The sequence below is a fragment of the Pseudomonas sp. Sample_10 genome (assembly GCF_004321495.1).
GTDB lineage: Bacteria > Pseudomonadota > Gammaproteobacteria > Pseudomonadales > Pseudomonadaceae > Aquipseudomonas.
Genome location: NZ_RCOE01000273.1, coordinates 1 through 93539 on the forward strand (window position 1 = coordinate 1; position 93539 = coordinate 93539).

The 93539-nt window shown below is 58.9% G+C and carries 80 protein-coding genes, 1 tRNA gene and 2 pseudogenes; 52 read left to right on the forward strand and 31 right to left on the reverse strand.

Annotation, left to right across the window (positions count from 1 at the left end; translation table 11 throughout):
• The 4 genes from D8U18_RS25820 to D8U18_RS25835 form a co-directional block, all read right to left on the reverse strand.
• Window positions 1-487, reverse strand: a 487-nt coding sequence (locus tag D8U18_RS25820; protein WP_241664358.1) for an extracellular solute-binding protein, incomplete at its 3' end; no start/stop codon positions are given.
• Window positions 488-531: 44 nt separating this feature from the next.
• Window positions 532-1656, reverse strand: a complete 1125-nt coding sequence (locus tag D8U18_RS25825) for an ABC transporter ATP-binding protein (protein WP_056853529.1) — start codon at window positions 1654-1656, stop codon at window positions 532-534.
• A gap of 326 nt (window positions 1657-1982) precedes the next feature.
• Window positions 1983-2612, reverse strand: coding sequence for a response regulator transcription factor (locus tag D8U18_RS25830; protein ID WP_020798801.1), 630 nt, complete (start codon window positions 2610-2612; stop codon window positions 1983-1985).
• Window positions 2613-5012 (reverse strand): sensor histidine kinase, encoded by a 2400-nt coding sequence (locus D8U18_RS25835; protein ID WP_131108928.1) that lies wholly within the window; start codon window positions 5010-5012, stop codon window positions 2613-2615.
• 73 nt (window positions 5013-5085) lie between these two features.
• Between D8U18_RS25835 and D8U18_RS25840 the strand changes: the two genes are divergently transcribed.
• A complete protein-coding gene (locus D8U18_RS25840; protein ID WP_131108930.1) occupies window positions 5086-6078 on the forward strand; it encodes an alpha/beta hydrolase family protein in 993 nt (330 codons plus the stop codon).
• 137 nt (window positions 6079-6215) lie between these two features.
• Here the strand turns inward: D8U18_RS25840 and D8U18_RS25845 are convergent, their stop codons facing one another.
• Genes D8U18_RS25845 through D8U18_RS25855 form a run of 3 tightly spaced genes read right to left on the reverse strand, consistent with a single transcriptional unit; the run spans window position 6216 to window position 8672 of the window.
• Window positions 6216-6983, reverse strand: a complete 768-nt coding sequence (locus tag D8U18_RS25845; RefSeq protein ID WP_131108984.1) for a TerB family tellurite resistance protein — start codon at window positions 6981-6983, stop codon at window positions 6216-6218.
• Window position 6984: 1 nt separating this feature from the next.
• Window positions 6985-7656 (reverse strand): N-acetylmuramate alpha-1-phosphate uridylyltransferase MurU, encoded by a 672-nt coding sequence (murU, locus tag D8U18_RS25850; RefSeq protein ID WP_130931021.1) that lies wholly within the window; start codon window positions 7654-7656, stop codon window positions 6985-6987.
• Window positions 7653-8672 carry a phosphotransferase gene (locus D8U18_RS25855; RefSeq protein WP_056853534.1) on the reverse strand — a complete coding sequence of 340 codons (1020 nt, stop codon included), beginning with the start codon at window positions 8670-8672 and terminating at the stop codon, window positions 7653-7655. The genes murU and D8U18_RS25855 overlap by 4 nt, the downstream gene beginning before the upstream one ends.
• A gap of 130 nt (window positions 8673-8802) precedes the next feature.
• Between D8U18_RS25855 and D8U18_RS25860 the strand changes: the two genes are divergently transcribed.
• From D8U18_RS25860 to D8U18_RS25910, 11 genes are all read left to right on the forward strand, one after another.
• Window positions 8803-11598, forward strand: a complete 2796-nt coding sequence (locus D8U18_RS25860; RefSeq protein WP_131108932.1) for an LPS-assembly protein LptD — start codon at window positions 8803-8805, stop codon at window positions 11596-11598.
• Entirely contained in the window at window positions 11573-12895 is a 1323-nt protein-coding gene (surA, locus tag D8U18_RS25865; protein ID WP_177435066.1) for a peptidylprolyl isomerase SurA, read from the forward strand. Before D8U18_RS25860 ends, surA begins: the two co-directional genes overlap by 26 nt.
• Entirely contained in the window at window positions 12892-13881 is a 990-nt protein-coding gene (pdxA, locus tag D8U18_RS25870; protein WP_056853537.1) for a 4-hydroxythreonine-4-phosphate dehydrogenase PdxA, read from the forward strand. The genes surA and pdxA overlap by 4 nt, the downstream gene beginning before the upstream one ends.
• Window positions 13878-14696, forward strand: coding sequence for a 16S rRNA (adenine(1518)-N(6)/adenine(1519)-N(6))-dimethyltransferase RsmA (gene rsmA, locus D8U18_RS25875; protein WP_056853538.1), 819 nt, complete (start codon window positions 13878-13880; stop codon window positions 14694-14696). Before pdxA ends, rsmA begins: the two co-directional genes overlap by 4 nt.
• A 123-nt stretch (window positions 14697-14819) precedes the next feature.
• Window positions 14820-15200, forward strand: a complete 381-nt coding sequence (gene apaG, locus D8U18_RS25880; RefSeq protein WP_056853539.1) for a Co2+/Mg2+ efflux protein ApaG — start codon at window positions 14820-14822, stop codon at window positions 15198-15200.
• On the forward strand, window positions 15200-16084 hold the full coding sequence (locus D8U18_RS25885) for a symmetrical bis(5'-nucleosyl)-tetraphosphatase (RefSeq protein WP_130905968.1): 885 nt from the start codon (window positions 15200-15202) through the stop codon (window positions 16082-16084). Before apaG ends, D8U18_RS25885 begins: the two co-directional genes overlap by 1 nt.
• A 33-nt stretch (window positions 16085-16117) precedes the next feature.
• On the forward strand, window positions 16118-16447 hold the full coding sequence (gene glpE / locus D8U18_RS25890) for a thiosulfate sulfurtransferase GlpE (RefSeq protein ID WP_056853541.1): 330 nt from the start codon (window positions 16118-16120) through the stop codon (window positions 16445-16447).
• A 297-nt stretch (window positions 16448-16744) separates the two neighbouring features.
• Window positions 16745-18667 (forward strand): PrkA family serine protein kinase, encoded by a 1923-nt coding sequence (locus D8U18_RS25895; RefSeq protein ID WP_007980217.1) that lies wholly within the window; start codon window positions 16745-16747, stop codon window positions 18665-18667.
• Between the two features lie 136 nt (window positions 18668-18803).
• Complete coding sequence (locus D8U18_RS25900; protein WP_056853542.1) at window positions 18804-20075, forward strand: YeaH/YhbH family protein; 1272 nt, start codon at window positions 18804-18806, stop codon at window positions 20073-20075.
• Window positions 20072-21634: a SpoVR family protein gene (locus D8U18_RS25905; RefSeq protein WP_056853543.1), complete on the forward strand. Its 1563-nt coding sequence runs from the start codon at window positions 20072-20074 to the stop codon at window positions 21632-21634. The genes D8U18_RS25900 and D8U18_RS25905 overlap by 4 nt, the downstream gene beginning before the upstream one ends.
• A gap of 63 nt (window positions 21635-21697) precedes the next feature.
• Entirely contained in the window at window positions 21698-22927 is a 1230-nt protein-coding gene (locus D8U18_RS25910) for a multifunctional CCA addition/repair protein (RefSeq protein ID WP_056853544.1), read from the forward strand.
• 84 nt (window positions 22928-23011) lie between these two features.
• On the opposite strand, the gene folK is transcribed toward D8U18_RS25910, so the two are convergent.
• Complete coding sequence (folK, locus tag D8U18_RS25915) at window positions 23012-23530, reverse strand: 2-amino-4-hydroxy-6-hydroxymethyldihydropteridine diphosphokinase (protein WP_131108934.1); 519 nt, start codon at window positions 23528-23530, stop codon at window positions 23012-23014.
• Entirely contained in the window at window positions 23521-23877 is a 357-nt protein-coding gene (gene folB, locus D8U18_RS25920) for a dihydroneopterin aldolase (protein ID WP_008051601.1), read from the reverse strand. Before folB ends, folK begins: the two co-directional genes overlap by 10 nt.
• A 74-nt stretch (window positions 23878-23951) precedes the next feature.
• Here folB and plsY point away from each other — a divergent pair, with 74 nt between their 5' ends.
• The gene (gene plsY / locus D8U18_RS25925) at window positions 23952-24521 is read left to right on the forward strand and encodes a glycerol-3-phosphate 1-O-acyltransferase PlsY (protein WP_056853546.1); all 570 of its coding nucleotides are present in this window, start codon (window positions 23952-23954) and stop codon (window positions 24519-24521) included.
• A 23-nt stretch (window positions 24522-24544) separates the two neighbouring features.
• Here the strand turns inward: plsY and tsaD are convergent, their stop codons facing one another.
• Window positions 24545-25570 (reverse strand): tRNA (adenosine(37)-N6)-threonylcarbamoyltransferase complex transferase subunit TsaD, encoded by a 1026-nt coding sequence (tsaD, locus tag D8U18_RS25930; protein ID WP_131108937.1) that lies wholly within the window; start codon window positions 25568-25570, stop codon window positions 24545-24547.
• Between the two features lie 199 nt (window positions 25571-25769).
• Between tsaD and rpsU the strand changes: the two genes are divergently transcribed.
• The 7 genes from rpsU to D8U18_RS25965 all read left to right on the forward strand — a co-directional run bounded on the left by rpsU (window position 25770) and on the right by D8U18_RS25965 (window position 35149).
• Window positions 25770-25985, forward strand: coding sequence for a 30S ribosomal protein S21 (rpsU, locus tag D8U18_RS25935; protein ID WP_002551877.1), 216 nt, complete (start codon window positions 25770-25772; stop codon window positions 25983-25985).
• A gap of 481 nt (window positions 25986-26466) precedes the next feature.
• Window positions 26467-28440 carry a DNA primase gene (gene dnaG / locus D8U18_RS25940; RefSeq protein WP_056853548.1) on the forward strand — a complete coding sequence of 658 codons (1974 nt, stop codon included), beginning with the start codon at window positions 26467-26469 and terminating at the stop codon, window positions 28438-28440.
• A 67-nt stretch (window positions 28441-28507) separates the two neighbouring features.
• Complete coding sequence (gene rpoD, locus D8U18_RS25945; RefSeq protein ID WP_056853549.1) at window positions 28508-30355, forward strand: RNA polymerase sigma factor RpoD; 1848 nt, start codon at window positions 28508-28510, stop codon at window positions 30353-30355.
• A 123-nt stretch (window positions 30356-30478) separates the two neighbouring features.
• The gene (locus tag D8U18_RS25950; protein ID WP_130930501.1) at window positions 30479-34225 is read left to right on the forward strand and encodes an EAL domain-containing protein; all 3747 of its coding nucleotides are present in this window, start codon (window positions 30479-30481) and stop codon (window positions 34223-34225) included.
• A gap of 15 nt (window positions 34226-34240) precedes the next feature.
• Window positions 34241-34317: transfer RNA gene (locus D8U18_RS25955), tRNA-Ile, on the forward strand.
• On the forward strand, window positions 34304-34489 hold the full coding sequence (locus D8U18_RS25960) for a hypothetical protein (RefSeq protein ID WP_130905970.1): 186 nt from the start codon (window positions 34304-34306) through the stop codon (window positions 34487-34489). Before D8U18_RS25955 ends, D8U18_RS25960 begins: the two co-directional genes overlap by 14 nt.
• A gap of 339 nt (window positions 34490-34828) precedes the next feature.
• Window positions 34829-35149 (forward strand): DUF3077 domain-containing protein, encoded by a 321-nt coding sequence (locus D8U18_RS25965; RefSeq protein ID WP_131108939.1) that lies wholly within the window; start codon window positions 34829-34831, stop codon window positions 35147-35149.
• Between the two features lie 85 nt (window positions 35150-35234).
• Here the strand turns inward: D8U18_RS25965 and D8U18_RS25970 are convergent, their stop codons facing one another.
• Window positions 35235-35867 carry a peptidase M41 gene (locus tag D8U18_RS25970; RefSeq protein ID WP_130905971.1) on the reverse strand — a complete coding sequence of 211 codons (633 nt, stop codon included), beginning with the start codon at window positions 35865-35867 and terminating at the stop codon, window positions 35235-35237.
• 112 nt (window positions 35868-35979) lie between these two features.
• A complete protein-coding gene (locus D8U18_RS25975) occupies window positions 35980-38334 on the reverse strand; it encodes a glucose/quinate/shikimate family membrane-bound PQQ-dependent dehydrogenase (protein WP_131108941.1) in 2355 nt (784 codons plus the stop codon).
• A gap of 184 nt (window positions 38335-38518) precedes the next feature.
• Between D8U18_RS25975 and D8U18_RS25980 the strand changes: the two genes are divergently transcribed.
• From D8U18_RS25980 to D8U18_RS26025, 10 genes are all read left to right on the forward strand, one after another.
• Window positions 38519-38980 carry an Lrp/AsnC family transcriptional regulator gene (locus D8U18_RS25980; RefSeq protein WP_007980298.1) on the forward strand — a complete coding sequence of 154 codons (462 nt, stop codon included), beginning with the start codon at window positions 38519-38521 and terminating at the stop codon, window positions 38978-38980.
• Between the two features lie 219 nt (window positions 38981-39199).
• Complete coding sequence (locus D8U18_RS25985; RefSeq protein WP_130907973.1) at window positions 39200-40882, forward strand: NAD(P)/FAD-dependent oxidoreductase; 1683 nt, start codon at window positions 39200-39202, stop codon at window positions 40880-40882.
• A gap of 12 nt (window positions 40883-40894) precedes the next feature.
• Entirely contained in the window at window positions 40895-41689 is a 795-nt protein-coding gene (locus tag D8U18_RS25990; protein ID WP_056853555.1) for a carbon-nitrogen hydrolase family protein, read from the forward strand.
• 42 nt (window positions 41690-41731) lie between these two features.
• The gene (pqqF, locus tag D8U18_RS25995; RefSeq protein ID WP_131108944.1) at window positions 41732-44161 is read left to right on the forward strand and encodes a pyrroloquinoline quinone biosynthesis protein PqqF; all 2430 of its coding nucleotides are present in this window, start codon (window positions 41732-41734) and stop codon (window positions 44159-44161) included.
• 159 nt (window positions 44162-44320) lie between these two features.
• Window positions 44321-44395 (forward strand): pyrroloquinoline quinone precursor peptide PqqA, encoded by a 75-nt coding sequence (gene pqqA, locus D8U18_RS26000; RefSeq protein WP_003444522.1) that lies wholly within the window; start codon window positions 44321-44323, stop codon window positions 44393-44395.
• Window positions 44396-44476: 81 nt separating this feature from the next.
• On the forward strand, window positions 44477-45388 hold the full coding sequence (gene pqqB, locus D8U18_RS26005) for a pyrroloquinoline quinone biosynthesis protein PqqB (RefSeq protein ID WP_056853557.1): 912 nt from the start codon (window positions 44477-44479) through the stop codon (window positions 45386-45388).
• 154 nt (window positions 45389-45542) lie between these two features.
• Window positions 45543-46295: a pyrroloquinoline-quinone synthase PqqC gene (gene pqqC, locus D8U18_RS26010; protein ID WP_131108946.1), complete on the forward strand. Its 753-nt coding sequence runs from the start codon at window positions 45543-45545 to the stop codon at window positions 46293-46295.
• Window positions 46292-46567, forward strand: a complete 276-nt coding sequence (gene pqqD, locus D8U18_RS26015) for a pyrroloquinoline quinone biosynthesis peptide chaperone PqqD (RefSeq protein ID WP_056853559.1) — start codon at window positions 46292-46294, stop codon at window positions 46565-46567. Before pqqC ends, pqqD begins: the two co-directional genes overlap by 4 nt.
• Window positions 46539-47711 (forward strand): pyrroloquinoline quinone biosynthesis protein PqqE, encoded by a 1173-nt coding sequence (gene pqqE / locus D8U18_RS26020; protein WP_131108948.1) that lies wholly within the window; start codon window positions 46539-46541, stop codon window positions 47709-47711. Before pqqD ends, pqqE begins: the two co-directional genes overlap by 29 nt.
• A complete protein-coding gene (locus D8U18_RS26025) occupies window positions 47677-49503 on the forward strand; it encodes a S9 family peptidase (protein ID WP_131108950.1) in 1827 nt (608 codons plus the stop codon). The genes pqqE and D8U18_RS26025 overlap by 35 nt, the downstream gene beginning before the upstream one ends.
• A gap of 1 nt (window position 49504) precedes the next feature.
• On the opposite strand, the gene D8U18_RS26030 is transcribed toward D8U18_RS26025, so the two are convergent.
• The 4 genes from D8U18_RS26030 to D8U18_RS26045 form a co-directional block, all read right to left on the reverse strand.
• Window positions 49505-49663, reverse strand: coding sequence for a YqaE/Pmp3 family membrane protein (locus tag D8U18_RS26030; RefSeq protein ID WP_003228885.1), 159 nt, complete (start codon window positions 49661-49663; stop codon window positions 49505-49507).
• Window positions 49664-49745: 82 nt separating this feature from the next.
• Entirely contained in the window at window positions 49746-50066 is a 321-nt protein-coding gene (locus D8U18_RS26035; protein ID WP_056853562.1) for a DNA-binding transcriptional regulator, read from the reverse strand.
• Complete coding sequence (locus D8U18_RS26040; protein WP_131108988.1) at window positions 50059-50415, reverse strand: type II toxin-antitoxin system RelE/ParE family toxin; 357 nt, start codon at window positions 50413-50415, stop codon at window positions 50059-50061. The genes D8U18_RS26035 and D8U18_RS26040 overlap by 8 nt, the downstream gene beginning before the upstream one ends.
• Before the next feature lie 245 nt (window positions 50416-50660).
• Window positions 50661-51944 (reverse strand): aminotransferase class III-fold pyridoxal phosphate-dependent enzyme, encoded by a 1284-nt coding sequence (locus tag D8U18_RS26045; RefSeq protein WP_131108952.1) that lies wholly within the window; start codon window positions 51942-51944, stop codon window positions 50661-50663.
• Between the two features lie 169 nt (window positions 51945-52113).
• Here D8U18_RS26045 and D8U18_RS26050 point away from each other — a divergent pair, with 169 nt between their 5' ends.
• On the forward strand, window positions 52114-53043 hold the full coding sequence (locus D8U18_RS26050) for a LysR family transcriptional regulator (protein ID WP_130905977.1): 930 nt from the start codon (window positions 52114-52116) through the stop codon (window positions 53041-53043).
• 227 nt (window positions 53044-53270) lie between these two features.
• On the opposite strand, the gene D8U18_RS26055 is transcribed toward D8U18_RS26050, so the two are convergent.
• The 10 genes from D8U18_RS26055 to bioB all read right to left on the reverse strand — a co-directional run bounded on the left by D8U18_RS26055 (window position 53271) and on the right by bioB (window position 65818).
• Complete coding sequence (locus D8U18_RS26055) at window positions 53271-55049, reverse strand: acyl-CoA dehydrogenase C-terminal domain-containing protein (protein WP_130905978.1); 1779 nt, start codon at window positions 55047-55049, stop codon at window positions 53271-53273.
• Window positions 55050-55319: 270 nt separating this feature from the next.
• The gene (locus D8U18_RS26060) at window positions 55320-57116 is read right to left on the reverse strand and encodes an acyl-CoA dehydrogenase C-terminal domain-containing protein (RefSeq protein WP_131108953.1); all 1797 of its coding nucleotides are present in this window, start codon (window positions 57114-57116) and stop codon (window positions 55320-55322) included.
• Between the two features lie 86 nt (window positions 57117-57202).
• A complete protein-coding gene (locus D8U18_RS26065) occupies window positions 57203-58495 on the reverse strand; it encodes a GGDEF domain-containing protein (RefSeq protein ID WP_131108955.1) in 1293 nt (430 codons plus the stop codon).
• Between the two features lie 219 nt (window positions 58496-58714).
• Window positions 58715-60520, reverse strand: a complete 1806-nt coding sequence (locus D8U18_RS26070; RefSeq protein ID WP_131108957.1) for a phenylacyl-CoA dehydrogenase — start codon at window positions 60518-60520, stop codon at window positions 58715-58717.
• A gap of 278 nt (window positions 60521-60798) precedes the next feature.
• Window positions 60799-61095 (reverse strand): hypothetical protein, encoded by a 297-nt coding sequence (locus D8U18_RS26075; RefSeq protein ID WP_056853569.1) that lies wholly within the window; start codon window positions 61093-61095, stop codon window positions 60799-60801.
• 107 nt (window positions 61096-61202) lie between these two features.
• Window positions 61203-61883 (reverse strand): dethiobiotin synthase, encoded by a 681-nt coding sequence (gene bioD / locus D8U18_RS26080; RefSeq protein WP_130907965.1) that lies wholly within the window; start codon window positions 61881-61883, stop codon window positions 61203-61205.
• Window positions 61880-62692 (reverse strand): malonyl-ACP O-methyltransferase BioC, encoded by an 813-nt coding sequence (gene bioC / locus D8U18_RS26085; RefSeq protein WP_131108959.1) that lies wholly within the window; start codon window positions 62690-62692, stop codon window positions 61880-61882. Before bioC ends, bioD begins: the two co-directional genes overlap by 4 nt.
• On the reverse strand, window positions 62685-63416 hold the full coding sequence (locus D8U18_RS26090; RefSeq protein ID WP_131108962.1) for an alpha/beta fold hydrolase: 732 nt from the start codon (window positions 63414-63416) through the stop codon (window positions 62685-62687). Before D8U18_RS26090 ends, bioC begins: the two co-directional genes overlap by 8 nt.
• The gene (bioF, locus tag D8U18_RS26095) at window positions 63409-64587 is read right to left on the reverse strand and encodes an 8-amino-7-oxononanoate synthase (RefSeq protein WP_130905983.1); all 1179 of its coding nucleotides are present in this window, start codon (window positions 64585-64587) and stop codon (window positions 63409-63411) included. The genes D8U18_RS26090 and bioF overlap by 8 nt, the downstream gene beginning before the upstream one ends.
• 175 nt (window positions 64588-64762) lie before the next feature.
• Window positions 64763-65818 (reverse strand): biotin synthase BioB, encoded by a 1056-nt coding sequence (gene bioB / locus D8U18_RS26105; RefSeq protein WP_056853574.1) that lies wholly within the window; start codon window positions 65816-65818, stop codon window positions 64763-64765.
• A 91-nt stretch (window positions 65819-65909) separates the two neighbouring features.
• On the opposite strand from bioB, the gene D8U18_RS26110 reads away from it, so the two are divergent.
• From D8U18_RS26110 to rarD, 5 genes are all read left to right on the forward strand, one after another.
• Complete coding sequence (locus tag D8U18_RS26110; RefSeq protein ID WP_131108964.1) at window positions 65910-66650, forward strand: ComF family protein; 741 nt, start codon at window positions 65910-65912, stop codon at window positions 66648-66650.
• Window positions 66651-66712: 62 nt separating this feature from the next.
• The gene (locus tag D8U18_RS26115) at window positions 66713-67477 is read left to right on the forward strand and encodes a TOBE domain-containing protein (protein WP_130907960.1); all 765 of its coding nucleotides are present in this window, start codon (window positions 66713-66715) and stop codon (window positions 67475-67477) included.
• A gap of 66 nt (window positions 67478-67543) precedes the next feature.
• Window positions 67544-69445 carry a PhoX family phosphatase gene (locus D8U18_RS26120; protein WP_131108966.1) on the forward strand — a complete coding sequence of 634 codons (1902 nt, stop codon included), beginning with the start codon at window positions 67544-67546 and terminating at the stop codon, window positions 69443-69445.
• 195 nt (window positions 69446-69640) lie between these two features.
• On the forward strand, window positions 69641-70615 hold the full coding sequence (locus D8U18_RS26125; protein WP_056853578.1) for a serine/threonine protein kinase: 975 nt from the start codon (window positions 69641-69643) through the stop codon (window positions 70613-70615).
• Between the two features lie 154 nt (window positions 70616-70769).
• Window positions 70770-71657 carry an EamA family transporter RarD gene (gene rarD, locus D8U18_RS26130; RefSeq protein WP_130930294.1) on the forward strand — a complete coding sequence of 296 codons (888 nt, stop codon included), beginning with the start codon at window positions 70770-70772 and terminating at the stop codon, window positions 71655-71657.
• A gap of 215 nt (window positions 71658-71872) precedes the next feature.
• On the opposite strand, the gene D8U18_RS26135 is transcribed toward rarD, so the two are convergent.
• A complete protein-coding gene (locus D8U18_RS26135) occupies window positions 71873-72391 on the reverse strand; it encodes a glycine cleavage system protein R (protein ID WP_056853580.1) in 519 nt (172 codons plus the stop codon).
• A gap of 567 nt (window positions 72392-72958) precedes the next feature.
• Here D8U18_RS26135 and D8U18_RS26145 point away from each other — a divergent pair.
• On the forward strand, window positions 72959-75136 hold the full coding sequence (locus D8U18_RS26145; RefSeq protein ID WP_056853581.1) for a malate synthase G: 2178 nt from the start codon (window positions 72959-72961) through the stop codon (window positions 75134-75136).
• 160 nt (window positions 75137-75296) lie between these two features.
• Here the strand turns inward: D8U18_RS26145 and D8U18_RS26150 are convergent, their stop codons facing one another.
• Window positions 75297-75743, reverse strand: coding sequence for a response regulator (locus D8U18_RS26150; protein ID WP_056853869.1), 447 nt, complete (start codon window positions 75741-75743; stop codon window positions 75297-75299).
• Window positions 75744-75997: 254 nt separating this feature from the next.
• On the opposite strand from D8U18_RS26150, the gene D8U18_RS26155 reads away from it, so the two are divergent.
• The 11 genes and pseudogenes from D8U18_RS26155 to D8U18_RS26205 all read left to right on the forward strand — a co-directional run bounded on the left by D8U18_RS26155 (window position 75998) and on the right by D8U18_RS26205 (window position 87666).
• Window positions 75998-77938: a putative nucleotidyltransferase substrate binding domain-containing protein gene (locus D8U18_RS26155; RefSeq protein WP_177435067.1), complete on the forward strand. Its 1941-nt coding sequence runs from the start codon at window positions 75998-76000 to the stop codon at window positions 77936-77938.
• Between the two features lie 10 nt (window positions 77939-77948).
• Window positions 77949-78656 (forward strand): 3'-5' exonuclease, encoded by a 708-nt coding sequence (locus D8U18_RS26160; protein ID WP_131108968.1) that lies wholly within the window; start codon window positions 77949-77951, stop codon window positions 78654-78656.
• Between the two features lie 242 nt (window positions 78657-78898).
• The gene (locus D8U18_RS26165; protein ID WP_131108970.1) at window positions 78899-79417 is read left to right on the forward strand and encodes an RNA polymerase sigma factor; all 519 of its coding nucleotides are present in this window, start codon (window positions 78899-78901) and stop codon (window positions 79415-79417) included.
• Window positions 79414-80388 carry a FecR family protein gene (locus tag D8U18_RS26170; RefSeq protein WP_056853872.1) on the forward strand — a complete coding sequence of 325 codons (975 nt, stop codon included), beginning with the start codon at window positions 79414-79416 and terminating at the stop codon, window positions 80386-80388. The genes D8U18_RS26165 and D8U18_RS26170 overlap by 4 nt, the downstream gene beginning before the upstream one ends.
• A gap of 233 nt (window positions 80389-80621) precedes the next feature.
• On the forward strand, window positions 80622-83054 hold the full coding sequence (locus tag D8U18_RS26175; RefSeq protein WP_131108972.1) for a TonB-dependent siderophore receptor: 2433 nt from the start codon (window positions 80622-80624) through the stop codon (window positions 83052-83054).
• Window positions 83055-83126: 72 nt separating this feature from the next.
• Window positions 83127-84257 carry a PepSY-associated TM helix domain-containing protein gene (locus D8U18_RS26180; RefSeq protein ID WP_131108974.1) on the forward strand — a complete coding sequence of 377 codons (1131 nt, stop codon included), beginning with the start codon at window positions 83127-83129 and terminating at the stop codon, window positions 84255-84257.
• Complete coding sequence (locus D8U18_RS26185) at window positions 84254-84433, forward strand: hypothetical protein (RefSeq protein ID WP_056853874.1); 180 nt, start codon at window positions 84254-84256, stop codon at window positions 84431-84433. Before D8U18_RS26180 ends, D8U18_RS26185 begins: the two co-directional genes overlap by 4 nt.
• A 241-nt stretch (window positions 84434-84674) precedes the next feature.
• Window positions 84675-85304: a glutathione S-transferase gene (locus D8U18_RS26190; protein WP_056854369.1), complete on the forward strand. Its 630-nt coding sequence runs from the start codon at window positions 84675-84677 to the stop codon at window positions 85302-85304.
• A 100-nt stretch (window positions 85305-85404) separates the two neighbouring features.
• Window positions 85405-86382: an RHS repeat-associated core domain-containing protein gene (locus D8U18_RS26195; RefSeq protein ID WP_131108976.1), complete on the forward strand. Its 978-nt coding sequence runs from the start codon at window positions 85405-85407 to the stop codon at window positions 86380-86382.
• A gap of 44 nt (window positions 86383-86426) precedes the next feature.
• Window positions 86427-86546: pseudogene (locus D8U18_RS29145) on the forward strand (glutathione S-transferase); the annotation flags it as partial.
• Between the two features lie 100 nt (window positions 86547-86646).
• A complete protein-coding gene (locus tag D8U18_RS26205; protein WP_131108978.1) occupies window positions 86647-87666 on the forward strand; it encodes an RHS repeat-associated core domain-containing protein in 1020 nt (339 codons plus the stop codon).
• A 161-nt stretch (window positions 87667-87827) separates the two neighbouring features.
• Here D8U18_RS26205 and D8U18_RS26210 read toward each other — a convergent pair whose 3' ends face one another.
• Window positions 87828-88331 (reverse strand): ATP-dependent zinc protease, encoded by a 504-nt coding sequence (locus D8U18_RS26210; protein WP_056854370.1) that lies wholly within the window; start codon window positions 88329-88331, stop codon window positions 87828-87830.
• A gap of 165 nt (window positions 88332-88496) precedes the next feature.
• Between D8U18_RS26210 and D8U18_RS26215 the strand changes: the two genes are divergently transcribed.
• Window positions 88497-89384 carry an acyltransferase gene (locus D8U18_RS26215; RefSeq protein ID WP_056853875.1) on the forward strand — a complete coding sequence of 296 codons (888 nt, stop codon included), beginning with the start codon at window positions 88497-88499 and terminating at the stop codon, window positions 89382-89384.
• Window position 89385: 1 nt separating this feature from the next.
• Here D8U18_RS26215 and D8U18_RS26220 read toward each other — a convergent pair whose 3' ends face one another.
• The gene (locus D8U18_RS26220) at window positions 89386-89940 is read right to left on the reverse strand and encodes a DUF2780 domain-containing protein (protein WP_130905995.1); all 555 of its coding nucleotides are present in this window, start codon (window positions 89938-89940) and stop codon (window positions 89386-89388) included.
• Window positions 89941-90155: 215 nt separating this feature from the next.
• Between D8U18_RS26220 and D8U18_RS29150 the strand changes: the two genes are divergently transcribed.
• Together D8U18_RS29150 and D8U18_RS26230 are read left to right on the forward strand one after the other, a co-directional pair.
• Window positions 90156-91232: an RHS repeat-associated core domain-containing protein gene (locus D8U18_RS29150; protein ID WP_241664359.1), complete on the forward strand. Its 1077-nt coding sequence runs from the start codon at window positions 90156-90158 to the stop codon at window positions 91230-91232.
• Between the two features lie 282 nt (window positions 91233-91514).
• Window positions 91515-92513 carry an RHS repeat-associated core domain-containing protein gene (locus D8U18_RS26230; protein ID WP_131108980.1) on the forward strand — a complete coding sequence of 333 codons (999 nt, stop codon included), beginning with the start codon at window positions 91515-91517 and terminating at the stop codon, window positions 92511-92513.
• Between the two features lie 150 nt (window positions 92514-92663).
• Here D8U18_RS26230 and D8U18_RS26235 read toward each other — a convergent pair.
• Window positions 92664-92843 (reverse strand): annotated as a pseudogene (locus D8U18_RS26235) (formaldehyde dehydrogenase, glutathione-independent); the annotation flags it as partial.
• 80 nt (window positions 92844-92923) lie between these two features.
• On the opposite strand from D8U18_RS26235, the gene D8U18_RS26240 reads away from it, so the two are divergent.
• The coding region (locus tag D8U18_RS26240; protein ID WP_131108982.1) for an RHS repeat-associated core domain-containing protein at window positions 92924-93539 on the forward strand (616 nt) is incomplete at its 3' end.

Sequence of the window (93539 nt, forward strand, 5' to 3'; positions counted from 1 at the left end):
CTTTGCGCAGGCCGCGCTTGCCCGGGAACTGCTTGGTGTCCCAGAAATCCGCCCAACTGGTCGGTGCGGTTTTCAGCTTGTCGGCGTTGTAGGCCAACACGGTCGACCACACGAAGAAGCCCACGCCGCATGGCTGGATGGCGCCCTTGACATAATCTTCGGTCTTGCCGAACAGCGCAGGGTCCAGTTGCTCGAACATGTCTTCGTCACAACCACGGGACAGCTCCGGCGATTCAACCTCTACCAGATCCCAGGACACGCTTTTGGTGTCGACCATGGCCTTGACCTTGGCCATTTCACCGTTGTACTCACCCGCCACGATTTTGCCGTTGCCCGCCGCTTCCCACGGTGCGTAGAAGGCTTTGACCTGCGCCGCCTTGTTCGCCCCGCCAAAGGACACCACGGTCAGGTCCGGGCCTGCGGCCATCGCGTGCGAGGCGCCGATCATGCCCATGACCAGAGCTGTGAATTTCAGGGATTTCAACATTGATATTGTTCTCCACGTGCAGGGTTGGTGAAGCAGAAGGGCGATCAGTTCGCCTCTAGAAGTGGGTCGAGCGCACGAACGTGTTCGACCTGCCAGCCAAGCGGTACCACATCGCCGACCGCCAGCCCCGGATCGAGCTCGGCAATCGGTTGTTTCACGAAGAAGTCGGTTTTGCCGCAGACTTCCAGGCGAACCCGGACGTGGTCGCCCAGATAGATGAATTCCGCCACCCTTCCGGAGAAGCGGTTGACGCACGACTCACTGGAACCATTGAGGCTCACGCGTTCCGGGCGGATAGACAAGGTGACGGGTTCGCCGGTCCGGCCGACATTGACCGCCAGGGCTTCGACCTTTTCACCACGCCCCAGCTCGACGATGCAGCGGTCGCCGGTCTGGCTGTGCAGGCGGCCATTGAGACGGTTGTTCTCGCCGATGAAGTTGGCGACGAAGGTATTTTTCGGCTCTTCGTAGAGGGTGCGCGGCGGCGCGATCTGCTGGATTTCGCCTTGATGGAACACCGCCACCCGGTCAGACATGGTCAAGGCTTCACCCTGGTCGTGGGTCACGTAGACCACGGTCACGCCCAGACGCTGGTGCAGGTGTTTGATTTCCATCTGCATGTGTTCACGCAGCTGCTTGTCGAGGGCACCGAGGGGTTCGTCCATCAGGACCAGTTGCGGTTCGAACACCAAGGCGCGAGCCAGTGCCACACGCTGCTGCTGACCGCCGGACAGTTGCGCCGGGTAACGCTGGGCGAACGTATCGAGCTGCACCATGCTCAGGACTTTTTTGACTTTGTCACTGACGTCGCTTTTATTCAGGCCGCGCACGGTCAGCGGGAACGCCAGGTTCTCGGCGACGGTCATGTGCGGGAACAACGCGTAGTTCTGGAACACCATGCCGATGTCGCGCTTGTGCGGCGGCACGTTGTTGATAGCGCGCCCGGCCAGCAGGATTTCGCCCGCGGTCGGTGTTTCGAAACCGGCGAGCATCATCAGGCTGGTGGTCTTGCCGGAGCCGGACGGCCCGAGCAAGGTGAGGAATTCGCCTTTGCGAATGTCCAGGTTGAGGTCTTTGACGATCAGGTTCTCGCCGTCGTAGCTCTTTTGCACTCCACGAAAGCTGACCAGAACATCATTGGCCCCTGCACTTGAATCGACCTGGCTCATACCCACACCTTTGTTGTTGATGACTGCTGTGGACTAAGCCTAGTGGACGCTGGGACCTGCGCAAATCGGGGCGCAGGAGAGATTCGCCTCAGCCGGATGGAAGGTTGGGGGTAGGGATTGCCCTACAAGGATGGCGCGTTTTGGCAAACGCGGCGACAAGCTGTCAGCTGCAGGCCGCAAGCAACGGCAAAACGGGTATCCAGGGGCTGTCGCGAATGGATACGGCCGGCGCCGTCCCCCTGTAGGAGCCAGGCTTGCCGGCGAAGGCGATTTCGAGGACGCCTTCGCCGCCAAGCCTGGCTCCTACAGGGGGATTGGGCACAGCGTCAGAGGAGCTTGTGTTCCATCGCGTACTTCACCAGCTCGGCCAGCGACGTGATGTTGAGCTTCTGCATCAGGCGCGCCTTGTGGGTGCTGATGGTCTTGCTGCTCAGGGCCAGTTGCTGGGCGATGTCGTTGACGTTGGCGCCCTGGGCCAGACGTTCGAACACCGAGAACTCACGTTCCGAAAGCAATGAATGCAACGGTCGCGAATCGGTCAGGCCGACCTCGAAGACCATGCGATCGGCCAAGTCAGGATCGATGTAACGCCCGCCTGCGGCGACCCGGCGAATAGCCGTGAGCAACAGTGCCGGATCACTGTCCTTGGTCGCATATCCCGCGGCTCCGACTTTCAACGCCCGGGCGGCCATTTGCGCTTCGTCATGCATCGACAGCACGAGGATCACCGGCGGATTGTTCAGCGCACGAATCCGGGGAATCGCTTCCAGACCATTCACACCGGGCATGGAGATATCCAGCAACACCACCTCGCAGGGCACATGCCGCAACGTTTCGAGCAATTGTTCGCCGTTGCTCGCCTCCCCTACCACCAGCAAGTCCTTGGCCAGGCCGATCAACTGCTTGATGCCTTCGCGGACGATGGTGTGGTCTTCGGCTACCAGTACACGGATCACTTATTTATCCTCATCCAATGGCACTCGCACACTCAGGGTCGTGCCCTCCCCCGGCTCACTCTCAAGCGACAACTCACCGCCCATGATCAACACCCGCTCGCGCATGCCCACCAAGCCAAAGGACGTTGGCCTGCCAGCTGCGGCGACGAATCCTACGCCATCATCACTGACCGTCAGACACAGCACTTCGCCTTCTCGGGTCAGTGTCAGTTCAACAGTATGCGCTTGGGCGTGGCGCATGACATTGGTCAACGCTTCCTGAAGGATACGAAACAGACCGATCGCCTTGGCATCGCTGAGCAACGGCAAATTGTCCGGCACCTGCACCAGACACGGAATCTGTGTGCGCGCCTCGAAGCGCCGGGCCTGCCATTCGATGGCCGAGGCGATCCCGGCATCGAGAATCGGCGGGCGTAATGCCGTGGCCACATCGCGGACCAGCTGGAACAGCTGGGCGATCAGACGTTTCATGCTGTTCAAGCGCTCGTTCAGCCCAGGGTCGAGCTGCGCGTAGGCCAATTCGCACATGGACGTTTCCAGCTTCAACACGGTCAGCATCTGCCCCAACTCGTCGTGCACTTCCCGGGCAATCCGCGCCTTTTCTTCTTCGCGCACGCTCTCAAGGTGCGCCGACAACTCCCGCAACTGCTCGCGGGAGCTGGCCAGTTCCAATTCGATGCGTTTGCTCTCACTGATGTCCCAGACGATGCCGTCCCAGACATAGGCGCCGTCCTCCAGTTGCCGGGTGATCGCCTTGATTTCCGCCCAGCGCTGTTCGCCCTGGCGCGTGAGAATCCGCCCTTGCCAGGACCAGTCACTGTCGGTATCCAGAGCATGATCCTGGGTCTGGTGATAACTGGCCTTGTCGTCCGGGTGCACCAGGCTGCGCAAGCCTTTGTCACGATGGGCCAGGGTCGCCGGCGAGTATCCCACCAGGCTCTCGCTGCCTTCGCTGATGTAGGCAAAGTCAATTTGACCTGTGACTGGCGCCCGTTCCAGGCGAAAGACAAGTCCGGGTACATTCGCCGCGATCCCCTGCAGCCGCGCCTCGCTTTCCTGCAACGCTGCCAGGGCGCGGCGACGTTCAGTAACGTCGGTGAGATAAACCACCAGGTATTCGCCATCGCGAAAGCGCAGGAAGCTCAGCGAAACATCGGCCGGCAGGATGCTGCCGTCGGCCCGCAAGCAATTGGTTTCGAAACTTTGTGGCGTTTCGTCGCTGGCCCTGGCGCTCTTCCACAGGTTTAACCAGCGATCCATGTGCAGGCCGGGTTCGAACTCGATCAATGGACGGTCGATGATCCCGCCGGATGGATAGCCAAGCATGGTTTCGGCGGCACGGTTGGCGTAGCGCACGTGACTGTCCCAATTGACCCAAAGGATGCCGACAGTGCTTTGATCGATGGAAAACTGGGTCAGCCGCAGGGCTTCTTCACTGGCGGCGCGCAAGGCGATGTCGGCCTGCGCGGCCGCCAGTCGCTGCTCAAGGCTGTGCTGCTGACGACGCTGCCAGAGCACAATGGCCATGCAGCTCAACACCAGCACCAACAACAAAAGGCAAAGGTTTTGCCAAAACCCGGGCGATTCGGTGAGTCGCGGGTACTTGGGTTGCAGCCATTGGTTGTGCAGGGTTTCCAGATCCTTGGCCGGGATCGCCCGCAGTGCGCTTTCGACAATGCCGGCCAGTTGCGGTTTGTCGCGCAGCGTAGCCACCCGTAGCAGCTGCGGCAGGCCAATATCACCCACGACTACCAACCCGGAAAATTCCGGTTCGACCGACAGCCGTCCCAACTGCGCCTCATCGACCACGGCATAGCCAGCCTGCTGACTCAACAACAATTGCAGCGCCTGCCGTTCCATCGGCACGCCCTGAAGGTTCAGGTGCGGATAGTTGCCGCGCAGGTAGTCGGCGGTAGCGCTGGGCATTCGCACGGCCACGCGGGTCTGGCTGTCGAGCTTCTCGAGTTCCACTGCACCGGTGCTTTTCTGGTCGCTGACCACCAGCTGCGGCACCCGCATGTAGGGATCGGAAAACTGCCAGAGGCGCAGACCGCCAGGCGTTTGGCTCAGTCCGGGGGCGATATCAATTTCACCGGCACGCGCGGCGGCCTCCAGCTGCTCGAGATCGGGAAAGTTACGCCAGCTCAGCTCGACCTTGAGCGACTTGGCCAGCCATTTCATCAGCTCGACATTGACCCCCGACAAGCGCTGCAAACGGCGATCGTATTGAGCATAGGGAGCCTGCAACACCAGCCCGACACGCAACTCGCCCTGTTGTGCCAGCCATTGTTGCTGGTCGGCAGACAAAGCTGCGACGTGCGCCGGTGGCGCGGCCGCCGCCCAGCCCATCAAGGGAAAGCACAACCAGCCGATAACCCACAGGCAGCGAAAACGCATCATCGAACTCTCACACACTGACAAATACTGACCAACCCATTAGGCTGCCGGAATCACTTCTGGCCTGGAATATCCGATGCCCCCTGTCTACCGCCTGGCACTGCCAGCATTGTGCCTGTCGCTGATCCTGCCATGCGCTTTTTCCGTCGAGGCCGCCGACCCGGCACCTGCCGCCATGGAGCAACCGGCGGAAGAAAAACCGCTTGAACGCCAGCCGTTGCCTGAGCGTAGCCAGGAAGAAGCGGCCGCCCTCGAGCGAAAAATCCCGTCCCAGGAGCAACAGCAATTGCAAGCGGGCGGCGACACGTTCCTGGCCCTGTGGAAACCGGCCAATACCGCCGAGCCCAAAGGCGCGGTGATTATCGTCCCGGGCGCAGGCGAAACCGTTGACTGGCCGCAAGCAATCGGTCCGTTGCGCCGCCAATTGCCAGACGCGCAATGGAGCAGCCTGAGTATCACCTTGCCGGACTTGCAAAGCGATGCCATCGCGCCACGCATTGTCGAAGTGCCACCCGTGCCGAAAACGCCGGATACCGGCAGCAAGGACGCGACCACCGCCGCCCCTATCGAGCAGGTCGCGGGAGGTGAAGCTGAAGTGGCTGACAAACCCGTCGCGGAAACCAGCGAAGAACAGTCCAAGGCCGACGCTGAACGAATCTTCGCCCGTATCGATGCGGCGATTGCGTTTGCCGAACAGCAAAGCGCTCGCAGCATCGTCATTCTGGGCCATGGCACCGGCGCTTATTGGGCCGCGCGGTATCTGAGCGAGCGGCAGCCATCGCAAATCGAACGCTTCGTCATGGTCGCCGCGCAAACGCCGGCGCAAGTGAAACCCGACCTGGACCAGCTCGCACCGAACCTGAAATTGCCCACAGCCGACATCTTTTACATGGACAAACCGCTGGATCGCAACGCCGCGCTGGCTCGCTTGCAAGCCAGCAAACGCTTGAAGACTTCGGCCTTCAGCCAGGTAGCGCTCAAGGCGTTGCCGGGCAATGACAAGGCGCAGCAGGAGCAACTGGTTCGCCGGGTGCGGGGCTGGTTGAATCCGCAGAATGCGGCGGATTGACAGATCGTGTGCCCCCTATCGCGAGCAAGCTCGCTCCCACAGGTTTCATGTCGATGGCGAAATTCATGTACGACGCAAATCCAGTAGGAGCAAGGCTTGCCCGCGATAGCGTAATCACTGACGACACACCTTGGCGACTAGCGAAAATCCCGCCGCTGCCGGATCAGCGCGTAAGCGTTATGCAGCTCCCGGGTTTTCTCGGTTGCCTCACGCACCTGCGACGCCGTCGCCCCGCTGCCGGCAATCTTGTCCGGGTGATGGCGGCTGAGCAGACGCCGGTAGGCGCGCTTGATCTGCGCCGGCTCACTGGTGGCCGATACCCCCAGCAGCCGCAAGGCATCCTGATAACTTGTAACGCGGTTAACCTCTGGACGTTTCTGAGGCTCATAGTCTTGGGCCAACGCCAGGATCTGACGAGTCGACCAGCCCAGCCACTTGCCCCATTGCGCGATCAGTTCGCGCTCCTGTTGCCCCGCGCGACCATCGGCCCAGACCATCCGCCAGCAGGCGCGCAGGACACCTTCGGCGGCATGGGGCTGATGACCCAGGCGGCGCAGGTATCCGCGCAACGGGTCGTTGCCCGACTTGCCCCGATTGAAGGCGGCAATGGCCCGACGCTGCGCTGATTCGTTCATTTCCAGCGAGCGCATTTCCTGACGCGCCTGCTGGATATGACCGTCCACCACTCGCCCGTCGCACTTGGCCAACCTGCCGAGCAACACGAACAGCAGTTCATCGTTGCGCAAAACCGGGCGACCGCCGAGCTTTTCCCGCAGATGTGCCCAACTTTGCAGATGCAGGCGCCGATCCAGCGCCTGCCCCAACAAAGCACCGAGCATGGCCCCCGGAATGCTGGCAATGGCAAAGCCCGCTCCGGCTCCGATCAGAGTCCCTGTCCACAACACGTCAGCGTCTCGCTTCAATCAGGGCTTCGGCTTCAGACAGGCGTTCGTGAGTGCCGACGTCGACCCATTGCCCGTTCAGGCGCTCGCCGGACACTTTCCCGGCGGACATTGCGGCACGCAGCAATGGCGCCAATTTGAACGCCCCGGCCGAGCAACCTTCGAACAGCTGCGGGTGCAACACCGCGATACCGCTGTAGGTCAGGGTGGCCGCGTCCGACTGACCGTCACGGACCTGCCCGTCGATCAATTGGAAATCCCCATCAGGGTGATGGGCCGGGTTGCTCGCGAGCACCAAATGAGCAAGCCCGGCAATCGGCTGATGCAACACGGCAAAGTCATAATCAGTCCAGATATCGCCATTGACCACGACAAAGGCCTCATCACCCAGCAAGGGCAATGCGCGGAAGATCCCGCCGCCGGTTTCCAGCGGCTCGCCCTCCGGCGAATACTGGATCCTGACGCCATAGCGCGAGCCGTCGCCCAGGTAATCTTCGATCTGCTGGCCCAGCCATGCATGGTTGATCACGATGTCGGTAAAACCGGCAGTCGCCAGTGCATGCAAGTGGTACTCGATCAGCGGCACACCGCCGGCGCGAACCAGCGGCTTTGGCGTGGTCAGGGTCAGCGGGCGCATGCGCTCGCCTTTACCTGCGGCGAGAATCATGGCCTTCATGCTTTCACTCCAGCGCGCAAACTGGCGAGCAACACATCCAGCTCCGCCAACTCAGGCCGGCGGGCGAGCACTGCATCTATATAGTCAAAGAAACGCGGCACGTCAGCCAGATAACGCGGTTTGCCGTCGCGGTGACAGATGCGGGCGAAGATGCCGATCACTTTCAGGTGACGCTGCACGCCCATCAGGTCACTGGCCCGCAGGAAATCTTCGAAATCCGGTTGTACCGGAATATCCAGCGCCGAAGCCTGCTGCCAATAGCTTTCCAGCCAACCGCGCACGCGCTCTTCAGGCCAGCTGAGGAACGCATCCTTGAACAGACAGGTCACGTCGTAGGTCACCGGTCCGTAGACCGCATCCTGGAAATCCAGCACGCCGGGGTTCGGCTCGCTGAGCATCAGGTTGCGTGGCATGTAATCGCGATGGACCAGGACTTTGGGCTGAGCCAGCGCGCTGTCGATCAACAAATCGCTGACTTGCTGCCAGAGCACTTGCTGCGCGGCGTCGAACTCGATGCCCAATTCGCGTTTTACGTACCACTGCGGGAACAGTTCGAGCTCGCGCCGCAACAATGCCACGTCGTAACTCGGCAGGGGTGCGACCATCGGCAACTGCTGAAAAGCCAACAGCGCCTGCAGGGCATCGTCGAACAAAGCATCGGCATTTTCGCTGTCGATCACGTCCAGATAGGTCTTGTTGCCCAGGTCATTGAGCAAAAGAAATCCGCGCTCGAGGTCTTCGGCATAAATTTTCGGCACATTTATTCCGGATTTCGCCAGTAAAAAAGCGATATCCACGAAGGGTTTGCAGTTTTCCTGGGGCGGTGGCGCGTCCATCACGACGAAACTTCTCCCGGCGCCTTCCCAACGGAAATAACGCCGAAAACTCGCGTCGCTGCTGGCCGCGGTCAACGTGGCCGGGGGTACGGTACCCCAGCCCTGATCCGCAAAAAGGATTGCCAATTGCTCATCGAGCCAAACTTTCAGGTGTTGCAAACGTACATCTTGGTCAGGCATTGCAAGGGTCTCCGACGGCGCTAGCCGTCAAGCGGGTCATGCTTTATTATCCAGCATCTTTTTCAGACCATCGAGAGGCGTGCGGCCCACACCGCGGGCAGATGGCACGCAGGAAGCCCGGACTAATAAGATGGCATTGAAATCCCCCGCGTTTCGTAAAAAATTTCCGTTGTTGGTAACCGGCAGTCTGCTGGCCTTGCAACCCCTCGCCACTTCCTTCGTGGTCGCCGCGGAACAGTATGACTGCTCAGTCTCTGCTTCGGGTGCCTGGGACTGTGCGCCAAAGACGCCGGCGGCTGCATTGCCTCCGCGTCCCGTGCATGACGGCAGCGCAGTCGCATCCGACGAGGCTGCGGCCGAGAGCGGTACCAGCGAGGACGCTGGCGCCAAGACCGTACTCGTCACCGAATCCAAAGGCCGTGGCCTGAAGTCGCGTAGCGAAGACTACAGTCACCTCGACTGGGTTCCCCGTGAACAGCTCACCGCAGCGCAATTGGCCGAAACCGGTCCGTATTGCTCTGGTTCCTATATCGAACCGATTCGTCCTGGCATGAATGACAAGACGAATAAAAGCGATGCGCCAACCTTTATCGGCGCCAAAGCCTCACGTTATAAGCAGGAAGAGCAAGTCGCTACCCTGGCCGGTGACGTGGTCATGCGCCAGGGCAGCATGCAGGTCGAAGCCGACGAAGCCAACCTTTACCAGGCCGAGAGCCGCGGTGAACTGAGCGGCAACGTGCGCGTTCGCGACAACGGCGCCCTGATCGTGGGCGACCACGCCGACGTGCAGCTCGACACCGGTGAAGCCAAAATCGACAACGCCGAATACGTGATGCACAAATCGCGTATCCGCGGTAACGCGCTGTACGCCAAACGTGCCGAAAACGCCATCATCCGCCTCAAGGATGGTACGTACACCACGTGCGAACCGAACAGCAACGCCTGGCAGCTCAAGGGCAACAACATCACCCTGAACCCGGCCACCGGCTTCGGTACTGCGACCAACGTGACACTGCGGGTCAAGGACATTCCGGTTCTGTACACGCCGTACATCTATTTCCCGATCGACGACCGTCGACAGTCCGGCTTCCTGCCGCCGACCATCGGCACCGGCACCGACACCGGCTTCCTGCTGGTCACGCCGTACTACTTCAACCTGGCACCGAACTACGATGCCACGTTGTACCCGCGTTACATGAGCGACCGTGGCCTGTTGATGGAAGGCGAATTCCGCTACCTGACCAAGTCCAGCGAAGGTCAGTTCGGCGCCGCGTACCTCAATGACGAGAACGACGATCGCAAGCTGCAGACCGATTACGAAAAAACCCGCTACATGTACAACTGGCAGCACAAGGGTGGTCTCGACTCACGCGTGTTCACGCAAGTCGACTACACCAAGATCAGCGATCCTTATTACTTCCAGGATCTGCAGACTGACCAGATTGGCGTGAAAAGCGCTGACTATGTGAACCAGCAGGGTTCGGTCACCTACCGTGGCGACAGCTACACCGCTCGCGTGAATGCTCAGGCGTATCAGCTGGCAACCGTTTCCAACATCACTCCATACGACCGCTTGCCGCAAATCACCTTCAACGGCGCGCTGCCGGAACGTCCGGGTGGATTCAATTTCACCTACGATACCGAGCTCGTGCGGTTCGACCGGGACTTGAAGAACGGCAACTTCACCGATGAAGACGGCAATGTCGAGCCGCGCCTCGACACCAACGTACAAGGTCTGGCCCGCGCCAACGGCGATCGCCTCAACCTTGCGCCCGCCGTCAGCTTCCCGATGGAGGCCAGCTATGGCTACCTGACGCCGAAGCTCAAGTATCAGTACACGCAGTATCAACTGGATCTGGACAGCATCGGCAAGAGCCAGATTGCCGCGCAGACTGCAGAACAGGACCGTCTCAACGGCACGTTCGACAGCAACCAGAACCGCGCTGTACCGATCGCCAGCATCGACAGCGGCCTGTATTTCGATCGCAACACCCAATGGTTCGGCAAGAATTACCGCCAGACCCTCGAACCGCGCCTGTTCTATCTTTATGTTCCAGAGAAGGATCAGGAAGACATTCCTGTGTTCGACACCAGCGAATACACCTTCAATTATGCGTCGCTATTCCGGGATAACCGCTTCTCCGGTTCTGACCGTGTCGGCGACGAGAACAAGCTGTCGCTTGGTGTAACCAGCCGCTGGATCGAAGACGATGGTTTTGAGCGTCAACGCATCAGCGTCGGCCAGGCCCTGTACTTCAAGGACCGCGAAGTCCAGTTGCCGGGTATCGATGCAAAAACCCGCGAAGACGCGCACTCCGATGTTTCGCCGTATGCATTGGAATACGAATATCGCTGGAACCGCGATTGGCGCACCACAGCCGACTACAACTGGGACCCGGACAGCCGCAGCCCTCGCTCGGGTAGCGCGATGTTCCACTACCAGCCTGAAGACAACCCGAACAAGGTCGTCAACGCCGGTTATCGCTACCGCAATGACCAGGTCCGCTACGACCAGAACACCGGTCAATGGCAGGTGGGCGGTGGTGATTACGGAGTTCCCGGGCAGCCTGACTACGTGAAGGACTACTACAAAATCGTCCAGCACGACTTCTCGGTGATCTGGCCGGTCGTGCCGCAATGGAACGTCATCAGCCGCTGGCAGTATGACTACAACCGCAACCGTACCCTGGAAGCCTTTGGTGGCTTCGAGTACGACAACTGCTGCTGGAAACTGCGCCTGATCAACCGTTACTGGGTCGATTATGACGAAACCAGTCAAGACGCTCCGGAAAACGAAAAAGGCGACCATGGCGTCTTCCTCCAAATTGTTCTGAAGGGACTCGGCGGCCTCACAGGCTCCAAAGTAGAGAGCTTCCTCGACAAAGGCATCCAAGGTTATCGTGAACGTGAAGACCAAGCTTTCTGATTGTCTGCGCCCGCTGATGCTGGGCGCGCTGTTCCTGGGTACCGCGGCCAACGCCGCGGTACAGTCCATCGACAAGGTGGTGGCCATCGTCGACAACGACGTAGTCATGCAGAGCCAACTGGACCAGCGCGTCCATGAAGTTCAGCAAACCATCGCCAAGCGCGGCACTGCCGTGCCACCGGCCAGCGTACTGGAGCAACAGGTGCTTGAGCGCCTGATCGTCGAGAACCTGCAATTGCAGATCGGCGAGCGCTCCGGTATCCGCATTACCGATGAAGAACTGAACCAGGCTGTCGGCACTATTGCCCAGCGCAACAATATGTCGGTCGACCAGTTCCGCGCCGCCCTGACTCGCGACGGTCTGTCCTATGACGACGCGCGTGACCAGATCCGTCGCGAAATGGTCATCAGCCGCGTACGTCAGCGCCGAGTGGCCGAACGCATCCAGGTAACCGAGCAGGAAGTGAAGAACTTCCTGGCGTCCGACCTCGGCAAAATGCAGTTGTCCGAGGAGTTCCGCCTGGCCAACATCCTGATTCCAACGCCGGAAAGCGCCAACTCCGACGCGATTCAGAATGCTGCCAAACAGGCTGACGCGGTTTACCAGCAGCTCAAGCAAGGTGCTGACTTTGGTCAGCTGGCCATCGCCAAATCCGCCAGTGAAACCGCACTGGAAGGCGGCGACATGGGCTGGCGCAAAGCTGCCCAGCTGCCACCGCCCTTCGATCGCCTGCTGAGCTCCATGACGGTTGGCGACGTGACCCAGCCAATGCGCACTCCGGGCGGCTTCATTATTTTGAAGATCCTCGACAAGCGCGGCGGCGAAACCCAGATGCGCGATGAAGTGCATGTGCGCCACATCCTGGTCAAACCAAGCCCGATCCGTGACGAAGAAAAAACCAAGGCCTTGGCTCAGTCGCTCTACAGCCGAATCGAAGCGGGTGAAGACTTTGCCGAACTGGCAAAAAGCTATTCGGAAGACCCGGGGTCCGCACTCAACGGCGGTGACCTGAACTGGATCGATCCGAACGCACTGGTCCCGGAGTTCCGCGAAGTGATGGCCAAGACCCCGCAAGGTCAACTGTCCAAGCCTTTCCAGACTCAATATGGCTGGCACGTCCTGGAAGTCCTTGGCCGTCGCGCCACCGACAGCACCACCCAGGCTCGCGAGCAACAAGCCATGACCGTACTGCGTAACCGCAAATACGACGAAGAGCTGCAAACCTGGCTGCGTCAGATCCGTGACGAAGCGTACGTAGAAATCAAACTCCCTGGCGCCGACCAGGCAGCGCAGTGAAACCCAAACGTTTCGCGCTGACACCCGGCGAACCGGCCGGCATAGGTCCTGACCTGTGCCTGCTGCTCGCCTCGCAAGCCCAGCCACACCCCTTGATTGCCATTACCAGCCGCGACCTGCTCCTCGAGCGGGCTGCGCTGCTGGGTGTGGCCGTCGACTTGCTGCCGGTTACGCCGGATAACTGGCCGGATCTGCCCGCGCCAGCCAACAGCCTGTATGTCTGGGATACACCGTTGAACGCCAAGGTCGTCGCCGGGCAACTGGACAAGGCCAACGCCGCTTTCGTTCTCCAAACCCTGACCCGCGCCGGCCAAGGCTGCCTGGATGGACATTTTGCCGGCATGATCACCGCCCCGGTGCATAAGGGTGTGATCAACGAATCCGGCATCGCTTTCTCCGGGCACACCGAATTCCTCGCTGACCTGACCCATACCGCGCAAGTGGTCATGATGCTCGCCACCCGCGGCTTGCGCGTGGCCTTGGTCACCACCCACCTGCCACTTCGCGAGATCGCCGATGCGATCACCCCGGAGCGTCTGGAACGGGTCACACGAATCCTGCATGCCGATCTGCAAGAAAAGTTCGGCATCGCCCAGCCGCGTATCCTGGTGTGCGGGCTCAACCCCCACGCCGGCGAAGGTGGACACCTGGGCCATGAAGAAATCGACATCATCGAACCCACATTAGAGCGCCTGCGCGGCGAAGGCATGGACCTGCGTGGTCCGCTGCCCGCCGACACTCTGTTTACCCCCAAATATCTGGAGCACTGCGACGCAGTGCTGGCGATGTACCACGACCAGGGCCTGCCTGTGCTGAAATACAAAGGCTTCGGCGCAGCCGTCAATGTGACGCTCGGTCTGCCGATCATCCGCACCTCGGTCGACCACGGCACCGCCCTGGACCTGGCCGGCAGCGGCAAGATCGACACCGGCAGCCTGCAAGTCGCCCTGGAAACCGCCTACCAGATGGCCGAGACCCGTTTATGAACGAGCAATACCAACACAAGGCGCGCAAGCGTTTTGGCCAGAACTTTCTGCATGATGCCGGCGTCATCGACCGCATCCTGCGCTCCATCCATGCAAAAGCCGAGGACCGTCTGCTGGAAATCGGCCCGGGCCAGGGCGCACTCACCCAGGGCCTGCTCGGCAGCGGCGCTCAACTCGATGTGGTTGAACTGGACAAGGACCTGATCCCGATCCTCAACCAGCAATTTGCCGGCAAGAGCAATTTCAACCTGCACCAGGGCGATGCACTGAAGTTCGACTTCAACAGCCTGAATGCGGCGCCAGGCAGTCTGCGAGTGGTCGGCAATCTGCCGTACAACATCTCCACGCCGCTGATCTTCCACCTGCTGCATAACGCTCACCTGATTCGTGACATGCACTTCATGCTGCAAAAGGAAGTGGTCGAGCGACTCGCGGCAGGTCCTGGCGGTGGTGATTGGGGTCGCTTGTCGATCATGGTTCAGTATCACTGTCGGGTAGAGCATCTGTTCAACGTCGGCCCGGGGGCGTTCAACCCGCCACCGAAAGTCGATTCAGCCATCGTGCGTCTGGTGCCCCACGCCGTGTTGCCGCACCCTGCCAAAGATCACAAGCTGCTGGAACGCGTTGTACGCGAAGCCTTCAACCAGCGCCGCAAGACCCTGCGCAATACCCTCAAGCTGCTGCTGAGCAATGCCGAAATCGAAGCCGCCGGCGTTGATGGCAGCCTGCGCCCTGAGCAACTCGACCTGGCCGCCTTCGTGCGCCTGGCTGACAAACTCAGCGAACAATCCCAGCACAAGCCAGCGGACGTCTGACAGAACTGAAGCGTTATCGGGTAGGACACCAGCGCCCATGTCTGGTTTACTACCCGGTACTTGGCCTAGACTGAACCTCATCAGCTATGCCCCGCGTCCCGCTTCGTTTTTAAGGCCTCTTGCATGTCCGATCCTCGTTATCAGGTCGACGTCAGCGTCGTCACCCGCTATCTGGCAGAACAATCGCAACCCGAACACGACCGCTTTGCCTTCGCCTACACCATCACCGTAAAAAACAATGGCCTGATACCGGCGAAATTGTTGTCACGGCACTGGGTGATCACCGATGGTGACGGGCACGTGGAAGAGGTTCGTGGCGCCGGCGTGGTCGGCCAACAGCCATTGATCGACGTCGGCAAAAGCCATACTTACAGCAGTGGCACGGTCATGACCACCAGGGTCGGGACCATGCAGGGCACGTATCAGATGATTGCCGACGATGGTAAACACTTCGATGCGGTCATCGCACCGTTCCGCCTTGCGGTGCCGGGGTCGTTGCACTGATGGCAACGTATGCCGTCGGCGATCTGCAAGGCTGCCTTGGAGCCCTGCAGTGCCTGCTCAAACAAGTTTCATTCGATCCGGCCAGGGATCGTCTCTGGCTGGTCGGTGATCTGGTCAATCGTGGTCCGCAATCGCTCGAAACCTTGCGCTTCCTCTATAGCATCCGTGAATCGCTGGTGTGCGTGCTCGGCAACCATGACCTGCATCTGCTGGCCGCCGGGCAGAACATCGAACGCCTGAAAAAAGGCGACACCCTGCTCGAAATCATCGAGGCCCCGGACTGCGCCGAATTGCTGGACTGGTTGCGCCAGCAAAAGCTCATGCATTACGACGAACAACGAAACCTGGCACTGGTGCATGCCGGCATCCCACCGCAGTGGTCGCTGCGTAAAGCCCTGAAGTGCGCCGCCGAAGTCGAAACCGCGCTGCGTGACGACAACCTGTTCCCGCCATACCTTGACGGCATGTACGGCAACGATCCGGCGAAATGGGACAACGACCTCAAAGGCGTGACGCGCCTGCGAGTGATCACCAACTATTTCACGCGGATGCGCTTCTGTACGGCCGAAGGCAAACTCGATCTCAAGAGCAAGGAAGGCCTGGGTACCGCACCGGCAGGCTACAAGCCCTGGTTCCAGCACAAGGAACGCAAGACCAGGGAGCTGAAAATCATCTTCGGTCACTGGGCCGCCCTGGAAGGCAATGTCGACGCCCCGGGTATTTACGCCCTCGACACAGGCTGCGTCTGGGGCGGCGCCCTGACACTGATGAATGTCGACAGCCTTGAACGCCTCTCCTGCAAATGCGGAGAGCATGGCCACCCCGCCACGCCACCAGTCGCCCCATCCATTTGCGAACCATCGTCAGTCAGCGTCCCGCGTTAGACTGCGCTTACAGCCGAGCCACAGGAACCCGCCATGAGCGAATTCAAACGTATTCCCCCGCAACAGGCCCAGACCCTGCGCGAACAGGGCGCCGTCGTAGTCGACATCCGCGACCCGGCCACCTATGCCGCCTTGCACATCAGTGGCTCCAAACACCTGGATAACCATTCGATCTCGGACTTCATCCGCGCTGCCGACCTCGACGCGCCGACCGTGGTGGTCTGCTATCACGGCAATTCCAGCCAAAGCGCAGCCGCCTACCTGATCAGTCAGGGCTTCTCTGACGTTTACAGCATGGATGGCGGTTTTGAGCTGTGGCGTACGACTTATCCTTCGGAAACGGCGCAAGGCTCCTCCGAATAATTTTTTTGTAACACGCAAGCCCGCGGCTGCCGTGGGCTAGCGCGGTGGCAGACGAACGGTCTGCCACAACTAATTACGTATCTCGCCTTTACCTCCCGAATTCCCAACTATCCTTAAGCGCAGGCCATCCAAAACAGGGGAGAGCCGGTACACCGGCGCGCGGATCATCGGGAGTAGCTTTCGCAGTCGTCAGCTGTGAAAGAGTTCTGGGGGGTAAACAGCGACCGCCTGTTCGGTTGCTGCCAGCATCGACTGAGTGATCCGGCGTCGGCTCCACGTATCGAGCGAGGTGACGTCATGAGTATCTTTAGCCACTTCCAACAACGCTTCGAGTCCACACGCCAGGAAGAACTCTCGCTGCAAGAGTATCTCGAACTGTGCAAGAAGGACCGTAGCGCCTACGTTTCCGCTGCCGAGCGTCTGCTCCTGGCCATCGGTGAACCGGAGCTGCTCGACACCTCGACCAACTCGAGACTGTCGCGAATCTTCTCCAACAAGGTGATCCGCCGCTATCCGGCCTTTGAAGACTTCCACGGGATGGAAGAATGCATCGACCAGATCGTGTCGTATTTCCGCCATGCCGCCCAAGGCCTGGAAGAGAAGAAACAAATCCTCTACCTGCTCGGTCCCGTTGGTGGCGGTAAATCGTCCCTGGCCGAGAAGCTCAAGCAACTGATGGAAAAAGTGCCCTTCTACGCCATCAAGGGCTCACCGGTTTTCGAATCGCCGCTGGGGCTGTTCAACTCCACTGAAGATGGGGCAATCCTCGAAGAAGACTTCGGGATTCCACGGCGCTACCTCAACACCATCATGTCGCCATGGGCGACAAAACGCCTGGCAGAGTTTGGCGGCGACATAAGCCAGTTCCGCGTGGTGAAACTCTATCCATCGATCCTTAACCAGATCGCCGTCGCCAAAACCGAACCGGGCGACGAAAACAACCAGGACATCTCCGCACTGGTGGGCAAGGTTGATATTCGCAAACTGGAAGAATTCCCGCAGAACGATGCCGACGCCTACAGCTACTCGGGTGCGCTGTGCCGGGCCAACCAGGGCCTGATGGAATTCGTCGAAATGTTCAAGGCGCCGATCAAGGTGCTGCACCCATTGCTGACCGCCACTCAGGAAGGCAACTACAACAGTACCGAAGGTCTTGGCGCGATTCCGTTTACCGGGATCCTGCTCGCTCACTCCAACGAATCGGAATGGCACACCTTCCGCAACAACAAGAACAACGAAGCCTTCATCGACCGGATCTACATCGTCAAAGTGCCGTACTGCCTGCGGGTCAGCGACGAAGTGAAGATCTACGACAAATTGCTGTTCAACAGCTCGCTGGCCAAAGCCCATTGCGCCCCCGACACCTTGAAGATGCTGGCCCAGTTCACCGTACTTTCGCGCCTGAAGGAGCCGGAAAACTCCAACATCTATTCCAAAATGCGCGTGTATGACGGGGAAAACCTCAAGGATACCGATCCGAAGGCCAAATCGATCCAGGAATACCGCGACAACGCGGGTGTCGATGAAGGCATGAACGGCCTGTCGACCCGTTTCGCGTTCAAGATCCTGTCGAAGGTATTCAACTTCGACCCGCACGAAATCGCCGCCAACCCGGTGCATCTGCTTTACGTGCTGGAACAGCAGATCGAGCAGGAACAGTTCCAGGCCGAGACCCGCGAACGCTATCTGCGCTTCCTCAAGGAATATCTGGCGCCACGTTATATCGAATTCATCGGCAAGGAGATCCAGACCGCTTACCTGGAATCCTACAGCGAGTACGGCCAGAACATCTTCGACCGCTACGTGCTGTACGCCGACTTCTGGATTCAGGACCAGGAATACCGCGATCCGGAAACCGGCGAAATCCTCAACCGCGTGGCTTTGAACGAGGAGCTGGAAAAAATCGAAAAACCGGCCGGTATCAGCAATCCGAAGGACTTCCGCAACGAAATCGTCAACTTCGTACTGCGTGCCCGGGCCAACAACAACGGTAAAAACCCGACCTGGCTCAGCTACGAAAAACTGCGGGTGGTCATCGAGAAGAAAATGTTCTCCAACACCGAGGACTTGCTGCCGGTCATCAGCTTCAACGCCAAGGCCAGCAAAGAGGATCAGCAGAAACACAACGACTTCGTCACACGAATGGTCGAGCGGGGTTACACCGACAAACAGGTACGACTGCTGTCCGAGTGGTATCTGCGGGTGAGAAAATCGCAGTAAGGCAGCTGCAAGCGGCAAGCTACCAGCCTCAAGCACACCGTAGGGGCGCTTGAGGCTGTTGGTGGCTCTGTTTGCTTTGAAAGCTTCGTGCTTGTAGCTTGAAGCTTGTGACTTGTAGCTGCCCGGAGGGCTCCCTATGAGCTATGTGATCGACCGACGTCTCAATGGCAAAAACAAGAGCACGGTGAACCGCCAGCGGTTCCTGCGGCGTTACCGTGATCACATCAAAAAGGCTGTCGAAGAGGCGGTCAGCCGGCGCTCCATTACCGACATGGAGCACGGCGAACAAATCAGTATCCCCGGCCGCGACATCGACGAGCCGGTGCTTCACCATGGTCGCGGTGGCAAGCAGACTGTCGTGCACCCGGGCAACAAGGAATTCACCAGCGGTGAGCACATTGCCCGCCCGCCGGGAGGTGGCGGGGGCAGAGGACCTGGCAAGGCCGGCAACTCCGGCGAAGGGATGGATGAATTCGTCTTCCAGATTACCCAGGAAGAATTCCTCGAATTCATGTTCGAGGACCTGGAACTGCCGAACCTGGTCAAGCGCAACCTGACCGGTACCGACACCTTCAAGACCGTTCGTGCGGGGATCAGTAACGAAGGCAACCCATCACGGATCAACATCATTCGTACCCTGCGCTCGGCCCATGCCCGGCGGATCGCCCTGTCCGGCAGCAGCCGCGCAAAACTGCGTGAAGCCAAGGAAGAACTCCTGCGATTGAAGCAGGAAGAACCGGACAACTTCGGCGATATTCAGGAACTCGAGGCGGAAATCGAAAAACTCAGCGCGCGCATTCATCGCGTGCCGTTCCTCGACACCTTTGACCTCAAATACAACCTGCTCATCAAACAACCCAATCCCAGTTCCAAGGCTGTGATGTTCTGCCTGATGGACGTTTCCGGCTCGATGACCCAGGCGACCAAAGACATCGCCAAGCGCTTCTTTATCCTGCTGTACCTGTTTCTCAAGCGTAACTACGACAAGATCGACGTCGTGTTCATCCGCCACCACACCAGTGCCCGCGAAGTGGATGAGGAAGAGTTCTTCTACTCCCGCGAAACCGGCGGCACCATCGTCTCCAGCGCCTTGAAACTGATGCAGGAGATCATGGCCGAGCGTTATCCAAGCAACGAATGGAACATCTACGCCGCCCAGGCTTCCGACGGTGACAACTGGAACGACGACTCGCCAATCTGCCGCGACATTCTGATCAACCAGATCATGCCGTTCGTGCAGTACTACACTTACGTTGAGATAACCCCACGCGAACACCAGGCCCTGTGGTTCGAATACGAGCGCATCGCCGAAGCCTTTTCCGACACTTTTGCCCAGCAACAACTGGTCTCGGCCGGGGATATCTATCCGGTCTTTCGTGAACTCTTCCAGCGCAGGTTAGTGACATGACCGCCAAAGAGCAGAAGCGCCAACCCATTTCCACCGGCTCTGAATGGACGTTCGAGCTGATCCAGGCCTACGACCGCGAAATCAGCCGTATTGCGGCGGGCTACGCCCTCGACACCTATCCTAACCAGATCGAAGTGATCACCGCCGAACAGATGATGGACGCCTACGCCTCCGTCGGCATGCCGCTGGGTTATCACCATTGGTCCTACGGCAAACATTTCCTGAGCACCGAAAAGTCCTATACACGTGGCCAGATGGGGCTGGCCTACGAAATCGTGATCAACTCCGACCCGTGCATCGCCTACCTGATGGAAGAAAACACCATCTGCATGCAGGCGCTGGTTGTGGCGCATGCCTGTTATGGGCACAACAGTTTTTTCAAAGGCAATTACCTGTTCCGCACGTGGACCGACGCGAGCTCGATCATCGATTACCTGGTGTTCGCCAAGCAGTACATCATGCAGTGCGAAGAACGTCATGGTATCGACGCGGTGGAAGACCTCCTCGATTCCTGCCACGCCCTGATGAACTACGGTGTCGACCGCTACAAGCGGCCTTATCCGATTTCCGCCGAAGAAGAACGCCGTCGGCAAAAGGACCGCGAAGAGCATATGCAGAAACAGATCAATGATCTGTGGCGAACCATTCCCAAAGGCGCGGACAAATACAGCGACAAGGACAACGCACGTTTCCCCGCCGAGCCGCAGGAAAACATTCTGTACTTCATCGAAAAACATGCGCCGCTGCTGGAGCCATGGCAGCGGGAAATTGTGCGCATCGTGCGCAAGATTGCCCAGTATTTTTATCCACAGCGCCAAACCCAGGTCATGAACGAGGGCTGGGCCACGTTCTGGCACTACACCCTGATGAACGACCTGTACGACGAAGGCCTGGTGACCGACGGTTTCATGATGGAGTTCCTCACATCCCACACCAGCGTGGTTTTCCAGCCTGGCTTCGACAGCCCCTACTACAGCGGCATCAACCCCTACGCACTGGGCTTTGCCATGTACCGTGACATCCGTCGCATGTGTGAGGAGCCCACTGAGGAGGACTACCGCTGGTTCCCCGACATTGCAGGCACCGACTGGCTGGCCGCCATCAAGTTCGCCATGAGCAGTTTCAAGGATGAGAGTTTCATTCTGCAGTATCTGTCGCCCAAGGTGATTCGCGACTTGAAGCTGTTCAGCATTCTCGATGATGACCAGAAGGACGACCTGCTGGTTCCGGCGATTCACGACGAGGGCGGCTATCGCACCATTCGTGAAACCCTCGCCGCCCAGTACAACCTGGGGAATCGCGAGCCCAACGTGCAGATCTACAGCATCGACCGCCGCGGCGACCGCTCGCTGACCCTGCGCCACCAGCAACACGACCGCAAACCGCTGGGAGAGTCCACCGAGGAAGTGCTCAAGCACCTGCACCGGCTCTGGGGCTTCGACATTCACCTGGAAACCCTGCAAGGGGATCAGGTGATGAAAACTCACCATGTTCCCCCCAAAGGTGAACACAGTGAAGGCGATTACGGGCGGCTGGACCTGGCTGTCATTCACCTTTGATTCTGTTTGTGCCTCCGAAAGCCCGACGCAACGGTTATCCTGTCGAGCTAACGGAGGTTTTTTATGCGGATCTATAAAGTCGGCGGCGCGGTGCGCGATCGCCTGCTGGGCATTCCTGTCACTGACATCGACCGTGTGGTGGTCGGCGCCACTACCGAAGAGATGCTTGCCAAGGGCTTTCGCCCCGTCGGTGCGGATTTCCCGGTGTTCCTACATCCAAAAACCGGTGAGGAATACGCCCTCGCCCGCACTGAACGCAAAAGTGGCCGCGGTTACGGCGGGTTCACGTTCCACGCCAGCCCTGAAGTAACCCTTGAAGAAGATTTGATCCGCCGCGACCTGACGATCAATGCCATCGCCGAGGACGACCAGCAAAACCTGACTGACCCCTACCACGGTCAGCGTGACCTCGAAGCGCGCATTCTTCGCCATGTATCTCCCGCATTCGCCGAAGATCCGCTCAGGGTTCTGCGCGTTGCCCGCTTTGCTGCGCGTTATGCCGGGCTCGGATTCACCGTTGCCGCCGAGACACTGGAGCTCATGCGCCAGCTCAGCGAGTCAGGTGAACTGCAAGCACTGACGGCGGAGCGCAGCTGGAAAGAAATTTCCCGCGCTCTGATGGAAGATCGACCTCAGGTGTTTATCGAAGTGTTGCGAGCCTGCGGCGCGCTCAAGGTGCTGATGCCGGAAATAGACGCCCTGTTCGGCGTACCGCAACCCGAGGCCCACCACCCGGAAATCGATACCGGTGTGCACACTCTGAGCGTGCTGGAACAGGCGGCGCAGCACCAACAACCGCTCACCGTACGCTGGGCCTGCCTGCTGCATGACTTGGGCAAAGGCCTGACGCCGGAAGAACAATGGCCACGACACATTGCCCATGAGTTCAAGGGATTGAAGCTGATCAAAGCGGTCAATGAACGCTTCAAGGCACCGAGGGATTGTCAGGAATTGGCGCTGCTGGTGGGCGAGTATCACACCCACGGTCATCGCGCCCTTGAGCTGAAGCCATCGACATTGCTGGAGTTGCTCCAAAGCTTCGACGTTTACCGTCGGCCACAGCGGTTCGAGGAATTCATCGCGGCGTGCGAGATGGACGCCCGAGGGCGCAAAGGCTTGGAGCAGAGAAGTTATCCACAGGCGGATTATCTGCGCGGTGCCGCGCAAGCGGCTCGTAGCGTGGCAGTTCAGCCATTGCTGGAGAAGGGATTCAAGGGGCCGGAATTGGGTGAGGCGATCAAGCGCGAGCGGTTGAAGGCACTGAAGGCCTACAAAGAGGCGACGTCCGCCTGAACAGCTTCGCGGGCAAGCCTCGCTCCTTCAGAGGTAGCGCAGATCCTGTAGGAATAAAGCTTGCCCGCGATGACGCCAACAGGATCACAGCAAATCTGAGGGCGTCAGTTGCTCACCACGCCACTCAAACGCAACCGGCGCCAACACCTGATCAATCTGAGCTTCACTCCACAAGATCGCAAAGCTTTTGCCTACGCCCGGATGCACCCGATCCGGCGCAATCAACGACAACGGCCACAGCACAAAGGCATTTTTCAGGATTTCTGCCCGCGGCAAGACCAAGCCATCGAAATTACCCACCAGATCACCGAACAGCAAAACATCGATATCCAGCGGCAAACCTCGGCGTTCAGGTGCATAACGACCATTATCCGCCTCAATAAACTTCAAGCGGCGATCCAGTTCCATCAGGGGAAGGTCGGTATACGCCGAGACCACGAAATTGAAGAATGGCCCGCTCTTGATGCCGACGGGCTGGCTTTCGAAAACCGGCGAGCAATGGATATCCACCAGAAAACCCGCCAAAGCTTCCAGGCCGGCCTGCAAATGGGCTTCGCGCTCGATGTTGCTACCGAGCCCGAGATACACCTGGGTTAGCGACATCCGCGCTCGATCTCCACACCCACGCCACCGGTAGCGGCAGGAACGGCACCTGGCTTGGTCAACTTGAGACGCATCCAGGTAATCTTGAATTCGCTCATGAGCACTTCAACCAAACGTTCGGCGAATGTTTCAACCAGCTGGAACTGTGCCTGCTCGGCAAAGGCCTGGATGCGCGACGAAACGCTCGCGTAATCGAGCGCCAGGGTCAGGTCATCGCCGGCCGCGGCAGGGCGATTGTCCCAGGCAAAGCTCAAATCCAGACGCAAGCATTGCCGGATGCCTCGCTCCCAGTCGTAGGCACCAATCACGGTATCGACTTCCAGGCCCTCGATAAACACTCTGTCCAAGCACTTTTCTCCGCTACACGACAAGGGCGCAATGCGCCGTTAGAATCAGGGCGTCCTCGCCCGGAATAGTTAGCATGTTTTGGTTACTGGCGATCCTCGCCTACCTGCTCGGCTCTCTGTCCTTCGCCATTTTGCTCAGCCGACTGACCGGTAACCCGGATCCGCGAATGAGTGGCTCCGGCAATGCCGGTGCTACCAACATGTTGCGCCTGGCGGGCAAAAAACTCGCCATCCTGACCTTGCTCGGCGATCTCTTCAAAGGCCTGCTGCCCGTACTGATCGCCGCTGCTGCGGGCCTTTCCCTGCAGGATCAGGCCTGGATCGGCGTCTGCGCCGTCATCGGTCACCTGTTCCCGCTGTACTTCCGCTTTCGCGGTGGCAAGGGCGTCGCCACCGCTGCCGGAATGTTGCTGGGCCTGTATCCACCCGCCGCGTTGCTGGCGGTCTGCGCCTGGCTGCTGACGTTCTACCTGACCCGAACCAGCTCGCTGGCCGCCCTGATCGCTACACCACTGACCCTGCCGCTACTGGCCTGGCAGGAACCGGCAGCACTGCTGCCCATGAGCGCCCTCACGGGCTTGATCGTCTGGCGCCATCGCGGCAATCTACGCGACCTGTTTGCAGGGCGCGAACGGCATTTTTAGAGGCCGGACTCAAGCGCCGCTCATCACAGTGCCGACAACTGCTCCATCGGCCAGCGCGCCTGCACGCTGATCGCCAGGCTTTCCTGCTGGCCTGCCTGCAAGCGCTGGCAACCGGCAAACGCGATCATTGCGCCATTGTCGGTGCAGAACTCCGGACGGGCATAAAAAACATCGCCCTTCATGTCCCCGAGCATTTTTTCCAAAGAAGAGCGTAGGGCCTTGTTGGCACTGACGCCCCCTGCGATCACCAGGCGCTTCATGCCTGCCGCTTTCAACGCACGCTTGCACTTGATGGTCAAAGTCTCCACCACGGCCTGCTGGAACGCCAGCGCGATGTCGCAACGGGCTTGCTCGCCGTCGTCCCCGGCGCTCACGCACTGTTGCCAGGTATTCAATGCAAAGGTTTTCAAGCCACTGAAGCTAAAGTCCAGGCCCGGACGGTCGCACATCGGACGCGGGAAAACGAAACGTCCTGCAACGCCCTGCTCTGCCAAACGAGCAATCTCCGGCCCGCCTGGATAATTCAGGCGCATCATCTTCGCTGTTTTGTCGAAGGCTTCACCTGCAGCATCGTCCAGCGTCTCGCCCAACAGAGAGTACTGACCGATTCCGTCAACCTGCACCAGCTGCGTATGCCCACCGGACACCAACAAAGCGACGAACGGAAATTGCGGCGGTTGCGGCTCCAGCATCGGTGCCAGCAAGTGGCCTTCCATGTGGTGCACGCCGAGGGCCGGAATACCCCAGGCAAAGGCCAGCGCCTGGGCGCAGGAAGCACCTACCAGCAACGCGCCCACCAAGCCAGGACCCGCGGTATAAGCGATCGCGTCGATCTCGGTCGGCACGCAGTCGGCTTCCGCCAACACCTGACGGATCAAGGGCAGCATGCGTTTGACGTGATCGCGCGAGGCCAGCTCCGGCACCACGCCACCATAGGCGCGGTGCAGGTCGATCTGACTGAACAGCGCGTCGGCCAGCAGGCCGCGCTCGCTGTCATACAATGCGACACCGGTTTCGTCGCAAGAGGTTTCTAATCCCAGTACTAGCATGGGTTTGCGCCTTGTTTAGGCTGAATTCGAAGGCGCGCATAATAGTCGCCGCGTGATGCCCCGACCAGCGGTTTTCGATCAGAGGCTTTGCATTCCGAGCGATGAGGGGTTAACATCCGCAACCCTTAAAAACCGACGTCTTCAAGTGCTCTTTTGCCGCGAGGATGTTGACCCCGGTAATGAATGAAGGTAGCTCTGGATGCCAGCCGTCAAAGTAAAAGAGAACGAACCCTTCGACGTAGCTCTGCGTCGTTTCAAGCGCTCCTGCGAAAAAGCCGGTGTACTGGCTGAAGTTCGTAGCCGCGAATTTTACGAGAAGCCAACTTCTGAGCGTAAGCGCAAGGCAGCAGCCGCTGTTAAGCGTCACGCCAAGAAAGTTCAGCGCGAACAGCGCCGCGCCGTTCGTCTGTACTAATACACAGACGATCGTAGCAAGCTTCTGCCAAGCCCGGCCCTCAGCCGGGCTAATGGCATTTGCGTAAAACGCTTGATGCTTCACCGTCGAAGCCGCAGATGCGACCAAGACAAATCTGCTTCATCACGTCAGACCTGGCTCTTTTGCCAGCGGTGCACGTCTTTTCTGACGAGTCTTTCAAGGCTACTGACGAGCACACCCACTGATTCCTCTCACGACGATCAGCCCAAGGCATCACCCGCATGCCAAATGATGAGCTATCCGAGACCTGTTACGGGTCGCAGCCGGATTCAGCGCAACACTTTCAAATAGTCGAATACTGATGAGTATTAACGTCAGTGGATTTTCGGCAGATACACTTCCCGATAGCGATTACGCAGACGACACTGGTCGAGCCGCATACCCTGCGCGCCTCACACAATGACCCGCGTTTGGCCGCCCTTCGTTTCGGGCACCCTTGAGCGCAGATGACGAGAACGCCATGGCCGGGCTGATTCCCCAGAGCTTCATTGACGACCTTCTGAACCGCACCGACATCGTCGATGTGGTCAGCTCGCGCCTGCAACTGAAAAAAGCCGGCAAGAACCACACGGCCTGCTGCCCGTTCCACAAAGAAAAAACGCCTTCGTTCAGCGTCAGCCCCGACAAGCAGTTCTATTACTGCTTCGGTTGCGGCGCTGGCGGCAATGCCCTTGGTTTCATCATGGACCACGACAACCTGGATTTCGTCCAGGCTGTCGAAGAACTGGCCAAAGCCGCGGGCATGGAAATCCCTCGCGAAGAAAGCGGCCGCCCGCACAAGCCTCGGCAGCCGACCGATTCGCCGCTGTATGCGCTGCTCAGCGCCGCCGCCGATTTTTATCGTCAGGCCCTCAAAAGCCATCCTGCGCGCAAAGCTGCCGTGGACTATTTGAAAGGCCGCGGCCTGACCGGCGAAATTGCCCGCGATTTCGGCCTCGGCTTCGCTCCGCCGGGCTGGGACAATCTGTTCAAACACTTGAGCAGCGACACCCTGCAGCAAAAAGCCATGATCGATGCAGGCCTGCTGATCGAAAATGCCGAAACCGGCAAGCGCTACGATCGTTTCCGCGACCGGGTAATGTTCCCGATCCGCGACAGCCGCGGGCGCATCATTGCCTTTGGTGGCCGGGTCCTGGGCGATGACAAGCCGAAATACCTGAACTCCCCGGAAACACCGGTATTCCATAAAGGCCAGGAACTTTACGGCCTGTATGAGGCGCGCAAAAACAATCGCAACCTCGACGAAATCATTGTTGTCGAGGGTTACATGGACGTTATTGCCCTGGCCCAGCAAGGCCTGCGCAATGCCGTCGCAACGCTGGGTACCGCCACCAGCGAAGAACACTTGAAGCGACTGTTTCGTGTGGTGCCCAACGTACTGTTTTGCTTCGACGGTGACCAGGCTGGTCGCAATGCCGCCTGGCGCGCGCTGGAAGCAACCTTGCCAAGCCTTCAGGATGGCCGCCGCGCCCGCTTCCTGTTCCTGCCCGAAGGGGAAGATCCGGACACGCTGATCCGCTCCGAAGGCACCGATGCCTTCCGCGCGCGAATCAATCAGCACGCGCAGCCGCTGGCCGACTACTTCTTCCAGCAACTGACCGAAGAATCAGACCCGCGCTCGCTGGAAGGCAAGGCCCACATGGCCACCCTCGCGGCACCGCTGATCGACAAAGTGCCTGGCGCCAACCTGCGCATCCTGATGCGTCAGCGCCTCAGCGAAATCACCGGCCTGAGCGGCGAAGCGGTGAGCCAGCTGGCGCAAAGCGCCCCACCGGAAGCGCCGCCGGCCTACGACCCCGGCTTCGATTACGACGCGATGCCCGATTTCAGCGACTATCATCAGCCGCAATCGCAAGAAATGTATGTGCCGCAACAGGAATGGACGCCGAAGAAACCCGGTGCGGGCGGCAAGAAATGGGACAAAAAACCGTGGGACAAGAATGGCAAACGCGGCGGGGATCGCGACCAACCTCCACGTAAACCGATTGCTGTCGAAGCCCCTACGCTGATTGCGCTGCGCACGCTGATTCATCATCCGCAGTTGGCTGGCAAGGTCGAAACCGCCAACCATTTCGCCAATGAGCGCAACACCTACGCACAATTGCTGGTAGCCCTCATCGAGGCAGTGCAGAAAAATCCTAAGCTAAACTCAATTCAGCTGATGGCCCGATGGCACGGCACGGAACAGGGCCGCTTGCTCAAGGCCCTGGCAGAAAAGGAATGGCTGATTCAAGGCGACAACCTTGAACAACAGTTTTTAGACACCATTACTAGGTTATCAGCGGGTCAGCACACCGATAGCCTGGAAGAACTCATCAGGAAAGCGAAGCAGCCAGGATTGACTGCCGAGGAAGCAAATCAGATCGCAAATCAGATGCGCGACCTATTAAAACGCAATATGGCAGTACCAAACCCGACCTCAACTGGCGCGTGAGGTCATAGCTCAGGTATAATCCTCGGCTTGTTTTTTGCCCGCCAAGACCTTCAGTGGATAGGGTGTTATGTCCGGAAAAGCGCAACAGCAGTCTCGTATCAAAGAGTTGATCACCCTTGGTCGTGAGCAGGGCTACCTGACTTACGCGGAGGTCAACGACCACCTGCCGGAGGATATTTCAGATCCGGAACAGGTGGAAGACATCATCCGCATGATCAATGACATGGGGATCAACGTATTCGAGGTTGCGCCAGATAAGGATTCCCTTATGCTGGCCGACGCCGATACCGACGAAGCCGCGGCCGAAGAGGCAGCTGCTGCGTTGGCAGCGGTCGAGACCGACATTGGTCGCACTACCGACCCGGTGCGCATGTACATGCGCGAAATGGGTACGGTAGAGCTCCTCACGCGTGAAGGCGAAATTGAAATCGCCAAGCGTATTGAAGAGGGCATCCGTGAAGTGATGAGCGCAATCGCGCACTTCCCTGGCACGGTTGACCATATCCTCTCCGAGTACACCCGCGTCACCTCCGAAGGTGGTCGCCTGTCCGACGTCCTGAGCGGTTACATCGACCCGGACGACGGCATTGCGCCGCCTGCCGCCGAAGTGCCACCGCCGATCGATCCGAAAGCCGTGAAAGCGGACGACGATACCGATGACGATGACGCCGAAGCTTCGGATGACGAAGAAGAAGCCGAAAGCGGTCCGGATCCGGTCATCGCTGCACAGCGCTTTGGCGCTGTCGCCGATCAGATGGAAATCACCCGCAAGGCGCTGAAAAAGCATGGTCGCAACAACAAGGCAGCGATTGCCGAGCTGTTGGCCCTGGCCGAGCTGTTCATGCCGATCAAACTGGTGCCGAAGCAATTCGAAGGCCTGGTCGAGCGTGTTCGCAGTGCCCTGGATCGTCTGCGTCAGCAAGAGCGTGCAATCATGCAGCTCTGCGTTCGTGATGCGCGCATGCCCCGTGCCGATTTCCTGCGCCAGTTCCCGGGCAACGAAGTCGACGAAAGCTGGACCGATGCACTGGCCAAAGGCAAAAGCAAATACGCTGAAGCCATCGGCCGCCTGCAACCGGACATCGTTCGTTGCCAGCAGAAACTGACTGCGCTGGAGACCGAAACCGGTCTGACCATCGCAGAGATCAAGGACATCAACCGTCGCATGTCGATCGGCGAGGCCAAGGCCCGTCGCGCGAAGAAAGAGATGGTTGAAGCGAACTTGCGTCTGGTGATCTCGATCGCCAAGAAGTACACCAACCGCGGCCTGCAATTCCTCGATCTGATCCAGGAAGGCAACATCGGTCTGATGAAGGCGGTGGACAAGTTCGAATACCGTCGTGGTTACAAGTTCTCGACTTATGCCACCTGGTGGATCCGTCAGGCGATCACTCGCTCGATCGCCGACCAGGCCCGCACCATCCGTATTCCGGTGCACATGATCGAGACGATCAACAAGCTCAACCGTATTTCCCGGCAGATGTTGCAGGAAATGGGTCGCGAACCGACCCCGGAAGAGCTGGGCGAACGCATGGAAATGCCTGAGGACAAGATCCGCAAGGTATTGAAGATCGCTAAAGAGCCGATCTCCATGGAAACCCCGATCGGTGATGACGAAGACTCCCATCTGGGTGACTTCATCGAAGACTCGACCATGCAGTCGCCAATCGATGTGGCTACCGTTGAGAGCCTTAAAGAAGCGACTCGCGAAGTGCTGTCCGGCCTCACTGCCCGTGAAGCCAAGGTACTGCGCATGCGCTTCGGTATCGACATGAATACCGACCACACCCTCGAGGAGGTTGGTAAGCAGTTCGACGTGACCCGTGAACGGATTCGTCAGATCGAAGCCAAGGCGCTGCGCAAGCTGCGCCACCCGACGAGAAGCGAGCATCTGCGCTCCTTCCTCGACGAGTGATCAAAAAACCCCCGGCCCAGGCCGGGGGTTTTGTTTTATGCAGATAAAATCCCCGCGCTATACCCCTCCCGCCGATTTGCCCGTCTACACTCGAAACATTCCCCGAGCCATAACGAGACCGTTATGCCCAGACTGCCGACCGTGCTTTTTTTGCTGTCGCTGATGACCTGGACCGCAACGGCTGGCGCGCTGACTCTTACCGACGAAGAACGTAGCTGGCTTGCGGACCACCCGGACTTGCGCCTGGGTGTCGATGCGTCTTGGCCCCCTTTTGAGTTTCGCGACGATGAAGGGCGTTACCAGGGCCTTGCGGCAGACTATATCAACGTGATTCGCCAGCGATTGGCCGTCAAACTGACGCCTATCGAACCGGCCAGCTGGAGCGTTGTGCTGGAACAGGCCAAGCAAGGCAAGCTCGATCTGTTGCCAGGCATCATGTCGACACCGGAACGCCAGGCTTTCCTGTCGTTTACCCGGCCTTACCTGGATTTTCCGATTGTTATCCTGGCCCATGTTGGCGGTGCTCAGCCACGCAGGATCGAAGACCTGTACGGCCTGAAAATCGCCGTGGTGGAAAACTATGCCCCCCACGAACTGCTGCGCACTCACCACCCCGACCTGAACCTGGTAGCCATGCCCAACGTCAGCTCGGCCTTGCAGGCACTGGCTATCGATGAGGTGGACGCCGTGGTGGGCGATCTCGCCTCCAGCGTCTGGAGCCTGCGCCAGCTGAAGCTCGACGGGCTCTACGTCAGCGGCGAAACCCCTTATCGTTATCAACTGGCGATGGGCGTACCCCGAGACAACAAGATGCTGGTCGGCATTCTCGACAAAGTCCTGGCCGACATGAGCCCCGCCGAAATCAGTGCCATCCAGGAGCAATGGGTCGGCAACGTTCTCGACCACCGCACGTTCTGGTCCGACCTGCTGGTCTATGGGTTGCCGGGGTTGCTGCTGCTGTTTATCGTGCTGGTGGCGGTGATCCGGGTCAATCGGCGACTGAGCTCGGAAATCGCTCGACGGGTCGATCTGGAACAGGAACTGCGTAGCAGCGAGTATCACTACCGCGGCCTGGTGGAAAGCCTGTCGGCCATCGCCTGGGAAGCGCGGATCAGTGACTTCACCTACAGCTATGTGTCGCCCCACGCCGAGGATCTGCTGGGTTATCCCCTGTCCCATTGGCTGATCCCGGGCTTCTGGCGCAACATCATTCACCCCGCGGACCTCATCCGAGCACAAAGCTTTTGCGATCACGAAGTGTTGGCCGGGCGCGACCACAGCCTCGATTACCGAGTGATCACGGCCGATGGCCGCTGCTTGTGGGTGCGTGACATCGTCAGCTTGATCGAACACGGTCATGAACCGGTCATGCGTGGGCTGATGATCGACATCAGCGAGGCCAAACGTACCGAAGAGGCACTGCGGCTGTCGGAGCAAAAGTTTGCCTCGGTGTTCCAGCAATGCCCGGACATTCTAGTGATCGCGCGGCTGTCCGATGGCTGCCTGCTGGAGGTCAACGAAGCCTTCGAAGAGCAGATCGGCTTGCGTGCCGAAGACGTCATCGGCCAGACCGCCACCAATCTCAACATCTGGGGCATTCCCGGTGTGGGTCCGGGTTTGCTGCAGCGCTTGCAGGCTGGCAGCATCCGCAACCTGGAAATGCCCTTTCGCCGCAGCAATGGCCAGGTGTTTACCGGCCTGATCTCCGCCGAACCGTTCGACCTCGATACAACCCCGGCGCTGGTGGTGGTCGTGCGCGACATCACCCAACTCAAAGAAACCCAACAGCAACTGCAAACCTCGGAAGAAAAATTCGCCAAGGCTTTCCACGCCTCTCCGGACGGCCTGTTGTTGTCCCGTCAGAGCGACGGTCTGCTGCTTGAGGTCAATGAAGGGTTCAGCAGAATTACCGGGTTCAACAGCGCGATGTCTGTGGATCGTTCGGCGCTGGACCTGGGGATCTGGGTCAACCTCAACGAACGCAAACAGATGCTCGACTTGCTGCACCGCGACGGTTTCGTCCGCGACTTCAGTTGCCATATCCGCCGCAGCGACGGGCAGATTCGCCTTTGTGAAGTCTCCAGCCGTCCGCTGCCAATCGGTGACGAAGACTGCATGCTGACCATCGCCCGCGACATCACGGAACGCCACTTGATGCAGGAAAAACTGCAACAGGCGGCGACCGTATTCGAGAGCACCGCCGAGGGCGTGTTGATCACTGACACCCAACAGCACATCAGCGCGGTCAACCGGGCATTTACCGAGATCACCGGCTACAGCGAAAGCGAAGCGCTCGGCCATACCCCGCGCTTGCTTGCCTCAGGCTTGCATGACAGTGCGTTCTACGCCGCGATGTGGCACCAATTGACGGCCGAGGGGCACTGGCAAGGGGAGATTTCCAATCGGCGCAAAAATGGCGAGCTCTACCCGAGCTGGCTGACCATCAGCGCCGTGCGCAACCGCGACAAATTCATCACCCACTTTGTGGCGGTGTTCGCCGACATCTCCAGCCTTAAACACGCCCAGGCCAAGCTTGACTACCAGGCCCACCACGACCCTTTGACCGGCCTGCCCAACCGGACGTTGTTCGAAAGCCGCTTGCTGACCGCCCTCAACACCCAGAAGGAAAACGGTGGCCAGGGCGCAGTGCTGTTTCTCGACCTCGACCGCTTCAAACACATCAACGACAGCCTTGGCCACCCGGTCGGCGACCTGCTGCTCAAGGGCATTGCGGTTCGCCTCAAGGAGCAGTTACGGGATATCGACACCGTGGCACGCCTGGGCGGCGACGAGTTCATCATCCTCCTGCCCGGGCTGCAGCAACCCAGCGATGCCGACAACATAGCCACCAAGTTGCTCAATTGCTTTACCGCGCCATTCCAGGCGGGCGAGCATGAGTTCTTCATCAGCTCCAGCATCGGCACCAGCCTTTATCCACAGGACGGCTGCGACGTGGCCACGCTCATCAAGAACGCCGACGCGGCGATGTACCGCTCCAAGGCAAAGGGGCGTAACCGGGTCGAAAGCTATACCCGCGACCTCACCGCCCAGGCCAGCGAGCGCGTCGCCCTCGAACATGAACTGCGCCGCGCCATCGAACGCAACGAACTGCACCTGTATTACCAGCCGAAAATCAGCCTCGACGACTATCGCCTGGTAGGCGCCGAAGCATTGATCCGCTGGCACCATCCAACTTTTGGCGACGTGCCGCCAGAGCACTTCATCGCTCTGGCAGAAGAAAACGGCATGATCCTGCAGATCGGCGATTGGGTGCTGGAAACCGCCTGCCGCCAAATGCATGAATGGAATAAATCCTACGAAGGCCTTGGCCCGCTGTCGGTCAACCTCGCCGGCGCGCAACTGCGCCAACCGAACCTGCTGGGGCGTATCGAACAACTGCTCAAGGACTACCGCCTAAAACCTGATCTGCTGCAATTGGAGATCACCGAAAACTTCATCATGAGCCAGGCGGAAGAAGCGCTGGCGGTACTGCATCAACTCAAGCACTTGGGTGTGCAACTGGCGATCGACGACTTCGGCACTGGCTATTCGTCACTGAGCTACCTCAAACGCCTGCCACTGGACATCCTCAAGATCGATCAATCATTCGTCCGCGGCCTGCCGGACGACCCCCACGATGCGGCGATCGTTCGCGCCATCATCGCACTCGGACGCAGCATGCAATTCACCGTGATTGCCGAAGGTGTCGAGACCCAATCGCAACAACAATTCCTCGCCGCCGAAGGCTGCGAACAAATCCAGGGCTACATCGTCAGCCTGCCCCTACCCCCCGACGAATTCGCCGCGACGTTTCTTCGTACAACCGTATTGGATTTTTCGGATAGCACAGCCGCGAAACCGTCGCTATAATCCGCGACCTACTGAGGGCCTATAGCTCAGTTGGTTAGAGCAGAGGACTCATAATCCTTTGGTCCACGGTTCAAGTCCGTGTGGGCCCACCAAACAAGAAAGCCGCGCAGTGCGCGGCTTTTTCGTGTCTGGCGCAAAAGCGTCGTCGATGCTGATCGATGGCATGGAACTGGCGCGCTTGATGGCCGAGAACAATTTGGGCTGCAGCGTGAAGCGCTCTACGAGATCAAACACATCGATTCGGATTATTTCACCGAAGACTGATGGTTAATTGCGTTTACTTAAGGTGTCGAAATATCGGATGACGCCTTAGGACCTTGTAGGCAAACTCCGAATCTTGCTGTTGGGCACTTTGCCGCCTTGTTGCGCTTTTGTTTGACGGGATAGTCTGCGGACGTCGCTGACCAATCAGCGATCGGGCTTGGAAACCCGTCGAAATTGAAAGCAGCAGTTTGCCTATCTCAACCACGAGTTATGGCAGCTGTGCGCGGGACGTCTTCGGGCGTGCCGGTTTCCTAATTTCCCGGTTTTCCAACCTGCGCACAGCTGCCACCCATTCGCTTGGAAACGAATGCGGCAGCCCTTCAAATTAGGAGCTTCACCATGACCAAAACAAATGCATCTGCGATTTCGGAACTAAAAACCGTCGGCTTCACCCCCTTCATGTATCTCTCGGATCAACCCCTGTTCCACGTCTGCCGCGACGTCCCCATCGCCGACGCCCTGGCCCAAGCCTCCGACCTGCTGTTCCTCGCCAAATCCCTGACCGTCGACGCCGCCTACGCCCAAGACTCCGACCGCCACGCGTGGGCTGCGCATTACCTGACGACGATGAGCAAAGCGGTGATTGATGATGTGGTGAAGGTGCTAACGCGGCGGCCTGCTCAAACCCGAAAGGAAGCAGCCCCCTCGAAAAAAAAATAATCACGGCAGAGTTGAAAGCTCCCAAAAAGGGACCGATCGTTCCCTTTTTGGGACTGAAAGAGCCAGGTTTTTCAGTCCAAACACATCACGAAGGGATGGCCTGCACGGCTCGCAACCGTTCCAGCATCTGCCCCGTCCATACAACCTCATACGTGTCCGCAGCCCGCCCCCATTGCTCCACAAGCGCCATGCCGTCCACCAGTGCCACTGCCAATTCAGAAATCGTCCCGGCCTGATCTTCGATGATTGCTTGAGTCCGGCCCCACAGCCGATCAGTCATCGCTTTAAGCTGCGCCGTTATGCGCTCGCTCGACGCTGGATCGCTATCCTGGCAGGTGATGTTGCGAAGCAGGTGCTGCAGCTCCCTGATTTTTGCGTAATCCTGTTCTGCCCCCTGCTCGCCTTTGAGGATCGCGGTGGCTTTGGGCTTATCAACGTGTTTTGCGGCTGAAGGTTTTGAAGGGAGTGTCTGCGCCATGGCGCCAGCCAGGAGCACCATCATCCGGGCTTCCAGATACGCCTTCATGGCTTCCATCGACGAAATGGGGCGCACCAGGGTAATGGACGCCCCTCCGTGGTGCCGCAGATCCTTGGTCACCGTCAAGGTCACGCCGCCCGTGGCAAAGCCCAAGGCGCGGGCCACGACGTAGTGGCCCATTTCGTGGTGGGCGATCTGCAATGCACGGTCGCGCACGGCGGTAGGTAACTTTGTTGTCATGCCCTTCACCTCGCACCCTTGACTGCCTCAATCCTAGCCGATTTCCACACCCTCTCTTTCGCCCAACAAAAAGCCGCGCAATGGCGCGGCTTTTTTACCCAAGCTTCAGCCCTTATTTGGGCAAAGCGTAGGCAATCACATAATCCCCACGATCCGGCGACTGACGCGCACCGCCCACGGTCAGCAGGATGTACTGCTTGCCCGTCTTCGGTGAAACGTAAGTCATTGGCCCGGACTGGCTGCCTACCGGCAAGCGCGACTTCCAGATTTCGTTGCCGTTGCCGGTGTCGAAGGCGCGCAGGTAGAAGTCCTGGGTGCCGGCGAAGAACAGCAGACCGGATTGGGTAGCGAGTGACGCGCCGAGGGTGGGCATGCCGATCGGGATCGGCAGGTGCATACGGATGCCCAGTGGGCCGGTGTCCTGCACGGTGCCGACCGGAACTTGCCACATCAACTTGTGAGTCTTGAGGTCGATGGCCGACATGGTGCCGAATGGTGGCTTCTGGCACGGAATGCCGACTGCAGACAGGAAACGCTCGCGCATCGCGCCGAACGGTGTGCCTTCCTGAGGGACAACGCCCATTTCAATGCCGCTGGCTCCAGCGCCGATCTTGTCACGCGGAATCATGTAGTTGGCCAGGCCCAGGCGCATGTCGTTGACGAACATGTAGTTCGTGTTCGGATCAACCGAAACGCTGCCCCAGTTCATGCCGCCCAGCGAGCCCGGGAATTGCAGCGCGCGATCCATGCCTGGCGGGGTGTAGACGCCTTCGTGGCGCATGCCCTTGAACTGGATGCGGCACATCAACTGGTCAAACGGTGTGGCACCCCACATGTCTGACTCGGTCAGGGTCTTGTTGCCGATTGACGGCATGTCGACGGAGAACGGCTGCGTCGGCGAGTAGCGTTCGCCGGGCACATGGCCTTGCGGCACCGGACGCTCTTCAACGCGGGCAATCGGTACGCCGGTTTCACGGTTGAGCAGGAAGATCTCACCCTGCTTGGTGACTTGCGCCAGGGCTGGCTGAGTACCGCCCTTGTCGTCCGGCACGTCATACAGCAGCGGTTGCGCCGGCAGGTCAAAGTCCCACAGATCGTTGTGGGTGGTCTGGAAGTGCCAGCGCACCTGACCGGTTTTCACATCGATGGCGACGACAGACGAGTTCCACTTGTTGTCCATCTCGGTGCGTTGACCGCCGAAGAAGTCCGGGGTGGCGTTGCCGGTTGGCAGGTACACCAGACCGAGCTTGGCATCGTAGGACATCGCCGACCAAACGTTCGGCGTACCGCGGGTGTAGGTCTCGCCGGCAGGTGGACGTTTGGTGGTGTTCGGGTTGCCCGGATCCCAGGCCCAGACCAGTTCACCGCTGCGCACGTCGTAGGCACGCACCACGCCCGGCGGCTCGCCGGTGGAGTAGTTGTCAGCCACGCGGCCACCGACGATCACCACGTCTCCGGCGACCAATGGAGTAGAGGTCTGCTGGTAGTAACCGGGCTTCACCTCACCCATGTCGGTGGTCAGGTCGACGGTGCCCTTGTTACCGAATTCTTCGCAAGGCTCGCCGGTTTCAGCATTGATTGCGATCAGACGTGCATCGCCGGTCGGCAGAAACAGGCGTTTCGCACAGGCGGCCGGCTGACTGTCCGATGACACCGGGGTTTCGGAATAACCCAGGCCACGGCAGCGCTGCCAGTTGGGCGCGGTGCCTTGTGGGTCGAACTTCCAGCGCTGGGCGCCGGTGTCGGCATCCAGGGCAAAGACCTTGCCGTAGGCGGTGCAGGTGTAGACCGTGTCACCGATCTGCAGCGGGGTGTTCTGGTCTTCAGCGCCAGCACCGGTGCTTTGCGGAATGTCGCCGGTACGGAAGGTCCAGGCGACCTGCAACTTGTCGATATTGCCTTTGTTGATCTGGTCCAGCGCGGCAAAGCGATTGCCGGCGGTGGTGTTGCCCCAATGCGCCCAGTCTTTCTGCTCGGTGCCCGGGGTGACCGGCGTTACCGGAGGGACGGTGTCGTTCTTCACCACGTGGGTCGGGACGAACATGTAGGCCATCGTCGCAACGACGCCAATGCCCAGAATACCGGCCAACCCGTAGGCGCCACGCCCGCCGTTCGCGCCCGAAGCGCGGACCAGGGTCGGATAGATCAACGCCACGACCAGGCCGATGACGGCAAACGTCAGCACGCGCGAGACCAGCGGCCAGTATTCAAGGCCAGCATCCCAGACGGCCCAGATCGCGGTGAGGATCAGCGCCACGCCATACAACCACGCACCCAGCGGCTTGCGACGGGCAATCATCAGCCCGGACACCAGCATCGCCAGGCCCATCAGCAGGAAATACCAGCTACCGCCAAGCGCGATCAGGTACCCGCCACCACCGATCAGGCCAAGCCCGATCAGTGCAATCAACACACCCAACCCCGCCAGCAACCACTTGCTGCCAGCGGCAACCCCAGAATTTTTCATGTCGAGATTTTTCCCCATTTGTGACAAGGGGCGGAATAATGTACTACCTGGTTACTTATGGCAATTTGTCGCAGGCAGAAATGTCCTGAACGGTACTAAGGCTAGCCCAAGGAACCGTCGCGAGCGTCGTGCAGAAACTGCCTGTAACATGCTTGCGCATTGATCGGCGCCCTGGAGACTCCCCTTGCCTGACACTCGCCCACCCGTTCTCGATGAAATCGACCGCCAGTTGATCGCGGCCCTGCAGATCAACGCCCGTGAGAGCGTCGCCATGCTGGCCCGGCAACTGGGCATCGCCCGCACCACGGTCACATCACGCCTGGCACGATTGGAAAAGGCCAAAGTCATCACCGGTTATGGCGTACGTCTCGGGCAGCGGGTGGTGGATGGCGGGTTGCAGGCCTATGTCGGGATTACCGTGCAGCCACGCTCCGGCAAGGAAGTGTTGCGGCGTCTGAGCGCGATGGCTCAGGTGCAGCAGTTGTGTGCGGTAAGTGGCGAATTTGATTATGTGGCGTGGTTGCGCACTGATTCGCCGGAACAGCTGGATCAGTTGCTGGACCAGATTGGCAGTGTGGATGGTGTGGAGAAAACCACGACGTCGATCATCTTGAGTAGCAAGATTGATCGGGGGCAGCCGGTTTAGTTTTTGCCGATAATTTTTGGTGCCAGAACTGGCCTCTTCGCGGGCAAGCCCGCTCCCACAGTAGTCAGTGTGTATTGATAGTTCGTCATATTGATCAAACCGATAGCAAAATGACGACACTTTGCGTCTTATTAACGTGTTCTGTGCTCTCTAGAATGGCTGGCATCTTTTCCTATACTCAGATGCGCATCCCGCGTCGGGTCGCCAGCAAGGTCAGCCATGAACAAGAACAATCGCCATCCTGCAGACGGTAAAAAACCAGTCACTATTTTCGGCCCGGACTTTCCTTTCGCCTTCGACGACTGGATCGAACATCCGGCGGGTCTTGGCAGCATTCCCGAGCACAATCACGGTGCCGAAGTGGCGATCGTCGGCGCCGGGATCGCAGGGCTGGTGGCAGCGTACGAATTGATGAAGCTGGGCCTCAAGCCCGTGGTCTATGAGGCCTCGAAGCTGGGCGGGCGCCTGCGCTCCCAGGCGTTCAATGGCACTGACGGCATCGTCGCCGAGTTGGGCGGCATGCGCTTTCCGGTGTCGTCCACCGCGTTCTATCACTATGTCGACAAGCTGAATCTCGAAACCAAGCCCTTCCCCAACCCACTGACACCGGCCTCAGGCAGCACTGTCATCGATCTGGAAGGCAAGACCCATTACGCACAAAAATTGGCGGATCTTCCTGCACTTTTCCAGGAAGTCGCCGACGCCTGGGCCGATGCCCTGGAAGCGGGCTCGCAGTTCTCTGATATCCAGCAAGCCATCCGCGACCGCGATGTGCCGCGCCTCAAAGAGCTGTGGAACACCCTCGTACCGCTGTGGGACGACCGCACCTTCTACGATTTCGTTGCCACCTCCAAGGCGTTCGCCAAGCTGTCATTCCATCACCGTGAAGTGTTTGGCCAGGTCGGCTTCGGTACCGGTGGCTGGGACTCGGACTTCCCGAACTCGATGTTGGAAATCTTCCGCGTGGTGATGACCAACTGCGACGATCACCAACACCTGGTGGTCGGTGGCGTAGAACAAGTACCGCAGGGCATCTGGCGCCACGTCCCTGAGCGTTGCGTGCACTGGCCGCAAGGCACCAGCCTCAAGTCATTGCACAGCGGTGCACCACGTTCCGGGGTGAAGAAAATCGCCCACGCGCCGGGGGGCAGATTTGCGGTCACCGACAACAATGGCGACACCCGCGAATACGCCGCGGTGCTGACCACGTGCCAGAGCTGGCTGCTGACCACCCAGATCGAATGCGACGAAACCCTGTTCTCGCAAAAGATGTGGATGGCCCTGGACCGCACCCGCTACATGCAATCGTCGAAGACCTTCGTGATGGTCGACCGCCCCTTCTGGAAGGACAAGGATCCGGAGACCGGCCGCGACCTGATGAGCATGACCCTCACCGATCGCCTGACCCGCGGCACTTACCTGTTCGATAACGGCGACGACAAGCCGGGGGTGATTTGCCTGTCGTACTCGTGGATGAGCGACGCGCTGAAAATGCTGCCGCATCCTGTGGAAAAACGCGTGAAGCTGGCGCTGGATGCGCTGAAGAAGATCTACCCGAAAGTCGACATCGCCGCGCGCATCATCGGCGACCCGATCACCGTGTCGTGGGAAGCCGACCCGCACTTCCTCGGTGCCTTCAAAGGCGCACTGCCCGGCCACTACCGCTACAACCAGCGCATGTACGCGCACTTCATGCAGGACGACATGCCGGCCGAGCAGCGCGGGATTTTCATCGCCGGTGACGACGTTTCGTGGACGCCGGCCTGGGTCGAAGGCGCGGTGCAGACCTCGCTCAACGCAGTGTGGGGCATCATGAAACACTTCGGCGGTGCAACTCACGCCGAGAATCCGGGTCCAGGAGATGTGTTCAACGAGATCGGACCGATCGCCCTGCCCGAGTAAGAGGAATCCGAAATGCGCGTAGCCCTTTACCAATGTCCACCGTTGCCGCTGGATGTCGCCGGCAACCTGCAACGCCTGCATCAACTGGCGCTGGAGGCGAAAGGCGCCGATTTGCTGGTGCTGCCGGAGATGTTCCTGACCGGCTACAACATCGGCATCGATGCCGTCAGCGTGCTGGCGGAAGTGCACAACGGTGAGTCGGCGCAACAGGTCGCGCGCATTGCCCGAACGGCAGGGATTGCCATTTTGTATGGCTATCCCGAACGCTCCGAGGACGGGCAGATCTACAATGCCGTGCAACTGATCGACGCCAGCGGCGAGCGTGTCTGCAATTACCGCAAAACGCATCTGTTCGGCGATCTCGACCATTCGATGTTCAGCGCCGGAGCCAACGATTTCCCTGTGGTTGAACTCAACGGCTGGAAACTTGGTTTGCTGATCTGCTACGACCTGGAGTTCCCGGAAAACGCACGGCGCCTGGCGCTCCAGGGTGCCGAGCTGATTCTGGTGCCAACGGCGAATATGATTCCCTTTGATTTCGTCGCCGATGTCACGGTTCGTTCCCGCGCTTTCGAAAACCAGTGCTATGTGGCCTACGCCAATTACTGCGGGCACGAAGGCGATATCCATTACTGCGGCCAGAGCAGCATTGCCGCGCCTGATGGCAGCCGTATCGCCCAAGCGGGTCTTGATGAAGCGTTGATCGTTGGTGAACTGGATCGTCAGCTGATGATCGACTCGCGTTCCGCCAACCGCTATTTGCTCGACCGTCGCCCCGAGCTTTACGGCGATCTGAACAAGCGCTGACGAATCCGCTAGCATGAGCGCTTCTCTGTTCTGGAAGTGCCCATGCCCGCGTTGAATCACCCTCGCCCCCATACTGAAACCCTGGCCAACGGCTTGCGGGTGACGCTGCGTCATGCCCCGAATTTGAAGCGCTGCGCGGCGGCATTGCGGGTTGCTGCGGGGAGCCACGATGTGCCGCTGGCATGGCCTGGCCTGGCGCATTTTCTTGAGCACTTGCTGTTTCTCGGTACCGAGCGTTTTCCTGCGGGCCAAGGGTTGATGGCGTACGTTCAAAGCCATGGCGGCCAAGTGAATGCGCGGACCAGCGAACGCAACACGGATTACTTTTTCGAATTGTCGCCCCAGGCGTTTGCCGGTGGTCTGGAACGTTTGTCAGACATGCTCGCGCATCCGCGTATGAATCCGGACGATCAGCAGCGGGAACGAGAAGTGCTGCATGCGGAGTTTGTCGCGTGGTCGCAGGATCCAGTGGCGCAACAGCGACTGGCTTTGTTCGAGGGGCTCTCTGAAACTCATCCGCTGCGGGGTTTCCACGCTGGCAATCGCGACAGCCTGCCCCTTGGGCAACCCGAGTTTCAGCACGCTTTGCAACATTTTCATCAGCGCTTCTACCAGACCGGACAGATGACTTTGAGCCTTGCCGGCCCGCAGAGTCTCGATGAATTGCGGGTGATGGCCGAAGCCTTTGGTGCGGTTGTTGCCCAAGGTGAAAAAGTCCCGCAACCCCTTCCCACGCCGCTGCTGGCGACGTCAGACAGAAGCTATCAACAGGCTGACGAACGTCGGCTCGATTTACTGTTTGCCCTTGAATCGCTGCCCGACTCTTGCGCCGAAGCACTGGAATTCCTGTGCCATTGGCTCAATGCCGAGAAACCGGGGGGCTTGCTCGCGGATTTACGCGAGAAAGGCGTGGCCGAAAAGCTCAAGGCAGAACCGCTGTATCAATTCGCCGGGCAAGCCTTGCTGCACATCGAATTCACATTGCCCTTCGAAGTATCGGCGAGCGACATACCAAGGCGTCTCATGGATTGGCTGAGCTTCTTCGCCCAGCAAGACTGGAGCCGGTTGCGTGAAGAGTACGCTGCCCTGCTCCAGCGCCAGCAACAAGTCAGCAGTGCGTTGCAACTGGCCCGACGGGACAGCGAGCAGCGCGAAGCCGGGTTATCCGGGCACGGTGTTGAAGCCCTGAAGCAAATCCTCAAACAGATTGGCGCGGTGGATAACTTCAGCGGTTCATGGCAACTGCCCGCACCCAATCCATTCCTGAACACCGAGCCGCCAGCCACCAACGCCGGACTGATTCGCGGCCAGACCAGCGCCCACCGTGGTCTGCGCACTTTCGCCCAAGACCGCTCGCGCAGTCGTCGCGAACGTTCGCCAATGCAATTCAGCCAGGCGTTGCCGGACAACGGCATTGAAGGTGCGATTTATCTACGCTGGCGTCTGCTCTTGACGCCCGACAGCCATCTTCAATCGCGGCTCGACAGCGCGCTGCGTCCGCTACGCGAAGATGCACGTCAGGCGGGTGTGGACTTTTCCTTCAACGTTTCGGGAAATGAGTGGCTTCTGAAGATGACCGGCTTGCAGGAGCCGATGCCCATCATCCTGGAGCACGCGCTGAAAGCGCTGACAACGCCTGATGCCGTGGTCGTACAGCCAGAACCTGCAAGCGTTGCGCTGATTCCGATTCGACAATTGCTCAAGGCATTGCCTGACCACTGTCTTGGCCACACCGCTAACTCGGACGACATGCAGCATCTCTGGACGAGTGCACGCTGGGACGGCCTGGCGATTGGCCTGTCCGCCCAGACTCAAGCGGCCATGGGCCTCGCTTTGAGCCGCATTCCCGGAACGCCGGACAATCAGCAGACCCCGCCGCTTTCGATCCCATCACAACGCCTATGGAGCATTGTCGATACCGATTCGAGCGAGCATGCGATCCTGCTGTTCTGTCCGACTTCAACCACTGAACTGGCCGACGAAGCCGCGTGGCGTTTGCTGGCACATATCTGCCAGACGTCGTTCTACCAGCGTCTGCGAGTGGAGTTGCAGCTAGGTTATGCCGTGTTCAGCGCGCTGCGGCAGATTCATGGGCAAACCGGGCTGCTATTCGGTGTGCAATCACCGACCGTGGCGCCAGTGGACCTGTTGCAGCACATCGAGCAGTTCCTCGAGAGTTTGCCGCAGCTGATCAATGCCATTGGCGACAGCGCTTTCATCGCCCAGCGTCAGATTCTGGCTGGCCAGTTTTCAAGCACCGCATTGCCCGTCGTCGAGGCAGCCGAGTTGTTGTGGCAAGCCAAACTGGCGGGCCGCTCGTCGGATTATCTGACACAGTTGCCCGAAGCAATTTTGCTGATCGACCGCCCCCTTTTGCTGGCTGCCACACAGCGATTGAATCAAGCCGAGGGCGGCTGGCGCTGCCTGGCCAACGGCATTGCACCGGGCGCACCTTGGCAAGCGACAAAATGATCATTACCGGGGCTGCAACGAGCTTTCTCAAAGTTTCACGGGCAATCCCTCTGAAATTTTGAGTAACATAGCAGCCTAACTATTTGGAACATCTCTGACTTGAGGTGGACTATACCTATAGATAGCGCTGTCCTTACCCTACCTGAAGGAGTTCAATTTATGGCCTGGACCAAACCGGCTTACACCGACCTGCGTATCGGCTTTGAAGTCACCATGTACTTCGCAAGCCGCTAATCGCTGCCTTGGCAGTTGAGCAGCACAACGCCTCGGATATCCGAGGCGTTTTATTTTCAGCGTTGAAATGATGGAGCGCCCATGTTTGTCCAGATTCTAGGTTCCGCTGCCGGCGGCGGTTTCCCCCAGTGGAACTGTAACTGCGTGAACTGCGCAGGTTTTCGCGACGGCAGCCTGCGGGCCAAGGCGCGGACGCAATCGTCCATCGCGATCTCCGATGACGGCGTGAACTGGGTGCTGTGCAACACTTCCCCGGACATTCGCGCCCAGCTCCAGAGCTTCGCTCCGATGCAACCGGGCCGTGCCCTGCGCGATACCGGGATCAGCGCCATCATCCTCATGGACAGCCAGATCGACCACACCACCGGCCTGCTCATGCTGCGTGAAGGTTGCCCGCATCAGGTCTGGTGTACGGACATGGTCCATGAAGACCTGAGCAGCGGCTTTCCGCTGTTCAACATGCTCAACCACTGGAATGGCGGGCTGACCTGGAACCGCATTGAACTCGACCAGAGTTTCAGCGTGCCAGCCTGCCCGAACCTGCGTTTCACCCCACTGCCCCTGCGTAGCGCCGCGCCGCCCTACTCCCCGCATCGTTTCGATCCGCATCCGGGCGACAACATCGGCCTGATCGTCGAGGACCTCAACACCGGTGGCAAATTGTTCTATGCACCGGGCCTGGGCAAGGTTGATGCGTCATTGCTGGAGATCATGGCCGGCAGTGATTGCCTGCTGGTGGACGGCACCTTGTGGGACGATGACGAAATGCAGCGCCGGGGCGTCGGCACCCGTACCGGTCGCGAGATGGGGCACCTGGCGCAAAACGGCCCTGGTGGCATGCTCGAAGTGCTTGAGCAACTGCCCAAACAGCGCAAGGTGCTTATCCACATCAACAATACCAATCCGATTCTTGATGAGGATTCGCCGCAGCGTGCAGAGCTGGATCGGCGCCAGGTTGAAGTGGCGTATGACGGCATGAGCATTGTGCTGTAGCTGATGGCCCCATCGCTGGCAAGCCAGCTCCCACAGGGATTGATCGTGCACGCGAAATCTGTGGCGCAACACAAAACCTGTGGGAGCTGGCTAGCCAGCGATGGCGCCAGACCAGACACCAAAGAACCCACCGGTTGTATTCCGGAGAACCGCAATGACCGACGCCCCGATGTCCCCCACCGAATTCGAAGCCGCCCTGCGCGCCAAAGGCGCCTTCTACCACATCCACCACCCCTACCACGTGGCGATGTATGAAGGTCGCGCTAGCCGTGAGCAGATCCAGGGTTGGGTCGCCAACCGCTTTTACTATCAAGTGAACATCCCGCTCAAGGATGCTGCCATTCTGGCCAACTGCCCGGACCGCGAGATCCGTCGCGAGTGGATTCAGCGCCTGCTCGACCATGATGGCGCACCGGGGGAAGACGGCGGCATTGAAGCCTGGCTGCGTTTGGGTCAAGCCGTCGGCCTGGACCCGGATCAACTGCGTTCGCAAGAGCTGGTGCTCCCCGGCGTGCGTTTCGCGGTGGATGCCTACGTCAACTTCGCCCGTCGCGCCAGCTGGCAGGAAGCCGCCAGCAGTTCGCTGACCGAACTGTTCGCCCCGCAGATCCACCAATCGCGCCTGGACAGCTGGCCGCAGCATTACCCATGGATCGACCCGGCCGGCTACGAGTATTTCCGCACCCGCCTGGGTCAAGCGCGGCGTGATGTCGAGCACGGTCTGGCGATCACCCTTGAGCACTACAAGACCCGTGAAGGCCAGGAGCGCATGCTGGAAATTCTCCAGTTCAAACTGGACATTCTTTGGAGCATGCTCGATGCCATGAGCATGGCCTACGAACTGCAACGCCCGCCATATCACAGCGTGACCCGTGAGCGGGTCTGGCACAAAGGAATCACTTTATGAGCTTTGATCGCAGCAAGACGCCGAGCTGGCGTCCCGGCTACCGTTTCCAGTACGAACCGGCGCAGAAAGGCCACGTGCTGCTGTATCCGGAAGGCATGATTAAACTCAATGAAAGCGCCGCGTTGATCGGTGGCTTGATTGATGGCGAGCGGGATGTCGCGGCGATCATCGAGGCGCTTGACCAGCAGTTCCCCGGCGTGCCCGAGCTCGGTGACGACATCGAGCAATTCATGGAGGTTGCCCGTGCGCAGCACTGGATCGAACTTGCCTGAGTCATCGGTGCAAGTACCGCCCAAACCCGAGATCGGCCTGCCGCTGTGGCTGTTGGCTGAGCTGACGTACCGCTGCCCGCTGCAATGCCCGTACTGCTCCAACCCGTTGGACTTTGCTGAACAGGGCAAGGAGCTGAGCACCGAACAGTGGATCAAGGTGTTTCGTGAAGCGCGGGAAATGGGCGCGGCGCAGCTGGGTTTTTCCGGTGGCGAACCGCTGGTGCGTCAGGACCTCGCCGAGCTGATCGGCGAAGCACGCAAATTGGGTTTCTACACCAATCTGATCACCTCCGGCATCGGCCTCACCGAACAGAAAATCAGTGACTTCAAGAAGGCCGGCCTCGATCACATCCAGATCAGTTTCCAGGCCAGCGACGAGCAGGTGAACAACTTGCTGGCCGGCTCGAAAAAGGCTTTCGCGCAGAAACTGGAAATGGCCCGTGCGGTGAAAGCCCACGGCTATCCGATGGTGCTGAACTTCGTCACCCATCGGCACAACATCGACAAGATCGACCGCATCATCGAGCTGTGCATCGCCCTTGAAGCGGACTTCGTCGAACTCGCCACGTGCCAGTTCTATGGTTGGGCGCAGCTCAATCGTGTCGGACTTTTACCGACTAAAGAACAACTGCTGCGCGCCGAACGCATCACCAATGAATACCGGGCCAAACTGGAAGCCGAAGGGCATCCGTGCAAATTGATTTTCGTCACGCCGGACTATTACGAAGAACGCCCGAAAGCCTGTATGAATGGCTGGGGCAGTATTTTTCTGACAGTAACGCCGGACGGAACCGCCTTGCCGTGTCACGGTGCCCGACAGATGCCGGTGCAGTTTCCCAATGTGCGCGACCACAGCATGCAACACATCTGGTATGAGTCGTTCGGTTTCAACCGTTTTCGCGGCTATGACTGGATGCCCGAGCCGTGCCGTTCCTGCGACGAGAAAGAAAAAGACTTCGGCGGCTGTCGCTGTCAGGCATTCATACTCACCGGTGACGCGAGCAACGCCGATCCGGTGTGCAGCAAATCCGCCCATCACGGCGTAATCCTCAAGGCCCGCGAAGAAGCCGAGCACGCCACCCAGACCATCGAACAACTGGCCTTTCGCAATGAACGAAATTCACGCCTCATCGCCAAAAGCTGAACCTCTGAGCGCCGCCAATGCAGTAGCGGCCGGTATCGACTTTGCCGAGTTACAGGTTGGCCCACACGGCTTGTTCTGGAATGAATATCGTCCGGAGGACGCCGCGTGCCGAGTCTGGCACTGGCAAGCTGGCACAGCGACGTGTCTGACACCGCCCGGGTTCAGCGTGCGCAGTCGGGTGTACGAATATGGCGGTGGAGCGTTTTGTCTGACTGCCGACGGCATCGTCTTCGTCAATGAGGCTGACCAGCAACTGTATCGTCAATCGCTCCAGGGCGAGACGCCAGAAAGGCTGACCTGCGGTACCTGCCGTTACGGTGATTTGCAGTTCGCCAATGGTCAGGTGCTGACGGTTGAGGAAAACGGCAACCAGCACCGTTTGGTCGCGATCGATCTGGCGGACGGCACGCGACACCTGCTGGCCGAAGGCGCCGACTTCTACGCGGCCCCGACCCTCAGTCCTGACGCTCATCGACTGGCCTGGATCGAGTGGAGCCGCCCACATCAGCCGTGGACCGCAACCCGCTTGATGGTTGCCGAGCGCCTGACCGATAACACCTTCGGCCCGGCCCGCTGCGTGGCCGGAGACAATGCTGAAGAATCCCTGCAACAACCGAGATTCGATAACGCCGGTCGGTTGTTTTGCCTGACGGATCGGGGCGGGTACTGGCAACCGTGGATGGAAGCGGAAAACGCTCTGACCCCACTGCCAAGCGCTGCCGCCGATTATGGTCCGGCACCCTGGCAACTCGGTGGCTGCACCTGGTTACCCCTGAATGATGGCGACTATCTGGCGAGCTGGACAGAAGACGGTTTCGGTCGATTGGGCCTGTGTGGTCATTCCACGCAAGACTATTCCAGCGATTACAGCCGCTTCCGCCACCTCGCCATCGATGCGCAGTTCATTTACTGCATCGCCGCCTCACCGGTCAGTTCGGCTGCGGTAATCGCGATCGATCGCCAGTCGCAAAAGGTAAACGTGCTGGCCGGAGGTGTCACTCCGCTGCCCGCTGAAAGAATCAGTCGCCCGCAGACCCTGCGTTACCCAAGCGGTTCGGGCGAGGCTCACGGTTTCTTCTATCCGGCAATGACCGGGGAAGCGAAACCACCGTTGGTGGTGCTCATCCATGGTGGCCCGACTTCGGCGTGCTATCCGATGCTCGACCCGCGAATTCAGTACTGGACACAACGCGGTTTCGCCGTGGCAGATCTCAACTACCGCGGCAGCAGTGGCTATGGCCGAGCCTACCGCCAGGCTTTGCATTTGAGTTGGGGTGAGGTGGATGTCGAAGATGCGTGCGCGGTGGTCAGCCATCTCGCCGATCGTGGCTTGATCAATGGCGACAAAGCGTTCATCCGCGGCGGCAGCGCAGGTGGCTACACCACGCTGTGCGCACTAGCCTTTCACAACGTGTTCCGCGCCGGCGCCAGCCTTTACGGGGTCAGCGATCCGGTGGCATTGGGCCGGGCTACCCACAAGTTCGAAGGCGACTACCTCGATTGGCTGATCGGCGATCCAGTGCAGGACGCCCAGCGCTATGCCGCGCGCACACCGTTATTGCACGCCGACAACATTCGCGTGCCGGTGATCTTTTTCCAAGGGGAACTGGACGCCGTGGTCGTGCCTCAACAGACCCGCGATATGGTCGAAGCCTTGCAGAACAACGGCCTCCTGGTCGAAGCGCATTACTACGCGGATGAACGTCACGGTTTCCGCAAGGCCGGTAACCAGGCCCATGCGCTGGAGCAGGAGTGGTCGTTTTATCGGCGAGTGATGAATCTGCCGCTGTAAATCAACGCTTGGCGATGATGTACACCGCGTGCACGATCCCCGGAATGTAGCCGCACAGCGTCAGCAAAATATTCAGCCAGAACGCCCCGCCGAATCCTACTTGCAGAAACACGCCCAGTGGCGGCAACAAGATAGCGATGATGATGCGAATGAAGTCCATGGGCAGCTCCTGATTGAATGGGGCTCATGCAAGCCCTACAGCTAATCGACCCTTGCCGTTGGTCAGGGTTCAGCCGGATTCCTCAGGCCAGTATCTCCAGGCCATGTTTCTGAACGATGCTCAGCAGCTTCAGCGCCATGCCGCTGGGATGTTTATCCCCTGATTCCCACTGTTTGACCGTAGAAGCGCTGGTGTTCAGGTAACGCGCGAACACCGGTTGGCTGACATTGTTGCGTTCACGTAGCGCCTTGATCTGTTCGGCCGGTATCGCGTCCGGTACGTTCGCCAGGCACGACGCATCGAATTCGCGCATGGTCGCCTTGCTGATTGCGCCGATGGCATACAAGGCACTGGCAGATTCGTGGATTGATTCAAACGCCTCGCTCTTGAATTTCTTACTCATAAAAAATCTCCGTAAACTCCCTCGTATCCAGTAAATACTGGATTTGCAACTCTGTCAGTCCCTCGTAGGTCTTGGCCATTTTCCGAAACGCGATCAGCTCGGTATGACTGATATTGCTCTGACTCTTTTTGGCATACATGAACTGGTAAACCCAGTATTCACCACCCCTCGCCAAAACAATCGAGCGATGGCGATTGGAGTTCAAGCGTTTCTTCCAGACCCCGCCGCCGAGATTATCCGCCTGCCCTTTGAGCATTTCGAGGAAGGCCTCTCGAAGCTCATCATCTCCAATCCATGCCTTTCCGGCGACCATTGCAAAGCGTTTCGTCTTGAAAAGCCTTTGTGACATTGGCATCCCTTCCCCAAAAACATACCACTGTGTGGTATAGAGCTCAAAGCCAACCGTGATGGTTGAGCGGGTATCGACATTCCCTGTCGGCACCTTTAAAAAGCCATTTATACGATCAAGTCTCAAGCCGAATTTGCCCCATGGCAAAACCCAGCCACAAAAAAACGCCCCACGCCAAAAAAATCAGGCGCAGGGCGTGCGTATTACCGCGAGACGGTTCTGGGATTTGTGCAGGACGCGTCTGATCAGACGGCAATCCCTTTGCGGCACTGTAATTGCGCGGTGCGTACGCGGGAGAAGGCGCGGGCCAGGCGCAGGAGCATTTCATCGATATTGGCCATGCTGACGGTCAGCGCCGGGGTGAAGCGCAGGCAGTCCGGTTGCGGGGCGTTGAGCAGCAAGCCTTCAAACAAGGCTGCGTTGACGACGGCATCAGCAGAATCGTCGGATAGAGTCAGCCCCCAAAGCAGCCCCTGGCCGCGCAGTTCGCCGTGACCGTAACGATGGGACAAGCGCTGCAAACCTTCGCGCAGGTGCAGGGCGGATTCCCCGACATGTTCGAGAAATCCTTTGTCCTGCACACTGTCGAGCACCGCCAGACCCGCCGCGGTCATCAGTGCATTGCCGTGATGGGTGCCGCCCAGTTCGCCAGTGTCGAAACAGCAAGCCTTGCCCCGCGCCAGCAATGCGGCCAAGGGCACCCCACCACCCAGCCCTTTGCCGAGGACGACGATATCGGCGCGCACACCGTAGGACTGTTCGGCGAGCAAGGTGCCGCAGCGACCCAATCCGGTTTGCACTTCGTCGAGAATCAACAGGATCCCCAGCTCCCGACACAGACGTTCGACGCCTTTGAGATAATGCGCCGTGGCCGCAATCACTCCGGCTTCGCTCTGAATCGGTTCGAGCATGATCGCCACGGTCCGCTCGTCAACAGCCGCGTGCAGCGCCGGAAGATCGTTGTAGGGAACATGGCTGAAGCCTGGCAGCTGCGGTTCAAATCGGTTGGCCAAAGTCGAACTGTCCGACGCCGAGATCGTCGCCAGGCTACGACCATGGCAGCCGTTATTGGCGACGATGATCCGCGAAGCGCCGCCGCGATGCTGTTGGCCCCATTTGCGCGCCAATTTGATCGCGGCCTCACAGGCTTCGCTGCCCGTGTTGAGCATGTAAGCCTGATCGCTGCCGGTACTCAGGCACAAACGCTCGGCGAGGTTGATCATGCCGCGGTTATGCAGGCTGAAACCGGGATTGATCAGCGCCTGCGCCTGCGTCGTGATGGCATTGACCAGTGCTTTGGGACTGTGGCCCAGGCTGTTGGCCCCGCCGCCCTGGGAAAAATCCAGATACGCGCGATCATCGCTGTCCCACAACCACGAACCTTGGCCGCGGACAAAAATCTGATGGGGCCGCTCGACACTGGGCATCAGGCACTCACTGGAGAGGTTTTCGTAACTGGAGGCGAAGGAAGCACCCGCTACCAGATCATCAATCGATGGCGAAGCGCGCCGCAGGCTGAACAGATTCATGGGTTCAACCTACGTTTCAGGTGTTTTGCGTTACCTATGCAAACAACAGCGAAGCCAATGCTCTTCATCGCCTTTTCTGGCCCTGCAAGCCTTATGAATGCAGTTAGACTAGGCTCAGTCCCAGTGTTGAACCATTTCGATTTACCAGCATTTTCAATAAGAATTACTTATGGATTTTAAGCAACTGCGTTATTTCGTCGCGGTGTATGAAGAGGGCCACGTCGGGCGTGCCGCCGAACGACTTTCAATCTCTCAACCGGCGCTTTCACAACAGATCCGCCATCTCGAACAGACCCTCGATGTGAGCCTGTTCGAACGCAGCAGCAAACGCCTGTTGCCGACCCTGGCGGCCCATACGCTGTACAACCACGCCCTGCCCTTGCTCGATGGTCTGCAGCGGGCGCGCGAAGCATTGGGCAATTTCAAGGGGCAGGCGCTGCGTACGCTGGCCATTGGCGTTTTGCAAACGGTGCACACCAGCCTTGTGCCGCAGATGCTCGAACGCGTGCGCAAAGCCCAGCCGCATCTGGTGGTGCAGATCTATGAACTGACAGGACTGGAAATCGAACGTCGGTTGCTCAATGGCTCGCTGGATATCGGCATCAGCTATCTGCCCCCCCGGCAACCTGGGCTACATGGCGTGATGCTGTATGAGGATGAACTGACGCTTGTCATCCCCGCGGAGCACCCCTTGCGGGAATTCAAGAAAGTCTCGATGAGTCAGGCTGCGCAATTGCCGATGTTGCTATTGGGTGAGGAGTTTCAGATACGCCAGATTTGGCAGGCGCAATTGGCCAATCTGGGACGACGTCCGCAGGTGCAGGCTGAATTGAACAACATGGCGGGGATTCTCGACAGCCTGCCGCACACACAATTGGCAACGGTATTGCCCGGACGCTCGCAAAAAACCCATGGCAACAACGACCTGCTGTGGAAACCGCTCAGTGAGCCGCGGGTACCGTTGAAAGTGGGGTTGGTGTGTCGCGATGTGCAACGGCAACAAGCCTCGCTGGCGTTGTTACGTACGCTGCTCGAAGAGGTGATAAATCGACCGGAAGATCGCTTGAATAACTCGCCAGCACTGGACGGGCTTGGCTGAGTACTTTTTCGCAGGCATAAGAAAACCCCGCCGAAGCGGGGCTTTGCAGACTGTTTCCCTGACATCCATTTCACTCCGCCGTCCTGGCAGAATCCTACGTGTCCGTGTTGTTGCTTTGCGCTTCCTGCGCTACGTCCATGTGAAGTAGATTAGCCGTGGATCCAATCTGCATCTATGGGAGATAGGCAGCACGTCATGTAAGAGAAAGCTTACATGACGTTACATTGTCAGAACTGTGCGGCATCCAGCAGGAAAAGCGACTCACTCCCGGCCTTCACCGACGCGCTCAACGAGTGGATACGCGGCAGCAGGCGTGCGAAATAGAACCGCGCCGTGCCGAGTTTGCTGGCGTAGAAATCGTCCTGCGCTTCTTTGCCGAGAGCGGCCTTGGCCATCAGTGCCCACATGTAGGCGTAAGCGACATAACCGAACGCTTGCAGATACTCGACCGATGCCGCGCCGATTTCATTCGGGTTGGATTTTGCCCGGTCAAGCAACCACGCGGTCAGTTCGTCGAGCGTGGTCACAGCGTCGTTCAACGGTTTGGTGAATTCGGCAAGATCGGCGCTGGCAGAGGCCGTGAAGTGACGAATCTCGTCAGCGAACAGGTTGTAGAACGCCCCGCCGCTGCCAACGATCTTGCGCCCGACCAGGTCCAGGGCCTGGATGCCGTTGGTGCCTTCGTAGATCTGGGTGATGCGAACATCGCGAACCAGTTGTTCCTGACCCCACTCGCGGATGTAGCCGTGACCTCCGAAAACCTGCTGGCCGTGCACTGTGGTTTCCAGGCCGAGATCAGTCAGGAACGCCTTGGCCACGGGAGTCAACAACGCCACCAGATCCTCCGCACGCTTGCGGGTCGCGGCGTCTTCGCTGAACTTGGCGGTGTCCAGTTGCATGGCCACGTAAGTCGAGAACGCACGACCGCCTTCGTTCGAAGCTTTCATGGTCAACAGCATGCGACGTACATCCGGGTGGACGATGATCGGATCGGCCACTTTGTCCTTGTTCTGCGCGCCGGTCGGCGAACGGCTTTGCAGTCGGTCGCGGGCGTACTCCACTGCGTTCTGATAGGAGCGCTCGCCAGAAGCCAGGCCCTGGATGCCAACCCCCAGACGCTCGTAGTTCATCATGGTAAACATCGCCGCCAGGCCTTTGTTCGGCTCGCCGACCAGATAACCCACAGCCTCATCGAAGTTCATCACGCAGGTCGCCGACGCCTGGATGCCCATCTTGTGCTCGATCGAGCCGCAATTGGCCGGGTTGCGCGCGCCCAGGCTGCCATCGGCATTGACCATGAACTTCGGCACCAGGAACAGCGAGATACCTTTCGGACCGGCCGGAGCATCCGGCAGCTTGGCGAGTACCAGGTGGATGATGTTTTCGGTGAGGTCGTGCTCACCACCGGTGATGAAGATCTTGGTGCCGCTGACTTTGTAGGAACCGTCAGCCTGTGGCTCGGCCTTGGTGCGAATGATGCCCAGGTCCGTACCGGCATGCGGCTCGGTCAGGCACATGGAACCGGCCCAGACACCGGCGTACATGTTAGGCAGGTACGCGGCTTTCAGTTCTTCGCTGGCGTGGGCGTTGATCGACAGGCAAGCACCGGCGGTCAGCATCGGGTACAAACCGAACGACAGGCTGGCGGAGTTGACCATCTCTTCGACCTGGGCCGACACGGCTTTGGGCATGCCCATGCCGCCGTAGGCAGGATCGCCACCGACCCCGACCCAACCGCCTTCAGCATAAGTCTGATAAGCCTGTGGGAAACCGGCCGGCGTGGTGACAGCACCGTCTGCCCAATGGCAACCTTCTTCGTCGGCCGCACGGCTCAGGGGCGCGATGCTTTTGCTGGTGACCTTGCCGGCTTCTTCGAGAATGGCTTCGACGGTCTCAGCATCGACGGAATCCGCCAGCGCCGGCAGCTCGGCCCAGAGTTTGGCGACCTCGAAAACTTCATTGAGGACGAAGCGCATATCGCGCAGGGGCGCTTTGTAGTCAGCCATGGCAAACCTCGCAAGATCTAAACAGGTAATTCGTAGGTGTGGTGTTTTCGTTGGGTCCGAGTGTAACCCAACAACTTTTGCGACACATAGGGTCAGCCAGTGACTGTTTTGTTATTTTTAGTCACCAGCGTTTCAGCTGAGACAGTTCTCGCCTGCCAGAACGCATTCGCGGGCAAGCCTCGCTCCTACAGGCCGTGTCGCACGCATTCACGTGAACGACATAGAACCGTAGGAGCGAGGCTTGCCCGCGAAGCTTTTCAATCCTGATCGTCAGAGCGCAAACAACTCCGCCGGCAGCTTCATCAGGCAATCGCTGCCCGCCTCGATCGCTGCCCGGTGCGCGGCAGTGCGTGGCAATAGTCGCTTGAAATAAAATTCGTTGGTCGCCAGTTTGCCCCGGCAGAAATCGGCATCGCCACTGCCGGATTCCAATTGTGCCTGCGCCACCAACGCCATCCGCAACCACAAGTATCCGAGGATGATGTAACCGCTGTACATCAGGTAATCCACTGATGCCGCGCCGACTTCGTCCGGATTTTTCATCGCAGCCATGCCGACCTGAGTGGTCAATTCGCCCCACTGCCGGTTCAGGTCGTTGAGTTGGGCCACATAAACCGCCAACTGCGGGTGCGCGGCATTCGCCGCACAGAATTTGTGGACGATTTTGGTGAAACCGCGCAGTAGCTTGCCCTGGCTGCCGAGGACCTTACGCCCGAGCAGGTCCAGCGCCTGAATACCGTTAGTGCCTTCATAGATCGGTGCGATGCGGCAATCACGCACCAGTTGTTCCATACCCCACTCACGGATGAAACCGTGCCCGCCAAATACCTGCATGCCGTGATTGGTCACCTCCAGGCCGGTGTCGGTCATGAAGGCCTTGCAGATAGGCGTCAGGAACGCCAACAGGTCTTCGGCGTCCTGGCGCGCTGTTTCATCCGCGCTCAGGTGCGCGACATCCAGCAATTGTGCGGTGAAGTAGGTCAGCGCGCGGTTGCCTTCGTTGAAAGCCTTCATGGTCAGCAACATCCGCCGTACATCGGGGTGCACGATAATTGGGTCGGCGGCTTTCTCCGGCGCTTTGGGTCCCGTCAGCGAGCGCATCTGCAAACGGTCGTTGGCGTACCTGATCGCGCCCTGGAAACTTGCCTCGCCCAGACACAAGCCTTGCATGCCGGTACCCAGCCGCGCATGATTCATCATGGTGAACATGCAGTTCAGGCCCTTGTTCGGTTCGCCGATCAAAAAACCCTGGGCGCCATCGAAATTCAACACGCAGGTGGCCGAGGCCTTGATGCCCATTTTGTGTTCGATCGAGCCACAGGAGACGCCGTTGCGCTGGCCCGCTTCACCCGCTGCATCGGGCAAAAACTTGGGCACGATAAACAGCGAAATGCCTTTGGTCCCGGCCGGTGCATCCGGCAGTTTCGCCAGCACCAGGTGAATGATGTTGTCGCTCATGTCGTGCTCGCCGGCGGAGATGAAAATCTTGCTGCCGGAAATTGCGTAGCTGCCGTCGGCCTGAGGTACGGCGCGTGTCTTGATGATGCCCAGATCGGTGCCGCAATGAGCTTCGGTCAGGCACATGGTGCCGGTCCATTGGCCGGCGGTAAGTTTGCTCAAGTAAGTCTGTTTCTGTTCTTCAGTGCCGTGAGCATGGATTGCCGACATGGCGCCGTGGGTCAGGCCCGGGTACATGCCCCATGAGGTGTTGCTCGAGCCGACCATTTCGCTGATGACCAGTCCCAGAGAGCTGGGCAAACCCTGGCCGCCGTAAGCCGGATCCGCCGCCAGACCATGCCAGCCACCCTCGACGTATTGTGCGAACGCCTGCTTGAAACCCGCTGGCGTGGTGACCACGCCATTGTCGAAATGGCAGCCTTCTTCGTCGCCGCTACGGTTGAGCGGGGAGAGCACGTTTTCACAAAACTTCGCGCCCTCTTCCAGAATCGCACTCACCATGTCCGGGCTGGCATCGGTAGCCCCCAGTGCGGCGTAGCTGCCGTGAAAATCGAAGACATGGTCAATCAGAAAGCGCATGTCGCGCAGGGGAGCTTTGTACTCAGGCATGGTCATTTCTCCGTCAGCAGATTTCTCCAACCTACTGCCGTCGACCACGCCCCACAATCACAGTGCAGACGCTGAATGCGCCATCATCACTCAACCGTAGCGGCGTCCATGCGCACGGCGCCACGACGGTTCTGCCCGAACGCCATCACGCAGTTGCGCCCCGCGCCTTTGGCACTGTACAGCGCCTGGTCGGCTGATTTGAGCACCTCTTCCGGGGTGCGCTGGTCGATCCGCTCGGCGACTCCGATACTGACGGTCACCGACACGCTCGACGAGCCGGATCCTGCACGGCGTTGGCGCCCCTGGTTGTCATCTTGCGGGCGGCTGTCCTGATTGCGTAGGTGAATGTTGTAGGTGGCGATGGATTCGCGGATGACTTCCAGGTGCGGCATGCATTCTTCGAGGGTTTTGCCTGCAAACACCAGGGCGAATTCCTCGCCACCGTAGCGATACGCCTTACCGCCGCCACCGATTTTCGACAGCTTGCTGGCGACCAATCGCAGCACCTGATCGCCGACATCATGGCCGTGGGTATCGTTGAATTTCTTGAAATGGTCGACGTCGCTCATGGCCAACACATAGTTGCGCCCCAACCGCTGCATGCGTTCATTCAACGCACGACGCCCCGGCAACCCGGTCAGCTCATCGCGGAATGCCATTTGATAGGCTTCGTGCGCAACGGCAGCGGCGATCATCAGCATCACCTCGCTGCACATGATGTTGAGGGTAAACGGCAGAATGAAGGTTTTCGGCAACATCCAGAACAATCCGAGCAAACCCACAAGCTGTGCGGCGTGAAGCGGCCTCGGGTTGCGCCAGTATTGGTATGCCAGCAGCACAAACGATGCGATGAACACTGGATAGGACAGCTGGATCAGGCTCATCCACGCACCGTGCAAGGCCGGCCAGCGAATCTCCGACAACCAGATCAGCAGCGCCTGCGGGTAACTCTGCTCGAGCCCCAATGCCACGCTGCCCACCGCCAGCAACACGGCAAAACGCGCGACCATGTCCTGAAACAAATGCGTTCGTTCTTGCCACGCCGCAAACACGCCGAACAGCAACGGCAACAACAAACAACACAGATGAAAAACCACGGCTGCGTCTTCACGCACCTTGCCGTTGTCGCGGTAGTAATCAGTCTGGGTGTCGAGCAGGAAATAGGCGATGTACACCGTGACCATCAGAAACAGTTCACGCTGGCGTCGGTAGACCGCGCAATATGCACCGCCCAGCAGCAGAACCAGGGTTGGCAGTACGTTGAACAGTGAAGTGAAGAAAACGTTCAGGTCCTTGACGTACGCAGCCGCAAGGCCCGCCAGCAAAAGCAGCAATGACGGTAGGAAATGACTGAAACGTACAGCGGAAGAACGCGGCAAGGGTAAAGCTCCGACCCGTCATATCAATAGATGGCATTGTGCCCACTACTGTAACGGCAGAAACCCCGATTTGCTGAGCGTTTTACTGAGGTATTTTCAATGGAGCTGGCGGCATCGCAATCACCAGTGATGCAAGGAGAAGTCTCGTGGGCGCACGCCAATGCAAAAAAAACCGCTGATCCCGAAGGAACAGCGGTTTTTGTATAACTGCCTTAAGACTTAGTAGCCCAGGTCGAAGTTCTCTTCTTTCATGTCCATCAGGTTGTTGGCACCCGAGAGCATGGTTGCAACGTGAGTGCGGGTACGCGGCAGGATGCGCTGGAAGTAGAAACGCGCGGTCTGCAGCTTGGCGGTGTAGAACGCCTCTTCGGAAGTGCCGGCAGCCAGTTTTTCCGCAGCCAGGCGCGCCATGTCGGCCCAGAAGTAGGCCAGGCAGGCGTAACCGGAGTACATCAGGTAGTCCACGGAGGCCGCGCCGACTTCTTCGCGATCTTTCATGGCAGCCATACCGACCTTCATGGTCAGCTCGCCCCATTCCTTGTTCAGTGCAGCCAGCGGAGCGACGAACTCTTGAACCGCTTCGTTGCCTTCGTTGGTTTGGCAGAACTTGTGGACGATCTTGGTGAAGCCTTTCAGGGCTTCGCCTTGGGTCATCAGCACTTTACGACCCAGCAGGTCGAGGGCCTGGATACCGGTGGTGCCTTCGTACAGCATCGAAATGCGGCTGTCGCGAACGTTCTGCTCCATGCCCCACTCGGCGATGAAGCCGTGGCCGCCGTAGATCTGCACGCCGTGGTTGGCGGCTTCGAAACCGACTTCGGTCATGAACGCTTTGGCGATCGGGGTCATGAACGCCAGCAGCGCGTCGGCCTTCTTCTTCTCTTCTTCATCGACGCCGTATTTGACGATGTCGACCTGCTTCGCAGTGAAGTACACCATCGCGCGGTTGCCTTCGGCGAACGCCTTCATGGTCAACAGCATGCGGCGCACGTCAGGGTGGACGATGATCGGGTCAGCGGCTTTGTCCGGCGCTTTCGGGCCAGTCAGGGAGCGCATTTGCAGACGATCGCGAGCGTATTTCAGGCCGCCCTGGAAGCCGATTTCGGCGTGAGCCAGACCTTGCAGCGCGGTACCCAGACGTGCGGTGTTCATGAAGGTGAACATGCAGTTCAGGCCTTTGTTCGCCGGGCCGATCAGGTAACCGGTGGCCGCGTCGAAGTTCATCACGCAAGTGGCGTTGCCATGGATGCCCATCTTGTGTTCCAGGGAACCACAGGACACGGCGTTACGCGCACCGATCGAACCGTCTGCGTTCGGCAGGAATTTCGGCACGATGAACAGCGAGATGCCTTTGGTGCCAGCCGGAGCATCCGGCAGGCGGGCCAGCACGATGTGGACGATGTTGTCGGCCATGTCGTGTTCACCGGCCGAGATGAAGATCTTGGTGCCGGAGACTTTGTAGGAACCGTCGGCCTGAGGTTCGGCCTTGGTGCGCAGCATGCCCAGGTCGGTGCCACAGTGCGGTTCGGTCAGGCACATGGTGCCGGTCCACTCGCCGGAAACCAGTTTGGTCAGGTAGGCCTCTTGCTGCTCTGGGGTGCCGTGCTCGGAGATGGTGTTCATCGCACCGTGCGACAGGCCCGGGTACATGCCCCACGACCAGTTGGCCTCGCCAACCATTTCGCTGACAGCCAGACCCAGAGATTCCGGCAGGCCCTGGCCGCCGTGTTCTACGTCATGGGCCAGGCTTGGCCAGCCGCCTTCGACAAATTGCTTGTAGGCCTCTTTGAAGCCAGTCGGGGTCTTAACGCCGGACTCGCTCCAGGTGCAGCCTTCGGTATCACCCACACGGTTCAGCGGAGCCAGTACCTGCTCACAAAACTTGGCGCCTTCTTCGAGAATGGCGTCAACCATGTCCGGAGTTGCGTCCGCGCAAGCCGGAAGGCTCTGATAGTGCGCTTCGTAGCCGAGCAGTTCGTCACGAACGAAGCGAATATCACGCAAGGGGGCCTTGTAGTCAGGCATAGCGATAAACCTCTGCTGATGTAACCGGGAATGAACGACCGTGTTGATTTGTTGTGACGGTCAAACAGTTGTTTGAAACATACGTTTACGCCTAAATCTTGTCAAGCGTCGATCTTTTGCCGTTCGTCATCCCTTAAGGAAATAGCCGGCATACAGGCTGCGCAGCGCCGCCGCTACAGCAGCACGCCAGTGAAGGAAAGATTAGTTTAGGGAGAAGGACTTACGCAGAAAAACGCCGCGAAATATCGCGGCGTTGGCAGTGCTGATTCAGCAGGAGATCAGGCGAACGTATCGATCAACGTTCCAAGCACTTCATCGGATGCCTTGGCGACCTTGGCGCCCAGTTCAACCTGAAATTTGCCCTGAGACATCTCGACCATGTTGCTGGCCAGGTCCGATTGCTGACTGCGGTCGACAGAACGCAGGCGATCGACCTGGGCATCCGAGGACTGGCTGGTGACCGCACGTTCGATGGTGTTGTTGGCGATCTGGCCCGCGGCTTGATCGACACGGTTCTGCCCTGTCTGAATAGTGCTCAGACCGGCATAAAAAGCGCTGTTACCTGAGATTTCCATGGGAGAACTCGTCCTTGCAAAGGATTACCAACACACATTGAAGCAGACCTGCGCAGAAAACGCCCGACAAAAACCCTAATGGCACTGTGCCTTGTCATAGGCAAATTCTAGTCCAGCAGGTCCAGTTGGAGATGTTCCGCCACGGCTTCGGCCGTCACCAGCTTGAGCTTGGGCACCCGTCCCAGGCAAGGCGCCGGTATGCGCTCGGCCAGGGTCGCGAGGTTTTCCTCCAGGCGCGAAGTCTTCGGGTCGATGATGTTGGCCACCCAGCCCGCCAGTTGCAAACCGTCCCGGGCAATCGCTTCGGCCGTGAGCAGCGCATGGTTGATGCAGCCCAGGCGCACGCCGACCACCAGGATCACGGGCAGACCCAATGCCATCGCCAGATCCGACAGGTTGTCCTGATCCGCCAATGGCACGCGCCAGCCGCCAGCGCCTTCGATCAAGGTGAAATCGGCCTGCATATCGAGGATCTGCCGCATCGGCGTCGCCAGCGATTGCACGGTCAGCGCGATGCCCGCCTCGCGGGCGGCCAGGTGCGGGGCAATGGCCGGTTCCAGCGCCACCGGATTGACCTGGGGATAAGTCAACGGCAGCGAACATTCTGCCAACAATGCCAGCGCATCGGCGTTACGCAGCCCCTTGGGCGTCACGGTACAACCGGAGGCCACCGGTTTACCGGCTGCGGTGCTCAGGCCGGCAGTTCGAGCGGCATGCAACAGACCTGCGGCCACCGTGGTTTTGCCGACATCGGTGTCGGTACCGGTGATGAAATAGGCTGCGCTCATAAGGGTTTCTCCAAAACGGCGTACACCACTTGATAAGTCGCCGGCAGGCCCTCGGCCTGACGAAACTGCTCATAAGCCTCGACCAGCCCCAGTATCCGCGCCCGTCCCGTCAAACCGCCAGGGCGCCCGGGATTGAGGTTGTGCGCGCCCAGGGCCTTGAGTTCATGGGTCAGGCTGCGCACGTCCGGGTAATGCAATACATGCGCTCGGGTTTCCAGCGTGAGCGGCTGCAAGCCGCTGGCCGCACACAGCTGTTGATAAACAGCGAATTCGCGGAAGCGGTTGACATGCACCATGCCATCGACCTGACGCCAGCTGTCGCGTAACTCGTACAACGTACCCACGCACAGACTAGCAAATGCGAAAACACCGCCCGGCTTCAGTACGCGGTAAGCCTCGCTGAGTACTGAGGTGAAGTCCGCACACCACTGCACGGCCAGGCTGGAAAAGATCAGATCGCAAGTGGCATCGCGCAATGGCAGGCGCTCGGCGTCGCCCGCGATGAAATGCGCAGCACCGCCCAAGGGCCGGGCGTGATTGAGCATGCCCTCGGCGATGTCCAGCGCCACCCCGTGACCGAGCGGGAAACGCTCGTCCAATGCTCGACTGAAAAAACCGGTGCCACAGCCAAGGTCCAGCCATCGCTGCGGAGTGAACGACGCCGGTAACCGGCCCAGCAATTGATTGCCGACATCTCGCTGCAACTCGGCCACGCTGTCGTAGCTCGCCGCGGCGCGGGAAAAAGAAGCCGCAACCTGGCGTTTGTCGGGCAAGCCGCCGGGCAGGTTGGGAAGGGATAAATCAGTCATCGCCGGACTCATGCAAAAAGGCCTGGATCGCCCCCGCCACACCGTGGGGGTCTTCCAGAAGAAACGCGTGGCCGGCCTGTTCAATCAGACCGATTTCGATATCCGGGGTTAACGCGAACAGCTCGCCTGCCGCCTCAGCGGGAACCAGACCATCAAGGCCAGCAAACAAATGCAACTGCGGGCCGCGAAAAGCCTGCAAGGCGTGACGGGTATCGAGCTGCGCGAGCACTTCCAGACCGCTCAGCAACACCGAGGCCGTCGTATGTGGCGCCCCGCCGAGCAGCAGCCGCGACAAACCGCGCGGGTCTTCGGCACCTTGGGCGCAAAGCAGCGAAAAGCGTTTCAATGTCGTGCGCGGGTCCGCCCTGCAACCTGCCAGAAACGCATCGAAGGTTTCACCGGGCATCGCGCTCGGCCACTGGTCATGGGCGACAAAACAAGGATTGCTCGCCAGCGTCAGCAGACCACAACAACGATCACCACGACGCGCCGCCAATTCGGAGGCGAGCATGCCTCCCAGGGACCAGCCGCCAAGCCAGGCATCCTGGGGCAACATCGAGTCGAGTTCATCGAGCCATTCTTCAAGGTCGCTGGAAACCAGCTCCGGCAGTGGCTCGATTTCCACCCGCAGATGTTCATCCAGGCCTTGCAAGGCGGCCGCCAGCGGCTCCAGCGGCGAAACGCCAAGGCCCCAGCCAGGCAGCAGAATCAGTCGATCACGCATGGCTTGGCTCCGGTCCCAGTTGTTCGAAACAATCGGCCAGTCCTTCTAACAATAGCTGCACTTGCGACTCGCTATGGGCGGCGCTCAGGGTCACACGCAAACGGGCGCTGCCGGCGGGCACGGTCGGTGGACGAATGGCGGTCACCATCAGCCCGCGCTCGCGCAACATCTGCGACAAACGCACCGCCCTGGCGGTGTCGCCGATCATGATCGGCTGGATCGGTGTGAAACTGTCCATCAGCTGCAGGCCAATCTGCTCGGCGCCTTGACGGAACTGGCGGATCAGCGCTTGCAGATGCTCACGGCGCCAATGTTCGCTGCGCAACAGTTCAAGACTTTTGAGTGTGGCGCAGGCCAGTGCGGGCGGCTGGCTGGTGGTGTAAATGTAGGGGCGGGCAAACTGAATCAGGCTTTCGATCAGCTCTTCACTGCCGGCGACAAATGCCCCCGCCGTGCCGAATGCCTTGCCGAGGGTGCCGACCAGTACCGGCACTTCTTCCATGCTCAGGCCGAAATGCTCGACGATGCCGCCGCCATTGGCGCCTAGCGGACCGAAACCATGCGCATCATCGACCATCAACCATGCGCCCTTGGCCTTGGCTTGCCGGGCCAGCGCGGGCAGGTCGGCGATGTCGCCGTCCATGCTGAACACGCCATCGGTGACCACCAGGGTATTGCCGCTGGCTTTCTCAAGCCGAGTAGCCAGGCTCGCGGCATCGTTATGCAGGTAACGGCTGAACCGTGCGCCCGACAACAGTCCCGCGTCCAGTAATGAAGCATGGTTGAGTCGGTCTTCCAGCACCGTGTCCCCCTGCCCCACCAGCGCGGTCACCGCGCCAAGGTTGGCCATGTAACCGGTGGTGAACAGCAATGCGCGTGGGCGACCGGTCAGATCGGCGAGTGCTTCTTCCAGCGCGTGATGCGGGCCACTGTGGCCGATGACCAGGTGCGATGCTCCGCCGCCGACGCCCCATTTCAAGGCCCCGGCGCGCCAGGCTTCGATCACTTGCGGGTGATTGGCCAGGCCCAGGTAATCGTTGTTACAGAACGCCAGCAGCGGCTGGCCATCGACCACCACTTGCGGGCCTTGCGGGCTTTCGAGCAGCGGACGCTGGCGATAGAGGTTTTCGGCACGACGGGCAGCCAGGCGTGCGGCGAGATCGAAAGACATGCAGGCCTCGGGCAATCAAAGCACCAATATTAGGGTGAACACAGACCCTGTGGGAGCGGGCTTGCCCGCGATAGCGATCTTCCAGTCGACATCCTTTTTGAATGTGACTGCGCGATCGCGGGCAAGCCCGCTCCCACAGGGTTCAGCATTCCAGCCAATCAAAATTGCGAAGCGCTTAAACCGCCGCGTTATAGAACTGCTCGCTGCTCTTCTGCTCCACCAATGCCTGTTCGATCGCCGCCTGATGCACTTCGTCAGCGTGCTCTTCGCGGGCTTCCGGCAAGATGCCCAGACGCGAGAACAGCTGCATGTCTTTGTCGGCCTGCGGGTTGGCGGTGGTCAGCAGTTTTTCACCGTAGAAAATCGAGTTGGCGCCGGCGAAGAACGCCAGGGCCTGCATCTGCTCGTTCATCGCTTCGCGGCCGGCGGACAGGCGCACGTGGGATTGCGGCATCAGGATCCGCGCAACCGCGAGCATACGGATGAAGTCGAACGGGTCGATGTCCTCGGCGTTTTCCAGTGGTGTACCGGCGACTTTCACCAGCATGTTGATCGGCACCGATTCCGGATGCTCCGGCAGGTTGGCCAACTGGATCAGCAGGTTGGCGCGATCATCGAGGGACTCGCCCATGCCGAGGATGCCGCCCGAGCAGATCTTCATCCCTGAATCACGCACGTAGGCCAGGGTTTGCAGGCGCTCGCTGTAGGTGCGGGTGGTGATGATGCTGCCGTAGAACTCGGGGGATGTATCGAGGTTGTGGTTGTAGTAATCCAGACCGGCCTTGGCCAGCGCTTCGGTCTGTTCCTGATCGAGGCGACCCAGGGTCATGCAGGTTTCCAGACCCAGCGCTTTCACGCCTTCGACCATTTTCAATACGTAAGGCATGTCTTTGGCCGATGGATGTTTCCACGCGGCACCCATGCAAAAGCGGGTCGAGCCGATGGCTTTGGCGCGAGCGGCCTCTTCGAGGACCTTCTGCACTTCCATCAGTTTTTCTTTTTCCAGGCCGGTGTTGTAGTGACCAGACTGTGGACAATATTTGCAATCTTCCGGGCAGGCACCGGTCTTGATCGACAACAGGGTCGACACCTGGACGCGATTGGCGTCGAAATGCGCGCGGTGCACCGTCTGCGCCTGGAACAGCAGGTCATTGAAGGGTTGAACGAAGAGTGCTTTGACTTCGGCCAAAGTCCAGTCATGACGCAGGGTTGCAGTGGTGCTGGCGCTCATGGGCGTTTCCTTTGTTTTATGCTGGGCAAGCGACTGGGGACGGAATACCCACAGGCGCAACACGGATGTTCGGCATATTTAAGGAAGAGCAATGCGCTGTCAACCACGCTACGAAAGACAGGTTTACATCTGGTTAAAAAATAAACAAATTTGTTTGTTGTGTGATGAATTGGCCGATGGGGCCGCGCCCATCTGCATGGCCTGCGAAACCGACTTGCCCTGGCTCGGCGATCACTGCCTGAGTTGCGCACTGCCGTTGCCCGCGGCCGGCCTGACGTGCGGCCAATGCCTGAAACAGCCACCGGCCTTCGAAAAAGTCGTTGCGCCATGGACCTACAGTTTTCCAGTAGACAGCCTGATTACCCGTTTCAAGCACAGCGCGAAGTGGCCGTTTGGCCACTTGCTCGCCGAACTGCTCACCCAGGCGCTGCAACATCGTTTCGCCGATGATCTGCCGATTCCCGATGTATTGGTTCCGGTGCCACTGGCGCCCAAACGCTTGCGCCAACGCGGGTTCAATCAGGCGGCGATGCTCGCCCGCTGGTTAAGTGCTCACCTCGGCTTACCTTCCGACGAGCGGCTGCTGTCGAGGCCTCAAGACACCAGTGCCCAACAGGAATTGAATGCAGCGGCGCGCAAGAACAATTTGCGCCGCGCATTCGCTCTGGTGCCCGACGCATCGGTGAAGGGCCGTCACTTGGCTTTGGTGGACGACGTGCTGACAACCGGCGCCACTGCACAAGCATTGGCTCGTCTGCTGATGGACGCCGGTGCCGCACGGGTGGATGTCTATTGCCTGGCCCGCACGCCCAAACCAGGGGACGCTCCTTGACTTGACTCGTACGTCCTTAGCAGCCAACGTCCTTTCCATCGTCACAACCCAAAGCGTCTGCCATGTCCTTGCCCAGTTTGTTGTCCCAGCACATTGTCCGCCGTCCGCAGCGCATCGCCCTGCTGCAACACATAGCTGAACAGGGTTCGATCACCCGTGCCGCAAAAAGCGCGGGGCTGAGCTACAAGGCAGCCTGGGATGCCATCGATGAGCTGAACAACCTCGCGCAAAAACCGTTGGTGGAGCGCAGTGTCGGTGGCAAGGGCGGTGGCGGCGCCAAACTGTCCAGCGAGGGCGAGCGGGTATTGCGCCTGTATCAGAAATTGCAGGCGTTACAGGCTCAGGTGCTGGAAGCCGCTGAAGACGCCAGCGACCTGGACCTGCTCGGTCGCCTGATGTTGCGCACCAGTGCGCGCAACCAACTGCATGGTACGGTCGCCGCAATCGAGCCTCAGGGGCGAAACGACCTGATTCGCCTGGCAATGGCTGAACACCTGGTCATCGAAGCACAAATTACCCACGACAGTACCGAACGACTGGAGCTGCAAATCGGTACCGAAGTCGTCGCGTTGATCAAGGCCGGTTGGCTTGATCTGATGGCGATCGACTCTGGCGAAACGCCAGGCAACAATTGCTTGAACGGCATTATCGACAAGATCCTTGATGCAGACGACGGCCCCAGCGAAGTACGTATCTCCCTGCCCAACGGCTTGACCCTGTGTGCCTTGGCCGAACCCGGGCATTTGCAGTCCCAGGGACTTGGCAGCGGCAAGCCCGTGCGCGTCGAGTTTTCACCGTCCCGGGTTCTGCTGGGCACTCCTTTGTAAACGCGCTGCAACAAAACCTTCATCACTGATCACTAAGGTGACTGCAAAAACCGCAGGGAGCCTGATGTGAGCCTATTAGAAGACAACCAACCCACCGACCTCGAACAAATGGTCGGCCTCAGCCGTCGCGGATTCATCAGCGCGGGTGCCTTGTGCGGCGCCGCCATGTTCCTCGGTGGTAACTTGTTGAGCCGCAGCGTGCTGGCCGCCAGCGTCAGCGCCGGCAACAGCAAGCTGCTGGGGTTCGAGAGCATTCCCGCCGCCACCGCCGACAGCATCAGCCTGCCGCCAGGCTACAAATCTTCGGTGTTGATCAGTTGGGGCCAGCCCCTGCACAAAAACGGTCCGGCATTCGATCCGAGCGGCAATGGCAGCGCCGAGCAGCAGGAAGTCCAGTTCGGCGACAACAACGACGGCATGAGCCTGTTCGCCTTTCCCGGGGACGACCATCGCGCGCTGATGGCGATCAACAACGAATACACCAACTATCGCTACCTTTACCCCCAGGGCGGCATGCCGCAATCGGCGCAAGACGTGCGCAAAGCCCTGGCTTGCGAAGGCGTGTCGGTGATTGAAGTGCAACGCAAGGACGGCCACTGGCAATTCGTTCAGGATTCACGTTACAACCGACGCATCCATGGCAATTCACCGATCAGGCTGAGCGGCCCTGCCGCCGGACATGACTTGCTGAAAACCAGTGCCGATCCGCAGGGTAAAACCGTCCTCGGAACGTTCCAGAATTGCGCCAACGGCCAGACACCGTGGGGCACTTACCTGACCTGCGAAGAGAACTTCACCGATTGCTTCGGCAGCACCAATGCCGAACAGAAATTCGACGCCGCGCAGAAACGCTATGGCGCGGTGCTCTCCAGCAAAGAGATCAACTGGCATCAACACGATTCGCGTTTCGACCTGGCGAAAAATCCCAACGAACTCAACCGACATGGCTGGGTGGTCGAGATTGATCCGTTCGACCCGCAATCGACCCCGGTCAAGCGCACCGCGCTGGGGCGCTTCAAACACGAAAACGCCGCCCTCACACAAACCCGTGACGGGCATGCCGTGGTTTACATGGGCGACGATGAGCGCGGCGAATTCATCTACAAATTCGTCAGCCGCGACAAAATCAACCTCCAGAATCCCAAGGCCAACCGCGACCTGCTCGATCACGGCACCTTGTACGTGGCACGGTTCGACGCCGGTGACGGCAATGCCGATCATCCCAAAGGCCAGGGTGAATGGATCGAGTTGACCCACGGCAAGAACGGCATCGATGCCGGCAGTGGTTTTGCCGATCAAGCCGAGGTGTTGATCAATGTGCGTCTGGCGGCAAGCGTCGTGAAAGCCACGCGCATGGACCGCCCGGAATGGATCGTGGTCAGTCCCAAGGATGGCCAGGTCTACTGCACGCTGACCAACAACGCCAAACGCGGTGAGGACGGGCAACCGGTGGGCGGACCAAACCCGCGGGAGAAAAACGTCTACGGGCAAATCCTGCGCTGGCGCACCGATCGTGATGATCACGGTTCGAAAACCTTTGCCTGGGATCTTTTTGTGGTGGCCGGCAACCCGCAAGTACACGCGGGAACACCAAAGGGTGGCTCGTCGAACATCACCCCGCAGAACATGTTCAACAGCCCCGACGGTCTGGCGTTCGATGATGCCGGGCGGTTGTGGATTCAAACCGATGGCGATGCCAGCAACGCCGGAGATTTCGCCGGCATGGGCAACAACCAGATGCTCTGCGCCGATCCGGTGAGCGGGGAAATTCGTCGTTTCATGGTCGGACCGATTGGCTGTGAAGTGACGGGGATCAGTTTCTCACCCGATCAAAAAACCCTGTTTGTCGGAATCCAGCATCCGGGTGAAAACGGCGGTTCGACCTTCCCCGAGCATTTGCCCAATGGCAAGCCGCGGTCTTCGGTGATAGCGATCAGCCGGGAAGATGGCGGGATTGTCGGCGCCTGATTTGGATCGTCCGCCACTGATCGTTCCTACACTCTGCGTGGGAATGGCTCAACGGACGCTCCGCGTTCGGCTTTTGGGACGCAGGGCGTCCCTGGCTGCATTCCCACGCAGAGCGTGGGAACGATCCCCCTTGCAGCCCCGTCTGCGCTACCATGCCTGGCCGGACGCAGCAGCCTGCTGCGCGCAGGAGTCAGCATGGCCCACCCGTTTGAAACCCTCACCCCAGACCTCGTGCTCGATGCCGTCGAGAGCATCGGCTTCCTCAGCGACGCGCGCATCCTGGCGCTCAACAGCTACGAGAATCGTGTCTATCAAGTCGGCATCGAAGACTGCGAGCCGCTGATCGCCAAGTTCTATCGTCCGCAGCGCTGGAGCAACGAAGCGATTCTGGAGGAACACCAGTTCACCTTCGAACTTGCCGGGGTTGATGTACCCGTGGTTGCGCCGCTGATCCACAACGGTGAAACGCTGCACGAACACAAAGGCTTTCGCTTCACCCTGTTCCCTCGCCGCGGTGGTCGTGCGCCGGAGCCGGGCAACCTCGATCAGTTGTATCGCCTGGGGCAACTGCTCGGGCGCTTGCATGCAGTGGGTTCGACCAAGCCGTTCGAGCATCGCGAAGCCCTGGCAGTCAAGAACTTCGGCCATGACTCACTGGCAACCTTGCTCGAAGGCAATTTCATCCCGCGCAGTTTGCTCCCGGCCTACGAGTCCGTCGCCCGCGATCTGCTCAAGCGTGTGGAAGATGCCTACAGCAACACACCGCACCAGAACATCCGCATGCACGGCGACTGTCACCCCGGCAACATGATGTGCCGCGACGAAATGTTCCATATCGTCGATCTCGACGACTGTCGCATGGGGCCGGCGGTCCAGGACATCTGGATGATGCTGGCGGGTGATCGGCAGGATTGCCTGGGGCAACTGTCGGAATTGATGGACGGCTACAACGAATTCCACGACTTCGACCCGCGGGAGCTGGCGCTGATCGAACCTTTGCGTGCCCTGCGCCTGATGCACTACAGCGCCTGGCTTGCCCGCCGCTGGGACGACCCGGCCTTTCCGCGCAGTTTTCCGTGGTTCGGCAGCGAACGCTATTGGGGCGATCAGGTGTTGGCGTTGCGTGAGCAGTTGGCGGCGCTCAACGAAGAACCCCTGAAGTTGTTCTAACCCCTGTAGGAGCGAGGCTTGCCCGCGAAGAACGAAAACGCGGTACATCAGGCATATCACGTTAGCGTTCTTCGCGGGCAAGCCTCGCTCCTACACAATCCTCTACACATCTATACAATCCCTTCTTTGTTAGCTGCCTAAGCAAGGACTCTGCATGCAAGCCGCCAACCCGCGTCGAGGGTACATATTGGGCCTGAGTGCCTACATCATCTGGGGACTTTTCCCGCTCTACTTCAAAGCCATCGCCAGCGTTCCCGCCGTGGAGATCATCATCCACCGCGTGCTCTGGTCGGCGCTGTTTGGTGCCTTGCTGCTGATGGTCTGGAAGCACCCGGGCTGGTGGCGTGAGCTGCGTGATAATCCGAAGCGACTGGCGATCCTCGCCTTGAGCGGCACATTGATCGCGGCCAACTGGCTGACCTATGTCTGGTCGGTGAATAACGGGCGCATGCTCGAAGCCAGCCTTGGTTACTACATCAATCCGCTGGTGAACGTGCTGCTGGGCATGCTGATCCTCGGTGAACGGCTGCGTCGCATGCAATGGATTGCGGTGGGGCTGGCGGCCGTCGGCGTGGCGCAGCAGGTGTGGCAAGTCGGCAGTCTGCCGTGGGTGTCGTTGGTGTTGGCTCTGACCTTCGGTTTCTACGGGCTGATTCGCAAGCAGGCACCCGTCAAGGCCCTGCCCGGGCTGGTGGTGGAAACCTGGATGCTGGTGCCGATCGCCATTGCCTGGTTGTTGCTCAATCCGACCGCCAGCAGTGCTCAGGCCGAATTCTGGACGACCTCCGAGGCCTGGTGGTTGGTGGCGGCAGGTCCGGTGACGCTGGTACCGCTGGTGTGTTTCAACGCCGCCGCGCGGCATTTGCCCTACACCACACTGGGCTTCCTCCAGTACCTGGCGCCGACGTTGGTGTTGTTGCAGGCGGTACTGCTGTTTGACGAACACTTGTCGTCCAGCACCTTGGTGGCCTTCATGTTTATCTGGGCAGGCCTGGCCGTTTACAGCGTCGATGCGTGGCTCAGTTTGCGTCGCCGCGCCTGATCAAAAAACGTACAAACCTCCACAGGCCACGTATTCCGTGGCCTGCATCGTTCCTTCCCAAGGTTATCCACAGCGTGATCCCCGCCGTTTGTGCGCAAGTCACTGAAACTGCTGGTTTTTTGATCAGATCCTGAAAAGCCCCGGCCGGCGTGCCCTGGCGGGCTGTCTCTACAGGTTATCCACAGGCAGGTGCACGTTAAACTTGGATAACCGGGTCACGGTTCACTGCGCAGCACCAGTTCCACCATCAGATCATCCGCCAGGGTTTCCAGGCGTGATTGCAGCACGTCCAGAGAAAGGGTCAATGGCACCGCCAGAATCGCCTCGGCGTGGAACAACGGCTCGCTGCTCATCGGCGCTGGACGCACTTCCGTCACCAACCTTTCCAGGTTCACCCCCTGCTCGCTCAACAACCGGGTGATGTCTCGCACGATGCCGGGGCGATCATTGCCCACCAATTCCATGGCAATCGGCTTCCAGGTGCAGGACTGTTCGATGCCGCTTTCGGCGATCAACACGCGAATGCCCTGAGCGGACAATGCCTGTAGGGCATCGACTAATGCGTCGTAGGCTTCTGCCGGCACGCCCACCCGAAGAATCCCGGCGAATTGCCCGGCCATGCGCGACATGCGGCTTTCCAGCCAGTTGCCGCCCTGCTCGGCAATGCATTGGGCAATGCGCTCGACCTGCCCTGGCTTGTCCGGTGCAAAAACAGTGAGTACGAGGTGGTCCATGGCGCAGCCCTCTGGTCATGACTCTTGTTATAGAAAACCAAGTATAGGCAAGGGGCTGGAATCGGCTTGGCTGTGGCGAGGGAGCTTGCTCCCGCTCGACTGCGAGGCAGTCGTAAAAACGTTTGGGCTTGCTTCGCAAGCCAGCGGGAGCAAGCTCCCTCGCCACGGGAAACATAGCTCCATAGCCGCAAACCAAAGATTATGTGTACAACTTTTTATATTTAACTGGAACAATCTCATGGTTTTTTGAGAACATCCCGATCCCCGACGTGACTGCAATGCGTCATGGGGTCGCAGAACGACGTAATTAGTCTAATTTTCACAAGCGCAATTGATCATGTAGTATGCCGCAGCGCGCACTACATAACGTTGGATCGATGTCTGCCACAGCCGCAGCCACATCCCTGAAAGCCCCGTCAGCAAGGCCCTCAAGCCGTTGATCGGTCACCACCCAGCCGTCAGAAATGGCATGTACTGGTCGCAGGGTTTGTGGTTTAAATGGCCAGAGGCTTCATTGTTAAATTGAAGAGCTGAAAAGCGAAATAGCTGAGCAGAGTGAGGCAAGCAATGACTGAACACGTTCAAGTCGGTGGCCTGCAGGTCGCCAAAGTCCTGTTCGACTTCGTGAACAACGAAGCCATTCCCGGTACCGGCCTCACCGCCGATAAGTTCTGGGCCGGTGCCGACAAGGTCATTCATGACCTGGCGCCGAAGAACAAAGCCCTACTCGCCAAACGCGATGATTTCCAGGCGCGTATCGACGCCTGGCACCAGGAACGCGCCGGTCAGGCGCACGACGCCGTGGCCTACAAAGCCTTCCTGCAAGACATCGGTTATCTGCTGCCAGAAGCGGCCGATTTCCAGGCAACGACGCAAAACGTCGATGAAGAAATCGCCCGCATGGCCGGTCCACAACTCGTGGTCCCGGTGATGAACGCCCGCTTCGCTCTCAATGCTTCGAACGCCCGCTGGGGTTCGCTGTACGACGCGCTCTACGGCACCGACGCCATCAGCGAAGCTGACGGTGCGGAAAAAGGCAAAGGCTACAACAAGGTTCGTGGCGACAAGGTCATCGCCTTCGCCCGCGCTTTCCTCGACGAAGCGGCGCCACTGGCAGCCGGTTCCCACGTCGATTCCACCGCCTATAAAATCGTCGACGGCAAACTGGTCGTCGCGCTCAAGGGCGGCAGCAACAGCGGCCTGCGCAACGATGCGCAACTGATCGGTTTCCAGGGCGATGCTTCGGCACCGACCGCGATCCTGCTGAAAAACAACGGCCTGCATTTCGAAATCCAGGTCGACGCCAGCACTCCGGTTGGCCAGACCGATGCCGCCGGCGTCAAAGACATCCTGATGGAAGCCGCGCTGACCACCATCATGGACTGCGAAGACTCGGTTGCCGCCGTTGATGCCGATGACAAAGTGGTGATCTACCGCAACTGGCTCGGCTTGATGAAAGGCGACCTGTCGGAAGAAGTCGCCAAGGGTGGCAAGACGTTTACCCGCACCATGAACCCCGACCGCACCTACACCGGTGTCGACGGTAACGCGGTGAACCTGCACGGTCGCTCGTTGTTGTTCGTGCGCAACGTGGGTCACCTGATGACCATCGATGCGATCCTCGACAAAGATGGCAATGAAGTGCCGGAAGGTATTCTCGATGGCCTGGTGACCTGCCTGGCAGCGATGCACAACCTGAACGGCAACACCACGCGCAAGAACACCCGCACCGGCTCCATCTACATTGTGAAGCCGAAGATGCACGGCCCTGAAGAAGCGGCGTTCACCAACGAACTGTTCGGCCGCATCGAAGACGTACTGGGCCTGGCGCGCAATACCCTCAAGGTCGGGATCATGGACGAGGAACGCCGTACCACGGTCAACCTCAAGGCTTGCATCAAGGCTGCCAGCGAGCGCGTGGTGTTCATCAACACCGGTTTCCTCGACCGCACGGGCGACGAAATCCACACCTCCATGGAAGCCGGCCCGATGGTGCGCAAGGCCGACATGAAGGCGGAAAAATGGATCGGTGCCTACGAGAACTCCAACGTCGATATCGGTTTGAGCACCGGCCTGCAGGGTCGCGCACAGATCGGTAAAGGCATGTGGGCAATGCCTGACCTGATGGCAGCGATGCTCGAACAGAAAATCGCTCACCCACTGGCCGGCGCCAACACGGCCTGGGTCCCGTCGCCAACTGCCGCTGCCCTGCACGCGCTGCACTACCACAAGGTTGACGTGTTCGCCCGTCAGGCCGAACTGGCCAAGCGTGCTCACGCGTCGGTGGACGACATCCTGACCATCCCGCTGGCAGTGAATCCGCAGTGGACCGCCGAGCAAATCAAGAACGAACTGGACAACAACAGCCAGGGCATTCTCGGTTACGTCGTGCGCTGGATCGACCAGGGCGTTGGCTGTTCGAAAGTGCCGGACATCAACGATGTCGGCCTGATGGAAGACCGTGCCACGCTGCGTATTTCGAGCCAGCACATCGCCAACTGGCTGCGTCACGGCATCGTCACCGAAGAGCAAGTGATGGAAAGCCTCAAGCGCATGGCGCCGGTGGTTGACCGTCAGAACGCTGGTGATGCGCTGTACCGTCCATTGGCACCAGACTTCGACAGCAACATCGCCTTCCAGGCGGCGGTCGAGTTGGTGATCGAAGGCACCAGGCAGCCGAACGGCTACACCGAGCCGGTCCTGCACCGTCGTCGTCGCGAGTTCAAGGCTGCCAACGGCCTGTAACGAACGTTTACGCCGGACAAGAAAAGCCCTGATCTCTCGATCAGGGCTTTTTTTTGGGCATCACGGGCGCTGCCTTCACGGACAAGCCTCGCTCCTACAGGTCTTGCACGAAGCGCGGCTTGCCCGCGAAGACGATCAAACAAGCCAAACCCATCATCGGTCAGGGCTCCATCCCCAACTCATGCTTGACCAGCCCCAGCAATTTGCCGGTATCGATGGGCTTGAGCAAAAAATCCACCACGCTCAAATGCATGGCGGCGATGGCGTCTTTCACGTCGGCATCACCGGACACAATGATGATCGGCATCGCCGCCCGTACCGATTCACGGACCTGGCGGATCAGATCGAGGCCATCGACATTGCCCATCCGCAAATCGGTGATGATCAAACCAATCGCGGGTTTCTCTTCCAGCATTTTCAATGCTGTTTCGCCGCTCGCCGCGGTCAGGCAACGAATCCCGTCCAACCCGAGGATCTCTGACAGCAGCTCCCGGGCATCTTTATCGTCATCGACGATCAACACCCGTTGCGGCGGCAAGTCAGGTTCCTGCATGACTGCACTCAGCGCTTCACGCTCGGCGTCACTCAAAATATCGTGGTCGGACATGGCGTACTCTACATGTTCAATTCATTTCCCTAGCACAGTGGTGAGACATCGCTAAGCAGACCTTCAATGTGCACTTCGTCGGAATATTTTCCAATAGGGGTTAGGTAAGGTTTTTCTCACATTTAGGTAGGGTTTTTCAGACGCTACCTCACGTTTACGTCCTACCTAGACTTACGTCCAATGGGCACCCCGCTCGCAGGGGTCGACCATGGGTGAGTCATCCGACAACAACAACTCCAAAAAAGACTGCGGTAATGGTTATGAGTAAAGCGGACGCCTTCACACAGGCAGGGAAAACCGCGGTGTTGCAGAACATCCAGGGCACTCTGCAATTTCTTCAGCGATTCCCGCCTTTCAACCAGATGGAACACGCCCACCTGGCGTACCTGGTTGAACAATGTCAGCTGCGTTTTTATGCCCCCGGCGAAAGCATCATCAAGCCTGCCGAGGGCCCGGTTGAACATTTCTATATCGTCAAACAGGGCCGGGTCGTAGGCGAGCGCCCCCATTCAGCCAAGGGCGGTACCGAAACCACTTTCGAGATCACCACCGGCGAGTGTTTTCCCCTGGCGGCGTTGCTGGGAGAACGTGCGACGCGCACTGAACATCTGGCAGCCGAAGACACCTTTTGCCTACAGCTGAACAAACTCGCATTTATCAAGCTCTTCGCCATTTCCGGCACATTCCGTGACTTTGCCCTACGCGGCGTGAGCAGCCTGCTGGATCAGGTCAATCAGCAGGTCCAGCAGAAAGCCGTGGAAACCCTTGGCACGCAGTATTCGCTCAATACCCGTTTGGGTGAATTGGCCATGCGCCATCCGGTCATGTGCAGTCCGGCGACGCCCCTGCGCGAGGCCGTGACCCTGATGCACGAGCAGCAGGTGGGCAGCATTGTGGTGGTTGATGAACAGCAAGCGCCGCTGGGGATTTTCACCCTGCGCGACCTGCGGCACGTGGTGGCCAATGCTGCCGGTGATTTTGCCGAAGCCATCGAACGCCACATGACACCCTCGCCGTTTTACCTCACACCGGACCACAGCGCGTTCGACGCCGCGATCGCCATGACCGAGCGGCATATCGCCCATGTCTGCCTGGTCAAGGACCAACGCCTGTGTGGCGTGGTGTCCGAGCGCGATCTGTTTTCACTGCAGCGGGTCGACCTGGTGCACCTGGCGCGGACCATCCGCAACGCTCCGCGGGTGGAAAACCTGGTGGCCATGCGCGGCGAGATCGGCCAATTGGTCGAGCGCATGCTGGCCCACGGTGCGTCCTCGACCCAGATCACCCACATCATCACCCTGCTCAACGATCACACCGTGTGCCGGGTGATTGAACTGACCCTCGCCGAGAAAGGTGATCCGGGCGTCGCGTTCAGTTGGTTGTGTTTCGGCAGCGAAGGCCGTCGCGAGCAAACGCTGCACACCGACCAGGACAACGGCATTCTGTTCGAAGCCCGCGACGCAGCCCATGCTGCCGAAATCCGCGGCAAGTTGCTGCCCATCGCCCATCAGATCAACCAAAGCCTGGCGTTGTGCGGCTTCACCCTGTGCAAGGGCAACATCATGGCCGGTAACCCCGAACTGTGCTTGTCCCGTGTCGAGTGGGCGCGTCGCTTCGCCGCGTTCATCCGCGAGGCCACGCCGGAAAACCTGCTGGGTTCGAGTATCTATTTCGATCTGCGTGTGGTCTGGGGCAACGAGCAAGGTTGTGAGCAGTTGCGCCGCGGGATTCTCGACCAGGTCGCCGACAACCGCTTGTTCCAGCGCATGCTGGCCGAAAACGCGCTACGCAATCGCCCGCCTGTAGGGCGTTTCCGCGAGTTTGTACTGGCCCGAAAGAATGGCGAGAAAGCCACACTGGACTTGAAGATTCAGGGCCTGACGCCCTTCGTCGACGGGGCGCGACTGCTTGCCCTGGCCCATGGCATCGAAACCAACAACACCCTGGAGCGTTTTCGCCAACTGGTGGACAAAGAGATCATCGAGCCCCTGGACGGCGCGGCGTACGAAGAGGCCTATCACTTCATTCAGCAAACCCGCATGCAGCAACATCAGCTACAGACCCGGGAGAACCTGCCTTACTCCAACCGCGTCGATCCGGACAGTCTGAATCATCTGGACCGGCGGATCCTGCGTGAGTCCTTGCGTCAGGCGCAACGCCTGCAAAGCAGTCTGGCCCTGCGGTACCAATTATGAGCGATCAGCAATGAGTCTGTTTTCATGGTTGCGCCCGGGCGGCCCGAGCCTGTCCGGAGAATTGCAACAACGCCTGCAACGTTTGCCGGCGGTGAAAGAATTGAGCGAGTGCAGCCTGCGCGAACAACGCTGGGTGGTGCTCGACCTGGAAACCACCGGACTGAACCTGAACAAGGACCGCGTGCTGTCCATCGGTGCGGTGGTGATCGAAGACGGCGCGATCGGCTTCAGCCAGCAGTTCGAGCGCACCCTGCAATGCGCCGAAGTCAAACTCGGCCCCAGCGTGCTGATTCATGGGATCGGCCCCAGCGCGATTGCTGCCGGCAGCGATCCGGCCCACGCACTGCTCGATTTCATGGAGTTTGTCGGCGACAGTCCGGTGCTGGCTTTCCACGCGCCATTCGACCAGCACATGCTCGGCCGCGCACTGAAAGAACATCTGGGTTACAAGTTGCAGCACCTGTTTATGGATGTTGCGGATATCGCCCCGCTGGTCTGCCCGCAGGCGCACATTCGCGAGGCCGGGCTGGACGAGTGGATCGACTGGTTCAAACTCGAAGTGTTCGAACGTCACAACGCCAGCGCCGATGCGCTGGCCACGGCGGAACTGGCGTTGATCCTGTTCAGCCGTGCGCGACAGCAACAGATTCACAGTCCGTTGAATTTGCAGCAGCGGTTGAATCAGTGGAAACGACGGCAGCAAACCCCGTCTTTCTAAATTTTTTGGTCTGCTCTGGCGCCTTCGCGGGCAAGCCTCGCTCCTACAGAAATGTCGTTCAGGACGTTGACGAACGACACCATCTCTATAGGACCGAGGCTTGCCCGCGATGAACGAAGCCGCGGTCTTACAGCGAACAAGCATTTATCCCACCCGACCAGCGCCAATTGCGCACCCTTCTCGCCTCTGCCACAATCGCGAACAATTCTCGTTAGTTAACACTTCCCAAACGGTGATGCGGCGTGTCGTCAGTCCCAAGCCCTCAAAGTGAGCTCGTCGGTGCGTTATATCGCGACCATCGCGGTTGGCTATTGGCCTGGCTTCGTCGCAACGTCGCTTGCCCGCAACGAGCCGAAGACCTGAGTCAGGACACCTTCGTGCGTTTGCTCGGCCGTGAGGAACTCAAAGAGCCGCGCGAACCGCGGGCGTTTCTGGTGGCGATTGCCAAGGGCCTGCTGTTCGACTATTTCCGCCGCGCCGCGCTGGAACAGGCCTACCTCACCGAACTGATGCTGATCCCCGAAGCCGAGCAACCGTCGGTGGAAGAACAGCAAATGATCCTTGAAGACCTGAAAAACATCGATCGCCTGCTCGGCAAGCTGTCGAGCAAGGCTCGGGCGGCGTTTCTCTACAATCGTCTCGATGGCTTGAGCCACGCGCAAATCGCCGAACGCCTCGGCGTGTCGGTATCGCGTGTGCGCCAGTACCTGACCCAGGGCCTGCGTCAGTGTTACATCGCGCTGTACGGTGAGCCGACATGAACCCGCTCAGTTCCAAGCCAGTGTCGGCGCAGGTGCTCGATGCCGCCATTGCCTGGCAGCTGTCGCTGGATTCCGGTAATCCGGTGGAGCGCGAAGCGTTCAGCAAATGGCACGCCGCCCACGAAGAACATGCGCGTGCATGGCGCCAATTGGGCATGCTCGACCAACGCTTCAGCGTCGCCAGCGGCCCGGCCCGCACTGCCTTGCTGCAATCGCGCGAAGGTATTCGCCGACGGGTACGCAAGCTCGGCAGCGGTCTGGCCAGCGTCGTAGCGGTGATCGGTCTGGCATTGTTTGCCGGTGAGCGGTATCTGCCGGTCGGTTACTGGTTGGCCGACCAACGCACCGCGACCGGTGAACAGCGCACCCTTCGCCTGGCCGACGGCACGCTGATCAACCTCAACACCCACAGTGCCGTGGACGTGCGCTTCGATGAGAAGCAGCGCCGGGTGGTACTCCAGGAAGGGGAAATCCTCGTTGAGACCGGCCATGGTGATGCCCGCCCGTTTATCGTCGAAACCCGCGAAGGCAGCATGCGCGCATTGGGCACACGGTTTCTGGTCAAGCGCGAAGAAGCAGGCACGCGCCTGAGCGTCTTGCAGTCGGCGGTGGCCGTTCATCCGCAATCGAGCGCTGACGAACAGATTTTGCGCGAAGGCCAGCAAGTACTGATTCGTAATGATGGCTTGGGATCGGTGGCTGCACTCAACCTCGGCGCAGATGCCTGGACCCGCGGCATGCTGGTGGTGGATAACGCGCGATTGGAAGACCTGGTGCATGAACTCGGCCGTTATCGCCGCGGGTATTTGGGCGTGACGCCGCAAGTAGCGGACCTGCGGATCACCGGCAGCTTCCCGCTGCATGACACGGACCTGGCCCTGAACGCGCTGTTACCGACGTTACCAGTGCAGATTGAACAGCACACGCAATGGTGGGTGACGGTGGCGGCCAAGGCCGATGCCAAACCCTGAGAGGTGCTGTTTCTGGCATTCGGCCTTCGCGGGCAAGCCTCGCTCCTACCAGGTCGAGTCGTTTATTGAATGTGGGAACAATACAAAACTGTAGGAGCGAGGCTTGCCCGCGAAGAGGCCGTCAGACTTACAGTGATTATTGAATCGAAATTATTTTCATCCAGCCCTATCACTTTTTGATTTTCGTTCGGCACCTAGGCAATTGAGAAGTATTCCCTTTCAGGAGCCGCTGTATGTCCCGTTCGCTAGACACCTTGTTGCGCCCCAGTTTGCTGGCGGTCGCCATCGCCCTTTGCACCCCTTTGGCCAGCAGTCAACTGGTCGCCGCTGAACAGGCGTCCAGCGTTCGCGCCTACAACCTGCCGGCCGCGCCATTGGCCAACACCCTGAACCAGATCGCCAGCCAGGCGGGCCTCGCCCTGTCGCTGAGCCCATCGCTGGCGGCGGGCAAGACGTCGGCTCCGGTCACCGGCCAATTCGATGCTGCCGGCGCTTTGCGTGAAGCACTGCGGGGCACGGGTTTGCAATTGGAACAAAGCGCCACCGGCAGCTACACACTGGTGGCGGTGCCCGAAGGTGTGATGTCGCTGCCGGCCACCAGCGTGATCGGCGTCGAAGCTGATCCTGAAAACGCGTGGGGGCCGGTGCAGGGTTATCTGGCCAAGCGCACGGCTGCCGGCACCAAGACCGACACCGCACTGGTCGAGGTGCCGCGTTCGATTTCCGTGGCAACCCGTGAGCAGATGGACGACCGTAACGTACAGAGTCTCGACGACGCCGTGCGCTACATGCCAGGCATCACCGCCAGCAGCTATGGCAGCGACACCCGCGCCGACTGGTTGCGAGTGCGCGGTTTCGAACCGACCCAGTTCCTCGATGGCCTGCCGCTGCCAAAAGGCGTGTATGCCAACCCGAAACAGGAAACCTGGAACCTCGACCGCCTTGCCCTGCTGCGCGGCCCAGCCTCGTCGATCTATGGTCAGACGCCGCCGGGCGGCCTGCTCGATATGGTCAGTCGCCGTCCCAGTGCTGAGTCGAGCAGCGAAGTCCAGCTGCAATACGGCAGCGACAATCATCGCCAGATCAATTTTGCCAGCACCGGCAAGATCGACGATGAAGGGCAATTCCTCTACGGTCTGAGCGGCGTAGTGCGCGACAGCGGAACCCAGATCGACCACGTCGACAACAAGCGCTACAACATTGCGCCAAGCCTGACCTGGAACATCGACGAAGACACCCGGTTCACACTGCTCACGCAATTCACCCGTGACGATACCGGCATCACCAGCCAGTTCCTGCCGATCCAGGGCACCAAAATCAACATGCCGTTCGGCGATGTTTCCCACCACAAGAACCTGGGCGACCCGGATTGGGAATACTACGACCGCACTTACTACGCGCTGGGCTATGCCTTCGAACATCGCCTCAACGATGTCTGGCAATTCCGTCAGAACCTGCGCTACACAAAATCTGACTTGTCCTTCCAGGGCATCACCGTCGGCGCGTACCCGTTCACTCAGGTCGACAATGAAGGCAACGTCGGCCGCTCGACCACCAGCGTCGACGAGGACATCAGCCAGTTCGCCGTGGACAACAACTTCCAGGCCGACTTCGCCACTGGCGATGTCAGTCACACCGTGTTGATTGGTTTCGATCACCAGCGCAGCAACACCAACTACACCTCGATTTTCGGCAGCGCACCGCCGACCAACGTGAACAACCCGGTGCGTGGCGTGGAAATCGTCCGTCCGCCACGCTCCAGCGCGTTCTACGACTACGACCAGAAAACCTATCAGACCGGTCTGTATGTCCAGGACCAGATGGCCCTCGACCAATGGCGCCTGACACTGGGCGGTCGTGAAGACTGGGTTCACACCGGCACCAAGTTCTTCAACAAGGGCGATGCCACAAATACTGAGCGCGACACCAACTTCAGCGGTAACGCAGCGATCAGCTACGTGTTCGACAACGGTTTTGTTCCGTACCTGTCGTACGCCGAGTCGTTCCAGCCAACCAGCAATGCCACGGCCTCGCCCACCGATTCGTTCAAACCGACCGAAGGCGAGCAGTGGGAACTGGGCATCAAGTACCAGCCGCCGGGCAGCGATACATTACTCAGTGCAGCGATCTACGACCTGACCCAGAAGAACGTGTCTGTCACCACCACCAACTCGGACAACGTTTCGATCACCAGCCAGACCGGTGAAGTAAAGGTCAAGGGACTGGAGCTGGAAGCCGTTTCCGATGTGACGGAGAACCTCAAGGTCATCGCCGCGTACACCCTGGCAAAATCCGAAGTGCAAAAAGGTGATTTCAAAGGCAATCGCCTGCAACTGATGCCAAACCAGCAGGCTTCGCTGTGGGCCGATTACACCTGGCACAACGGCGTGCTCGATGGTTTCGGCGTGGGCGGTGGCGTTCGCTACACCGGCAACACCTACGGCGACCAGGCCAACACCGAACTGGGCAAGGCCGATGCCTACACCGTGTTCGACGCAGCTGTTCACTACGACCTCGGCCGTCTGGACAACAGCTTGAAAGGCGCCTCGCTGGCGCTGAACGCGACCAACCTGTTCGACAAGGACTACATCTCGACTTGCGACAGTTTCTACTGCTACTACGGCGACCAGCGCAGCGTCGTCGCCAGTGCCACCTACAAGTGGTAAAGCGTTGATCTGACATGCCCTATGACCAGGCCGTCCTTAATGGGCGGCTTCGGTTTTTTCAAAGGCCAAGAAATGAAAAGCAAAACAATCCGCCGCTGGTCCTTTATCCACACCTGGTCCAGCCTGATTTGCACCGTGTTCCTGCTGATGCTGGCATTGACCGGCCTGCCCTTGATCTTCCATCACGAGATCGACCATCTGCTGGGCGATGCCCCAGAGTTGCAGGTCATGCCGGCGGACACCCCCCACCTGAATTTGCAGCAGTTGGTACAGGCGGCCGAGAAGCATCGCCCCGGCGAGGTCATGCAATATTTCGGTTTCGAGGATGACGAGCCCAATGCCGCCATCGCGATCATGGCTGCCACCGCCGGCACCGAGCCGAACTCATCCCATACCTTCATGCTCGATGCCCGTACCGGCGAAGCGCTGGAGATGCCATCGGCCAATGGCGGCTTCATGATGGTCATGTTGCGCCTGCACGTGGACATGTTTGCCGGCCTGCCGGGCAAATTGTTGCTGGCGTTCATGGGGTTGCTGTTCGTTGTCGCGATCGTTTCGGGCACCGTGCTGTACCTGCCGTTCATGCGTCGCTTGAAATTCGCCACCGTGCGCCACGACAAATCCACCCGCCTGCGCTGGCTCGACCTGCATAACCTGATCGGCGTGGTGACGCTGACCTGGGCACTGGTGGTCGGAGTAACCGGCGTGATCAGCGCCTGTGCCGACCTGCTGATCGCCGCGTGGCGCAACGACAGCCTGAGTGCGATGGTCGCGCCGTACCGCGACGCGCCACCGCTGACGCACCTGGCACCGGCCACTCAATTGCTCGATATCGCCAGGGAAGTTGCGCCAGGCATGCAACCCGACTTCATCGCCTTTCCCGGCACACGGTTCTCCAGTGAGCACCATTACACCGTGTTCATGAAGGGCAGCACGCATTTGACCTCGCACTTGCTGACGCCGGTACTGATCGACGCCAGCACTTTGCAAGTCACCGCTGTGGCTGAACGTCCGTGGTACATGGACGCCATGGGCATGTCGCAGCCGTTGCACTTCGGTGACTACGGCGGCATGCCGATGCAAATTCTCTGGGCGACCCTGGATGTGCTGACCATCATTGTTCTCGGCAGTGGGGTTTACCTGTGGGTGGTCCGGCGCAAGGCTGCCAACCCTGTGCTGGAAAAAGCGGAGAGCGCGGCATGAGGCCTCGGCAGTCGAGTTTCTGGAAGGTATTTGCCACGCCCACGGTCATTGCGCTTTTCAGCGCGGCGGGATTGTTTGCCGCGTTGCTGGGGGATGGCGTCTGGGATTCGCTGAGCTGGCTGGGGCTCGGCATTCCTGCCGTCCTCGGCCTGCGGGGCTTGCTGCAACACCGCTGAACGTTGGAGCACGGCTTGCCGGCGATGGCGCCCGCAAGATCGCCATCGCGAGCATGCTTTGCTCCTACAGTCATCATCGGATGGCATGACACAAAACCTGTAGGAGCACGGCTTGCCGACGATGGCGCCGCAAGATCGCCATCGCGAGCAAGCTGGCTCCCACCCGGTTCGAGTCATGACGTTTGAGCTGTGTGCTCAACACGCTATGCTGCCCGTCACCGCCCCCGATCGAGACGCTGCCATGTCCGCCCCGAGCATGACCCTGTACCACAATCCGCTTTCGCCCTTCGTTCGCAAAGTCATGGTGCTGCTGCACGAAACCGGTCAACAGAATCGAGTGGCCCTGCAAAACTGCGTGCTCACCCCGGTCGACCCGGATCTGGCGCTGATCGACGACAACCCTTTGAGCAAAATCCCCGCCCTGCGTTTGGCCGACGGCAACGTCATCCATGACAGCCGGGTGATCCTCGACTACCTCGACCACCAGCACGTCGGCAACCCGCTGATCCCTCGCGAAGGTTCCGCCCGCTGGCGGCGCCTGACCCTCGCGTCGCTGGCCGACGGGATCATGGATGCCGCCGTGCTGGTGCGCTACGAAGTCGCCCTGCGCCCCGCTGAAAAACACTGGGCCGCCTACCTCGACGGCCAGCGCGACAAAATCCGCCGTGCTCTGGCGCTGCTGGAAAAAGACGCGATTGCCGAGCTGACCAGCCATTTCGACGTGGCGGCAATCAGTGTGGCATGTGCCTTGGGTTACGTGGACTTGCGCCATCCTGATCTGGACTGGCGCACGGCCAATCCACAATTGGCCGCGTGGTATTTCGAGGTGAGCCAGCGGCCTTCGATGATTGCGACGATGCCGAAGGTTTAGCCTGCGACGAGGAAACACTAGCAGTTCTGATAGTAGGCAAAGATTGAAAAAACTCCGAAGCTAAAGGCCGACGCTACCGACCTCGCCTGGAGCTCAGCCAATGCCTACTACAACTCGCGAAACCGTCCTCAGTCGCTACCGCTATGACCCACTCGATCGCTTGAGCGCTCAGACCGACATCCAGCGCTTTTACTGCAACAATCGTTTGGCCACCGAAGTGGGCGGCGGCGTACAGACGAGCCTGTTCCAGCACGACGACCAGTTGCTGGCTCAACGCCAGGCTCGCGCCGACAAGATTGACACCACCCTCCTCGCCACCGACCAGCAACGTTCAGTACTGAACGCCCTTGATGCAACACGACCTCATGCCATTGCCTACTCACCCTACGGCTACCGCCCGCCGGAAAACGGTTTGCTCAGCCTGCTCGGTTTCAACGGCGAACGGCCAGACCCGGTGACCGGGCATTATCATTTGGGTAATGGGTACAGACAGTTCAATCCGGTGTTGATGCGGTTCAACAGTCCGGACAGTTTGAGTCCGTTTGGGGAGGGTGGATTGAATGCGTATGTCTACTGCGTTGGAGACCCCGTTAACTTTAATGATCCGACAGGACACATGCCTAAGTTCCTTCGCAAGCTTTTCGGTAGAACACCAGACGCTGTAAAAAAAGAGCTGACAGAGCTTAAAGTTGAAAAAAATACTGTGTCCTCCGAGATCAAAGAACTGAATTTAGACATAAACAAAGAATACAACAACATAAAATCCTTAGGTAAAAAAATCCTTAGCCTTGAAAACATGCCAATTCGGCCTAGCACAAAGCTTCCTAGCCATGATGAAACAATAGGTACAGACACATCTAGTTTTTCGACAACACTCATATCTACACCCGAAGGGAGGCAACAACGCCGGAGCGAATTGATCCTGGACCGTGAATTCGCAAAGGCCGCTTACTCCGCTCACTTAACATCAGTTGAATCAAAAAAAACAGAATTAAAAACGATCAATAGCAAAATAGAAACTCTAAAAAGAACCAATAAACCATCAAAAGACGCTTCACAGGACGTTCGCCAAACCTAAGAAACAGCAGAAACGGGGACAGACATATTTACCCGTAACTATATGCCTTGGACTACGTGCGCCATCCTGATCTGGACTGGCGCACAGCCAATCCGCAATTGGCCGCGTGGCATTTCGAGGTGGGCCAGCGGCCTTCGATGATTGCGACGATGCCGAAGGTTTAGCCTGCGACGAGGAAACACTAGCAGTTCTGATAGTAGGCAAAGATTGAAAAAACTCCGAAGCTAAAGGCCGACGCTACCGACCTCGCCTGGAGCTCAGCCAATGCCTACTACAACTCGCGAAACCGTCCTCAGTCGCTACCGCTATGACCCACTCGATCGCTTGAGCGCTCAGACCGACATCCAGCGCTTTTACTGCAACAATCGTTTGGCCACCGAAGTGGGCGGCGGCGTACAGACGAGCCTGTTCCAGCACGACGACCAGTTGCTGGCTCAACGCCAGGCTCGCGCCGACAAGATTGACACCACCCTCCTCGCCACCGACCAGCAACGTTCAGTACTGAACGCCCTTGATGCAACACGACCTCATGCCATTGCCTACTCACCCTACGGCTACCGCCCGCCGGAAAACGGTTTGCTCAGCCTGCTCGGTTTCAACGGCGAACGGCCAGACCCGGTGACCGGGCATTATCATTTGGGTAATGGGTACAGACAGTTCAATCCGGTGTTGATGCGGTTTAACAGTCCGGACAGTTGGAGTCCGTTTGGCAAGGGTGGATTGAATGCGTATGCGTATTGTGGCGCAGACCCTGTTAATCAAAGGGATCCATCAGGGCATAAATTTATGAGTCGTATTTTTGGAACGATGGAAAAAATAAAAAAAGCCCCCCTTCACAAACACACCAAGGACTTTTTAATAGAACAGAAAAAAATCTTAGGAGGAACAGAAAAAATAAAAGAAACTGCCGCTACCGAAAATATGCCCTCAGAGCAACTCCTGCTGACACGAGCCATTAAAAATAAACTCAGCGCATTGGATTCAGACATCCTTTTGTACCAGGATACTCACCCGGAGTGGGTAGGGTCTAGTGACGTAGAACGCTTAAAAATCGAGAACCTGCAAAGAAAGTTAAACGACACCCGTGAGTTTTTCATTGACCTAACTACCGGGTCCGGAGATCTATTAACCCCGAACCAGAAAAAACCATTTTCGAATGCAGACAAGAGGATCGTTGACACTCTTCGACGTGTCCCGCCTGCCCGGGATAACCTTCCAACCTATGAATCTCTATTTCCAAATGGGCCCCCTTCAAATTCGAAATCGGTCCGACGCGATTCCTAACCATCTGCCGTGCGCCATCCTGACTGGACTGGCGCAACGCCAATGGGCAACTGGCGCGTGCATTTCGAGGAAACTGGCTTCGATGACTGGATGACGCCGAAGGTTTGATCCCATCCAAAATCAAACCCCGGCAATTCTGCCTTCCTTGCGCCATCTTCTTATCAACAATCCGGCTTATCCGCCGTAAACCGTCTCGCCGGATTCACCGCCGCCCCAAACTCACGCAACGCTTTGGCACCAATCAACAACGGATAATTAAAACTGCTGCGGTCGGTCAGGTTGACCTCGACGGTGCGTTTGACGTTACCCAGGCACAACTCCAGGTCAACTACCGGCCGCTTGGTCGGTGCAGCCACGTCTTCGTCTTCGTCCTCTTCGGAACGGGTCTTGATCTTGCTGATTCGTGCGACTTTATGTTCGTAGACTTTGTTGCTCGCATCTTTGGTGGCGAGGCGGAACCGCACCCAGTCTTCGCCGTCGCGGGTGAAGGTTTCGATGTCTTTCGCCGACAGCGACGCTGTCAGGGCGCCGGTGTCCATCTTGGCCTTGAGCACTTCACCGCCGATTTCCGGCAAGGCGATGTATTCATAGCGCCCGTACAGGGTTGGCTCGGCGGCCAAAGCCGGCAGGGCGATGAGGGAAAGCAGGGCAAGGAGAGATTTCACGTAGTGGGCTTCCATGAGAAGTGAGCAGCGCAATTTTAGACCGTGGTTCACCTGATCGTTCCCCCGAGATTAGCGGCTCCATAGTGAAACATTCGTCACCACCGATTTGGCCTGCCGCCCGAAGCTGCTTATCATGGCGCGCCCAAACGCTTTCAAGAGTTGCCTATGCGCCGCCTGCTCACCGGCTGTTTCGTTGCCCTGCTGTTATTGCTCAACACCTTGGTCCTGATCGGGCCTTTGATGGTGTTTGCCCTGCTCAAACTGGTGTTGCCCGGTCGCCTGCGCGATTACGCCTCCTGGTCGGTGATGTGGATCGCCGAGACCTGGTCGGAAATCGACAAGCTGATCTTTCGCGTGTGCATTCCCACTCAATGGGACATTCGCGGTGGCGACGATCTGCGGCGCGACACCTCTTATCTGGTGATCAGCAACCATCAATCCTGGGTCGATATCCCGGCGCTGATCCAGACGCTGAACAGGCGCACGCCGTTCTTCAAATTCTTCCTCAAGAAAGAACTGATATGGGTGCCATTTCTGGGCCTGGCCTGGTGGGCGCTGGATTACCCTTTCATGAAGCGCTACACCAAGGCCTTCCTGACGAAGCACCCGGAGCTTGCCGGCAAGGATCTGGAAATCACCCGACAGGCCTGCGAGCTGTTCAAGCGCCAGCCAGTGACGGTGGTCAACTACCTGGAAGGCACCCGGTTTACCGCCGAAAAACGTGCGCAGCAGCAATCGCCGTTCACCCACCTGCTTAAACCCAAGGCCGGTGGCGTGGCATTTGTGCTGGCAGCGATGGGCGAACAACTGGATGCGATTCTCGACGTGACGGTGGTTTACCCACAGCAAACGATTCCCGGGTTCTGGGATTTGATCAGCGGCAACGTGCCCAGGGTCATCATCGACATCAAGACTCGCGAACTCGAGCCGACGCTGTGGCAGGGCGATTACGAAAACGATCCGCGCTTTCGTGAAACGGTCCAGAACTGGGTCAACCAGCTCTGGACCGAGAAGGACCAACGCATCGACGCCTTGCGCGCCGAAAGCCATTGAATCAACTGCTGGTACCGGCGCCCCAGATCCCGCCCAGGCTTTGCAACAGCGAACCACCGACACCTTGCTGACCGAAGTACTGCAGGATCACCGGGGCAAACACGCCGATCATGCCGGTGTCCATGCCCAGCGCGCTGAAGGCGTTGTTCAGGTCGGTGGTGTCCTTGATGTTGCCCAGAGCGTTGTCCAGGCCCGCGGCCTTGCCGCTTGATCCGAGTAAACCGGCGAGAGCACTCAGTTCACCGAGGCCGGACAATTGGTCAAGGCCCGGGACACTTTTGGCCAACGCCGAATAGTCGGTTGAACTCAACTGATTTTTCGCCAGCCCCAGCATGGCCCCGGCGCCACCGATGGCTTGCTCCGGTGTCACATTCAATTGGCTGAGCGCACCCAGCAGGTCGGCTGTTTCAGCCGTCGGCGCGGCCTCGACGGCTGCGTTGTCGTCCTGCATGCCCGCAATCGCACTGGCCGCATCACCCAAGCTGAACTGAGCGAAGACCGGACTGGCGACCAGGGTCAACAGCGAAGCCAATGCTAAACCGCGTGAAATCTTCATCCGGGCATCCTCGTGTGTCACAAATAACGCCCGTTAACGAGCGCAAAGTTGCCGGTTTGACCGGGTAAGCGAGGGCATGTTCCGAAGGCTGGCATGCATTTCCTGCCCGCTCGTCACAAACACCTACGGCACTATCAGAACCGCTAGTAGGCAGCCCTGAACAGTTACTTCACAGTGAAACCCTGAATCGACAAATTCATTCAGGATGCCCGCCCATGCAGCCTAAACGCGAAACGTTGCTCTGCCGCTACCACTACGACCCACTGGATCGACTGGTTGATTGCACACCCACGGTGCAGGCCACGACTCGGCGCTTTTACCTCAAAGATCGCCTGGCGACAGAGATTCAGAGCGCGGCGCAGCGTTCGATCATGCAGCACGGCGACCAACTGTTGGCTCAGCGACAGCGTCAGAGCGGTGCCATGGACACACGATTGCTTGCCACCGATCAACAGCGCTCAGTGTTGAACGTACTCGACGCGGCTCGTCTCAATCCTCTCGCCTACTCCCCCTATGGTCATCGCCCGGCAGAGAACGGTTTGCTCAGCCTGCTCGGCTTCAACGGCGAACGACCGGATCCGGTGACGGGGTGTTATTTGCTGGGCAATGGGTATCGGGCGTTTAATCCGGTGTTGATGCGGTTCAACAGTCCGGACAGTTGGAGCCCGTTTGGAGAGGGTGGGTTGAATGCGTATGCGTATTGCATGGGGGATCCGGTGAACAGGACGGATCAAAATGGACATGCGGGACTTTTAAAAAGAATGTTTATGTCACTCGGAAGAAAATTAGAATTAAAGCACTCATCACATATGACACGCGCCAATGGCGGATTTAAGGCCGCAACAAAAGAACTTCCAGCTAATCAACACTTATCAAGTGTTGCGAGTCTGGACTATCCGGACGCAAGGCAATTTCCATCTCGCTCCTCCATCTCGTCCGGGACCTCAAAAATATCGTCGATTTCGTCAAACTATGAATCTACGCTTAGCAGAAGAACGAGCTCTTTCACTCACCCCAGAGAACAACTTCGTCCTCGTGCGCCTCTGCCAATGGGGGTCAAGTCGAAAACAGAATGGAGCTATCCAAAACCTGATTACTCTCACCAAAATATTTACGAGGAGCTGCAACCCAGTAATGCTCACCAGCTGGCTAGCCGCGAGATTTATGATCTCGACATGCAGCTGTACAAAGAACAGAAAATCTTAGACCTTCTAACTTCGCCACAAGCTAGGGAAATAAAAAACATTAGCACCACAATCAACAATATTCGATTCGGAAAAAAATTTCCGTAGTTACTCGATGCACTGTTAGGATTTCACTAATAAAAATTGGCGCCCCGAGGTCGCCATTTTTTTGGCTGAACGCTTACGCCGCACTAAACATTTTATGCGGTTCAATCTCAAACTTCTTCGGTACACCCGCATCGATCTCGCCCTGGCAACTTGGATCGCCATCGCGACTGATCATTTCGACCTCTTGGGCCTCCGATCCTAGCAGTTCTGCTAGTAGGCAAAGTTAGCCGATTGCGCGACAGTAATAGCCCAAATCGACGGATCTTCCAGGGAACCCTCCCAATGCCGACGAACCGCGAAGCCTTGCTTTGCCGCTACCACTACGACCCACTGGATCGCCTGGTCGCTTGCACACCATCGGAGCAGGCGAGTGCCCAGCGCTTCTACCTGAAAAACAGCCTGGCCACCGAGATTCAAGGCTCGGAGCAGCGCTCGATCTTTCAACAGGAGGATCAACTGCTGGCGCAGCAACAGCGCCAAATCGGGTCCGTGGAAACCACCTTGCTCGCCACCGATCAGCAACGCTCGGTATTGAATGCACTCGCCGCAACACGGCCTCATCTCCTCGCCTACACACCGTACGGCCATCGCGCCCCGGAAAACGGTTTGCTCTGCCTGCTCGGCTTCAACGGCGAACGTCCGGATCCGGTGACGGGGTGTTATTTGCTGGGCAATGGTTATCGGGCGTTTAATCCGGTGTTGATGCGGTTTAACAGTCCGGATAAGCATAGCCCATTCGCAAAAGGGGGCTTAAACACTTATGTTTACTGTTTGGGCGATCCAATTAATCTTTCGGACCCTACTGGTCAATTCGCTATAGCACTCACTCAGCTTGCCGGACTTTTTGAAACCGTAGCGACACATGCAGAGAATATCGTCGGGACTCTTCTTCAAGCAAGACGAGCAGGATTCCTAGGGTATGCCGAATTGGCCATTAATGCGGGTTATGTCAGCATGGCGACAGGTACGACACTGCAATTGGCAGGCTACTCGGCAGGGGGCGTCATTCAGAATACCGGTGCCGCATTGCTAAGTGTGGGGGCCGGCATGAAGTCAGCACATCGAGCAGTTACAACATTAGGAAAGAACCGCGTAGTTAAAGCCTTGGTACAAAAGGTACAAGGTAAAAAACCAGGCGCAAACTTAGCGCCCACACTTAGCTCCGTGTCAGTTGAACAAGCAACCCATCACCCCCGCAACATGACAAAAATAACCATGCCCTTATTGCCCCAAAAAAAAGAACTAACAGAACCAACAAACAACATACGGAATGCCGTTTAGACTGAAGGTAAATTTTCATTTGCACGACAAAAGATCGGACTTGAATTTTTTCTCGAAGAGTTGTATCGAAGACGCGCCGGCCCATTCTTACTGAAAAACATTGCCCTTAAAAAGGGCGACCATAGTCGCCCTTTGCCTTCTAGCCTTTACTTACGCCGCACTAAACATCTTATGCGGATCAATCACAAACTTCTTCGGCACGCCCGCATCAAACTCGCCATACCCTTGCGGTGCCTGATCCAGGCTGATCACCTGCACGTCTACCACTTCGGCAATGTTGATGCGGTCCCGCATGATTGCCTGCATCACTTGTCGGCTGTACCCAACTATCAGTTCTGATAGTAGGCAGTCTCCGTCGACTGCTTCAAAGTGAAACCCTGAATCGACAAATTCATTCAGGAAACCCGGATATGCTCCCTAATCGCGAAACGCTGCTCTGCCGCTACCACTACGACCCCTTGGATCGACTGGTTGATTGCACGCCGACGGTACAGACCGCCACTCGACGCTTCTACCAGAAAGATCGCCTGACCACCGAGATTCAAGGCACGCTGCAACGGTCGATCATGCAGCACGACGATCAAGTTCTGGCTCAGCAAAGTGGCGGGCTCACGCATTTGCTTGCCACCGATCAACAGCGCTCAGTGTTGAACGTACTCGACGCGGCTCGTCTCAATCCTCTCGCCTACTCCCCCTATGGTCATCGCCCGGCAGAGAACGGTTTGCTCAGCCTGCTCGGCTTCAACGGCGAACGTCCGGATCCGGTGACGGGGTGGTATTTGCTGGGCAATGGTTATCGGGCGTTTAACCAGGTGTTGATGCGTTTTAACAGCCCGGACAGTTGGAGTCCGTTTGGGGAGGGTGGGTTGAATGCGTATGGTTATTGTGTGGGGGATCCGGTGAATCGAAGGGATCCAACAGGGCATGCAGGTATTTTCTCCAGCTTTTGGAAAGGAATTAAGAATATATTTGGAAGAACACCGTCCCGAGGGCCTAAAGCTGCGAAAGGCCCTGTAAACCAATTTT

Coding starts and splice junctions, on each gene's coding strand:
- rsmA (WP_056853538.1), top strand. CDS start 13,878: ATGAACGAGCAATACCAACACAAGGCGCGCAAGCGTTTTGGCCAGAAC.
- D8U18_RS26045 (WP_131108952.1), bottom strand. CDS start 51,944: ATGAATCTGTTCAGCCTGCGGCGCGCTTCGCCATCGATTGATGATCTG.
- D8U18_RS26145 (WP_056853581.1), top strand. CDS start 72,959: ATGACTGAACACGTTCAAGTCGGTGGCCTGCAGGTCGCCAAAGTCCTG.
- pqqD (WP_056853559.1), top strand. CDS start 46,292: ATGAGCTTTGATCGCAGCAAGACGCCGAGCTGGCGTCCCGGCTACCGT.
- D8U18_RS25895 (WP_007980217.1), top strand. CDS start 16,745: ATGAGTATCTTTAGCCACTTCCAACAACGCTTCGAGTCCACACGCCAG.
- D8U18_RS26110 (WP_131108964.1), top strand. CDS start 65,910: ATGCGCTGTCAACCACGCTACGAAAGACAGGTTTACATCTGGTTAAAA.
- D8U18_RS26125 (WP_056853578.1), top strand. CDS start 69,641: ATGGCCCACCCGTTTGAAACCCTCACCCCAGACCTCGTGCTCGATGCC.
- D8U18_RS25900 (WP_056853542.1), top strand. CDS start 18,804: ATGAGCTATGTGATCGACCGACGTCTCAATGGCAAAAACAAGAGCACG.
- D8U18_RS26175 (WP_131108972.1), top strand. CDS start 80,622: ATGTCCCGTTCGCTAGACACCTTGTTGCGCCCCAGTTTGCTGGCGGTC.
- D8U18_RS25985 (WP_130907973.1), top strand. CDS start 39,200: ATGAACAAGAACAATCGCCATCCTGCAGACGGTAAAAAACCAGTCACT.
- D8U18_RS26150 (WP_056853869.1), bottom strand. CDS start 75,743: ATGTCCGACCACGATATTTTGAGTGACGCCGAGCGTGAAGCGCTGAGT.
- D8U18_RS25905 (WP_056853543.1), top strand. CDS start 20,072: ATGACCGCCAAAGAGCAGAAGCGCCAACCCATTTCCACCGGCTCTGAA.
- D8U18_RS26160 (WP_131108968.1), top strand. CDS start 77,949: ATGAGTCTGTTTTCATGGTTGCGCCCGGGCGGCCCGAGCCTGTCCGGA.
- D8U18_RS26115 (WP_130907960.1), top strand. CDS start 66,713: ATGTCCTTGCCCAGTTTGTTGTCCCAGCACATTGTCCGCCGTCCGCAG.
- D8U18_RS26060 (WP_131108953.1), bottom strand. CDS start 57,116: ATGCCTGAGTACAAAGCTCCCCTGCGCGACATGCGCTTTCTGATTGAC.
- pqqB (WP_056853557.1), top strand. CDS start 44,477: ATGTTTGTCCAGATTCTAGGTTCCGCTGCCGGCGGCGGTTTCCCCCAG.
- bioB (WP_056853574.1), bottom strand. CDS start 65,818: ATGAGCGCCAGCACCACTGCAACCCTGCGTCATGACTGGACTTTGGCC.
- D8U18_RS25975 (WP_131108941.1), bottom strand. CDS start 38,334: ATGAAAAATTCTGGGGTTGCCGCTGGCAGCAAGTGGTTGCTGGCGGGG.
- rarD (WP_130930294.1), top strand. CDS start 70,770: ATGCAAGCCGCCAACCCGCGTCGAGGGTACATATTGGGCCTGAGTGCC.
- D8U18_RS26025 (WP_131108950.1), top strand. CDS start 47,677: ATGAACGAAATTCACGCCTCATCGCCAAAAGCTGAACCTCTGAGCGCC.
- D8U18_RS26050 (WP_130905977.1), top strand. CDS start 52,114: ATGGATTTTAAGCAACTGCGTTATTTCGTCGCGGTGTATGAAGAGGGC.
- pqqF (WP_131108944.1), top strand. CDS start 41,732: ATGCCCGCGTTGAATCACCCTCGCCCCCATACTGAAACCCTGGCCAAC.
- pqqC (WP_131108946.1), top strand. CDS start 45,543: ATGACCGACGCCCCGATGTCCCCCACCGAATTCGAAGCCGCCCTGCGC.
- D8U18_RS26230 (WP_131108980.1), top strand. CDS start 91,515: ATGCCGACGAACCGCGAAGCCTTGCTTTGCCGCTACCACTACGACCCA.
- murU (WP_130931021.1), bottom strand. CDS start 7,656: ATGAAGGCCATGATTCTCGCCGCAGGTAAAGGCGAGCGCATGCGCCCG.
- D8U18_RS26215 (WP_056853875.1), top strand. CDS start 88,497: ATGCGCCGCCTGCTCACCGGCTGTTTCGTTGCCCTGCTGTTATTGCTC.
- rpoD (WP_056853549.1), top strand. CDS start 28,508: ATGTCCGGAAAAGCGCAACAGCAGTCTCGTATCAAAGAGTTGATCACC.
- D8U18_RS26155 (WP_177435067.1), top strand. CDS start 75,998: ATGGTTATGAGTAAAGCGGACGCCTTCACACAGGCAGGGAAAACCGCG.
- D8U18_RS25990 (WP_056853555.1), top strand. CDS start 40,895: ATGCGCGTAGCCCTTTACCAATGTCCACCGTTGCCGCTGGATGTCGCC.
- D8U18_RS26220 (WP_130905995.1), bottom strand. CDS start 89,940: ATGAAGATTTCACGCGGTTTAGCATTGGCTTCGCTGTTGACCCTGGTC.
- D8U18_RS26070 (WP_131108957.1), bottom strand. CDS start 60,520: ATGCCTGACTACAAGGCCCCCTTGCGTGATATTCGCTTCGTTCGTGAC.
- D8U18_RS29150 (WP_241664359.1), top strand. CDS start 90,156: ATGCAGCCTAAACGCGAAACGTTGCTCTGCCGCTACCACTACGACCCA.
- D8U18_RS25970 (WP_130905971.1), bottom strand. CDS start 35,867: ATGACAACAAAGTTACCTACCGCCGTGCGCGACCGTGCATTGCAGATC.
- folK (WP_131108934.1), bottom strand. CDS start 23,530: ATGTCGCTAACCCAGGTGTATCTCGGGCTCGGTAGCAACATCGAGCGC.
- D8U18_RS25965 (WP_131108939.1), top strand. CDS start 34,829: ATGACCAAAACAAATGCATCTGCGATTTCGGAACTAAAAACCGTCGGC.
- D8U18_RS25885 (WP_130905968.1), top strand. CDS start 15,200: ATGGCAACGTATGCCGTCGGCGATCTGCAAGGCTGCCTTGGAGCCCTG.
- tsaD (WP_131108937.1), bottom strand. CDS start 25,570: ATGCTAGTACTGGGATTAGAAACCTCTTGCGACGAAACCGGTGTCGCA.
- D8U18_RS26035 (WP_056853562.1), bottom strand. CDS start 50,066: ATGAGTAAGAAATTCAAGAGCGAGGCGTTTGAATCAATCCACGAATCT.
- D8U18_RS26170 (WP_056853872.1), top strand. CDS start 79,414: ATGAACCCGCTCAGTTCCAAGCCAGTGTCGGCGCAGGTGCTCGATGCC.
- D8U18_RS25825 (WP_056853529.1), bottom strand. CDS start 1,656: ATGAGCCAGGTCGATTCAAGTGCAGGGGCCAATGATGTTCTGGTCAGC.
- D8U18_RS25840 (WP_131108930.1), top strand. CDS start 5,086: ATGCCCCCTGTCTACCGCCTGGCACTGCCAGCATTGTGCCTGTCGCTG.
- D8U18_RS25835 (WP_131108928.1), bottom strand. CDS start 5,012: ATGATGCGTTTTCGCTGCCTGTGGGTTATCGGCTGGTTGTGCTTTCCC.
- bioF (WP_130905983.1), bottom strand. CDS start 64,587: ATGTCTTTCGATCTCGCCGCACGCCTGGCTGCCCGTCGTGCCGAAAAC.
- D8U18_RS26195 (WP_131108976.1), top strand. CDS start 85,405: ATGCCTACTACAACTCGCGAAACCGTCCTCAGTCGCTACCGCTATGAC.
- D8U18_RS26030 (WP_003228885.1), bottom strand. CDS start 49,663: ATGGACTTCATTCGCATCATCATCGCTATCTTGTTGCCGCCACTGGGC.
- glpE (WP_056853541.1), top strand. CDS start 16,118: ATGAGCGAATTCAAACGTATTCCCCCGCAACAGGCCCAGACCCTGCGC.
- bioC (WP_131108959.1), bottom strand. CDS start 62,692: ATGACTGATTTATCCCTTCCCAACCTGCCCGGCGGCTTGCCCGACAAA.
- D8U18_RS26090 (WP_131108962.1), bottom strand. CDS start 63,416: ATGCGTGATCGACTGATTCTGCTGCCTGGCTGGGGCCTTGGCGTTTCG.
- D8U18_RS26190 (WP_056854369.1), top strand. CDS start 84,675: ATGTCCGCCCCGAGCATGACCCTGTACCACAATCCGCTTTCGCCCTTC.
- D8U18_RS26205 (WP_131108978.1), top strand. CDS start 86,647: ATGCCTACTACAACTCGCGAAACCGTCCTCAGTCGCTACCGCTATGAC.
- D8U18_RS25950 (WP_130930501.1), top strand. CDS start 30,479: ATGCCCAGACTGCCGACCGTGCTTTTTTTGCTGTCGCTGATGACCTGG.
- D8U18_RS26185 (WP_056853874.1), top strand. CDS start 84,254: ATGAGGCCTCGGCAGTCGAGTTTCTGGAAGGTATTTGCCACGCCCACG.
- D8U18_RS26075 (WP_056853569.1), bottom strand. CDS start 61,095: ATGGAAATCTCAGGTAACAGCGCTTTTTATGCCGGTCTGAGCACTATT.
- rpsU (WP_002551877.1), top strand. CDS start 25,770: ATGCCAGCCGTCAAAGTAAAAGAGAACGAACCCTTCGACGTAGCTCTG.
- D8U18_RS26135 (WP_056853580.1), bottom strand. CDS start 72,391: ATGGACCACCTCGTACTCACTGTTTTTGCACCGGACAAGCCAGGGCAG.
- D8U18_RS26040 (WP_131108988.1), bottom strand. CDS start 50,415: ATGTCACAAAGGCTTTTCAAGACGAAACGCTTTGCAATGGTCGCCGGA.
- dnaG (WP_056853548.1), top strand. CDS start 26,467: ATGGCCGGGCTGATTCCCCAGAGCTTCATTGACGACCTTCTGAACCGC.
- bioD (WP_130907965.1), bottom strand. CDS start 61,883: ATGAGCGCAGCCTATTTCATCACCGGTACCGACACCGATGTCGGCAAA.
- D8U18_RS25855 (WP_056853534.1), bottom strand. CDS start 8,672: ATGCCTGACCAAGATGTACGTTTGCAACACCTGAAAGTTTGGCTCGAT.
- D8U18_RS26180 (WP_131108974.1), top strand. CDS start 83,127: ATGAAAAGCAAAACAATCCGCCGCTGGTCCTTTATCCACACCTGGTCC.
- D8U18_RS25860 (WP_131108932.1), top strand. CDS start 8,803: ATGGCATTGAAATCCCCCGCGTTTCGTAAAAAATTTCCGTTGTTGGTA.
- D8U18_RS26055 (WP_130905978.1), bottom strand. CDS start 55,049: ATGGCTGACTACAAAGCGCCCCTGCGCGATATGCGCTTCGTCCTCAAT.
- plsY (WP_056853546.1), top strand. CDS start 23,952: ATGTTTTGGTTACTGGCGATCCTCGCCTACCTGCTCGGCTCTCTGTCC.
- D8U18_RS25910 (WP_056853544.1), top strand. CDS start 21,698: ATGCGGATCTATAAAGTCGGCGGCGCGGTGCGCGATCGCCTGCTGGGC.
- apaG (WP_056853539.1), top strand. CDS start 14,820: ATGTCCGATCCTCGTTATCAGGTCGACGTCAGCGTCGTCACCCGCTAT.